This window comes from Bacillus sp. NPDC094106 (assembly GCF_044764345.1).
In the GTDB taxonomy this organism is placed as follows: domain Bacteria; phylum Bacillota; class Bacilli; order Bacillales; family Bacillaceae_G; genus Bacillus_A.
In genome coordinates, this window is record NZ_JBIWHY010000005.1 from 1 (window position 1) to 115,343 (window position 115,343).

Genomic DNA, 115,343 nt, shown 5'->3' on the forward strand with positions numbered 1-115,343 from the left:
GAATTTAAAGAAGATGACTCCTGTTGAATACAGAAATCATCTGCTTGATGTTGCATAACTTTTTTCAAAATGTCCTTTACAAAGGGTACAGATTAGAGTGTAGGTTACTTTTTATTCTGCATAGCAGGGATGTAGATGTCGAAAAATTAAAATGGATTTATATAACATCGATTTACTTGTCATAACTCTTTCATCCGATGTAAAGTTATATATGTAACTGAAATCCTGGAGGTGCAAATCTATGAATACTAGATTAGAAAATTTAATGCAATGGCTACAAGAACAAAACGTGGAGGCTGCATTTTTAACTTCTACACCGAACGTCTTCTACATGACGAACTTCCATTGTGAACCACACGAAAGACTACTCGGTCTATTTGTATTCCAAGAAAAAGAACCCATTTTAATCTGTCCTAAAATGGAAGAAGGTCAAGCTCGAAATGCTGGCTGGGCACATGAAATCATTGGGTTTACTGACACTGATAAACCATGGGATATGATCGCGAAAGCACTTAAAGACCGCGGTATTAGTATAAATACAATTGCAATTGAAAAAGAACATTTAAATGTAGAACGCTATGAAGCATTAACAAAATTATTCCCAAAAGCATCTTTCAAATCTGCGGAAGAAAAAGTACGCGAACTTCGTCTAATTAAAGACGAAAAAGAACTTTCAATCTTACGTCAAGCGGCTTACATGGCTGACTATGCTGTTGAAATTGGTGTAAATGCAATCAAGGAAGATCGCAGCGAATTAGAAGTGTTAGCAATCATCGAACATGAAATGAAGAAAAAAGGCATACATAAAATGTCCTTTGACACAATGGTATTAACAGGTGCAAACTCTGCCTTACCGCACGGTGTACCAGGCGGAAACAAAATGAAGCGCGGTGACTTTGTATTATTTGACTTAGGCGTAATCATTGATGGTTACTGCTCTGACATTACACGTACAGTAGCATTCGGCGACATTTCCGAAGAACAAACACGCATTTATAACACTGTACTAGCAGGTCAATTACAAGCAATTGAATCATGTAAACCAGGTGTTACACTTGGCGAAATCGACCGCGCTGCTCGCTCTGTCATCGCAGACGCAGGCTACGGAGAATTCTTCCCGCACCGCCTTGGTCATGGACTTGGAATTAGCGTACACGAATATCCAGATGTAAAAGAAGGCAACCACTCTCCATTAAAAGAAGGTATGGTCTTCACAATCGAACCAGGTATTTACGTACCAAATGTAGGTGGCGTTCGTATCGAAGATGATGTTTATATCACAAAAGACGGATCAGAAATTTTAACGAAATTCCCGAAAGAATTACAGTTTGTGAAGTAAGAAAAAGGTAGCGATTATGCTACCTTTCCACCCTTAAATAACTGAATTTTCTTTCTTATCTTTTTAAAAGGAGGCATACTATGAAACAACTTCAAAAACAATTAGAAGAACTAAAAGCTAATCATTACACTATAGATTCCACGATAGATATCAATGATTTAAATTTAAAAATGCTCCAACATATCGGTACACCCGATGGCTATTTACGAGACACCTTAATCTTCACAACCTTTTGGCACCTCATCACAAAAGACCATGTTTCGCATAAGCAATTACAACGATTATTATCCCAAAGTATAAGCGAACAATATTTATTTTATAAAGTCACTACAGATGATACGGATGCTGTATTCACTCGATCATTTACAACACTATTAATTGCATTAATCATAAACTCTGATACAAAACATAATTTCTTATCAGAATCTGACATATTAGAAGTAAAAGATAAATTAATTTTATACATGAAGCAAGAACATGATTTCCGTGGGTATGTTGATGATCAGGGGTGGGCTCATAGCATCGCTCATGTCTCGGATGCATTCGATGAACTTGTTAAAAATCCAAAACTTGAAACCTCATATTATCCAGAAATACTACTAACTCTATTAGAAAAAGTAAGTGTACATACAATCCGTTACAATTATGAAGAAGAGGAACGAATAATCACTCCTATCATCGCCATGTTAAAAAATGGGTTAAGTGAAAAAGAACTGATTGTATCCTTACGTTCTTTAGTACATCAAATGCAAGTTCAAAAAACAGAGTTATCTATCATACCGTATGAAACGTTATACAGAAATATAAAATCATTTTTACGAAGCTTATTCTTTCGATTACGAACAAATTCTATATGCAAAGAAACAGAAATTGAGATTGAAAACTTATTTAAAAATTTTCGTCAATACAAGTAAAAAGAAGGTCTCTCAAAAAGTACCTTCTTTCATCTCACTAATATTGAGTTGAAACTTCACAATCCAAACCGAGAAAAGGTGTACAAAAATCGCAATGGCCATACATGCACCGCTCAAAAAAGTTAAAATCGGGTGCGAGTATGAATGCCCTAAACAATAAGATACTCCAATAAAAAACATTGTTATGTATATATAGATTGCTCCATGTATTTGCTTCATATTTGCCCCCTTTTTCATCATATTATAACATAAATTTTCTAACTATTCTTATTTGTCTATTTTAATCGATATTTCTCAACTGTTACACCTCTTACAGCTGCTTATATATGGTGCCCCTTGTAACTTGATTTAATCGTTTTTCTTTCCGATATAAACCGCGGCTCTGATTAATTACAACGTGGAATAACCACGGTATTAATGCTCTAACAGTATTTCTCCCATAAGTAAAAGATCCTTATACCCCATATAAGAAGCGAAGTCTTCATCAGACTCCGCTTTTTTCATGTACCACAAATCACAAAATATTTTAACATAGCAGAAACTTAAGTTTGCCATGTTTATTGAAAAGCTTTTAAAAAGAACCGATATTTCCTTATTTTTGTGGAGATACCACCTTTAATTCTTTGACTCCTTCTTTTAATGTGATTGCACCTGTCGCCAATCTTTTCCAACTAACTTGAGCTGAATCCAAGTTAGGTTTTAAGAATTTAAATTTCTCTTGATCAGCTTTTTCAGATGCCTTCTCAATATGCCCCAGTACTCCCGAATATTGAGAATCTAAATCATGCCATTGTGCAGACAAATAAGTAAGAGCATTAATAGCTTTATCAATCGCACTATGCATCTCACTAATATTATTAAATGCAACTCCAACTACACGATTTAGTGTTAGTTTATAATCTACAGTCTGACGTAATTGTGTTAATTGCGGCTCTAACCAGCCTAACTTACCTCTTGCATCACCTATCATTATACCACCAGAAATCATTACGGGAATAAATCCAGTTTTTACCATTATCCATCCTTTAGATTCTATGTCTCTCTGATAGTTTATATCCGCTAAAACTTCATTTAGACGTTTTTGATCGGCTTCAACATCAGCTCCTTGGCTTTTTAAAATCGATTGCAAGAGATCTTTATCGCTTCCAAATTCTCTAATATCTTGTCCAATATCGTCTTTTAACTTAGTTAATTCTTGGATTAATTTTTGTGCATACTCTTGGTTTTGTTGAATTTCACCGCGTAAATCTGTGATCCCTTTTTTTAAAGTATCTCCATTCCCTGTATTAATCGCCTCTATTAATATTTTATAATGATTTTCAAATTTTGTATCGTATTCAATAATGCTGGTCACTGTGTCTACAAGCTGTTTTTTTCCTTGTGTATCCCATTTAACAGCATGTTCTCTAGCATTCTTTTGATCTTGTACAATTTTACCAGGTAAATCTGCATACCCATTAATATTAATTCCTTCAAAACTCACATCTGGATTATTAATTAACAAATAAGAATAGTCATTCATGGATTTTGCAAATACCGCAGCATCTTGCAAGGCTTTTTCCATTTGTTCTTCATTTGCTGAAAGAGATATATCCCCATTGTTAGTTTGTTCAATTTCACTTGCAAAAGCTGTTACTGGTGTAACTACATTAGCTGTTGTAATAGTTAAAAACGTCGATACAGCTAGTAGTTTGTAAGGGATTTTTTTCATCATTTCATCTTCCTCCTATGTAGGTTTTGATTATAAGTTCTATTCTTCTTTAAAAGTGAAATTAGTTCGGTATCTTTATGAATATCATTCCAATTTTGTTTAGCAGCCTTAAAATCATCAAATATTAAAGAGAATTTATAGTGAAAGGCGAAGTCTTGAATCGAACTTCGCCTTTTCGGTATATAAGGGATTATTAATTTTTGTATAACTATTTAATAATGTAATCCTAGGTTCTTTATGTTTTAGGGAACTTTGCAATAGAACCGATATTTCCCTATTGTTGTGGAGTAATAGGTTCCACTTTTAATTCTTTGATCCCTTCTTTTAATGTGAGTGCATCTGTGTGTAATGTTTTCCAACTGTCTTTAGCTGCATTCAAGTTAGGTTTTAAGAATTTAAATTTATTTTGATCAGCTTTTTGAGCTGCAGTATCAATATGCCCTAGTACTCCTGAATATTGAGAATCTAAATCATGCCATTGCGTGGACATATAAGTAAGAGAATTAATAGCATCATCAAGCGCCTTATGCATCTCGCTAATACTAGTATGTGCAACTCCAACTACACGATTTAATGTTACTTTATAATCTACAGTCTTACGTAATTCTGCTAATGTAGGCTCTAACTTGGATAAATTACCTTGTGCTGCAAGTACTATTGCACCACCAATTAACGGTAGGCCCAAAATGGCACCCTTCATTACATTAAATCCATCAGATTCTAATTGTTTATAATAGTTTACTGATCCTAAAACTTCCTCTAGACGCTTTTGATCGGCTTCAACATCAGCACCTTGGTTTTTTAAAATCGACTGCAACTGATCTTTATTGCTGCCAAATTCTCTAACATCTTGTCCGATAGCGTCTCTTAATTTAGTTAATTCTTCTATTAACTTTTGTGCAACCTTTTGGTTTTGTTGAACTTCAGTTCGTAAATCTGTAATCCCTTCTTTTAAAGTAGCTCCATCCCCTGTATTAATCGCCTCTACTATTGTGTCGTAATAATTATCAAATGTTGTATCGTATTCAACAATGCCTGTCAATGTATCTAAAAGCTGTTTTTTTACTTGCGTATCCCATGTAACAGCATGTGCTCTAGCATTCTTTTGATCTTGTACAATTTTACCAGGTAACTCTGGATACCCATTAATAGTAATTCCTTCAAAATTTACATCTGGATTCTTAATTAACATATAAGAATAGGCATTCATAGATTTTGCAAATAACCCAGCCTTTTGTAAAGTTTCTTTCATCTTCTGTTCATTTGCTGAAAGAGATGTATCTCCATTGTTAGTTTGTTCAATTTCACTTGCATAAGTTGCTACTGGTGAGACTACAGAAGTTGTTGTCAAAGTTAAAAATGTCGATACAGCGAGTAGTTTGTAAGGGATTTTATTTAGCATTTCATATTCCTCCTATGATAGATTTTGATTTTTAGTTCTTTGCTTCTTGTGTAAAAGCGATGTCTTTCGAAATGAATTCTGCATCTTTATGAATATCACTCCAACTTTGTTTAGCAGCTTTTAAATCATCAAGTATTAAAGAGAATTTATGTTCTTGCATAGAGTCGATATTATCATGTAAATCTGTATAATTCGCCCCCATTTTATTCCATTGTTGTTGGATACTTGTTAGAGACAGTATCGCTTGATCCACTGTTTGATACAGATCTGTCAAAGTTGCTTTCGCGTTAGTAAGCGAAATAACTGCTTGGCTAGCAAGATCGGCTTTCGTACCTAATTCTCCGATTTTTTTAGAAATTTCATTATAGGAGTCCATATGTTTAGACGCCGCGACACCAGATGCTGTTCCTAAACCAATACCAGCTGCACCGAGAGCTGCAAGGCCACCAACAACAAGTGGTGTTGCTGTACCGCCAGTCACAACAATTACTACCGCTCCTGCAATGGCTCCAGCAACTAAAATGAGTGCTCCCAATCCACCACCAATTGACCATGCTAATACATTGTTAAAATGCTCTGTCTGAGTAGAACGTAGCTTCTCAATTTCAGCTTGAAGTTGTGGAATCAGGGCATTATTTCCCGCTAATAATGCTGTTAATCCACCTTGCCCATCTGGGCCACCAACATTATTTTTAAACCCTATAGAATTGTCATACAGTTTTGCTTTGAAGTCTTGTAACATCTTAATTACTTCTGTAACTTCTTTGGAATTTGTATTAATTGTAGTGATTAAATCATTTAGGCCCTCTTTTAATTCTGCTTTATCTTTCTTTTGTACAGCAGCCTCCAATATATCGTAATAATTTTTAAATTGTACATCGTAATTTACAATATTACGTGCTGTTTTTTGAATTTGTGGCTTCGCTGTATCTAACCAATAATTCGCATTGATTCGAGACAGTTCCTGATTAAGGTGAATCTCTTTGAGTAACTTTTCTCCTTCTGAACCTAAATCAAGATTGGATAAATTTACATTCGGTTGTTTAATCATTGTTTTTGCGTACAAATCCATTACAAGAATATTAGATCCTGTTGCAGCTAATGCTTTCTTCAGCCCTTCAGGCCCTAATTCATAATTCCCTACTTTTTGTTCTTGAGCGGTTTGTTCCTGGGCAAATACATGAATAGTGTTACCGTTAGTAGCAGTTATAAATGTTGCTAGAGTGGCTACAGCTAACACTTTAAATGGAAGTTTTTTCATAACTATTCTCCTTCTCAGTTTTTTGATAGATTCTTATAATCTTTATATTATTTTTCATTAAATTCACAATATTAAAACTTATTAACCTGCTCTTCAAGATAACTTGTTACATTTTTTAATTGTCTTAATGTATCTTTTTGAGACTGTTGGTCAGTTGTATCAACATTAGTAGATAATTTTGTAATATTATTTTTGATTAGATTCAAATCTTCTTTATAGCGTTTTAGTAGGTCAAGTTCTACATCTACTTGATTTGCAAATGTATGTAAATCATTTTGCATAATAAGAAGCATTGATTTTTGTAAATCTGCTACTGTTAGGTTCTTTGTTAAATCATATAATTTTTGGTTTTGTGTCTCTAAATCATCTAAATGTGCTCGTTGCTCTGCTGTTAGTCGATTTACTTCAGCGAAGGTACCATATGTTTTTTTGATTTTTTCAGGGTCAATAACTTTCGTAAGGTCATACTCTTTTGTCTTTGTAACTGCAGCTGCAGCTATTTCAGCTTGTTTGCTTTTCTCAATTGCTTCACGAGCTTCTTTTTTGGCAGCTTCAATCTCTAAAGCAGATTTACCCTTTTCTTTCGCTTCGTCCGCTACTTTTTTCTCTGCTTCTAAAATAGACTTGTCAATTTCTTTTCCTTTGTTATACGCTGCTACCGCTGTTTGAGCAGCCGGATCAATGATATCTTTTGAAAGACTATAGATTTCTTGGAATATCTTAAATCCTTGTTCATTTAAAGCGCCTGGTAACAATGCTATTTGTTGTAAATCATTTTGAATTGATTTTTGGGTATTTTGTAATTCATTTTTTAGTTGGTCTATTTTCCCTGTTCCATCTGAACTTAGTACACCCTGTGCTTTTGTCACATCAGTATCGAGATCTTTAAGTTTTGTATCAAGCTGTAATTTAAGATCTGTTAATTCATTAATCTGACGTTGTACGTTTTCTTGGTTTGTCGTAGCTTTATCTTGAAGAACTTCAAGTCTATCCAAGAACCCTTCTTTATCTTCTTTATTGTCTACAAACTGTTTTAATGTTGGGTAATAGCTATTAAATTGAGTTACAAATCCTTTACTTTTTGAATTTAATAGAATTAATTTTGGATAAAGTTCTGATGACCATTCGTTCATATCTTGTTTGATTAAGGATTGATTCGTATTTAAAGATGGAACTTCCGCTAGTTGTACATTAGGACTCATTAAAGCTTTATCTATATATGTTTGGATTAATTTAGATTGTGCACCTAATTTTCGTAATGATGGGGAAATATCCGTGTTATCCTGTTGCGTTTCTGCCTGAACGATTGGCGCTGCGAGAGTATTGATAGGAATAGCTGCCCCAGTAACAATTGATGTTATTAAAAATCCTGTAAGTATTTTATTTTTCATTCCGTACACCTCTTCACTATTGTTTTTTTACAATCTCATTTATACATCTTGACCGATTTATCGCTTTGTTATTTCCTTGCGCAATTTAGAAAGGAGAATTCTTTCGGATAGAGTGTTAAATCAAGAAACTCTCGTTATTATCTACTTTCATAGAATGTAAGGACCTTACTTCCCCCTCATTTAAACACTATGTTTTTTATAAGTAAACAATAAAATCCTATCGTTTTCGTTTGATAATTCAGATATTTATTATTCACATTAGGAAAAACATTATATCTAAAAAATTAAATACCACGAATCACTTCACTAAGTGAAATAGTTATAATCTGATAATTAAGCATAAAATGTAATGGTTTTCATCGATCTATATGAATCGCTTGCTAAAAAATGTTTTTAATATAATTTAATAGTACCTTGCATATCGATTTACTTTATTTGGGAAATGTAAAATTGCATATCAATATGGTCATACCAGCGATAAAGAACTCATAAAATTATTATCTATAAATAGTAATTATATTTTCCATAAACATTGCTGGGAGAAAGTTTTTTATACAGGGAATAAGATGAGATATGCTAAAAATATTTCTAAATGTATAAAACCAGATACACCTGAAGAATACAAAGCGAGAAACAAAGATAACTATATAGTAGATATAACTCTTGAAGAATATAAAATGAAAAGTAATAAAGAGTGGAATTTGATCCCTCATTAACGGGTAGCAAGACCCCACCTTAAGATTGAGGGGGAAGCAAAGAAGATAGGTGAGGGATCAAGTATTATGAAATGAAGTATATACATCCATTTTCATTTTTCGACATCTAACTCCCTGCTATACAGAATAAAAAGTAACCTACACTCGTTTGCTCTTTCTGTTTTTACTTCGCGTGTGGCAGAAAAAGGCCCTAACCGCTTCTATGCACGGCCAGATACTCTCTCCCACCTAAAAAGAGGGGTTTTTTATGTCGGTTTTTTAATTGATGCATATATAGATGAACAGGTTCTGTTGCAAAGTTTTTGAAACTTACATAAAAGTGAAAGGCGAAGTCTTGAATCAGACTCCGCCTTTTCGGTGTATAAGGAATTGTTAAATGACTATTTAACGATGTAATCCTAGATTTTCTATGTTTTAGACAATTTTGTAACAGAATCGATATTCCCTATTGTTGTGGAGTAACAGGTTCCACTTTTAATTCTTTTATTCCTTCTTTTAATGTGGACGCATCTGTTTTAAATGTTTTCCATCTATCCTTAGCTGCATCCAAGTTAGGTTTTAAGAATTTAAATTTGTTTTGATCATCTTTTTCAGATGTATTCTCAATATGCCCCAGTACCGCTGTATATTGAGAATCTAAATTATTCCATTGCGTGGACATATAAGTAAGGGCATTAATAGCTCCGTCAATCGCATTATACATCTCACTAATATTATTATATGTAACACCAACTACACGATTTAATGTTACTTTATGATCTACAGGCTGATTTACTTTTTCTAATAATGGTGCTACTAACGGCTGTAACTCTTTTAATTGATCTTCTGCTACAATTACTATTATACCACCAATCAACGGTAGGCCCAAAACGGTACCCTTCATTACATTGAATCCATCAGATTTTAATTTGTTATAACGATTTATTTTCGCTAAAATTTCATCTAGGCGCTTTTGATCCTCTTCAATCTCAGCGTCCTGCTTTTTTAAAATCGACTGCAAGAAATCTTTATGTTCTCCAAATGATTTAACATCTTGTCCAATATTGTTTTTTAACGTAGTTAATTCTTGTATTAATTTTTGTGTATTCTTTTGGTTTTGTTGAATTTCAGCACGTAAATCTGTAATCCCTTCTTTTAAAGTATCTCCATCCCCTTCATTAATTGCCTCTACTAACGCATCGTAATAATTGTCAAATTGTGTATCGTATTCAACGATGCCTGTCAATGTATTTAAAAGCTGTCTTTTTACTTGTGTATCCCATTTAGCAGCATGCTCTCTTGCGTTCTTTTGATCTTGTACAATTTGATTAGGTAAATTTGGAGACTCTTTCATATCAATTCTTTCAAAATTCACATCTGGATTATTAATTAACATATAAGAATATCCATTCATAGATTTTGCAAATACCCCAGCATCTTGCAAAGCCTTTTTCATCTGTTCTTCATTTGCTGAAAGAGACATATCCCCATTGTTAGTTTGTTCAATTTCACTTGCAAAAGCTGTTACTGGTGTAACTACATTAGCTGTTGTAATAGTTAAAAACGTCGATACAGCGAGTAGTTTGTAAGGGATTTTTTTTATCATTTCATCTTCCTCCATAGGTTGTGATTTTAAGTTCTATATTCCTAGATCTTCAACGAACTACTGTTGGTTTCTCTCCTTGCAGGCACTTGAAGAAGGAGAGTTCTTTCTGATAGAGTGTTAAAAACTCTCGTTATTATTTGTTGCCATAGAATGTAAGGTCCTTACGCCCCCATTTAAACACTATGTTTTTTATAAGTAAACAATAAAATTCTATTGTTTTTAATTCGATAATTCAGATATTTTATATTCGCATTATAAAAATATTATATTTAAAAAATTAAATACCACTAACCACTTCACTAAGTGAAATAATTATACTCTGATAATTAAATATAAAATGTAATGATTTTCATTGATTTCTATTAATCTCTTACAAAAAAATATTTTTAATATAATTTAATGATGCTTCGTATACTATTTTACTTTATTTGGATATGTAAAATTACATACAAATATATATAAATCCATTTTAATTTTTCGGCATCTAAATTCCCTGCTATGCAGAATAAAACGTAACTTACACTCGTTTGCTCTTTCTGTTTTTACTTCGCATGTGGCAGAAAAAAGCCCTGACCGCTTCTATGCATGGCCAGATGCTCTCTCCCACCTAAAAAGAGGGGGGGATGTCGTTTTTTTAATTGATATATATAGTCATACCAATCATAAATAACCCATAATATATGCTAAAAATATTGCTAAACGTACACAAACAGAGTAGTTGTCTTTTTACTTGTTTCGCACACAAAAAGAGGGTCTTGGTTTCTTCTTTTCATACTTGAACAGGCTTCAAATTAAATTCTTTTCACAAAAAAAAGCCCATCTATATAAATCCATCTTAATTTTTCGACATCTAAATCCCTACTATGCAGAATAAAAAGTAACCTACACTCGTTTGCTCTTTCTGTTTTTACTCCGCATGTGGCAGAAAAAGGCTCTGACCGCTTCTATGCATGGCCAGATGCTCTCTCCCACCTAAAAGGAGGGGGGGATGTCGTTTTTTAATTGATGTATATATATTTTGATGCACTTTTATCCATACATACAAAGAATACTATTCTATTATTTCATCGCTTCTTTGACAGCATCTTGAATCATAACAACCTCTATTTTCATATCTACAGCCGGTTCCTTCTCATCCATACATTCATACCAAAACTCTAAATGCTTTTTATCAATTTCATGCTGAGAATTTTCGACTTCTATCCCGCCTTCTCCTTGGACAGAGTACCAATATAAGTATTCTTCTCCATCTCTTATTTCCCGGAAAATTGTCTCTACATACATTTTTTCGTCGTTTAATGTTAATAATACGTCTTTCATATGATCATTGAGTAGCTTCATCCATTCATCAACGCGGTGGCTTTTTCCTTGTTTCACCTTGAATCTTGTTAATTCTACATTCATCTTTTATTCTCCCATCTTCTTACGTACATATAAAACGTATTCCTCTGGATAATCAAAACCTAGTTTCCTCGCTAGCTTTTGAGAAGAAATATTATCTATATTACAATCCCAACATGGCGTAATATGATGTTGGATACAGTGGTCTATGAAATACGTTGCAATTAACCGAGCTAATCCTTTTCCTTGATGGTCTAGATGCGTTGCGATGTCAATTTCGGCAAAACCATTCCCTCTAAAAATTGACACACATTCTGCAACCACCTTTTGATCTTGTACAATACAAAATCCAAAACCATCGTTCAAAAACGCTTCTTTTGATCCCCAATACTCTTTATAATATTGCTCCGTAAATTCGGTACTTTTTTCAATTATATTTTTATCAATCCGCTTAATCTCGTATGTAAAATCATCTAATTCTCTCTTTCTATCTTCAAAAATACCCCTCTGAAATTGAAATGTTTTTCGTGGGATTTTCTTCAAAGAATCCTTGAAATGATTTTCAATAACCATCTCCCACTCTTTACTAGAAGTAAAGAGTGTAAACCGTTTCTCCTTTGTTAAAACGTCTTTTTTAATATACGAAAGCAAAGTATGTTGAAATTCCTGATTGTGAGCATCTCCAAATAGATAGTAAATGCCATTAACAGTCGCAATTAACCCTGCTGTTGATCTTTCATTTACAACAATCTCACCCTCTATGATTCGGTCACATACTGCATAAGCAAAAGTAGATGCCTGTTTGTTCGCTTCTAAAACTGGAAGAATCATATGATATTTTGCTAAGGCTATCTTCTTCATACATTCTCCACAATAACCGTATCTGCCTCTAAGTTTTCAAAACAAAGATTCACAGTTCGCTGTAAAGCCCTTGTTCGGTGAATTGTACCTGCTGGAATTAAAATAGAATCGTTCGGTTTTAGTACAGCTGTATCCTTATCTTGAAAATCAATCAGTAATTCTCCTTCGAGTACCATAAATAATTCATCCGAATTGGAGTGAAAGTGCCAATCATATTCACCCGTAAACACCGCAATCCGTAAACAATGGTTATTCACATTTGATACAACAAAATTTTTGTGCTGCTCTGTAATATCTTTTGTGAGTTCTAATAAATTTACCTTTTCCATCTTTATTCCCATCCCCTAATCCATTTACTACTTCCCCCAAAACCATCCAATTGCAATGACAATCGCACAGATCCAAAAACCCATTTCTCCGAAATCAAACGTCTTTTTCTTCTTTCTTACTTTTTTCACTTCTTCTTTTAACTCTTGTACAGTTTGTTCTAAGCTAACAATCGCTTCTTTCATCTCGTTCAGTTCACTTTTCTCCTGTACGTTTTCCTCTGCTTCTTTTGCTAAATTCATTGCTGTACGCCCTCTCTGTAATCGTCTGCATCGTTCTGAATAGTGAAATATTTCAAGATGATTTTTTACCCAACTCTAGTCTCCGCCACCGCCGCCATCACTTGAACTACTACAATCACTATCACTGTAATCTATCATTCCACTTGATGAACTGGAAGCATAAGAAGATTGCCTTTTTCTTTGCTCTTTTCGTCTCTTTTCCCACTCCTCTTTCCTTTCATGTTTTGGCCATATTTTATAAAAGGCCAGACCATATATACATACTGTTATAATCATAAAAATGGAGATTAAAGTATTTTTAAGAAACCTTGGCTGTATATCTAACAAGATAAATCCGCCAATGGAAAAAACACAAATAATAACATAAATAACGATAGCCGTAGAACGAAATGTATTAAATCCGTGAAAGGCACCATCTTGTTGCAGCGTTATATTCGTTTGTTGCTTTTGAAATGTTTCATATTTCTGCGATCTGTTTTTCTTTTTCTTATTACTTTTTCTTCCCAAATTGCTCCCCTCTCTTGCTTTAAATCCTCTTTTATACAATTCAAACCTATCATAGGGTAGATAATTTAAACAAGAAGAAAATTCCATTTTTGAGAATTTTAAAATAAAAAAAGACCCTCCTTATACAAAGAGGGTCTCAAAATCATTTCTATTATGATAAAGCAGGAGCTTTTTCAAGAAGCTCTTTCGCGTCAGCATATTGTAAACCATGCGCTTCTGCAACTGCTTCAAATGTTACATAGCCGTCTAATGTATTAATACCTTTTAATAATGCAGAGTTGCTTAGGCAAGCTTGTTTGTAGCCTTTGTTTGCAATTTGTACTGCATATGGTACTGTTACGTTTGTTAATGCAAGAGTTGATGTACGTGGAACCGCACCTGGCATGTTCGCAACTGCATAATGAACAATGCCGTGTTTTTCATAAGTTGGGTTATCATGAGTTGTAATGCGGTCAGTTGTTTCGAAAATACCACCTTGGTCAATCGCGATATCTACTACAACAGAACCTGGTTCCATTGATTTAATCATTTCTTCTGTTACAAGTTTTGGCGCTTTTGCACCTGGAATTAATACTGCGCCGATTACAAGATCAGATTCTTTTACAGCTTCTGCAATGTTGTAAGGGTTAGACATTAACGTTTTTACTTGGTTACCGAAAATGTCATCTAATTGACGAAGACGTTCTGCACTTAAGTCGATGATTGTTACGTCAGCACCTAAACCTACTGCGATTTTCGCTGCATTTGTACCAGCTTGACCACCGCCGACAATTGTTACTTTGCCGCGTTTTACCCCTGGGACGCCTGCAAGTAAAATACCTTTGCCGCCTTTTGTTTTTTCAAGGAATTGTGCACCGATTTGTGCAGACATACGACCAGCTACTTCACTCATAGGTGCAAGTAGTGGTAAAGAACGATTGTCTAATTGTACTGTTTCATACGCAATTGATACTACTTTCTTTTCAATTAATGCTTTTGTTAATTCTGGTTCTGGAGCTAAGTGTAAGTATGTGAATAAAATTAAACCTTCACGGAAATAACCATATTCACTTTCTACTGGCTCTTTTACCTTCATAACCATATCTTGATTCCATGCTTCTTCAGCAGTTTCAACAAGTTTTGCACCAGCTTGTACGTATTCTTCATCTGTAAAGCCTGATCCTAAACCTGCACCCTTTTGAACAAAAACTTCATGACCATTGTGCACTAGATGTACAGCACCGGCTGGCGTCATTGCCACACGGTTTTCATTGTTTTTAATTTCTGTTGGAATACCGATACGCATTATTAATTCCCCCTTGAGTTATGAAATGACCCCTGAATCATTTTTTAAGCGCTTTCTACGCTCTTATATTCTAACATAATATCTCAATATTTGACAAAAAAATAATACGAGTTTTCCGATAGATTTTCCCCCGCATTAATGCCTGACTGATGAGGGCTAACCATAAATAGAGAATGAAACTCACCACTTATGGAAGTTTCACTTTATCTATTTTTGTCGATATCTATGAATAACGTCAACCGCTCCTGTTACTTCAATAATTGTACCCGTAATCATATCGGAATCTTCTTCGCATAAAAACGAGATTGTTCGAGCAATATCTTCACCTGTTCCCGATCTACCAATTGGTGTTCTGTTATCTTTTCTCGTACGTGCCTCTTGAATCGTCGCCTCTTTCATTTCACCAATAATATCTCCTGGACAAACCATATTCGCTGTAATACCATATTCCGCTTCTTCATAAGCAACTGTTTTCGTTAACGAAACAAGTCCTACTTTTGCCGCAGCGAATGCAGAGCGATAAATCCAACCAGGTGCACTATCAGCCCCTTGGAATCCATAGTTGATAATGCGGCCAAAGTGTTGCTCCCTCATAATGGGAACGACAAGTTTTAATAAGTGAAATACCGCTGTTAAGTTTCCTTGTATCATTTCATTCCATTCGTCTTCTTCATAATCCACTAACTTTTTTCGTTCAAATACATAGGGACCCGCATTATTAATTAAAAAATCAATTTTGCCAAAACGATGAATTGCTTCTTCTACTATTTTATGTAAATCTTCTTTTTTCGTGACATCCGCTTGCACGAACTGCAGATGTTCTTCTATATGTTTATACTTTTCTTTCATTATTGCTACAGCATTCATATCGCTATGATATGTTACTGTTACTGAATATCCTTTAGCCAATAATTTCTCTGTTACTTGCTTCCCTAAACCTTTCGTACCGGCCGTAATGAGCGCGTGTCTCACAAACATGCCTCCTTTTAAATTGCTATAATTCATATGTAACAATTTCTTGCTACAATTACAACTAAAAAGAATTGAAACAGACTTTTCAAAATTCTGTAACGTTTTTGACAAGCACATTACCATAATTTGTTTTATAATAAAGTTGTAAAGGGTTATAAAAATGATTGGGAGGAATTTACTATGAATAATACATATACAAATATTTTAATTGCAGTGGATGGTTCCAAAGAAGCTGAAAAAGCCTTTAAAAAAGCAATTCAAGTTGCAAAACGTAACAATGCTACATTAACAATCGCTCATATCGTTGATGTAAAAGCATACTCTGCAGTAGAGGCATATAGCCGTGCAATTGCTGAGCGTGCAAATCTATTTGCAGAAGACTTATTAGAAGACTACAAAAAGGTTGCAACTGAAGCTGGTCTTGAAAAAATAGAAACTGTATTAGAATTTGGTAATCCAAAATCTAAAATCTCAAAAGAAATTGCTCCAACACATAAAGTAGATTTAATTATGTGCGGTGCAACTGGTTTAAACGCCGTAGAACGTTTCTTAATCGGTAGCGTCTCTGAACATATTATTCGCTATGCGAAATGCGATGTCCTTGTTGTTCGTGGTGATGAAGAGCACGGTGAGCTTTAATTCATAAAAATAAATAGGGTAGGTAAGAGGAAATCTCTTACCTACCCTATTTTTATTTATACTTTAGGAATTCGATAATCCGGATTATGCTGCTCCCAACCACCTTGTGTATCTACACTAGAATCTCCATCACCATCTATCCATATTGTTCTACCATCAGGTAAAGTTCTTTCATGGGGTGTTACATGATGAGTATTCGGATTTTCCTCCGTTGTATACTCTGCATCAGTTGCTTGTGCTATACTATCACTTTCTACCCCTTCTGCAATTCCATCTGCACCATCAATTATATCAATAACTCCAACTGAGAAGACGCCTACAGCTGCAACTTTCGCTAATTCTTTTCCTGCTTCTATTGCTTTATCAGTATCTCCCTCTCGTATCGCTTGTACAGTTTCAACTCCCTTTTCTGAAACATGTACAATCCCTTTTCCAATTGTCGTTGCCGTATCTTGGACTGTTCCAATTATCTCTTTATATCCTCGCTTCGCTTGCTGTTTATCGTCAGTAATAAGCCCACCTATAGCATCATACGTCCCATCAGCAATATTCCCAACGATTTCCCCAGTTTTAACAGTAGCTTTATTAACCCCTTTTCCAACATCCTTTATGAAATTACTATTCGTAACTTCTCCTACCGCTTCTATCGCACCGCCAACTACTTCAGCTGTAACTTTCGCTACCGCTCTAGTTGCTAATTTAATTAAACTCATACCGCATCCCCTTTAATTAATATTATTATATAACATTATTAAAATAATAATTATATAGTTTCAGCATATATAACTACAACTTATTTCACATACTTCAGTACAAATACAAGACAAGCCACAACAACAATGACAACCGTAAACACATAAGGAGGAAGGAATTTTAAAGACCACTTTTGTTCCCCAAGTTTCTTTATATCTTCTTCTATTTTCTTACTCTCTTGTTCTCTCGCTTCTTCTTCAATCGGCTCTTCCTCTTCTCCTCACTTTTCTTTCATATAAGGAAGAAAGTGCATGAAAAAATAGCATGCAAATACCATTGCCCCAAATCCAATATTTAATCTTTCTAACGGAATATGCTCACTTAGAAAAGCAGCTACAATCACTAAAGAAAAATAATACATTATCATCCAAAATGAACGTTTTCTCTTTTTCCGTTCTATTTCTTTTTTATCTTGTACATTCTTTTTTTTCGAAAGCCATACCGAAATACAGCAATCTAGTACAAATAAAATAAAGATAAATATCGCAACATGTACTGTTTCTACATTCTCAAATGAAAATATTGCTGGGAATGCAACGTGTAATACAATTAGTGTGTACAAAATAAATACGTCTCATTTTCCATTCCTTTCTTAATTTCCTAACATTAGGTCAACATACATTTTTTAGAAATAGACGGACAAAATATATGTGTTTAGAAAAGGAGGAGTCTTTATGGAAGATCATGAACGTATCATATTAGATGTTAATGAAAAAGAAATTGAAATGCTTGATACGATTTGCTCACATTTCAAAGAAAAACATGGCGTTGAACTAAGTCACGGCGCACTACTTCGCGACTTAATGGATATCGAATATATTCGTATTACCGAAGGGCAGCATAAGTATGAAGAATAAAAAAGTGTATTAAGGACGCACTGTTCCCAACATTACAAAATGAAGCCTGAAACATATTATATACCGAATATGTTTCAGGCTTTTATTTTATTAAGTTCTAAACAATAATGTTATAATTAGGAAATATAGACAACCTTACTTTATTGCTAGAAGGGCATCTACATCCCTGCTATGCAGAAGAAAAAGTAACCTACACTCGTTTACTCTTTCTGTTTTTATTTCGCATGTGGCAGAAAAAGGCCCTGACCGCTTCTATGCATGGCCTGATGCTCTCTCCCATCTAAAAAGAGGGGTTTTATGTCGGTTTTTAATTGATGTATATATAGAACATTGAGAATAGAACGGAGGATTTTGATGAAATCTGAAAGTATCGCAAAACATTTTCACACACTGCACCAGCAAAGGTCTCACTTTCTTCCTAAAATACAATCACTATCACAAGAAGAACTATGGTATCGAAATGAAGATGGAAAATGGTCGATTGGAGAGCATTTCTATCACTTATATTTAATTGCAAGAATGCTGAAAGTCGCAATTAAGTTTTCTTTCGTCCTTCTTCCATATGCCAAGTTGAGAAGAAATGCTCCATTTGCAACTGAAATACATGACATTTTTGCAGAATTCAAAGAAAAAAAAGGCAGAGGAATGAATGCTCCTTTCATTTTAGTACCACCAAAAAAGATCTATCATTCTATGAATGGAGAAGAATTAGAACGATTGCTAGTAAACGAAACAAATGCAATACAAGCATTAGTTAAAAATATAGAAGAGGATATCGCGGGGCACATTGTATTTTTGGATCCAGTCGCTAAGTATCCTAATCTCATTCAGGCCATTCAACTTTTAGCGATTCATGAGAAACACCACTATGTAATCATTGAAAATAGCTATGGAATGATGCATGAATGTATATAGTATAGAAGTCTAAAAGTAGCCATACACTTTATACTGACCTTTTCTCTCTATATTAATCCATTTTAATTTTTCGACATCTACATCCCTGCTATGCAGAATAAAAAGTGACCTTCACTCGGTTGCTCGTTCTGTTTTTGCTTCGCATGTGGCAGAAAAAAGTCCTGACCGATCCTATGCATGGCCACATGCTCTCTCCCGCCTAAAAAGAGGGCTTTTATGTCGGTTTTTTAATTGATGTATATATGAAAAAGAGGATACACGCTCCTTTTGGGAACATAGTATCCTCTCATAATCTCTTAGTTCTTTACCGTTTCTCCTACTAATGCCTTCGCTTTTTTGAGTGCGTTTTGGATTTGAACAAATCCTGTCCCCCCTGCACTATTACGACGTTTCACCGCTGCATAGGGTGAAAGAACTTCATATAAATCCTCTTCAAATAATGGGCTCATTTCTTGATACGTTTCCAGCGGTACATCTAATAAATAGATTCCTTTTTGCGTGCAATGAAGAACGAGTTTCCCAACAATTTCATGAGCTTGACGGAACGGGAGTCCTTTGCTTGCTAAATAATCGGCAATTTCTGTTGCATTGGAGAAATCTTGTTTTACGGCTTGCCCCATTTTTTCTTTGTTGACAGTCATTGTTTCTAGCATACCTGCCATGATGTGCAGGCAACCTTCTACAGTTTTGACCGTATCAAACATTCCTTCTTTGTCTTCTTGTAAGTCTTTATTATAAGCAAGCGGCAATCCTTTCATTACCGTTAATAAACTAAATAAATTGCCATATACTCTACCTGTTTTACCACGAATCAGTTCGGCCATATCAGGATTTTTCTTTTGCGGCATAATGCTGCTTCCAGTCGCATATTTATCGCTCATTTCAATAAATTGGAACTCCTGACTACTCCATAAAATGAGCTCTTCACAAAAACGTGATAAATGCATCATTAACATGGATGAATTGCTTAGAAACTCTAATATAAAATCGCGGTCACTTACCGCATCTAAACTATTTTCATAGATTCCTTCAAAACCAAGAAGCTCTGCACTATATTCTCGGTCAATTGGAAATGTCGTCCCTGCAAGAGCACCTGCTCCAAGCGGAGAAACATTAATGCGTTTCAGTGAATCTTCATAGCGATTTACATCGCGCTCTAACATCCAAAAGTATGCGAGTATATGATGAGCAAATGAAATTGGCTGTGCACGCTGCAAATGTGTATAGCCTGGCATAATCGTTTCAATATGCTCTTCCGCTTGATGAACGAGAACCTTCTGCAATTGTTTTGCAGACTTTATAATGTCTTGTACTTTCTCTTTTAAATATAAGTGCATATCTGTTGCGACTTGATCGTTACGGCTTCGACCTGTATGAAGTTTACCGCCTACTTCACCGATTTTTTCAATTAACATCTTTTCGATATTTAAGTGAATATCTTCAGCTGCTATCGAGAAGTTAAGCTTATTTTCTTTCGCTTCTTTTAATAGATATTGGAGGCCTTCCTTTATCTTCTCTGCTTCATCTTTTGTCACAATCCCTTGCTTGGCCAACATTGTAACATGTGCAATACTGCCTTCTATATCTTGATTCGCTAATTGTCTGTCAAAGGAGATGGAAGCTCCAAACTCCTCGACCCATTCTTCCGCTTCGGCTGTAAAGCGACCGCCCCAAAGTTTGCTCACGCTTCCACCTTCTTCTGATTCACTTGGCTATATACTTTTGTTGGAAGACCAAATAATGAAATAAAACCAACTGCTGCATCATGGTTAAATTCATCATCCACTGTATAAGTTGCCAATTTTTCATCGTATAGAGAGTATTCTGATTTACGTCCTTCTACAATCGCATGACCTTTAAATAATTTCACACGCACTGTACCTGTTACTGATTTTTGTGTTTCTTGTAAGAAAGCAGCAAGCGCTTGTTTTAAAGGTGAGAACCATAAACCGTTATAAATTAATTCCGTTAATTTTTGTTCAATGATCGGTTTAAAATGAGCTACTTCTTTCACAAGCGTTAAATCTTCGAGCTCTTTATGTGCTGTAAGTAATGTCATTGCCGCCGGACACTCATATACTTCACGCGATTTAATACCAACAAGGCGGTTCTCTACATGATCGATACGTCCAACACCATGTTTTCCAGCAAGAGCGTTTAACATTTTGATTAATTCTGAAAGTGAATAAGCAGTGCCATTTAATGTTGTTGGTACCCCTGCTTCAAATCCAATTTCTACAAATTCTGGTTTATTTGGTGTATCTTCTAGTGCTAACGTCATTTCATATGCCGCTTCTGGCGGTGCTGCCCATGGGTCTTCTAAAACGCCACATTCATTGCTGCGCCCCCATAAGTTTTGGTCGATTGAAAACGGGCTATCTAAATTGATTGGAATCGGTACATCGTTTTCTTTTGCATATGCAATTTCTTCTTCACGTGACCATTTCCATTCACGGACTGGGGCAATCACTTCTAAATATGGATTTAATGCTTGAATAGAAACTTCAAAACGAACTTGATCATTTCCTTTTCCCGTGCATCCATGCGCAACCGCGCTAGCTCCTTCCTGCTCCGCGATTTCTACTAGTTTTTTCGCAATTAACGGACGAGATAAAGCAGAAACAAGTGGATATTTCCCTTCGTATAACGTATGACCTTGCAGAGCCATCAATGCATATTCATTCGCAAATTCCTCTTGCACATCAATCATGTAGGACTTAACTGCACCTACTGAAAGTGCCTTTTCTTTGACAAACGCTAAATCTTTCCCTTCCCCTAAATCTAAACAAAGCGCGATAACATCATATTTTTTCTCCTGTAACCATTTAATTGCAACGGAAGTATCAAGACCTCCGGAATATGCTAACACAACTTTTTTCTTCTCCATTTTGTATCCCCCTAAAGAATAAATATTCATTTTCTCTTATAATAATTCAAACTTTATCACCTTTTACAAAATGAATCAAGGGATATTAGTAAAAATTTTTCAAACAATTTCGTCGAACTTCTTTCTTTTTTTCGATACAATGGAAACAAGAAAATGGAGGGATGTCCATGAAAGAGTATTTTATATATGATGCACATCTAGGAATCGCCGTACCGCACTTGCAAGAAGAATGGGAAGACATCCCTGAAAAAATGCAGCACGCTATTTTATTAAAATGGGAACAAATTCGCGGGAAAATACCTGATCGTATAAAAGAACTTGAATATCATATTAATAAAAAACAACATCGCTTAAATAACGAAGAAAACTTCGACATTTCCTGTAGACTCAATTCTGAAATTGCCGACCTCGCCTCCATCATTAATGACCTATGGCTTTGGTATCGCCTTACTCAAAATGTGTCTGAAGGGAAAACACATCGATAAAACTAGCAACATCATTTTTATAAACCGACAAGCGCTGCAGATTTTCTCCGGTTATTGTCGGTTTCCATACACATACATTTTTAGAAAGTATGATATAATAGTATAAAATCTTTACAAGAAAGGATTTTGATATCATGATCGCTCGAAGGAGCATGTGGCATCGAATTGATGAATCTTACACGTAGCGTAGTTTTGAGCTCAGATACTTTAGTCTAGCGAAAAAATACGAGAGTGGGGAAATTATGATTGCCCGAAGGATAATTTGGCAACGAAAAGACTCTTCTTACACATAGCGTTTTGTTTAAGTCGCATTATTACTTGCTAAACAAAACAAAGAAAGAAGAGAGCAGGATTGCTAAATGACAAATCCTACTCCGAGTTTTGTTTAGTCGTTTTTAGACTTAAACTAAAACGAAAGTAGGGAGAATTGATGGACGAGAGGATTATTCGTTATTTCTTCAGCGACATATAGCGTAGTTAGTTTCATGTAGACTAACTGAAGGCTATACAGCTCGTAGTTAGTTTACAAAAGGAAGAGAACTACTAACTACGGAAAGAAGGAATAACGATGAGGAACATCCAAAGTCGACAAATTATTAAAGAAATTTTTATGCTTTTAATCGGTTCATTTATTTTAGCAGCAGCGCTATATCACATTCACTTCCAAAACCACTTAACAGAAGGTGGCTTTGTAGGAATTGCACTATTTATCCAAAACTTTTTTGATATTTCACCGTCGATTTCGACTGTATTAATGGATATCCCCATTATTTTACTATGCGCTACATTTTTAGGTAAAAAGATGGTTGGCTATTCATTTGTGGGTTCGATTTCATTCGGGGTATTTTATTCTTTAATGGAAAACTATTCTCCATTTACAGTAGACTTATCAAATCATTTATGGATCGCTGCAGTATTAGGCGGTGCGCTAGCTGGTATTGGACTCGGTTTTATATTACGATTTGGCGGTTCAACCGGTGGAGACGATATTTTAACAATTGTATTAAGTAAACGAACTCGCTTTACAATTGGGCAAATTTTCTTCGTCTTTGACGCGATTGTTCTTGCGCTTTCATTATATTATTTAACTTGGACAGAAATTGCGTTTACTATTCTTTCAATTGCCATTCAGGCAAAAACGTTGGATTTAATTTACTATCCAAAAACAGAAAAGAAAACAATCTCGATTCCAATGTCCAAAAAACATGCAACAAATTAAAAAAGCGAAAGGCTTCGGCCTCTCGCTTTTTTTCATGCTCGTTTTTCTTTTTCTAATATGTAACGTACTTGATAAAATCTGTTCGCAAATTCTGTCACACTTCTTGTTAAACGATAGTTCACGGTAGAACCGATTACAATCCCTAATACAGGGACACCTTGGAATAGTTTACGGCGAAGTGCATAAATCGAAAAAGTCTTCAAAATTTGTTTTAATACAACTTCTATAGAAGCTGGTTTTAACACTTCTTCTTCCCCATCATAAAAGAACGGATCTTCTTGTTCTAGTTCCTGAAGTAGGTTATACCAAGCATATTGCTGGAGCCTTGCTGGTAATAATGACGCATGGAATACTTTTAAGGCAAGCATCATTTCATAAGGCTTGTTTACATCATGGCCAAACGATGTCGCAATGAGCTGAACTGCTTTCACATTTAATGCAATCATGACAGGAAAATCGGCAGTTAATAATAACAAGCCACCGACTCCTGTTGCTCCTCCCTGTGCGAAAGAATACAAGCGATGACGTGCTGTCTGTTGTTCTGCTATGTATGTTAATTGATCGATGGATAATGATTTTACATCCTCTAACTGCTCTATGGATTCATGAAACAATCTTGCTGTTCCTAAAATACGATTGCGTGCATCCAGCTGCGATTGTGAGCTTTGGATAAATGCATGAAGATGAAAGAGCCATTCATCTGCCTTCTTAAAAAATTCTTTTCGTTTTTTCTCCGGTAATTTTGCTACCATGACATGTATCCATTTATCAAACAGCTTTTGAAAATCCGTTGCGTCTTGTTCTAACAATTGTTCTTCCCAATCTTTTATATTTTGTAAAATGGCTTGTTCTCGCTTCGATCGCATCGTAACAACCACCTCGCTCAATTTTTTTCTATTGTAACACATTCCTGCCTTTTCTTTACAAATTTGCTAAGCTAAACATATATTTATCATTCTTTGTTGAATGGGTATGGTCGGCTAAGTATTTTGTCTTAGTTGTCCCTATTGGGAATCCCCTTCCTCAAACATTCCTTATAATGTTAGGTAGGGGTAGTTCAATCAGTACATGGAGGAATACATGCATAGGCAAAATGGATTCCAATTGTAACATTTCTTCATCAAGAGCAAATGTTGTATCCAAGTGGAGTAATGAAATTTCTCACAGCAAAAATAAAAGACGGAACCCTATAGGATCCCGTCTTTTTTACATATATTAACCAATGTTTCCAAGACGAACTACGTCACGAGCAATCATAACTTCTTCGTCAGTTGGAATTACGATAATTTTTACTGGAGAATGTGGGAAGTTGATGAATGCTTCTTCGCCACGAATGTTGTTACGTTTTGCATCGAAGTATACACCCATAAACTCAAGGCCTTCTAATACACGTTCACGAATTAAAGCACTGTTTTCTCCAATACCAGCTGTAAAGATGATTGCGTCTACACCTTTCATACGAGCTGCATAAGAACCGATATATTTATGAATACGTCCTACGAATACATCTAGCGCTACTTCTGCACGGTGGTTTCCTTCTTCCTCCGCTTGTTCGATGTCACGTAAGTCACTAGAGAATCCAGAAAGACCTAGCATACCGCTTTTCTTGTTTAATACGTTCAGAACTTCTTCTACAGATTGTCCTGTTTTTTCCATGATGTATGGAATTAACGCAGGGTCAATGTTACCAGAACGTGTACCCATTGTTACACCAGCAAGTGGAGTGAAGCCCATAGAAGTATCGATAGATTTTCCGCCTTCTACAGCAGCGATACTTGCACCGTTACCTAAGTGGCAAGAAAGTAAACGTAAACTTTCAAGTGGACGACCTAATAATTCAGCTGCACGCTGTGTTACATATTTATGAGAAGTTCCGTGGAAACCGTATTTACGAACGCCGTATTTCTCATAGTATTCATATGGTAAGCTGTATAAGAAAGATTCTTCCGGCATTGTTTGATGGAATGCTGTATCGAATACTGCAACTGCTGGTACGTTCGGAAGTACTGCTTGGAACGCTTTAATACCAACAACGTGTGCTGGATTATGAAGTGGTGCTAATTCGCTTAAATGTTCAATTTCTGCTAATACTTCGTCAGTAATTACAGCAGAATCATCAAATTTTTCACCGCCGTGTACAACACGGTGACCGATACCGCTAATCTCATCAAGAGATTTCAAAATTCCATTTTCAGTTAATTTGTTAAGTAACATATTAACTGCCACTCCATGATCTGGAATACTTGTTACTTCTGTTTGTTTTTCACCGTTCACAGTAATTGTGAAGATACTGTCTTCTAAACCAATACGTTCTACTAAACCTTTTGTTAATACTTTCTCACTTGGCATTTCAAATAATTGAAACTTTAAGGAAGAACTTCCTGCATTAATCGCGATGATTTTTGACATCTAGTCTTTCGCCCCTTTTTCTCTTGGTTGTTGTGTAAATGAGACCACAAACCGCTCGATTTTATCTGATTATATTTACCAGACATGAAAACGTTTCACTCTCAGTAAATTTTATACTCACGAGTTTAATTTAAACATCGTCCGACATATATTTCAAGTGAAAAAATTGTAACAACAAGAAAAAAAATATATTACAGATTTCAAAAAAATTCAGTTAAATCTTGTATATAATAAAAGTTAAACGACATGGTATAAAAACTGTATTATATCAACTGGTATCTCTGTTATATATTCTATGACTTATGAGTTGCAAACCAACTATTCAATTGATCCATTATATTCTCCATTGCCTTCATGTTGGAAAATTTAGGTAACTCCACTAATAACGCCTGTTTTGGCATTGTTACATTTGGACCTTTCTTTTGGAGAACAAATATACTTTTTGCATTTTTCTCGTTTTTAAACATGGAAACAGGAAGCTGTAATAGTCCTTGAATAAAACTCGTTTCTTTAATAAAAGCATGAAGTTTTGGTGCTTGATCACTTTCAAAAATGGAGTTTGGTACTAAGAAGAATAAATATCCTCCTTCTTTCGTATGCTTCACACTTTGTTCAATAAATAAGTGATGTGCATAAGACATTCCCTCATCTGCTTTTAGCGTATATTCACTTGCACCCATTTCGTTTGGATAAAATCCTACTGGCAAATCACAAACAACCGCGTCCACTGGGTCAATATAAAGCGGAGCTATTCCATCTTGATTGAAAAGCTCAATCGCTTGCTTTTGTAAATTCGCATTCACTAACGCCAGTTTAATAAGCAAATCATCAACTTCTACACCGAATCCACTTATTGTTGTTCCTTCTTGCACGCCATTAAAGATTGTTGTCATTAAATTTCCTGTTCCAATTGCAGGATCTAAAACAGTGATTTCTTTTTGACCCTTCATAAATTTATGGAACAAGTAACTCATAAACATCCCTACTGCATCGGGCGTCATTTCATGATTCGCTTGTACGCCTTCTTTCATTCCTTTTAAAATGGCAAGCTGAAATGCCTTGCGAATTTCTTCACTTTTATATGTTTCTTCCTTAAATTTACGGTATTCACGATTCAACCGTTCAATTGTTGATTCAGATAATTCTTCTTGTAAAATCGCTCCTTCAAACAAGTTATCTCCTGTTTCCACAAGCGCTTCTAAATATGTTACATCCAATTCTTTACGTAAAATTACGGTAGAAGAATCAAAAATAGAAAATAATGTTTCTACTGTCTGACTCACAAACATTCCTCCTTCTGTCAATTACACATAACTTATATCATACCATAAAGTGAAACTTTAATCAGTGGGGAGGCTTCTTCTCCCCACTGATTATTAGCCCTCACTAATCGGGCATTTACGGTCAGTTTATCTCCCAACTAGCTTCTTTGTGCTACTGCACCTTAAGGTAGGAGATTTACTGCCCGTTAATGCGGGGTAATCTGATTTTTTTCCAAAAGAAAAAGCGACCTCTTTTTTAGAGCTCCCTTCTCAGATTACAGATTATATCAACGATTTAACCATATACAATATATCTTATACGAAAAAACGACCTCTATAAGAGGTCGTCTTCATTACTTCGCAGCTTTTGCTGCTTCTAATGCTGCTTCATAGTTTGGATGGCTTGTACCTTCGCTTACGTATTCTACGTAAACTACTTTGTCATTGCTATCTACTACGAATACAGCACGAGCAAGTAAACGAAGTTCTTTCATTACTACGCCGTAAGCTTCACCGAATGAAAGGTCACGGTGGTCAGAAAGTGTTGCTACATTTTCTAAGCCGTTTGCTGCACACCAGCGCTTTTGAGCAAATGGTAGATCGGCACTAATTGTTAATACTTTTGTGTTTTCAATACCAGCTGCATCTTGGTTAAAACGACGAGTTTGTGCGTCACATACACCTGTGTCGATAGATGGTACAACGCTAATTAATTTTACTTCACCTTTGTATGTTTCTAAACTTACCGGAGATAAGTCGTTTGCTAACACTTGGAAGTTTGGCGCTTGATCGCCAACTTTAACTTCTGTTCCAACTAAAGTCATTGGATTACCTTTAAAAGTTACGTTTGCCACTTGAAAATCCTCCCTTATTTTAAACAAAATATGTACACTGTAAATGATAGTTTGTCCCTATGCAGAATGCAAACAAAATCGCTTCATTTACAAAAAAAATAAAGAAGCTAATCAATCGATTAGCTTCTTTTCACTGCTAGATTTCAAACTCTGGTTCATCGCCTTTTCGCTTCTCCATCATTTTCTTCACTTTATCGACAGCTTGCGGTGCTAATTCAATGATTTTATCAATCACATGCGTTTGGTTATCTAAATGTAAAACTTTCACACCAGATCCATTTATAACAAGAAAGGCAACAGGAGTAATCGAAACACCTCCGCCGCTACCTCCTCCAAATGGATGACGGCCAGAACCTTCTACTTTTCCAAATTCACTCCCGCCAGCCGCAAAGCCAAAGCTCACCTTAGAAACCGTAAGAATGACACTTCCATCAGCTGCTTTAATCGGATCACCAATGATTGTATTTACATCAGTCATTTGTTTCAAATGTTGCATCGCAGTTGTCATTAAACCTTGAATTGGATGGTCCATCCTATATCCCCCCTATGTTTGAACAGATTTTTCTGTAATGCCAGATCTTTGCTTTCTCATAAACATGAGTAACTTCACTCCGGCTTTTATAGCACGATATACGCGAAAGGAAGCTGTTAATTCACATCTTGATGCGAATCCCTTCCCTTGGAAAACAGGTGTAATTTCGAACTTTGGTATATCAACAATATGCATATATTGTCCCACGACCCCAGCAGCCATTCCTTTTGTCCCCCATGCATATCCAGTGACAATTCCAGTACTAGCTGCGTCGCCTGTTCCAATTTGCGAATGCCATTTCCAACTATTGATTTTCACTTTTTTAAGAAAATCTTTAAGGATAGTATGGATCTCCTGAAGCATTTTTATCAGTTCCCCGATGCTATCAAGTTGTGCCATAATCTTATTTTCTATGCCGCCATCGCTTTCTGCCTTTTCGATTTTTTGCCCGGTCTTTCTTTGTTGTTTTTCAATTCTTTCTAAAATATCAAACGTATACCGAATCATCCATATTTTCACTTGAAATAAACATTGCTTCTCCATTTCCGAATATAAAAACGTCACTTTGAGTGATATCTTCGACAATAATATAAGCAAGATGAAAAGGAGAAGAATCCCCATTCCGATTGCAAGCCACTTCATTCCTACCATCCTTTCACTCCACATCCATTATCGACAGATTCAAGCAGGATTAAACAATTCAGAATGAAATTGAATATATAAACTTTTCTAAAAATAAAAAGGGGTTTTGACATTTTATATCGAAATATACTATTTGAACATATCATCGGAATCTCTTTCTGATGAAGCACAATTTGACTGCAATGGAGGGATACACAATGGCAGATCGTCGTAATTTATTTTTCTTTTATGGTGATGACAAAGCAGCACTTGTCGAAAAAATGAAGCCAATATATCGTATTTTAGAGGAAAATGGATTTACCGTATTAGATCATCCAAAAAATGCAAACGCTATCGTCAGTATCGGGGATGATGGAACCTTCTTACAAGCCGTTCATAAAACAGGCTTTAGGGAAGATTGTTTATATGCAGGTGTTTCTACGAAAGATGAAATTTCTTTCTACTGTGATTTCCATATTGACTATGTCGATACAGCCCTTCAAGAAATTACAAAAAACGAAATTGAAGTGCGAAAATACCCGACAATTCAAATAGATGTTGATCAAGATACATCTTTCTATTGCTTAAACGAGTTTTCTTTACGCTCTAGCATCATTAAAACATTTGTAGTAGATGTATACGTTGATGATTTACATTTCGAAACATTTAGAGGAGACGGCTTAGTCATCTCTACACCGACAGGAAGTACAGCTTATAATAAGTCATTGCACGGAGCAGTTGTCGATCCATTAATTCCATGCTTCCAAATAAGCGAACTTGCTTCTTTAAATAACAACACATACCGTACACTCGGATCACCATTTATCTTAAACCATGAACGTACATTAACTTTAAAACTGATTCCAGACGGTAACGATTATCCAGTTATGGGAATGGATAACGAAGCGCTTAGTATTAAACAAGTTGAAAAAGCTATCGTACGTTTAAGTGATAAGCAAATTAAAACAGTAAAATTAAAAAACAATTCGTTCTGGGAAAAAGTACAGAGAACGTTTTTATAGAAAAAAGAGTGCTGAGGGATTTCCCAGCACTCTTTTTTTCATGATTCATATGTCGTATATTATATCGAAACGCCGATATTATTTTTCATACACAATTTGGCCGTCTATTACAGTTGCAGCAACTTGAATATCCTTTATTTCTTCTGCTGCAACCGCAAATATGTCACGATCTATGATAATGAAATCCGCTTCATATCCTTTCGCAATTTTACCACGTTTGTTTTCTTTTCCAATCGCATAAGCACTTCCAGTTGTAAATAAGGAGACAGCTTCAAATACGGATAATCTCTCTTCTGATATATAACATGTTCCATCAATAAAACTTCTCCGCGTTACTGCACTATAAATTCCCAAGAATGGATTTACCTGTTCAATTGGGGCATCTGATCCACCCGAACAATGCAAGCCTGCACCAAGTAATGTTTTCCAAGCGTACGCATAACGAAGACGATGCTCCCCTAACTTTTCAATGACTGATGGAAAATCAGATGAGACAAATACAGGCTGAATATCAATAATCGCTTGTAACTTCTTCATCCTTTCAATCAATTCTTCGCGTGCAAGCTGACAATGAATAATGCGATCACGCAGTCCCTCTGCCGGAGGATATAGTTCTAACGTATCAATGATATATTCAAGGGATAGATCACCGATTGTATGAATCGCAACTGGCATATGTAAATCACGAGCTTTCTTCACTAATTCTGCAAGTTCTTCACGAGAAAAAATTGCCACGCCATTTGTTTCCTTTGCATCTTCATATGGTTCACTTAATAGTGCTGTTCTTCCGCCAAAAGAGCCGTCAGAAAAAATCTTCATTGCTCCAAATTCAATATAGTGCTCATCCTCATATTCTTTTTGCTCATCAACTACTTCATGATGAACGAGTAAATGTGCTTTAAAGGGCATTTCTTTTATAACATGAGAAAACGCATTGTACGTTTTCTGAAAGCCACCGTAATAATTTAAGTCTTCCGTATGCCCGCCTACTAGTCCATATTTCCAGCAATCTTGAATCGCTCTTTGCAGCGCATGTTGTAAATATGCTTCATCTATTTCAGGCTGAACATGTTTAATTAATACTTGTCCTTGTTCATATAAAAGCCCTGTTAATTCACCTGATGAATCACGCCCTATTTTTCCGCCTTTCGGGTCCTTTGTTTCAACTTGTATATTCGCTTTTTCAAGTATGTAAGAATTCACCCACGTAACGTGGCGGCAAACGCGCTTTAATAAAATAGGATGCTCTTTAGAAATCGCATCTAAATCACGTACATGAACATGCTTTGTATCTGTAAAATTATTTTCATTCCATCCTTCTCCGATAATCCATGAACCTGTTGGAGCTTCTTCTACTCGCTCCTTAACAAGGATAAGCACTTCCTTATAAGATGTGCAATTTGATAGATCTAATCGAAGCAATCTCTCACCATGCCCAATAAGGTGCATATGACTATCAACAAGCCCTGGAATCATCGTTCTTCCTTGTAAATCATATAACTTCTCAAATGAATATCGATTTTCTAACTCTTTTTTATTTCCTATATCGACAATGATGCCATTTTCAACATAAATAGCTTCGGCTATTTCGTTTTCTTCTTTCAGCGTATAAATTGTTCCGCCATACCAAATGTCTCCCATATGTTCATCCCCCTTTTTCTTTTATTCTATTAAAAAAGCACCATTAAAAAACATGGTGCTTTTCTCAATATTCATTACGCTTCTGGAGAATAAGTTGTAATTTGCCATTCGATATTAAATTTATCTTTTACTTGTCCATACGCTGGACTCCAAAAAGTTTCTTGAAGTGGCATTAAAACTTCGCCACCTTCTTTCAATTTTTCAAATACTTCTTTCGACTTTTCTGCATTGCTCGTTCTAATTGCTATCGTTACTTGAAAGCCAATTTCATGCGCTTTACCTGGGAATGTATCAGAAATCATAAGGTCTGTATCCCCTATTTTTAAATGAGCATGTAAAATACGGCTTTTCACTTCTTCAGGGATCGGAAATTCCGGATTTTCAGGCATCTCGCCAAATGTTTGAATGACTTCAATCTTTGCATCTAACGCCTCTTCATAAAACTTTACCGCTTCTTGCCCATTACCATCCAAAACTAAATACGGATTAATACCTAAAATCATACAGGCACCTCTTTTTTAAGTTTTTTTATTATTTATTACACATAAAAACAGAACTAACGTTCTGTTTTTATGATATCATATGTGCTGAATTTCATTCAACTATTTACTTCTTTATTTTCTCAATTATTTTGAAGGAAGTTCCATCTCTTGTTTTCTAAGTTCAACGCGTCTGATTTTTCCGGAAATCGTTTTTGGTAATTCGTCTACAAATTCAATTTTGCGAGGATATTTATATGGTGCAGTTAGTCTTTTGACATGTTCTTGGAGTAAAGGAATCAATACGTCTGATTTTTCTTGGACATTGTCTCTTAATACGATAAATGCCTTCACAACACTTCCGCGAATTTCATCTGGACTTGCAACTACGGCGCACTCTCTTACATATGGATGTTTCACAAGTGCATCTTCCACTTCAAACGGCCCAATTGTATAACCAGAGCTAATAATAATATCATCTCCGCGGCCCTCAAACCAAAAATAACCGTCCTCGTCTTTTTTCGCTTTATCACCTGTAATATAATAATCACCGCGGAATTGCATCGCTGTCCGTTCTTCATCTTTATAATATTGCTTAAAGAGCGCTGGTGTATCAATATGGACAGCAATATCTCCAACTTCTCCTACAGGTACAGGTTTCCCCTCTTCATTTACGATATCTACTTGATTACCTGGCGTTGGTTTTCCCATTGATCCTGGCCTAATCTCCATTCCTTTCATAACACCAACGAGCAATGTATTTTCTGTTTGGCCGTATCCATCTCTGACTGTAACATTAAAATGCTTTTGAAACGTTTCAATCACCTCTCGGTTTAGCGGTTCCCCTGCTGATACAGCGCTATGTAACGCTTCTAAATTATACTGTTGTAAGTCCTCTACCTTTGCCATTAAACGATATTCCGTTGGCGTACAGCAAAGCACATTCACTTTGTTATCATCTAATAATTGCAAATATGTTTTCGGATCGAATTTACCGTGATATACAAACCCTGTTGCCCCTGAGCCGAGCGTCGCTAAAAACGGGCTCCAAATCCATTTTTGCCACCCTGGACTAGCCGTTGCCCATACTACATCATTCTCCTCTATTCCAAGCCAATTTGGAGCGCTTGTACGCAAATGTGCATATGCCCAAGCATGCGTATGAACAGCACCCTTTGGATTTCCTGTTGTCCCTGATGTATAGGATAAAAATACCATATCTTCCCGGTCTGTCTTGGCGATTTCTAATTCATCACTTTCTGTTTCTAATGCGTCCTTTAAATTGATCCACCCATCTACTGACTGCTCGCTCAATACGAATTTTTGAAGGGAGTCCTTCATCTCTACCCCTTCAAATTGTTCGATATACGGTTCATAACTGACAATTGCCTTTACTTCTCCATGCTGCAAACGATATTCAATATCTTTTTTACGAAGCATTTCTGAACTTGGAATGACTACAAATCCTGCTTTAATTGCCGCAATATACGTCATATACGCTTCAATTAAGCGCGGCATCATAATGAGAAGCTTGTCCCCTCTTTGCAGCCCACTCTTTATAAAAGCGTTTCCAATTTTATTCGCACCTTTTATTAGTTCAAGGTATGTAACCTCTCGTCTATTTCCTTCGTCATCCTGCCAAATTAAAGCAAGTCTCTGCTTCTCATTTGTATATTTCTCTATCTCCGCAACTAAATTATAAGACGGTGGTGCTAACAATTCTTCTCTATTCATAAACATCCTCCTTTATATCTATGCCTCCCTTCTATAATAAAGAATTTTCAGTAAATTTTGAACCCTCTTTTTTGACAAATTTTTTATCGATGCGTTAAATAAAAAAAGGAGCGGGAAAACCCGCTCCTTCTAAGCCATGTTATATGGGATTATTTTTGGAAACCGCCTAATTGTTGTTCTGCTAAAGAAACTAGACGTTTAGTGATTTCGCCACCAACAGATCCGTTAGCGCGAGATGTTGCATCTGCTCCAAGTTGAACACCGAACTCTTGAGCGATTTCGTATTTCATTTGGTCTAATGCTGCTTGAGCACCAGACACTGCTAATTTGTTTGTGCTTCTTGCCATATGGTATCACCTCCTTGTGAGTATAGAGTGTGATAAACCATATAGCTTCATACATATCTATTGATGGTAATTTATGGTTTTAAAGGATATTCAAGCACTTTTAGAAAAGATCTTCAAATTGTTCTTCTTCAGCCACTTCTACTGTTTGTAATACCATTTTTTCTGTATTGGCAACAGCGGACTCAATAAGTGGTGTAAAATCATATTTTGATTCAAAGCGATTTGCTTTTTCACGCTTTGGTTTTGTCGATGGACTTGCTGGTGTGAATACTGTACAGCAGTCTTCATACGGACGAATCGAAATATCATATGTTCCAATTTCATTTGCAATTTTAATAATTTCTAGCTTATCCATCGTAACAAGGGGACGAATCACTGGATAGTTTGTTACTTCATTAATCGTATGCATACTGTCTAGCGTTTGGCTTGCTACTTGTCCAAGACTTTCACCCGTTGTTATCGCAAGTGCATTACGCTCCTCTGCAATACGTTCTGTAATACGCATCATCATACGGCGCATAACTGTCATAGAATAACTAGATGGAATTTCCTTATTAATAGTTTTTTGCACTTCAGTAAACGGAACGAGGTGAAGCGTTACACGTTTACAATACTTTGTTAACTCTTGTGCTAAATCAATTACTTTTTGCTTCGCACGCTCACTTGTGAATGGCGGACTATGGAAGTGAACTGCCTCCACTGATACACCGCGCTTCATTGTTAAGAAAGCAGCTACTGGGCTATCGATTCCACCAGAAAGAAGTACCATTACTTTTCCGCCAACACCAACTGGTAATCCGCCAGCTCCCATACGCTCATCACACATAATATAGCTATAACCACTGCGAATTTCTACACGAACATTTACATCTGGATTATGCACATCTACTGTGATGTCTTCTGTATTATCTAAAATATATCCGCCAATCTCCGGAAGTAATTCCATCGTTCGCATTGGGAAGTGCTTATAAGAACGGTGTACTGTAATTTTAAATGTTTTTACATCGCCTTTTACTTGTAATAAAGCAGCTAGCGCACCCTTTTTAATATCTTCTAATTCTGTCGGTACTTTCATCGCTAAGTTAAATTTATGAATACCGAATACATCTTTCAATCTTTCTGCAATCGCCTCATGATCTTCGCCATTTAACTGAATGTACATACGGTCGTGTGTCGCATCAATTTTGATATTTGGGAATTTCTTTAATTTAAATTTAACGTTATCTTTTAACGTATTAACAAACTTAGAACGGTTCTTTCCTTTTGTCGTCATTTCACCATAACGAACTAAAATATATTCATATGTCATCATATTTTCTTTACCTCATCACTTCATATAGTTTTGGCAATGTTTCTTTTATAATTCCTTCGAATTGTGTGACTTCTTCCATCGTGTTCTCTGGTGCTAAACTAATGCGAATTGCACTTGCTGCTGCAGTGTGCGGCACTCCCATTGATACTAACACACGACTCACTTCATTCGCCTTTGAGGAACAAGCTGATTTTGTTGATACATATACATCACGTTCTTCTAGAGCATGAACTACTACTTCTGGTTTTAAACCAACGAATGACACATTTAAAATATGTGGCGCCGCATATTGAAGCGATGTATTAATCGTTACATCTTCCATTCCCTCAAAGAAACGTACGAGTTCTGCTTGTAACTTCTGTAAATGGTCAATCTTTTCTCTCATATGTTCCATTGTCATACGCAGCGCTTTTACCATCGCTACAATACCTGGTAGATTTTCTGTACCCGAACGATAACGAAGCTCCTGCTGACCGCCCGATAAAATCGGATCTAATCTTACGCCATCGCGTACATATAGAAGCCCAGTTCCCTTTACACTATGAAATTTATGTCCAGATATCGAACAAAGATCAATATGAGAAGCATATAGATCAAATGGTACTTTTCCAATTCCTTGCACATGATCTACATGGAATCGTATTTTTGGATAGTTCGCTAGCAACTTACCAATTTCGTCAACAGGTTGAATCGCTCCTGTTTCATTATTCACATGGATAATTGAAACAAGAATGGTATCCTCACGAAGCGCTCGTTTTACATCTTGAACTAATACAACACCATGTTCATTTACAGGTAAATATGTTACATCAAAGCCGAGCCCTTCTAATTGTTTATATGCTTCAAACACAGATGCGTGTTCAATATTTGTTGTAATGATATGTTTACCACGAGAGCGATTCTTCATCGCTATTCCTTTAATCGCAAGGTTATTTCCTTCTGTTCCACCCGACGTGAAAATAATCTCGGAAGGCTTAACATGAAGGAGCTGCGCTGCAATCGTTCTTGATTGTGTTAATAAACGCTCTGCTTCTCCTCCAAGCGAATGAATAGAAGAAGGGTTCCCAAAATATTTTCCTGCAACCGTTACGTAAGATTGAAGGACTTCTGGATACGGTTTCGTCGTCGCACTATTATCAAAATAGATCATCGTTCTTCCCCTTTCAGCGCCATCACATCATATAATCATATCACAAATACGTGCAATTACGCTAAACATACTCAAAGATTCCGTTTTCACATGCAGAAGTATACTTTTGTATTTTGAAACGAAAACCTTTGCGATATTCCGCTATTCATTATAGCAACATCATCGGTGAATTTACACATTCCGACATAAAAAAACAAACTCCTTTTTTCATTAAGGAGTTTGTTCGTTGTCCACAAATTCAGCGATTTTTTGAACAACACCAGGCTCAAGTTGTTCCAAAACAGAAGCTGCTTGTTCTAAAGCTGCATCGTATTCGTATTCGCGGAATAATCGCTCTGCATAATCTAAACTTTGTGCAAGATCAGCATCATGACTGCGGTAGCGATTGCCGTATTGAATTAATTTTTCTACTAAATACGCTTGTCCAATTAATTCCTGCGTCATTTCAGATACACCATTCACAATTGTATATGCTTCTTCTAACATACTATTTACCACATGCATATTGAGTGGTTTTAATTCTAATTGCTCATACACACCTTGCATTGCCTCTTGTCCTTTTTGTAAATCTTCCATAATGCTATCTGGAAGACCTGGCAAGTTAGACTTTTGCATAAAGCGTTTTGCTTCTAAAATCATGTTGCGCATTTCTTGTAGTTTCTCACGTGCTTCAAATTCTTCCTTACGCATCGTTTGCAACATCTCTTTGTATTCTGCATGAAGTACTTTTAACGTTTCACATTGCTCGTAAATCTCTTCAAGTTCTTCACGAATAACAGAGAATGCAATATCTTGCTCCGCAACACGCAATTGCAGCACTTCAAAACGTTTCATTAAAATGTGCATTTGTTTTTCAATTAACTTTTGCGATTCAATGTCTTTGTCTTGCAATTGATAACTTTGTTTCACAAATTGTGTTTCCGCTTTTGTCTCAATTGCCTGTTCACGAATCTCCTCTAAATCATCGTACACAGTAACTGTTTTTTGTTCTACATAATATCTTGCGTGTACTTCTTTTTCTAATTGATCGTACAACGTGTCTAAACGTGTTTTTAAACCTTCAATTTTATCTGTCGCTTCCGTTATATGAAGCTCTTGTAAATCGATCAAACATGTTTGTAGTTGTTTCGTCATATCTCGTACTTCTTTAGGGATTTCCAAATGATTTAATACATAGCCTTGTTTATTCATGTCGTCATGACCTTGTAATAAATCTTCCAACTGTACCGGTAACGTAGCCTGACACTCTACTAATAAGTCAGGAATTTCATGAATGACGATTTCTAAATTCGATAATCCGTCTTCTAAACTAATAACAATTTCTCTTGCTTTTAAATAATCGCCATTAGCTGTCGCTTCTTCAAACTTTTGAAATTTATCGGATTCTATATCTAGCAACTCTTCAATTTTCTGTTCTGCTTCACCATACATATGACGGTGGGCAAGTACACTCTTCTTCATACTACGATATGTATCACGTAACCCGTCGATTTCTGAACTATTTTTCTCATGACTTTCTAACAATTGCTGTAATTCGTTTAAAATCTCTGTAATACGATTATCAGCTTCATCTAAGCCACTAATGGATTCATTCATCGCATGCTTTGCTTTTCGGAAGGAAAATTGCGAGGCTGATTTCCGCGCGCTCTCTAAATCTTTCTCGGCTTTTGGGAGAACCGTTGCTACAATCTCATCCCATTCTTCACGCCATTTTCCAAACAATTCTTCTGTTTGGCCCGTCATATTTAAATCCTTCACCCGTTTCAATTCATCTGCAACAGGCTTGTCTTTTATTTCTTGTTTCCACTGCTCAAGTGCTTCAATATCTTTATATGAACGATTTCTTATCACGAGCTCTATCATAAGCAGTACTAGAATAGAGCTTACCACAATGATAACGATCGTCAGGATAGAATCCATGCAAAAAAGCCTCCTAATTATATCTCTTTTTTTGTCCGCTCCGTTTATGAAATGGAAGGCGTTATGTATAAAAAGGGAAACCCCTATATTTAACAACTAACAATGTACTAATCATACCATGTAATGGCTTGTTTTTGACCTAGTTTTTTTAAAATTTCATGTTTCTTTTTTTGCACTTGTAATATTTCTAATTCTTCATTTTCATGCTCCGCCGTATTTTCACATCATTAGAGGAAATCCATGCGTAAAACACCCCACCTCAGCTAATTAGGTGGGGTGTTTTTACATATGAACTGCTCTTGGTAAAGGATAATACATTTGTGTTACACATAACGTTTGTTCCATCCATTGCTCAATTTCTTTCGTGTACATTTCCAAAAAGAATGTCTCAGACGGAAAAGAATGCAGCACTTCAGATATATACTGCGGATATAAATACGGCATATGAATCATGCCTTTTAACTGCGTCATAAACATTGTAAAAGACACCTTTTGAAACTCCTGCTGCATTTGTCCTTGCCTAATAATTTGCTCTATATAATATCTTTCTTTAGAAAAATAAACAGTCATCACTTCTCGAATTAACGTTGTATCTAACGAAAGCTCCCGATAAAAGAAACGTGTCAGTTCTCGGTTTTCAAATTGATATCGTAAAATCCCTCTTATAATTTGCCTCATTACTTCTTTTGCCGACAAATACTCTCCTTGTTCAAACGACATTTCAATTACATGAATATATCCTTCTAGAAAATCTGTAATAAGCTGTTCTAATAAACCTTGCTTTCCAGCAAAATAATATGAAATATTAGCCACATTCACATCCGCCCGCTTTGCAATATCACGCACTGACGTCCCATCATACCCTTTCGTATAAAACAATGAAATTGCCGCATCAATTATTCTTTGTTTCGTCTGCTTCATGCGCTCACTTCCTCTCACTCTGAACAGCTATAGTGTAAATTTCTTGACTTTTAAGACAAATTCCTTTAATTTTCTATCGACAAAGTCACGTGAAATACAGCGTATTTTGCTATGATTTTACATTTCTCGATAGAAAGGGTGGCGTTTCCATGTTTACAAAAGAAAGTTATGCAGGATCACGTGAAGAGCAATACGAAACAGTAATCAAACAACTTGATGCATTGTTAACAGGTGAATCAAATGTAGTCGCGAATTTAGCAAATGCCTCTGCACTACTAAACCAATTTCTAGAGCGCATTAACTGGGTTGGTTTTTATGTAACGGAAGAAAATCAACTTGTCCTCGGACCGTTCCAAGGAATGCCTGCGTGCGTTCGCATTCCTTTTGGGCGCGGCGTTTGCGGCGTAGCAGCTGAAACAAAAACAACGCAGCTCGTTGCAGATGTTCATCAATTTCCAGGACATATCGCTTGTGATAGTGCCTCTAATTCTGAAATTGTTGTACCGATTATAAAAGAGGGCAATGTTATCGGCGTACTCGATATTGATAGCCCCGAAAAAAATCGTTTCGATGAAGTAGATCAGCGCTATTTGGAGAAATTTGTGGAAACGCTCCTCAAACATATGTAATACAAAAGAATGAGTTATCGATCAAGTGTAACTACTAAATCGATAGCTCATTCTTTTTATTTGTTATTCATATGAGAAAATGCAGCTGTTCTTTTTTGTAATGCCTGCGTTAAATCAGAAACAATATCCTCCCATGATTCTAAACCAACGGATAAACGGATTAAATTATCAAAAATGCCCATTTCATGACGAACCTCTGCTGGAATAACAGCATGTGTCATCGTTGCAGGATGCTGTACCAATGTTTCCGTATCACCAAGGCTTACCGCGATTGTAATAAACTGCAATTCATTCATAAACGCCTGTGCTTCCTCTTTTCCCCCTTTAATGGAGAACGAAATTACCCCTCCACCGCGCTTCATTTGCCGAGATGCGATTTCTCCTTCTGGATACCAAACGGCTTCCACACTTTCATGATTTTTCAAAAAGGCCACGACTTTTTCCGCATTATCACAATGCCGATCCATTCTTACGGCTAATGTCTTTAATCCCCTTAGCAATAGCCATGCATCAAAAGGTGCCATAATTCCCCCAATATCTTTTCGGATCGGGCGAATTTTCTCAGCTAGCTCTTTCGTTCTGCACACTGTAACACCTGCAACAACATCCCCGTGACCACCAATATACTTTGTAGCACTATGAAGAACCGCATCACAACCGAGTGCAAGAGGAGTTTGTAAATAAGGTGAGCAAAATGTATTATCGACAATGACAAGCAATTCATTTTGTTTTGCCACTTTGATAACTTTCTCTAAATCGATAAGCTTCATTGTTGGATTAATCGGTGTTTCAATAAAAATCAACTTTGTATTTGGAAGGATTTTCTCTTGAATCTCTTCCTCTGTTTCCATATCACATAATGAATGCGTAATCATAAATTTTTCTTCTAACACTTCTAAAAAGCCATACGTGCATCCATATAATCCATTTGAACAAATAATATGATCTCCAGCACGCAAACATGCAAGCAATGTCGCTGAAATAGACGCCATTCCTGAACCGAATGCCAGTGCCGATTCTCCTCCTTCTAAAGCTGCCATTCGTTCTTCAAATAATTCCACAGTTGGATTTCCAAGTCTTGAATAGATATAAGACGGATCTTGCCCAGCAAAACTCGCCTCCCCTTGCTCAGCTGTTTCAAATGTATAAGTAGAAGTTTGGAATAATGGCGGCGTTAAGCTTCCTTTATGTACCTTAGACTCATATCCATGATGAATCAGTACTGTCTCCATATGTTTGTTTTTCATAAAAAACATCCCCCTTATGTTTTCACTTTATATAAACGCTTTCTATATGTTCCTATCTTTCTTTTATGGTGTTTCAAATTCCTTCTTGTAATTTCCAAAAATTGATATGCATGAATCAAAAAAGAACTTACTTGACGAAATTCCAGCAAAAAGATATAATAGCGTTTGTGTAAAATAAAAAGGCAGCCTTGTAATGTGAGTTTATCGTTTGTATTTTGTTCCTCCATTTTGAGGTGTATCTCGTAACTCCCTGCTGCTGGAGCGAAGGTACATGAAAACAAAATGCGCATAAATGTCGATTACGTCTGTTTTTATTTTACGAAAATAAAAACACTTAAAGGAGGAGTCAACTATGGCTCGTTATACAGGTCCAGCTTGGAAACTGTCTCGTCGTCTTGGAATCTCTCTAAGCGGCACAGGTAAAGAATTAGAAAAACGCCCTTACGCACCAGGTCCTCACGGTCCGAACCAACGTAAGAAACTTTCAGAATACGGTTTACAATTACAAGAGAAACAAAAACTTCGTCACATGTACGGCATGACTGAGCGTCAATTCCGTCGCACATTTGACCAAGCAGGTAAAATGCCAGGTAAACACGGCGAAAACTTCATGATCCTTCTTGAAGCTCGTCTTGACAACCTAGTTTACCGCATGGGCTTAGCTCGCACTCGTCGCGCAGCTCGCCAATTAGTAAACCACGGCCACATCATGGTAGATGGCGCTCGCGTAGACATCCCATCTTACCGCGTAAAACCTGGTCAAACTATCAGCGTTCGCGAAAAATCTAACAACCTTGTTGTTGTTAAAGAAGCGATCGAAGTTAACAACTTCGTACCAGAATACTTAACTTTCGATGCTGATAAATTAGAAGCTACTTACACTCGTCACGCTGAGCGTTCTGAGTTAGCAGCTGAAATCAACGAAGCGTTAATCGTAGAGTTCTACTCTCGTTAATCTCGGTACTCTGCAAAGAGTAGTATTAAAAGCCTTAGGAGCCTTGTTAATTCAAGGTTCCTGGGCTTTTTTTATTTATCATCAATAATGCGGAATAAAGCATAAAAAAGAATGTACCTGGGGCTAAGTGAGGGTAGTTTGGGACAAAAAATATAAAAGGCTGGCGTGTGTATAGGAATGAGTAAGTCTCAACAAAGAAACACCTTAAAAGAAGTTGTTTCTTTGTTGAGATTACTTTCATTACATATCCATCTTCATCCCGCCTGCTTCTATAGCTAATTGATTAAGTGCAGCCGGAGACCTATACCGATACAACTCTTGTTTTTGATGCATATTCATAAAAAGCACGTTACCCTTTCTCATTAACATAAGAGAATAGTAACGTGCTTTTAACTTTAAGAATAGCCTAAATGTGGGGCCCACCCCATGCTCAAGAAGCTACCTAAACCTTTGTATATTCAAGTTGCTCTTTGCAACCTTTTTATTATTTACTAAGAGAATCGTACTATCGATGGATAAATTATTTACACCCACAATTACACTTGTGCTGTTTAAAATCGATTACCATTCGACCTTGAATCTTGCCTTGTTCCATTTCTTCGAATACATCTTGTACTTCATCTAGTGGGCAAGTTTGAACAACCGGCACTACTTTGCCTTCTGCACCGAACATAAATGCCTCTTCTAGGTCCTTACGAGTACCAACTAGAGAACCAACTACTTCAATTCCGTCTAGTACAAGTCGTGGAATGTTTAAGTCCATAGTTTCTACTGGTAAACCTACCGCAACTACTTTACCGCAAGCACGTACTGCATCAACTGCTGAGTTGAAGGCTACTTTAGAAACCGCTGTTACTACAGCAGCATAAGCGCCGCCAAACGCCTCTTGAATAATCTTATCAGCAGGACCTTGAGTAATTGGATTGATAGTCATATCAGCACCAACCTCTTTAGCTAATGCTAATTTGTCGTCATTGATATCTACTGCAATTACCTTTGCACCAAATACATTCTTAGCATATTGAATAGCTAGGTTACCTAATCCACCACAACCGTAGATTACGATAGGTTGACCAGGTTTAATGTCTGATACTTTAATAGCTTTGTATGTAGTTACCCCTGCACATGTGATTGATGATGCTTGAGCAGGATCTAATTCTTCTGGTACTTTTACCGCATAATCAGCAGTAACGATACATTGTTCAGCCATGCCGCCATCTACTGTATAACCAGCATTCTTAACTTCACGACAGAATGTTTCTCTACCAGTTACACAATACTCACAACGTCCACAAGATTGGAACATCCATGCGATACTTACACGGTCACCAATCTTAAGTGAAGTGACATCATCAGCAATTTTAGTAACAATACCTACACCCTCGTGACCAAGGATGCGGCCATCTGTGTTACCAAAATCATGATTCGCAACGTGTAAGTCAGTGTGACAAACTCCACAATACTCTACATCTACTAATGCTTCGCCTGAACGTAACGGACGTAATTCTTTTTCAATAACTTCGATGTTTGCTTTGCTGTTTTTATTAACCACTACTGCTTTCATATGTGATCTCCCCTTTAGTGTTTTAGAATTTTAATGAGTTCATCTCACAACTCTTATCCTCACTGTTATGGCGAATGATTGTACCAAATTCAAGTGTTCTATCATCATCACAAGTTCATAATAACATAAAATTTGGAAAATACGTTATAAAATATCGAACAAAGTTTGAACTGTTATATAAAGCATTTTCGATATCTTTAAAGAAAAAGATCCCCTAGTGAATGCCGAAAAGAATTAAAAAAATAACTTCTGCAGAAGGAAATTTACTTGAACCATACTGGGAATCTTATGTAGAAATGAAGGCTACACGAGATACTGGAATGCATGGAGAAAGACGGACAAAAGCTTGCATCTATGTAAGTACAAATTGAAAAATCGACATAAAACCTTTCTTTTTAGATGGGAGAGAGAATCCGGCCATGCATAGAAGCGGTCAGATCCTTTTTCTGCCCCATGCCAAGTGAAAACAAAGAGGGCAAATGGGAATGAAATAACGATGAAAGCCGACTCATATAAGAGTCGGCTTTCATCTTGTATATTTTTCACTTCAGTGACATAGTATGTTTTATTCTTACTGTTGTGGCAATCCATTGACTGACACTTTATCGATAACAGTAAATCAATCTCTTCTCACACGAGAGGGTTTTTCATTATTCATACGATATATATAAAATAAATTTATTTATCTTCTTGTTTTTCCACATATACATAAGCATCTTTAGGATTTTTATGTACAATGTTTTGTGTATTCTCCGCAAGCTGCCCCGCATTTAGCAAAGAAAAAATAATGAGCGCTTCTAGTGACATTTTGTGTTACCACTCCTTTCATTTTTACCTTATACATACATCATACTCCTTACTTGTGACTTCCGTATGAACATAGAGAGAAGATAAAAACAAAAAGGCTTTGGGGAATCTATCTCCCCAAAGCTTTTTTTCATACTACTTGATTAGTAACGAATTAAGAAATATTTCTTCTTACCGCGGCGAATAATTGTGAATTTACCTTCGATGCGGTCGTTTTCTGTTACAACGTAATCTAATGCTTGTGTACGCTCACCGTTTACGTAGATTGCACCGTTCGTTACATCTTCACGCGCTTGACGTTTTGATGGTGAAATTTTACTTTCAACAAGTAAGTCGATTAATACTGTATCTTCTGCAGTGCGTTCTACAGATGGTACATCTTTGAACCCTTGCTCGATTTCGCTTGCAGTAAGTTCTGCTACAGAGCCGCTGAATAATGCAGCTGAAATTTTAATTGCTTGCTCTAACGCTTCTTCACCGTGAACAAGTTTTGTCATTTCAGATCCTAATGCTTTTTGTGCTGCACGTTTTTCTGGCGCTTCAGCTACTTGCTTCTCAAGCTCAAGAATTTCTTCATGAGATAAGAATGTGAAGTATTTTAAGTATTTAACAACATCGCGATCATCTGTGTTGATCCAGAATTGGTAGAACTCGTAAGGAGTTGTTTTTTCTGGGTCTAACCAAATTGCGCCGCCTTCTGTTTTACCAAACTTCGTGCCGTCAGATTTTGTAACAAGCGGAATTGTTAAGCCGAATGCTTTCGCATCTTCTTCTGATTTACGAATTAATTCAAGACCCGCTGTGATGTTACCCCATTGGTCACTACCACCGATTTGTAGACGGCAATTATGCTGCTTATATAAATTTAAGAAGTCGTATGATTGTAAAATCATGTAACTAAATTCAGTAAATGAAATACCTGTCTCTAAACGAGATGCTACTGTATCTTTTGCTAACATATAGTTTAAACCGAAGTTTTTACCGATGTCACGTAAGAATGTAATGACATCTAAGTTTCCAAGCCAGTCATAGTTATTTGCCATTGTTGCTGGGTTTTCTACATTTTCAAACTCTAAGAAGTTTGAAAGCTGATTTTTAATACTTTCTGTGTAGTAAGCAACTGTATCTTTCGTATTTAATGTACGCTCTGCTTTTTTACCACTTGGGTCCCCGATCATACCTGTACCACCACCAACAAGTGCGATTGGTTGATGACCAGCTAATTGGAAACGACGTAACATTAATACCGGTAACATATGGCCAATGTGTAAGCTATCCGCTGTTGGATCAAAACCACAGTATAATTTCACACTTTCTTTTTCTAATAACTGTTGTAAACCTTCAGCATCTGTTTGCTGATTAATTAAACCGCGAAATTCAAGATCTTGTAAAATACTCATATTCTACATACTCTCCTTTACATTACTTGAGCGTGAAATGTGAAAACATAAAAAAATCGCCCCTCAAATAAGGGACGATTTTGATCATCGCGTTACCACCCTAGTTGTAGGCAAAAAAGCCTACCACCTCATTCACATAACGGCTCAACACCGTCTTTTCCCTTTCGAATACAATTCAATCGAAAAAAGATGCTCCAGGGGCGTAATTCACGATCATCTATGTGCTGATTTCCACCGACCATCAGCTCTCTAAAACAGGGAAATGATCACTACTTCTCCCTTTCCACGCTCAATTATTTATATACTTTTCTTTATATCATTATTTACTATTGTGTGTCAAATCGAGGGAAATGATACGTTACCTTTCCACTCTAAGGCTATTCGCAATTCCTTAACTAGAGACTCGCAATAAGTATCATAATGAAAGAAAGAATCGGAACACCAGCTAATAACGATACATGAAACGCAATTGATAAATCATTCCCAATCGTCGCTTCCACAGGATCTTTTGCTGGAGACGCAAGAAAACGTAAAAAACGATCTCCCAGATTAACTTTTTGCGGAAAATCTGGAATTTCCACATGATCGCTATCTAAATGTTGCTTTAATTTATATTCTTTATTAAAGGGATTTTCGCTCAATTTCATCCACCTCCAGCAATTGTTTCAATCTCTTAATGCCGTTATGAAGCCTAGATTTCACCGTTCCTACAGGAATATTAAGCACCTCTGCGATTTCCTTTTGCGGCATATCATGATAATAGGAAAGAATCAGGACAGCCCGCTGATCTTCAGGAACTTTCAAAATTGCCTCTCTTACGGTGAGCCGGTCTTCTTGTGAAAACTCCTTCTCCTGAATCGGTACTAAAAACGGTAAAAGAGAGCGCCACTTTTTTCTTCGATTCAATTTATTAATCATAAGGCGATAACCGATTTGAAACAAATACGTTTTAATTTTCCCCTTTTCACTCTCATACATATGCTTCTTCCGCTCTAACATTAAAAACGTATCTTGAACGAGATCTATACTCAATTGCTCATCACGGTTAAATCGATACAAAAATGTATATAGCGCTGGTTTGATCAAAACATATAGTTTTTCTCCAGCTTGCTTATCTCCATTTTGATACGCAAGCATGAGCTCTTCCTCAATCCCAATCTGCACCATGTTTTTTAATCTCCTTTATTCCTTTTAACGTTAAAGAGATTCGGCTAACTAAATAAATACTTGCGACTAATGTCCAAACCTGCGCTTGATTCGTAAAAAACTGAACATATGGGTTTTGAATCGTAAACCCACTTGAAACTAAAATATTTAACGCTTGCACACATATACATGCGTACACTGCAAGACAAACTGAAATTGTATCAAATACATTCCAGCGAAAATATATTTTTGTTTTTATAAAATCAATTTTATATCCTTCTTTTCGTACAACATGCTTCTTATCAAAAGGGAAAATGATAGAAAACATAACAATCATAATAATTCCCCCAGTAATCATCGAAACCTTAAATCCTATCGCCATAGGCAGTAACATACCACAAGAAAATACAACTATAATACCTAATAAAGCAAAAATAAGCATCCATTTATTCAACATATAAACCGCCTCCTAATCTATCCTGTCATAAACTTATACAAATACTGGAGGCAAATGGTTCAAAAAATTATTTTATTTTTTTAATTATTTTCGCAGGATTCCCGCCAACTACTACATGATCACACAAAAAGAAAAGCCTGAACGTAACATCGTTCAGACCTTTCTCTCTTAATCTTCCATCGTCGATAAGTCGCCTGTTGGTAAGTTTAACTCCCACGCTTTTAACACGCGTCGCATAATTTTACCACTTCTCGTTTTCGGTAATTTATCTCGGAATTCAATTTGTCTTGGCGCTGCATGAGCTGCAAGACCTTTTTTCACAAATTGGCGAATCTCTTCTTTTAATTCATCGGATGCTTCATATCCTGCGCGCAATGCGATAAACGCTTTAATAATTTCTCCGCGCACTGGATCCGGAATACCAATTACACCAGCTTCCGCTACAGCAGCGTGCTCGATTAATTTACTTTCTACTTCAAATGGACCAACACGCTCACCAGACGTCATAATTACATCATCAATACGTCCTTGGAACCAGAAGTATCCATCTTCATCCATATAAGCAGAGTCACCTGATACATACCAATCTCCCGGCATGAAGTAAGACTCATATTTTTGCGGATTGTTCCAAACAGCGCGCATCATAGCTGGCCATCCCTTAGCAATCGCTAAGTTCCCCATTGTATATGGCGGTACTTCATTTCCTTCGTTATCAACAATCGCTGCCTTCACACCTGGAATTGGTTTCCCCATTGATCCTGGGCGAATTTCCATACAAGGATAGTTACAAATAACTTGTCCCCCTGTTTCTGTCATCCACCATGTATCATGAATACGAAGGCCAAATGCGTTCATTCCCCAGCGAATTACTTCTGGATTTAACGGCTCACCAACGCTTAGTACGTGGCGCAACTGTGATAAATCATACTTTTTAATTGCTTCTTCGCCAGCGCCCATAAGCATGCGGAACGCTGTTGGTGCACTATACCAAACCGTTACGCCATAATCTTGCAACGCTTCATACCATGCCTCTGGACTAAAGCGTCCTCCTACAATAAGGTTTGACGCTCCGACTAACCACGGTGCAAATATACCGTAGGCAGTTCCTGTTATCCAGCCCGGATCAGCTGTGCACCAGTATACATCGTCTTCTTTTAAATCTAACACCCATTTTGCTGTTTGATAGTGCTGCACCATCGCATTTTGCGCATGAAGAACTCCTTTTGGTTTCCCTGTAGAACCAGACGTATAATGAAGAATTAATCCATCCTCACGATCTAACCATTCAATTTGCAGCTTGTTAGAAGCTTGTTCAAATAATGGATTAAACGCGACAAGCTTTCCGCCGTCTTCTACATTTTCTCCAACAAGAAAGACGGTCTTTAACGCTGGTAAGTCATTCAGTGGTACACGCTCTAACAATTCAGGCGTCGTAATTAGCACCTTCGCTTCACTATCTTCTAGACGATCGCGTACCGCACCTTCCATAAATGCTTCAAATAACGGCCCAACAATCGCGCCTAATTTCACTGCACCAAGAAGTGCAAAATATAATTCCGGTGAACGCGGCATGAAAATAAAAACGCGATCTCCTTTTTCCACATCACCATAGTTTTTCAAGACATTTCCCGCTTTGTTAGAGAACTCCTGCATTTCTTTAAATGTATATTTTTCTTTGCGCGATCCATCTTGATAATAAAGTGCTACTTTATTTTTCCGATCAGATTTCGCATGTTTATCAATTGCCTCATATGCCATATTCACTCGGCCTGTTTCATACCAAGAAAAGTTTTTATTCACCTCTTCCCAGTTGAAGCCTGCGTATGTTTCTCCATAATTCAACAAATTATTTTCTCCTTTAATGACAGGAAGCGTTTCCATTTTCATGCTTTACATCCCCCTCCTATGTATTCTATTATCTATTATAATAGCATTATTTAAAATTTTCAGTATATTTGTTGATTTTTAGACATATTTTTACTGACAAAATTCGATTCACATCGCATATATTATAAAGTACGATAATAGTAGATTCACAAACCCTCAAGGTGGTGAGCAAAACATTGATTCATAAAAAAATATATAATGCTAGAAATTTAAAAACAGCAAAAGGAACCTTAATCATTGAAGGTCCTGTATCTACACATAATCTCGAAATGTATGAATTTCATCCAGACTTAGTTGCCTTTCGCCCTGCTGATCAGCAATATAAAGCAATTGTCGAAATTTCTAAGTTACCAGAAGCTCGCATTCTTATTGCTAGACATGATCAAACAATTGTCGGGTATGTTACATACCTATATCCTGATCCGCTAGAACGGTGGTCAGAAGGAAATATAGAGAATTTAATTGAACTCGGGGCAATTGAAGTCATTCCAGCATTCCGCGGCTGCTCTGTTGGAAAAAATCTATTAGAAGTTTCGATGATGGATGATCATATGGAAGATTATATTATATTAACGACTGAATATTATTGGCATTGGGATTTAAAACAAACGGGTTTAAATGTTTGGGAATATCGCAAAGTGATGGAGAAAATGATGAATGCCGGTGATTTAGAATGGATGGCAACAGATGATCCAGAAATTTGTTCCCATCCTGCTAACTGTTTAATGGTTCGCATCGGAAAACGCGTTGATACAAACTCTATCCAAGCATTCGACCGCTTACGCTTTCAAAATCGCTTTATGTATTAAGAGGGGAGACCTATGAAATGATTGTAGAAGAGATTATGAATCATGATGTAATTGCACTGCACCCAGATGATACGATAGAAACCGCTCTACGAACAATACACTCAAAAAACATTCGACACATTCCAATTATAAATCATGATAACAATGTCGTCGGCATTATTTCCGACCGCGATGTACGAGATGCAAGCCCGTCTATTCTGGATGAACAAGTTTCACTCGATATGCTAAAGCAGCCGATACAGCTCATTATGAAACACCCCGTGATGACGTGCCATCCTCTCGATTTCGTTGAAGAAATTGCGACTCTATTTTTTGAAAATAAAATTGGCTGCCTTCCTGTTACAAAAGGCGGAAAGCTTGTTGGAATCATTTCAGAATCGACAGTGCTGCACACACTCGTCAAACTAACCGGTGCTCATCAGCCAAGTTCACAAATTGAAATTCAAGTAAAAAATGAACCTGGTATTCTAGGCAAAGTAGTTACTATTTTTAGTGAACTTCAAATTAATATCGTAAGCGTTCTTGTCTATCCAGCAAAAGATGAGAATCATAAAGTACTCGTTTTCCGCATTCAAACGATGAATCCTCTAAGGATAATTGAAGCATTAGAAGCAAAAGGTCACCATGTCTTATGGCCAAATATAATGGGGATGCAGGCATGAAGAGCGCCTTCATTTACTCAGATCATTTTCGGGGCTATTCTTTTAGCCCTGAACATCCCTTTAATCAACTTCGCGTTACACTCACGTACGATTTATTAGTAAAGAGTGGCTTTATTTCTCCTTCTCAAGTCATTCCGCCAAGGATGGCAACAGACGAGGAGATTGCTTTGATTCATACAGAGGAATACATAAATGCGGTAAAACGTGCTGGAGAAGGAAAATTAGAGAAATCAATCGGGGTAACATACGGCCTTGGAACAGAAGATACGCCAATGTTCCCCCATATGCATGAAGCAGGTGCATTACTTGTTGGCGGTACATTAACAGCTGTTGATGCAGTCATGTCCGGGAAAGCAAGGCATGCGTTAAACTTAGGTGGTGGTTTACACCATGGATTCCGCGGCAAAGCATCTGGTTTTTGTATTTATAACGATAGCTCCATCGCTATTAAATATATCCAAAAAAAATATGGATTGCGCGTGTTATATATTGATACAGACGCCCATCACGGTGATGGTGTCCAATGGTCTTTTTACGATGATCCTAACGTCTGTACGATTTCACTCCATGAAACAGGGCGCTATTTATTCCCTGGAACTGGTGCAGTCAATGAGCGCGGACAAGGCGTTGGATACAGTTATTCTTTTAATGTTCCACTCGATGCCTTCACAGAAGATGATTCTTTTTTACAGTCTTATCGCACTGTTGTAAAAGAAGTGTCAGCTTACTTTAAACCAGATATCATTTTAACGCAAAACGGCGCTGATGCGCATTATTACGATCCACTTACACACCTTTGTTCAACAATGCAAATTTATCGCGAGATTCCAAAGCTTGCTCATGAAATCGCAAATGAATACTGCAACGGACGCTGGATTGCCGTTGGCGGCGGTGGCTACGACATGTGGCGCGTCGTCCCAAGAGCGTGGGCACTCATTTGGCTCGAAATGAATAACATCCAAAACATCTCAGGTTATCTCCCTCCAGAATGGATTGAAGCTTGGAAAGGACAAGCAACTGCCGAACTTCCCCTCACATGGGAAGACCCTAACAACATGTATAATCCTATCCCTCGAAAACAAGAAATCGAAGAAAAAAACGCATTAACAGTAGCAAAATCTCTTGAAATTATTCGGAATAATACGAAAAAGGCTTTGTATTAAATAAAATCAGTAAAGATTTTCTACTGATTATTAGTCCTTACCAATCGGGCTTTTACAGAATAAAAGAATAGGAGGTTTGCTCCTATTCTTTTTATGAAAGGTGATAGTTTATGTGGACACAACAACTCATCCACACAAATCATGGCACTTTTAAAATCTTTACAAAAGGGAGTGGCGAACCACTTTACGTTAATTTAATACAAATGGTGATTATTTAGCTGCAAATATAACTTTATTTACGGTTCCCAGCCATATTATATAAATCCATTTTAATTTTTCAATATATAAGTCGCTGCTAGGTAGAATAAAACATAATCTGCCCTCGCTTTCTTCCTTTGTTTTCACCCTTGCATGTGGCAGAAAAAGGCCCTGACCGCTTCTATGCATGGCTAGATGCTCTCGTCCACCTAAAAGAAAGAGGTTTTTATGCCGTTTTTTCAACTTGTATTTATATAACTTTAAATTCCTATATAAAATTAACAAAAAACTCTTTATATGCTTTTATTCAATAGGAACTGTAAAAGAAATCACCGTACCTTCACCAAGTTCACTCTTAATATTTAACCCTGTTCCATACAGTTGTTTTAAGCGGGCGTCGGTATTTAATATACCAATACCACGTTTTTGATTCGGTTTTTTTGTTAAAATTTCCTTTATTCTTTCAGGAGACATACCAACGCCATTATCAGAAATGGAAACTTGTACAAATTCACGGGCTCTTTGGATTTGTATATGGATACATCCACCATTCGCTTTTTTCACGATCCCATGGCGCACAGCATTTTCAACTAATGTCTGAATCGAAAACGGAGGAATTTGACAGTCCACTCCACTTTCAATGTCCCAAACAACTTGTACTCTTTTTCCAAAACGTTCTTTTTCGATATAAAGATATGATTTCAGTACATCTAGTTCATGTTGAAGAGGCACAGTACGTTCTAAAATTTCCTCACCAAAACTAGCCTTTAAATATTCTCCAAATTCAACAATTAATTTCTCCATCCTTGTTATATCAATTTCACTTAGTGCTGCAATTGTATTCAGCGTATTAAAAAGAAAATGTGGTTGAATTTGTGCTTGAAGCCAAGCCGCCTCCATTCGTACTCTTTCATGAATGGAATGTTTCAAGTCAGTTAAAGCTTTCATTCTTACCTTTAATTCAAGAGCATCAACTGGTTTTACGATATAATCATTTGCTCCAGCAAGAAAACCTGTATAAATATCTGCCGGTTGAGACCTCGCTGTTAATAATAAAATCGGAAGCTCAGAAATCGAGTATTGCTCACGAATTGCTTTTGTTAGCTCATAGCCAGACATTGTTGGCATCATCACATCAATAAGGATAATATCCCATTCCATATTTAATCGATTTAAGACTTCCATCCCAGTTGTTACGGTTTCAAGTTCATATTCTTCCTGTGGCAGTATACTTTTCAATACTTTTAAATTAATCGGATCATCATCAACAGCAAGAACCCTCGGTTTATTGCTAGCACTATTATTATTTTCTACTCCACTCTGCTGTAGTTGAGGAAGCGAAGGAACATGCTCCATTTTTATTTGCGAAAAAACTGGCGTTTGTTCATTTTCATTTTGCAACTTTTCAGCAAGCGGCAATGTAAATGTAAAAATGGATCCCTGCTTTATAAACGAGGTGACGGTAAGTGTTCCACCGTGCATCTCAACTAATTGCTTACAAATACTTAATCCAAGTCCAAATCCGCCACTTTCTTGGTAAGAAGAATCTCCCTGCTCATAAGGAAGGAAAATTCTCTTTTGCGTTTCTTGATCAATACCAATCCCTGTATCTTTCACATGAATAACCGCGTAATTATTTTGTTCTTCCACATCTATCGTAATGAAACCTTCATCTGTAAATTTCACTGCATTATGAAGTAAATTAAATAAAATTTGAATTACACGATTTTGATCTGCAAGCACAAGCGGGAACTGCGCTGGAATGTTCATGTTTATCCGTAATCTTTTTTCTTCCATAATGAATTTTTGCATGTCAACAACCGTTGTAATGATTGGCTGCAACTCAAGCGCCTGCTTATTTATAGTCATTTCTTTTTGTTCCATTCTTTTAACATCTATTAAATCATTTAATAAATAAGACATGCGTCTTCCAATTGTCATTAGCAATTGGAGATTTTGCTTGCTTTCATTCGGTAATTTCGCTTTCTCATTATGTATAACACCTCGCGCTATGTTAATCATTCCATGCAGTGGATTGCGAAGCTCATGCGCTGTGTTTGCCAAAAATTGATCTTTCTTACGATGCTCTTTTTGTAATTCTTCAACTAATTCAACGTTTTCATCATTCGTTCTAAAAAAGCGAATAAACCAAAAGGTTGAAAACGTCAAAAAAACTAAAATTAAATCAACAGGATAGAAAACCGGATCAAATATCCTTGCAAAATCCGAACTATAAAAGGTTATCATTTCTTTAAAAGCTGCCCATAATATGTTCGACAGAGTACTAATTGCCGCGAAAAATAGAAAAAGAGAATCGCTTTCACCACTCTTAAGCACTTTTAACATAACAATAGCTATCGTTACAATCGGAATCACTACGGCAAAAAATAATAAAATTGCCCATTCTTGTATGATTCTAGATGGAGACAGTAAGACAAATAGCACATAGAGTCCGCATAATCGGATAACCCATGAAATAAACTTGCTACTCCTATAAGTTTGAAAAAATTTTTTTATAAAAAGTAACAAGAACATCCCTAAGCCACTATAAGATATATAGAGAATCTTTATATATACTTGAAAATCCAATTCGAACCAATCTGAGAGAAATCGATTATTACTAATTAAAACCGAAATTCCAGTTAAAAAACTAGCAATAGAAAAGTAAAAAATTTCAATCTGTTTTGGTTTTATCATAAATACAATGAATGCGTAGACACTATGTAGAAATATAATGATGGCAACTATGAGCTGCAGACTAAGTGTCTTAAAATGCTCCCCCGTGATTGCATTTTCAGTACCAAAACGAACCACTCCTGTTATACCACCCTGAGTAGATTCTTGCGTATTTTTTGTCACTGCAATAAGGAGGCGTATCACACCATTCTCATCAGGCGTTACTGTTATAATCGTTGGAGTAAGAGTGGATTTATTGGCATTATTAGGTTGAAAAACGCTACCTCTTTGTTTAATAAGCTTTCCATTAACATAGAGATCGAACTGATTATGAACACGTTGAACGTCCAAGCTATATTTTTGATGGGGATCTTTAACCAAAATTGTCAAAGAGTATGTACCGTATTCTTTTTTTTCATCGTTTAAAGAAACTTGGTCTCCCCAATTACTAGGAACTTGAATGAATTCATTCGTAACATCACCTGATTGATCTTTTAATTGTTCAGGTGTTAATAAAACATTCGGATAAAATCTCCACTCGCCATTCAATGTAACAATATCTTGGTCGTTAAATTCAATTCCTGACAGATTTAATGTTCCATTTTTAGCAAAAGGCTGATTCAAATACAGAGAATCATTGAACCAAATAAAACGCAGACTAATAATAAAGATAATAAAAAAGAACACAACAAATAATACTTTACGTCTAGACATAATGAGTACCTCTTCATAAAGTTTCGGACATCCGATTATTAAGTAATATACATTTACTAATTCTAAATCGTTACTATTTTTTTGAAAATGTAAATATTTCTTACAACAACATAATATACCACGACTTTACAAATGTGTTAATCATAACCGTATTCTACTTTAAGATATCATAATAAAAAATTGGCTACTATTTTCTTATTTTCAACACACACATTTCTTGAGAAATACATTCGCTTCCAATAAACAACATAGGAAATAAACCATTTCATTTCCTATAAATATATGAACATGTTATGATTTTGATTAGATTGTAAAATTAAATATATTTTGTTATAACAATAAGATGGAGATCCTTAGTGGAAGGTTCCTATACAATATATTTTGAGATTTTTTGAAGAGGTGAATACATATGAGAGCAATAGTTGTTGATGATGAAACATTAATACTTCATCAACTTAAAAGAATGTTAGATAAACTGAATATCTTTCATGATGTTGTTTGTTTTGATAATAGTAAAGCTCTTATCTCTTATACCAAAAATCATTCAATAGACGTAGCATTTCTTGATATTGAAATGCCCGAAATTAACGGGATTACGTTAGCGCGCGAGCTACAGTCTAAATATAAGGATATTAAAATAATTTTTATTACAGGACATGATAATTATGCTGTCGAAGCATTTGAAATATATGCATTAGATTACATTATGAAACCTATTACACGAAAAAGATTAAGTAATACGATCAATCGCTTAATGCAGAGCAATGTGCACTCAACATGTGATAAATCTGAAGCAAAGACACCTATCTTAAATTGTCTCGGGGAATTAAGCTATATTGATGCTGTTACTGGTTCAAGAATTATATTAGAAAAATGGAGAACGAAAAAATCAAAAGAATTGTTTTTATATCTGCTTCACAATCGAAACAAGATTGTCAATAGAGATTCTTTAATTGAATTACTCTGGCCTAACATTGATTTTGACCAAGCACGGGTTAATTTACACTCAGCAATCTATCAACTTCGTCAAACCATTCATTTTTATCAAATTGATTTACATATTATTCGAATGGATGATGGATATAAACTTGATTTACAAAATATATCGGTAGATGTTGATATCTTTGAAAATCAAGCCTCCCTTCTTCCTAAAGAAGTAAATAACGAAACATTAACTGACTATACAACGGTTGCTTCTCTATATAAAGGTGATTATTTGAGCGACAACAATTATTGGTGGGCTGAAGGTGAGAAAACACGATTGCGGAATTTGTATTTTAAACATGCTTTTAGTCTAATTCGTTTTTATGTCCACGTAGGCAGTTATAATGAAGCAATAGATCTTTGTCTTCTCTTACAAGGAATTGAACCATTTGAAGAAGATACTTATGAATATTTAATATTCTTATATGCCAAAACAGGAAATCAAACTGCTAAATTAAACCAAGAAGCTATGCTTTTTAAACTATTAAATGATAATGAAATGCCCATCATGTAAATGTTTTTCATACATTATGGGCATTTACTTATTTTCACCACCACACGCTACCGTTATTCCGGCATACATAGCTAGAAGAGATGAACAAATCTCAAATTGAGATGAGTTGATTAGATATATACATCAATTAAAAAACCAAAATAAAACCCCTCTTTTTAGGTGGGAGAGAGCATCTGGCCATGCATAGAAGCGGTCAGGACTTTTTTCTGCCACATGCGAAGTAAAAACAGAAAGAGCAAACAAATGTAAGTTACTTTTTATTCGGCATAGCAGGGATTTAGATGTCGAAAAATTAAAATGGATTTATATAGTATCACACAAAAAATGCTAGATTCATTACTACAATCTACCGAAACGCAAATCACATAATTTGGATTTTATAGAAGAAAACGGATACAGTTTTCTGAATTCACTTTCATTCCCATTCACTCTTTATTTCTATCACAAATTTCTATAGAATATGTTGATGGGAATTATAAATTTTATAGTAAATCGTGGAAAGGATGGGAATTATACATGTGGAACGAGTTTAAAAAGTTCGCTTTAAAAGGGAACGTCATGGACTTAGCTGTCGGGGTTGTCATCGGTGGCGCATTTGGTAAAATTGTTTCTTCATTAGTAAGCGATGTTATCATGCCATTAGTTGGATTACTACTTGGTGGAATAAACTTCACAGGGCTTTCCTTTACATTTGGAGATGCTGTTGTACAATATGGTAAATTCATTCAAACGGTTATTGACTTCTTAATTATCGCATTCTCTATCTTCTTATTCATTAAACTGTTCAATAAATTAACATTCAAAAAAGAAGAAGAAAAGAAAGAAGAAGTACCAAAACCAACAAAAGAAGAACTACTTCTTGGCGAAATTCGCGATCTATTGAAACAACAAAATGCTTCAAAAGACAACGCATAATTGAACGGACAAAAGGCATGCCCGATGGGACATGCCTTTTTATATCTTATAACGTTTCGGAATTCATATGAATGAACAAAATAATACCGGCAACCATTAATACCATAATTGAACCTGCAAATAATGTAATTCCTACAAATACAAAATTTGCACTCAAGCTAGCTGAAACATTTTTAATAAAAATAGAAGTTACATACGTGATAAGGGCAATTCCGGCAAGAATACTTCCTGGAATAAATCGCTTTAAACCATTTTGTTTTAACGTCATATAGGCAAAAAAAGCAGTCATGCAAAGCGTAATTATCCAAAGAACGATCATTTCTTCTCCTCCCCTCACAACCCTTTTCTTTCTATTATACATGACATTACGTTGTAATAGGGAAAATTACTCTTAAGCGACGTATGATTGAAAACAAAAAAACTCACAGCACCACGCTGCGAGTTCTTTCTATTCTTACTTCGTTGAATTTCTAAATTGAATACGGTGAGGTAAGATAACTGTATGATCTTCTACTTTTTCTTTGTTCATGTATTTTGTTAATAGACGCATTGCTACTGCACCGATGTCATACATTGGTTGTACAACTGTTGATAGTTGTGGGCGCACCATTAATGCAAGGCGTGTGTTATCAAAACCAAGTACTTCTACGTCTTCTGGTACATTTAGTCCAGCATCTTGTACCGCATGGATTACACCTAATGCCATTTCGTCTGAAGACACGAAGATTGCTGTTGGCTTTTGATCAAGTCCCCAAAGCTTTTCAAATGCTTCTAGACCTGAATCATATGTGTAATCTCCATCGATTATAAGCTCTTCATCATATGCAATACCCGCTTCTTCTAAAGCCTTTTTATAACCTTGTAATTTCTTTGCACTTCCCGCTTTGTCGATGAAAGGACCAGATACGAAGCCGATACGTTTATGACCCTTTTCGAGGAAATGCTTCATTGCATCATAAGCTGCTTGTGTATAATCAATATTTACTGATGGCGTCTCATTTTGCTCATCAAATGATGCAGCTAGTACGATTGGTACTGGAGACTTTTTAAACTCTTCTACATGGGCGTCTGTAATATCTTCACCCATGAATACAATCCCGTCCACTTGTTTCCCAAGCATTGTATTTAATAAGTGGAACTCTTTTTCTTTATTTTGATCAGAGTTACTTAAAATGATGTTATATTTATACATTGTTGCGATATCTTCAATTCCGCGTGCAAGTTCTGCATAAAACGTATTTGAGATATCTGGAATAATAACACCTACTGTAGTTGTCTTTTTACTTGCTAATCCACGTGCTACCGCATTTGGACGGTATCCTAAGCGATCAATTGCTTCTAATACTTTCTTTCTTGTTGTAGGTTTTACGTTTGGGTTACCGTTCACAACACGTGATACGGTTGCCATTGAAACGTTTGCTTCGCGCGCTACATCATAGATTGTTACGTTCATCTCTTTGCACACTCCTTCTATATTATGTTATCTATTTTTATGTATCGGTTCACTTGAATGAAAAAAAAGACATCAACTCTATTTGAAGATGTCGCCAATCGTCCCGAGTCCTTTTACTAATGATACGATAAAAATACAGGCTCATACAATATTTTCCCGCAAAAGTTTCGAAAAAATTCGCTTCTTTTCTCGTATTTTCGTATTTTTTATGAAAAAAAGGATATTTTCTGTAAAAAGTCTATGCAATCAATGTCGCATAGACGAAACAAGAATGATCTATGATCTACCGCGAAATGCTTTTAATTCTTTCATAAACTCATTGAATTCTGGAATATCCATTTGCTGTGCTGAATCTGATAATGCAACAGCTGGATCAGGGTGCACTTCAGCCATAACTGCGTCAGCTCCAATTGCCATCGCTGCTTTTGCAGTCGGTAACAGAAGGTCACGACGCCCTGTAGAATGCGTTACATCGACTACAACAGGTAAATGTGTCTCTTTCTTTAAGATCGGAACAGCGGAAATATCTAGCGTGTTACGCGTTGCTTTCTCATATGTTCGGATGCCGCGCTCGCATAAAATAATATCGCCATTCCCTTGTGCAATAATATATTCTGCCGCATATATAAACTCTTCAATTGTTGCGGATAAACCTCGTTTTAATAATACTGGTTTTTTTACAGCGCCCGCAGCTTTGAGCAGTTCAAAATTTTGCATATTACGCGCTCCAATTTGAATGACATCTACATAATCTAATGCCATTTCAATATCATTTGGATTTAAGATTTCACTAATAACGGCTAAATCATATTCGTCTGCAACTTGGCGTAAAATCTTCAGTCCTTCTACACCAAGACCTTGGAAATCATAAGGAGATGTACGAGGTTTAAATGCACCGCCGCGCATCAATTTTAAACCTTGTTCTTTCATCGCTTCGGCAACTTGACGTACTTGCTCATAGCTTTCTACTGCACATGGCCCCATAATAAAATGCGGATTCCCATCACCAATTTTTTCACCTTTTATATCAACAATTGTATCTTCTGCTTTCTTCTTACGTGAAACAAGAAGCGCTTTGCGGTGATCATCTTCTTGTAATTCCAGGCTTGACTGAAAAATTTGTTTAAAAATGTGCTGAAGAGTCGATGTTTCAAATGGTCCATCGTTATTTTCTGCAATTAAATCAAGCATGCTTCTTTCACGTACAGGGTCAAATCGTTTTACACCTTGCACTTCTTTTAATTTACCGACCTCTTGAACAAGACGACCTCTTTCATTTAATAATTCTAAAATTTGTAGATTCATTTGGTCAATTTGAGAACGTAAACGATCTAATTCTTGTGATGCCATAAGAAAGCCACCTCTTTCAAAATTGTTTATATATGTTACATTACTTGTATTATCACGTTTAAGCTAACTTATTATATCGAATAGACGTCAGGTTGTCACATGATATACATTGCGCTTGGAATCGTTCTTTTATTTTCTTAGAGAACAAGAAAAAAGCAAGCATATTCGCTTGCTCCTCCCTACTTCACATTCTCTTCTAAAGCTGACTTCTTAATATTCCAATGGGATGTATGCCATGCTGCAATCCCATCTTTTATGTATAGCACTTGTGGAGATTCATGTTTAACACCGAAGTGTTCTGCAATACGGTTCGAAACCTCTCTCGCATCTTGTACGAATAAATAATATGCTGGTGTTTCTTTTGCCTCATTACAATACGCCTGAAATTCTGTATATGCGCCGTGGCTAATTGGGCATGTTGTACTATGTTTGAAAAGAATATATGGCTCTGGCTGTTCTAATAATGCTTCAAATTCTTCCATTGTTTCAATTTTTGTCATGCTCACGTTACTCACCTCTCATACGAATTGGAAGTCTAGAGCGCTTCTCTTTCTTTTCTGCTTTCTCTAACTTCTTCTCTGCTTTTTCTAGCTTTTTCTCTTGTCTAGTCGCTCGAAAATGATTATATACTTCAATCGCCGCACTACTCCATTGTACAACTTGCGCAACTTTATCTGCATTGTTCTCAATTTCATTCGTCACAGAATCCGATACATTACGAAACTTCGTATTTAAAGAATGAATTGTCGTTCCGATTCCATCTACACCTTCTATTACTTTATTTAACGATTGTGACTTTTGTTGAATATCATCAGCTAACGCGTTCGTTTTATGTAATAATTGCTCCGTTTCTACGCTTATCCCTTGCATTTGCTTCTCTAAGCCTTCTAGCGTGCTTGCGACGTTTTCAAGCGTCTTTTGAACCGATAATAACGTTCTGCATGCATATACCACCAATACAGCGAAAGCAACTGCAATAATAGCTGCACTTACATATAAAAGAACTTGCATCTCATCACTTCCTTTATCTTTTTTATACTTTCTCCTATTATACAATCATTTTCCGTTTCGTTCTAACCCTTGTAGTTCCATTCGAATTTTCATACTTATTCGTCAAATGTAACATAAATCATTAAACAAATTCCAGCAAGTAGGTTACAATAAGAAAGGATACATAATTAGTAGGGAGGCTTTACATATGAAAGATCCACGTATTGAAAAGTTAGCGCATAATTTAATTAACTACTCAATCCGCTTACAAAAGGGCGAAAAAGTATTAATCGAAAACTTTGGTTTACAAAAAGAACTTGTAACTGCACTTGTAAAAGAAGCCTATGCCGCTGGTGGTTTCCCATTCGTTTCATTAAAAGATCATCAAGTAGACCGCTCTTTATTAATGGGTGCTACTGAAGAACACTTCGAGCAAATCGCTGCATATGAAGCAAGCGTAATGAAAGACATGGATGCTTACATCGGTCTTCGTTCAGGCGATAACATTAACGAACAAGCGGACGTTCCAAGTGAACGCATGAAAATCCATGGTCAAACAGTTGGTAAAAAAGTACATAGAGACATCCGTGTTCCAAAAACACGCTGGGTTGTTCTTCGCTATCCAAATGCATCTATGGCACAACTTGCAAAAATGAGCACAGAAGCTTTCGAAGACTTCTACTTCGAAGTATGTAACTTAGATTACGGTAAAATGGATAAGGCAATGGATAGCCTTGTTGCATTAATGAATAAAACAGATAAAGTTCGCTTAACTGGCCCTGGAACTGACTTAACATTCTCTATTAAAGACATTCCAGCTATTAAATGCTCTGGTCATTTAAATATTCCAGACGGTGAAGTATACTCTGCGCCAGTTCGCGATTCTGTTAACGGTACAGTTTCTTATAACACACCATCACCATACAACGGCTATACGTTTGAAAATGTACAACTTAAATTTGAAAATGGCCAAATCGTTGAAGCAACTGCAAACGATACAGAACGCATCAACAAAATCTTTGATACAGATGAAGGTGCACGCTACGTTGGTGAATTTGCAATCGGCGTAAACCCATACATTTTACATCCAATGGGCGACATTCTATTTGATGAAAAAATCGACGGCAGCTTCCACTTCACACCTGGACAAGCTTATGATGATGCATGGAACGGCAACAACTCTAACATTCACTGGGATTTAGTATGTATCCAGCGCCCTGAATACGGCGGCGGTGAAATCTACTTCGACGACGTATTAATCCGTAAAGACGGACGCTTCATTGTACCTGAATTAGAAGCTTTAAATCCTGAGAACTTAAAATAAAAATAAAAGAACGTTCCTTTTGAAAGGAGCGTTCTTTTGCATATTTCACTTTTCAATTTTCTGCTCCTTCAATCCATACCTATAAAATTTCTTATCTACTTGAAGCACAGGAAAACCCTCTGGTAACTCTTCCATCTTGATACTCTGAAATCCATTTTTTTCGTAGAAACGATGCGCCGCTAAAAATTGCACTGTCGTTCCTAAATAAATACCTTCTAAGTCTCTTTCTTTCGCCCAAGAGATAGCTGTTTGGAGTAACATGCTCGCCGCACCCCACACCTTGCCCCGAAATTCTTTTTCCACAAACATTTTTCTTAAAGCTACTTGCTTATTTCCAATGTCTAATAAAGCTATAGTTCCAACTACTTTGCCATCATATGTTGCCACCCAAAAATTGCCGTTATCTCTTTGATAAAACTCCTCAATCTCTAGTAAATCTGGCTGCTCTTCCTTTGTAATTGGCACATTATATTCTTTTTGCTGAATGTGAACGATTAAATCAACCACTTCCGATTGGTACTTACTTGCATATGACGTAATAAAAACAGTATTATTCATCGAATCTCCTTCCATTCTGAAGCTAATAAACTATATACGGCAATATCGTGAAAATGATCATAGAGCCATTCTTCATCACGCATAATTCCGTCTAACTTAAAGCCTAATCGCTCTGGAATCGCACGGCTTTTCTGATTGTCTACCCCGCAACGAATTTCTATCTTATTCAATTGTAATTCTTCAAACGCATAGCGAAGCACCGCTTTTACACTCCGCGTCATAATTCCTTTTCCTCCTGCTTCTTCTGCAAGATAATATCCAAGACTCGTTGCTTTCTTTGCCCAACTTATCTCGTGGATCCCAACCATTCCAACAAGCTTGCCTTTATAACGTATGCCTGTCTCAAAGCCGTTTCCAGCCGCAAATCTCTTTAGCCACATCGGAAGAATTTCGTCATATGCATCAGCGGATTTTGTCCCATCTACCCACGGAAGCCATTTTCTTAAATGCTCCCTGTTTTGATCTACTAATTGATATAACTCTTCTTTATGATGTTTTTCTAACAATTGCAGTTCAATTTCATCATCGACTCGAAGTGTAAACATTTCGTTATCCCCTTTTATATTTTCTTATTATTCTAACATTTATAGATAAAAAATGTTATACATTCATGCCTTCTCTTTTTGATTTTATAGCAAGAAAACCTGAAGAATATAGTACTCCTGTAATAACTAAAATCATTCCTAAGCATTGCGCAGTTGTTATATTTACTCCTTCAGCAAAAGAAATAAGGATCGTAACAACAGGAACTAAGTTAAAGAACAAAGAGGTTTTTGCCGCTCCAATTTGCGCGATTCCTTTATTCCACCAGAGGTAACCAAGTACACTCATTCCAATCGCCACAAATAAGATAGATAGCCATGCGAATAGAGGAACTTCTGGAATTGGCACTACACTTTTCTGCATGAAAGATACCATAATAAAAGCAAGCGCTCCAACCGTCATTGTATATGTTGTTGTTTGCAGCGGGTTCCCGTTCTTAATAAACTTTCTACCTAGCACACCATATAAACCCCAGCAAATATTCCCTAATAAAATATAGAAATCACCTTTTGAAAATGCTAAATTTTGTAGCGCTGAAAACGCCCCTTGCGTAATAACGAAAATGACTCCAAGCAGTGCAAATAACATTCCGATAGCTTGCCGTTTTACAATTCTTTCTCGCAAAATTACACTTGCCAATATTGTTGTAACAAGCGGATTCGTTGCCATAATAAGCGAACCATTTATCGCTTCTGTATGTTTCATTCCTAGGAAGAAAAAGAAGTTAAAACCAAATACACCAACTAAACCTAGCAAAACATAATAGCCAATATTTTGTTTCCATATTTCTCGTTCAAAGTTCTTTCTTACTATCAAAATACATAGCATCACAAAAGCAGCGATTCCAAAACGCCACGCGGCAATGTGAACCGCTGAAAAATATTGTACTGCGTATTTAGATACATTAAATGTCCCGCCCGTAAAGAGTGCAAAACCTAGCAACTGAAGATACACTTTATTTTTCATTGTCATCCTCCAAGGCTTTGCCTTCTAAGAAACCATAATAAATTTCTAATTTATCCTCTGTTAGTTCTACTACACGCTCTAGTTGCTCTTGCTGTTCTTTTAAGCGTTCCAAATGACTCGTTAAAATCATAATACGTTTTTTTATTTTGGCTGGCACTTCCTTTTTTCTTTGCCTAATTTCTTCTATAATGCAGCCATCACTTGCAAATTCCGCCATCTCTTCTAGTGACATACCCGTTTGTTTTAAAGAATATAAAAATTTTAATAAGCGTACATCAGCCTCTGTATATTGGCGAATACCACTATTTCGTGTTGGCGGTGGTAATAATCCTAACTTTTCATAATAACGCAAAGTATGAATTCCCATCCCTGTTAACTCTGCTACTTCACCAATTTTATACATGTTCTCTCCCCCTTGTTTTCACATATTTATCTTACAACCTAGAGTTAGCTCTAGGTCAATACATAAATAAAACCACTATATATGATTGATATCTAGATATGAATCATATATAGTTAAAGTATGGAAAAAAATGATAATTTTATTGTTCAGTTACGTAAAGGTGTTTTTGATCTCGCTATTTTGTCTTTAATAAGTAAGAAACCTATGTACGGATATGAGATTACAAGTGCGTTACAAGAAACTCCTGTATTTCATATTCCAAATGGTTCGATTTACCCTATATTAAATCGAATTACGAAAAACAATTGGGCCAGTTCCTATTGGGAAGAGTCTGGTGATGGACCGAAAAGAAAATACTATCGGATTACAGATGAAGGGAGAGAAATTTTACATAATCGTTTAGAAGATTATGATGCAGTTTACCACGCTCTCATGTTACTAGCAAAAGGGGATGATAAGAAATGAACAAAGATGTGTTTTTTGCAGATCAATACGTTACTTCTTTCTTACATGATTTTAACCAACCTTTAATGGATTTACCTGTAGAAATAAGAGAACAGCACGTGTTAGAAATTAAATCCGACTTATATGAACAGGCATTAGAAAAAGCAAACGAAGGGATAGCGTTAGCGCTCATTCCACAGCAAGTCGTACAAGAATTTCTTCCGCCAAAACAGTTAGCTCGAAAGATAACAGCAGAATATGCAGATATTACTCTTGCTGGACAACATTCTACAAATACATTTATTAGATATTATACCGGTCTTTCTATCGGTGCATTCGGGGCATTGTCTGTACCAATCATACTTGGATTTATCAATGTCTCTGCCTGTTTGCCATTCCTGCTAGCATTTGTGGCAAGCAACCTTTGGTTCATATTCCGAAAAAATTATTGGAATAGTAATTTACTATCCTATTTTAAAAGAATCATTTCATTTGGCATAAGCATGTTCATCGCGATTCCTTTTGCTTTCTTTGCTATTCGAATCATGATGACGAAACAAATTGATATGTTTTCACTCTATTACTTAATCGGGTATTTAATTTGTAGTGCTATATACATCTTCTTATTGCAACAACAATATAAAAAGAACATACATCACCAATCTATCAGCGATTTTTCAATATATTGACCGTAACTCCAATTATATCGATGCAAATTGAAATATATCGAACACAAATTCAATTATATCGACGTTTCGACAAGGAATATCGACTTACTGACTAAATTCGACACCAGCACAAGCCCCAACAACACACAAAAAAAGACGCACAGCTCAGCTGTGCGCCTTTCTTCTTACTTCTCTGCAACTTGCACTTCTTTCACGTAAGCTGCTTCGAATTTTTGAATATCACCTGCGCCCATGAAAATAAGAACGCCGTTTTTATGTTTCTTTAATACATTCGTTGTTGTATCGGTAATCAATTCTGCACCATCAATACGTTTTTGCAGATCTTGAATTGTTAAGTCACCTTTGTTTTCACGTGCTGATCCGAAAATATCACATAAGTATACTTGGTCAGCTTTGCTTAGACTTTCCGCAAACTCATCTAAGAATTTTTCTGTACGTGAGAATGTATGCGGCTGGAAGACAGCGACAATTTCACGCTCTGGATGCTTTTGACGAGCAGCTTCAATCGTTGCATTAATTTCTGTCGGATGGTGTGCATAATCATCGATGATGACTTGTTCTCCCATCGGTTTTTCATTAAAGCGACGTTTTACGCCTTCAAAAGTAGTTAGTTGATGTTTTACTACCTCTACATCAACATTTTCATAATGGCAAAGCGCAATAACCGCTAATGCATTTAATACGCTGTGATTTCCGTATCCTGTAATTTTGAACGTTTCATAATACGTATTACGAACGAATACATCAAATACAGTACCGTCTGTTCTCTTTTGAATGTTACGGGCTTGGAAATCATTATCTTCACCAAATCCATAGAAAATAACAGGTACTTTCGCTTGAATTTTTTGAAGTTCTTCATCATCACCACATGCAATAATCCCTTTTTTCACTTGCAATGCCATCTCTTGGAATGCACTAAATACATCATTGATGTCTGCAAAGTAATCTGGATGATCAAAATCAATATTTGTCATAATTGCATAGTCTGGATAATACGACAAGAAATGACGACGATACTCACAAGCTTCAAACACAAAATACTTACTATTTTCTACCCCATGCCCTGTTCCATCTCCAATAAGGTAAGATGTTGGGTTTGCACCTTGCATTACATGGGCTAATAAACCTGTCGTTGATGTTTTTCCATGCGCACCTGTTACCGCAACACTTGTATACTTACTCATAAGATCCCCTAAAAAGTGATGGTAACGGTGTACTGGGATATTTAATTCTTTTGCGGCTACAATCTCTTCATGTGTATCAGGAAATGCATTTCCTGCAATAATCACTTGTCCTTCTTTTACATTGTTTTTATCAAAAGGAAGGATGGAGATACCACGCTTTTCCAATGCTGTTTGTGTAAAGAAACGCTTTTCATAATCAGACCCTTGAACAGTATGCTTCATGTCATGAAGAATTTGTGCTAATGAACTCATTCCTGTTCCTTTAATTCCTACAAAATGGTAAACTGTCATCTTAAAGAACCTCCAACATTTCGAACTAATACAACGGCCTATCTATAAGACAGTATATGAATCTTTTCTTATTTTGGTAATCATCATACATTTTCGATAAAGCGGAACTTTCATCAATGCTGCTTTTCTCTCCATTCATGATTTGCTCTCGCCAATCGGGATAAACACGTACGTACTTCTTTTATGTCCATAACAAACCTATTATAGCAAAAAACAAGCCGTGATACTATGATAACAGAAAAACTGATAGGGTCAATTTCCTATCAGTTTCTCCTCTTCTTACATTTCTTCTCTTTTTTCTAATTGAACAAGCTCTAGACGTGGGTTTGGACGGTATTTACGTCCAGCTTTCGCCTCCGGTTTACCATTTAATTCCACGTTATCACCTGTAAAGCCAATGTTCATTTTTAATAAGCTGCTGCCTACTCCATATAAATCTACAGGAACATTTTGTGCTTCGAATTCACGAATACGTTTTTCATCAAATCCACCAGTTACAACAATATCTACATGCTGGAATCCTTCCTCATCAAGCGCTTTACGAAGCGCGAAAACAAGGGATGGATTTACACCACGCGGATCAAATGTTCCAAGTACTTCTGGATGACGAATGAAATGTTGATCAATCATTGTACGTGATGTATCAATGCGCACACCTTTTAATTCTGAACCAAATTCGCGTGCAACGCGAAGCCCATCTGTAATCACATCATTATTATAGTCAATCAGTACAACGAGGTCATCCTCTGGAAACTTTTTATAATATGCTTTTGCAGCTTCTACAACATCACCATTAAACATTTGAATTAATGCGTGCGGCATTGTCCCCATTCCACTCTTACCCCACCATTCATTCATCGCATGTGTTGCTTGTGCACTCATGCCACCAATATACGCAGCATACCCATCACCAGCTTGCTGTGTATAATGATCATCACGGTCTCCCATGAAAATAACTGGTTTTTCTTTTTCACCGCTACGAGCAGCTTGCACAACATTATATACATTTGTTGCAACAGATGTACGACGAGCTAAAATCCCATCGATTACACCTTCTAAAAACCCGAAATATTCATAAGGTCCTGTAATTGTTAAAACTGTTTCAAACGGCTGAATTTTGTCTCCATCCTTTAAAGAATGAATCTCAAGCTCTTCTGGATGTTCAGCGAATGTTTGTAACAATGCTAATACTTCATCTGTTCCGCAAAGTACCGCATGTTCTTTTTGGAAAAATTGCATCGTTATAACACTTTTCGGGCGAAATTCTTGAATAATATCACGAGTTTTTAAAAAGTAAACGGCAGAGAACCAGCCTTCTCCAACTCGTTCATCAAATTTAAATGTTTTATTTGTTAGTCGATTCATTTCACCTTTTAATTTTAATTCAATTTCTTTCATGTCGTTTACTCCCTACTTTACTATCCAACATTTTCTCTTAGTATACAGCAAAACCGTTTCCTATACATTTGTTTCCTATACATTTGTTTCCTGCATAGCAGCAAATTCATCCTCTGAAATAAGGACATCTCTTGGTTTTGTTCCCCTTGCTTCAGAAATAATCCCTTGTGCTTCCATCTCTTCAATAAGACGTGCCGCACGATTATAACCGATGCGGAATTTTCTCTGTACAGAAGATGTGGACGCCCCCCCTTGTTCTACAACAAATTGACATGCATCAACAAACAGTTCATCTTCGGCTTCATGTTGCTCTGTTTTCGCCAATAAATCCTCTTGCTTAAATAAGTAGTTTGGTTTCATTTGTTTTTTCACATGTTCAACTGATTTTTCAATTTCATCATCCGATACGTATACGCCTTGCACACGAACTGGTTTAGACGTACCGTTCCCTAAAAATAGCATATCACCGCGGCCAAGTAATTTTTCCGCGCCCCCAATGTCAATAATTGTACGTGAATCTACTTGAGATGATACTGTAAACGCAATACGCGTTGGAATATTTGATTTAATTAACCCTGTAATAACATCTACAGATGGACGCTGCGTTGCAACTAATAAATGAATACCACAAGCACGTGCTTTTTGTGCAATGCGGCAAATTGCTTCCTCAACATCGCCAGGAGCAACCATCATTAAATCCGCTAACTCATCAATAACAATGACGATATATGGCAATGTCTCACCTGGAATTTCTCGTCCACTTACAATTGTATTATAGCGAGTTAAATCACGAGCTCCAGCATGTGCAAACAATTCATAGCGACGTTCCATCTCATCAACTGCCCACTTTAACGCTGCTGTAGCTGCTTTCACATCTGTAATAACAGGTGCTACAAGATGCGGAATAGCATTGTATGGTGCAAGCTCAACCATTTTTGGATCAATTAGCATCAATTTCACTTCATGTGGTTTCGCTTTATATAAAATACTCGTTAAGATCGCATTAATGCACACGCTTTTCCCTGAACCAGTCGCACCAGCAATCAGTCCATGTGGCATCTTTCGAATGTCCGTTACAATCGGTGCCCCAGAAATATCAAGCCCAAGTGCAACTGTAAGCGGTGATTCACTCTGTGTAAACACAGGACTTCTTAAAATCTCTCTTAGGAATACAGGCTTACTTTCTTTATTCGGAACTTCAATTCCGATTGCACTTTTCCCTGGAATCGGTGCTTCAATTCGAATATCTTTTGCAGCTAAGCTCAGCTTAATATCATCGCTTAAGTTTGTAATTTTATTTACCTTCACACCAGGATTAGGTTGTACTTCAAAGCGAGTTACCGCCGGTCCTTGTGAAACATTAATAACATGAGCTCCAACATTGAAATTATTAAACGTCGTATCTAATAACGCTTTCTGTTCTTCTAACCATTCCGTATTATCTAACGCTGCTTGACTCGGAATTGTCAACAATGTTAATGGTGGCATCGCATATTCAGGCGGTGTTTGCAGTACATTACGCACATCATTCACTCTTTGCGCTACAACGTATGCTTTTTCTTGTACTTCTATATTTGAAGCAGGTGCTGACACTTCCATTTGTTGAACAGGTTGTTCTGTTACTTGAGATTCCGCTACGACTTGTTGCATTGCTCTCTCTTCCACTTGTGGTTCCACTGCTGCTTGTTGTATTGGTCTTTCTTCCACTTGTGGTTCCACTGCGACTTGTTGCACTGGTCTTTCTTCTACTTGAGATTCCACTACGACTTGTTGCACTGGTCTTTCTTCTACTTGAGATTCCACTGCGACTTGTTGCATTGGTCTTTCTTCCACTTGTGGTTCCACTGCGACTTGTTGCATTGCTCTCTCTTCCACTTGTGATTCCACTGCGACTTGTTGCATTGGTCTTTCTTCCACTTGTGGTTCCACTGCGACTTGTTGCATTGCTCTCTCTTCCACTTGTGATTCCACTGCTGCTTGTTGCACTGGTCTTTCTTCCACTTGTGATTCCACTACGACTTGTTGCATTGCTCTCTCTTCCACTTGTGATTCCACTGCTGCTTGTTGCACTGGTCTTTCTTCCACTTGTGATTCCACTGCTGCTTGTTGCATTGTCTCTTTCTCTTCTATCCGTTGTCCTACAGGAGCTTGCGCTGTATTCATTCTTGCTGCATGTTTTTCCATTAGTTTATTTCTATCTTGTTTCAACATCACAACATTAAACGGTACATGACGTTTTTTCTCACGCTTTGGCTCTTCTTTTTGCTTAGCAGGAGCAGGATTTTCTTCAACAACTGCTTTCTTTTCTTCTGCCTCTTCTATTAAGACATTTGCAAAGTCTTGAACATCTTTCTTCGTTTGCTCATCTGCTTCTGAAGTTGGCACGAACACATCGTTTTCTTCTTTCAAATCGATTGTTTCTTGCTCAGCAATAACAGTTTGTTCTGTAATCGTTGTACCTTCTAGAAGTTTTGGTTCCGTTGCTTCTTCTGCTTCCGCTACTAGTTCTTCCTCAGAAGCTTCCTCTGTTTCTTCTACTAGCTCTTCTTCAGATGTTTCCTCTGTTTCTTCTACTAGCTCTTCTTCAGATGTTTCCTCTGTTTCTTCTACTAGTTCTTCTCCAGATACTTCCTCTGTTTCTTCTACTAGTTCTTCTCCAGATACTTCCTCTGTTTCTTCTACTAGTTCTTCTCCAGATACTTCCTCTGTTTCTTCTACTAGCTCTTCTTCAGATGTTTCCTCTGTTTCTTCTACTAGTTCTTCTCCAGATGCTTCCTCTGTTTCTTCTACTAGTTCTTCTTCTGAGGCTTCCTCTGCTTCTTCTACTAGCTCTTCTCCAGATGCTTCCTCTGTTTCTTCTACTAGTTCTTCTCCAGATACTTCCTCTGTTTCTTCTACTAGCTCTTCTTCAGATGTTTCCTCTGTTTCTTCTACTAGCTCTTCTTCAGATGTTTCCTCTGTTTCTTCTACTAGTTCTTCTCCAGATGTTTCCTCTGTTTCTTCTACTAGCTCTTCTTCAGATGTTTCCTCTGTTTCTTCTACTAGTTCTTCTTCTGAGGCTTCCTCTGCTTCTTCTACTAGCTCTTCTTCAGAAGCTTTTTCTACTATTTCAGCAACATTCTCTCCCAAAATAGTTTTCTCAACTGGCTGCTGTTCTTCTATTTCTTTCTTACATTCAATTTCTTCCATTAACGTTGTATCCATATTCTCTACCTTTGAATCTAGTAATTCCTCTTGTAGAGATCCTTCGTTTCCTCCGTTATCATCTTGTGATAACGCCACTACATCTTGTGTTTGCTCAAATACTTGCACGTCTTTGGCGGTATGTTCTTCTTTGCCTTCCTCGTCCTTTTGCTGTAAATCCGGTTTATGGAGTAAGTAATCAGCTGATTCTTCACGAAGTTCTCTAATTCCCTGCGCTTTTTCTTGCTCTTCTAATGAAGGAATGGAACGCTCAGTCTCATAACCATTTTTCTCTAGCCATTGATCAACAACTGACTTTTCTTCTTTATTTTCTTGTTGACCTTGTTCTGGTACTTCTTCATAACGATTAGAAGGAATACGAGATTCTTCTGAGAAATCTGATAGCGAATACCCTTTTTTCTCTAACCAAACATCAACAACCGATTTTCCTTCAGCGGATATTTCAAGATCTTCGCTTTCTTTTTCTTCCTCCTGAACATGTTTCGGTTCTGCCGAAGGACGATTATATCCATAGATAGGCGAAATCATTTCCGTTGGGCGAAACGGTCTTCGATTACTTTCTTGCACCACTGTAGATGCTGTTTGGATGACAAGCTCTGGTTCAGGCTCAAATTCTGGTTCTCTGAATGTAGGAGTTGGTTCTTCCTCCACATATCTGCGTCTACGTCTCTCCGTGCTTATTTTTCTTTGGAAAGACTGTTCTTCAACATGTGTTGATTCTCCGACAACCTCTTCATTAAACCCATCATCTGGTATTAATGGGAAACGGCACTTTACAGCTTGATTTCGACTCGCCATTTGTGCTTCTCTTGCTTCAGTGTAGTGGTTTACACGAGGAATTTCCGGCTGACTTTCAGTGTGTTTCGGTACTTCTTTATTCATCGCTGTTTTTTCTTCCTGATGTTCCTCTTTGTTAAACAGCTTTTTCATCCAATCTAACATGCTTACCACTCTTTCTACTAAATAGTAACATCCTTTATTGTATCAGCATTCAGCAAAAAGTGCAGGTAAAATTACGTTCATTCACTTTCTCTACCATATTCCAATTTCTTAGTCCGTACTGCATGAAAAAACAGCAATCTCCTCTATCAGACTGCTGTTTATGATTTACTCTTTCGATACTCTTCTACACTATCTGTTACGCTTTGCAACAATGAATGTAAATATTTTGGATCAGATAATTTCCGGTCCTCTTCAGGATTCGACATAAATCCGAGTTCAAGTAAAACTCCTGGAACTTTCGACCAATTAAATCCAGAAAGATCATCTCGAAACTGAATCCCGTTTACTTTTACCTGGCTGTTTTCTTTCATTTTCTTTACGATAATTTGAGAGACTTGTAAACTTTCAGTATAAATTCCTTTTGTATATGTATTTCCTTCTGCTGGTGCCAACACAGCAAATCCTTTTTGTCCTTGGTCCTCAGAACCATCCGCATGGAGGCGTAAAAATAAATTTGCTTGGTGATCGTTTGCAAATGTTGCCCTCTCTTTATTACTTATATCAACATCATGCGACGTTCTTGTCATAAGCACTTGAATCCCTTTTTCTTCGAGTTTCTTTTTCAATATCATAGCTGCCTCTAACGCAAGAACGGATTCTCTCTTTTTCGTCACAACTCCTGTTGTTCCATCGGTTACTTTATATTTTTGCACCGTTGTCCCTGGACCAATTGGTTCTAGATTTAAGTTTGCTTTCTCTTGATGACCAGGATCAATCACAACAAGAAACTTCCCTTGTTCTTCATTCATATCCGCTTTTGCCTCATTACTAGTTGCTTGTTGCTCTATTTGTCCGGCAGGAGATGTTTGCTCGGGTTTTAGCTCTTCAGCCGATAATTCCCCATGCGTCTTTTCTGCTTGTTCATTCGGTTGTACAGCTGGCGGTTCTGATTCCGTTTTATTTTCTTGTTTCTCAAGTTGTTTTTCTGATGGAGTGCCTTGCTTTTGTTCAGTATTTTTTTCACCGTTATCTTGTACGGAAGATGCTCGTTCTTTTTGGGAAGACGTTTTTTCTTGTTCCTTCGAACATGCCCCCATATATACTCCAATTAATGCAATTACACACATCATTTTTATATACTTCATATATTTTCTCCCCATCCCCCTGCATATGCCCCGCCTAAAAACACTCTATTTTTCTTTGAATTGCTTCATAACTTCATCTATATAAATCCATTTTATTTTTTCGACATCTACATCCCTGATATGTAGAATAAACAGTAACCTACACTCGTTTGCTCTTTCGGTTTTTACTTCGCATGTGGCAGAAAAAAGCCCTGACCGCTTCTATGCATGGCTAGATGCTCTCTCCCACCTAAAAAGAGAGGTTTTATGTCGTTTTTTTAATTGATGTATATATACTACGAGCAATACAGACTAGTTAGCTGAAGAAGTTCTTTCACTTTTGGTTGTTGTCTCATACGCTCTATTTCTTATTTTTTCTAAATTTTAACTAATTTGTTTTTAAAATACAATATAGTCTTTTGAGAAAATCGTTACAATCTAAGAACATTTATGCAAAAAAAATAGCCTCATTCATCATGAGACCATTTCTTCTATATAAATCCATTTTAATTTTTCGACATCTACATCCCTGCTGCACAGAATAAACAGTAACCTAGACTCGTTTACTCTTTCTGCTTTTACTTCGCATGTGGCAGAAAAGGGCCCTGACCGCTTCTATGCATGGCCAGATGCTCTCTCCCACCTAAAAAGAGGGGGGTTATGTCGGTTTTTAATTGATATATATCAATTAAAATTTAAATTCTTGTCCAACTTCATAGCTGTCTTCTAATACAAGAATACCTTTTTCCTGAGGAGCATCTGGAAGCTCTAATTCACGTGCGGAGCAAAGCATACCAGAAGATGGCGTACCACGAAGCTCAGCTGGTTTAATTAACATACCACTTGGCATGACAGCACCAATTTTCGCAACAACAACTTTTTGTCCTGCATCAACGTTTGGTGCACCGCATACGATTTGTAATGTTTCTGTACCAATTTCTACTTTACAAATGCTTAATTTATCAGCATTTGGATGTTTTTCTTTTTCAGCTACATAACCAACAACAAATTTTGGTGAAAGATCTGCTTCTACTTTTTCTTCAAAGCCGTTCTTTGCTAAAATTTCATTAATTTTCTCAACAAGCTCTTTCGTTAACGTAATGTTTCCTTTTTCTGTTACTTCTAAGTAAGAAGACGCATTAAAGATGTTAAATCCTCCTGTTACGTTGCTTTCACGATCATAAACGCGAGCAACATCTCCTTTGCGGTCAAATGTGCGGTTTTCTAAAGTAATATCTTGTAAGGCAACAATTAACGTGTCACCAATTCCTTCAAGGTTGTAAAAAACGTTCACTTCGTTCATCCTTTCTCTTTTCCATCTGTCTTTTTCCGATTCTTCGCTAAAATAAAGATTGGTTCAAAGTCACCATCTTCATATACAAATGAAAGTGATGTAATCGGAACATGCCCTTCGGCAAAAAATTTCATTGTCATTTGTGCAATAATATCATAACCGATTTCATTCACGATATCAGCAATAATTAAAACATCTTGATGTGGAACAGCCACGACCATGTCGCCAGAAATTTTCTCACGCATTGATTGTAAGAGCGATTCATTTAAAATACGACTTGCATCATAGCCATCATTTGTGTTTAAGAAATAAAATGTATTGCCAGCCACTTCATCTTGTTTAAATGTATGACTTAATGAACGTGCATTAAACAATGCCATCTCACGTACTTGCTGCTCTGTAAGCCCTAATTTTTGCAATAAACGCTCATCAATCAGTCGATACGTTTTATTAGAATCTAGCGCATAATAAATACGTGTTTCCGCTGTATGATCCGTCATAATAAACGGATTTCCTTCTTCCGCTTGCTTTTGGAAAGAAGTTGAACGAATAACAGGTAAAATTTTCGCTGTGCTAGTTTCTTCTTTATGCATGGCGATTAACGCTTCTTGCACGTAATAAGCAACTTCTTCAATTGCCTTTTCTTTTTTCACTTCCCACTTTGCTACAACTCCTGGAAGCGATACATTAATGCCCTTTTTCGTATCCTTTTGTTCAATACGGAGGACATCTTTTTCACTATCGTAATGAAAGTCCCACTCTGGGCGAGATAATTTTTTCATTAACTCTTCTTTCATCTTTTTATTTGTCATTTTCATTTCGTTTGCCTCCCTTCCAAAAAAATAACCTCCCCCGCGAAGGTAGAGGTTGTTTTTACAATTCAATTGGCTAATCGCCTTATTTTAAACCTTCAATAAACGCTTCGATTTGTTCTTGTGTTTTACGATCTTTATTTACATAGCGTCCAGTTTCTTCACCTTTATTGTACGCTACAAAGCTAGGAATGCCAAATACGTCTAACTTCACGCAAAGGTCAATAAACTCGTCCCGATCTACATAGTAAAATGAGAAGTCACTATATTTCTCTTCTACTTCTGGCATAAATGGGTCAACAAAGCGGCAATCTGGGCACCATTCTGCTGAGAACATAAAAATGATGTTCTCTTCATTTTTTAATTCTTGGAATTGCTCCATACTTTCTAATGCTTTCATCTATATTTCCTCCTCTAACGAAGTGTATCTTTTCATGTCTAATCTTCTTTTATACTACCATACATCACGCACGGTGCAAGGTTTATGCTTGTTTTTTGTCATACTTATATTGTCCAATTAATAGCTTTACAACATGTACAAATAACGCCGTACGATCTACGTAATGATCTGTAAAAATACCGATTGCTCCTTCATGACTACGAATGTCTTTTCGCTTTACAAACGCCTCCATTACTTCACTTAATTCTTTTCCGCCCTCAAGAGGGGCAAGAAACTCATCCGGTAACTTAATACGCGCACCGCCTGCTACAAATACTTTTCCAGCGCTTGTTGCTAAAGCACCCCAGTTACACATAAACAAGCCGTGCTCTGTTTTCATGACGCCGCCTTCTAATCCAAATCCGATGTCAGCTTCTTCTGCTTTCAATGCTCGCTTCGCTCTATTGATTGCTCCTTGCATCGTTTCTTCATCAGTAAATGGCTGTGCTGCTACTCCTGAAGGAACAGAAAGAGACGTAATCGTAACATCTTTCCAAACCTTCTCCACAGCCCCAACCTTTGTTTTATTCTTCGATCCAATTACTACCTTCATTTCATTCACCTCCATATATAAATTCACAATTGTGCTCTAACCTTACACGTCTACATAACTCCTGGCCTCGCACATAAAAATAGGATTCTACACTCTTCCTATGCCGGGGTTTACATCGTGCGAGCACCAATTAGGCACTGACCGCTACCACACATCGTTGGGTCATCTCTCCAACCTAAAAAAAGAAAGAGGTTTTCCCTCCTTCCTTATTTAAGCGTTATTTTTAATTGTTTCTAATGTTGTTTTATCTGTTGCTTTCACAAGCTTCGTAATTAATTCTTTTGCCGCTGCATAATCATCAACATGTAAAATAGATGCATGTGTATGAATGTAACGAGCACAAACACCAATTACTGCTGATGGAATGCCTGAGTTACTTGTATGTACACGGCCTGCATCTGTACCACCTTGTGAAATAAAGTATTGGTACGGAATATTATGTGTTTCTGCTGTATCTAAAATAAATTCACGCATTCCTCTATGCGTTACCATTGTACGGTCGTAAATACGAAGGAGCGTTCCTTTTCCTAATTGACCAAACTGCGTTGTATCACCGGATGCATCATTTGCTGGACTTGCGTCAAGCGCATAGAAGATATCTGGCTGAATCATATTAGCAGCTGTTTGCGCCCCGCGAAGACCCACTTCTTCTTGTACAGTCGCACCAGAATATAGTGTATTTGGCAGAGTTTCATCTTTTAATTCTTTTAATAATTCAATTGCAAGACCGCAGCCGTAACGGTTATCCCAAGCTTTCGCCATGATTTTCTTTTCATTTGCCATTGGTGTAAACGGACAGATTGGAACGATTTGTTGTCCTGGCTTCACGCCAATTTCCAGCGCATCTTCATAGCTATCTGCACCTATATCAATTAGCATATTTTTTATATCCATTGGTTTTGCACGCTGCGCGTCACTTAGTAAGTGAGGTGGAATTGAACCAACAACCCCAACGATAGGGCCATTCTTCGTCATAATTTGTACACGCTGTGCTAGCAATACTTGACTCCACCAGCCACCTAGCGTTTGGAAACGAATCATCCCGTTTTTCGTAATTTGCGTAACCATAAAGCCAACTTCATCCATGTGGCCCGCTACAAGTACACGTGGGCCATTTTCGTCACCTTTTTTAAGACCAAACACACTGCCTAAACCGTCTTGGACAATTTCATCCGCATATTTACCTAGCTCTTGTTTCATAAAACGGCGTACATCATGTTCAAACCCTGATGTCCCTTGTAATTCTGTTAACGTACGAAATAATTCTAATGTCTCTTTATTCACGAAGTCCCCTTCTTTCAAACCTTAGTAGAATACCTTCTTTATTGTAACGAAATTTTCGAAATGTTTCTAGTTTCTTCTTTTTTCGTTAAAATTGCATTATAATTATTATCGATACACTATTTTACAGAAGCGAGGTGAATATATGCGCTGGAAAGGTTTACTAGCTGGCCTTGGCATTGGCTTTGCAGCTGGTTATCTTGTTGCAAACAAAGTTCAAGAACAATCCCATATTTCTTCAGAGAAAGCATTGAAAATGGTCAAACAAGCACTAAGTCATAAAGGCGAAATTACTGGCTCATGGGTACATATGGTTCCAGAGACGTTTGAAAAATATGATGTCGCATACGAAGTATACCGTGGTGGCCTCACAACAAGTTTAAATGATATACAAGAACGATTTGAATTTTTAGTAGATGCAAAAACAGGTACTGTTTTAGAAGTAACAGCTGCGTAAAAGGCGTTAGCTACTCCGAAAGCATAGGTTTAAATAAGGCAAAATTCTAATTAATACTGGTTTACTTTATCATCCGCTGATTATTCGCCCTCACCAATCGGGCTTTATGGGCAGTTAATCTCCCGCCGCCTTCTTTGCTCTTGCTGAACTTTGAGGTAAGGGTCTTACTGCTCGTTAATGCGGAATAAAAGCGTACAGATGAATTTCTGTACGCTTTTTTATATTCTTTCAATTATCGTCGCTGTTGACATCCCATGTCCGATACAAATTGTTAACAGACCATATCTTCCCTTTCTTCTCTCTAGTTCATAAAGAAGAGAAGTCATTAATTTTGCACCAGTTGCCCCAAGTGGATGACCTAATGCAATTGCACCACCATTAACATTCACCTTTTCTAAATCCGCTCCCACTTCCTTTTGCCATGCTAAAACAACCGATGCAAATGCTTCATTGATTTCTACAACATCTATATCGTGAATTGTTAAATTTGATTTTTGCAGCACTTTTTTCGTTGCAGGAATCACACCATCAAGCATTGTCGTCGGATCAGAACCAACAACCACTTGATTCACAATACGGGCACGCGCTGTACACCCTAGCTCTTTTGCCTTTTCACGCTCCATCAGCAAAATTGCTGCAGCGCCATCACTAATTTGACTTGCATTCCCTGCTGTAATTACACCACCTGATTTAAACACTGTTTTTAAATTTGCTAGCGCTTCATAAGAAGTATCTCTTCTTGGTCCTTCATCATTCTCAACCAGCATTTCATTACCATCTTTATCTATACCTCGCAGTGGTACAATCTCTCCCTCAAAATGTCCCGATTCAATTGCTTGAAGTGCTCGTCTATGGCTTTCTAACGCATAAGTATCTAATTGTTCACGGGTTATACCATATTTTTCTGCAATCATCTCAGCAGATACACCTTGATGCACGATTTGATACTTTTCGTGAAGACTACTTGGGATTGTTCGCTCATTTCCATCACTTAAAATAGGAACTTTAGTCATATGTTCAACGCCAGCTGCAATCGTAATGTCCATATCACCTGATTTAATTTCTTGCGCAGCAAAGTGTATAGCTTGTTGTCCAGAACCACATAGCCGATTAATCGTTACCGCTGGGACCGTTATAGGAAAACCGGCTTCAAGCGCTGAAAGTCTTCCAATGTTAAAACCTTGTTCATGAATTGGCGTGACACACCCCATAACAATATCTTCTATGAACCCTTTTTCTATATTCACCCTTTTTGTTACTTCATCCAGCACAACCGCCGCAAGTTGTACCGGATGCATGAGACGAAATGCACCATTTCTTTTCCCAACTGGCGTACGTATTGCTTCAACAATGACAACATCTCGCTTCATATTTTCTCACCTACTTTCCCTTTTGAATAATCATAGAAACCTTTCCCAGTCTTCCTTCCAAAACGCCCTGCCTCTACGAGTTTCACGAGTGTTTGCGGCGCCCTAAACCTATCACCAAATGCGTCCATTAGTCCTTTACTCGCAAATAATAGCGTATCTAGTCCAACATAATCAGCTAATTCAAATGGCCCCATTGGATAGTTCAAGCCAAACTTAATCGCCTTATCAATTTCTTCTTTACTTGCAATCCCTTCCTCATACATACGCATGCACTCTAGCACATGAATAGCAATTGCTCGTGACGTAACAAATCCTTGCATATCTTTCACAACAACCGTTTCTTTTCCGATTTCTTCTGAGATTGCTTTTACTGCTTGTATCGTACTTTCTGCCGTGACGACACCCCGTACAATTTCAACGAGTTTCATAACAGGAGCAGGATTAAACCAATGCATTCCTACTACTTTCTCTGGACGGCTTGTCACACTTGCAATCGCAGTTACACTTAATTCAGACGTATTCGTAGCTAGAATAGTAGATGGCAATGTATAAGCATCTAACTTTTGAAAAATTTCCTTCTTTAACTGTAATATTTCTGGTACCGCCTCAATAACAAGCTCTACATTTTGGCAAGCTTCTTCTAATATAATTGTAGAAGTAATACGAGTTAGAATATGGTTTTTCTCTTCCTCTGTTATACGTCCTGCGTTCACAAAACGATTCAAACTTTTGTTGATTGTTGCATGAGCCTTTTGTAAACTTTCTTCGGATATATCATACATTTTCACATATTTACCGCCCATCGCTAACGATTGAGTAATTCCACTCCCCATAATCCCTACCCCAATGACTGCAATATTTTGAATCATAATTTCCCTCCTTTAATTATCTCACTTTGATCTATTTATACAGGAATCCGGTCGATTACTTCTAATTGTTCCAACCTTTCAATCTCTAACCTTGATAATCCGAGACTTTGCAAAATTTCTTCTGTATGCTCGCCAAGCTTTGGAGGATCCGTAAATCTATCATTTGTATGTGTAAATACAAATCCTTTCTCGTTTACTAAATGACTCGTAAAGGAGGAGGATGCTAATTCATTTGTCTCTAAAACAGGCGACAAACAACAATCCACTTCCATCGCAAATTCCGTCCAATACACCAATGGCTTACTCGCAAAGGTCGCTTTCATCTGTTCATAAATCATTTGACCATCTTGAGCTAGCTCATGTTGCTTATCTTTCCACTCTATTCTTCCTACCGCTTCGCAAAAGGCATACCAAAATTTCTGTTCAACTGCTCCGAGCGCAACAAACCTCCTATCACTCGTTTCATAGATGGAATAACATACCACCTTACCGCTAAGCGAATCTAGCCCATGACGTTTGTTGTACATTTTTTCAAGCATAATATGATTGTTCATTAACATCACTAAGCTATCTGTGAGAGAAATATCAAGATAACTTCCTTCTCCAGTCCGCTCCCTTTGAAACAATGCTGCTATAATTTTTTCCGAAGTCATCATCCCCCCTACTTCATCACCAAGTGTAATTTTAGGATGAACCGGAATTCCTTCTCGATCTTTCAACTGTGCCAATACTCCGCTGACTGCCATAAAATTTATATCATGGCTTGCAAGATTCGAATGTTCTTTCTTCTGTCCATATCCAGTTAACGAGGCATAAATGATACCTTTGTTGATTCGTTTCACTTCTTGATACCCAAGGCCAAGGCGATTCATCACGTTAGGCCGAAAACTTTCTATTAAAACAGCAGCTTTTTGAAGAAGTTTTTTCACTACTTCAACCCCTTCAGGATGCTTTACATTTATTGCAATACTTTTCTTGTTACGATTATTCGCATAAAAAAATGCCTGATTGCCAGATTCCAATCCCCTTGCTAAATCCCCGTAACGCGGTTCTACTTTAATCACTTCTGCACCTAAATCAGCCAGACGAAGCGCTGCATATGGACCTGGTAAGTAATGAGAAAAATCAACAACTGTTATTCCTTTCAACATCATAGGCCCATCCCCCTCGCAATAATGCTTTTCATAATCTCATTCGTTCCAGCGTAAATCGTGCTGACTGGAATATCACGATAACGCCGCGCAATCTCGTATTCTTCCATATAGCCATAACCACCGTGTAATTGTATGCACTCTGCTGATACTTTTTTTGCAAGGTCAGTTAACCACCACTTCGCCATTGATACTTTCGTTACGATGTCTTCACCCTCCATATGATTTGCAATACATTCATCTACAAATGTTCTACCAATTTCAATTTCCGTATACATCTCTGCTAATCGGAACTGTACTGTTTGAAAATCACTTATACTTTTTCCAAACGCTTTTCTCTCCTGCACATATTTTTTAGTTATATATAGCATCACTTCCGCCGCTGTTTTAGCTGCAATTGCAACAATGAGACGTTCTTGCTGCAACTTTTCCATAAGATAATAAAAGCCTTTCCCTTCTTCTCCTAACAAATTTACAGCTGGAACTTTTACATCTTCAAAAATAAGCTCTGCTGTATCTTGACTATGTAAACCCATTTTTTTTAGTTTTTTCCCTCTCTTAAACCCTTCCATTCCTCGTTCTAAAACAAGCAAACTCATGCCTTTATGTGCGAGTTTCATATTTGTATCCGTCTTACAAACAACGATGACTAAATCGGCATGAATACCATTTGTAATAAATGTTTTCTCACCATTGATGATATAATGATTCCCTTCTTTTCTTGCTGTTGTTCGAATGCTCGCCAAGTCAGAACCCGCCCCTGGCTCCGTCATTGCAATTGCAGTTATATATTCACCGCTTACGCATTTTGGTAACCAGCGTTTTTTTTGTTCGTCTGTTCCATACTGCGTGAAGTATGGAACGACAATGTCATTATGCAAACCAATACCAATTAAACTGGAGCCAACCTTTTCAAGCTCCTCATTAATGACGACCGAATATCCAAAATCAGCACCTGCTCCACTATACCGCTCATCTACCATTGGACAAAGAAAACCTTTACTTCCCATGCTTCTCCAAAAAGAACGAGGAATCATTCCTTCTTTTTCCCAGTCGTTATAATGTGGATAGGCTTCTTTTTCTAAAAACTTATGAAAAGCATCACGAAAAATGTGATGTTCCTCCTGTAAATACTTATGCTTCATCATATCCTCCCTTCCGCTTCTGCCTTACGCAAAATAAACTTTTGAATTTTACCACTTGCATTTCTTGGCAGTTGTTCAACAAACACATAGCGACGCGGGCGCTTATAATCAGCAAGCTTATCACTCGCTTTACAGTACGCATCTAATGCCTCTGCAGTAAGGGACTGATTTTTTGAAACGATATATGCGAGAACACACTCTCCCCAAAAATCATCTTTTTCTCCAAGTACCGCTACATCTAAAACACTTTCATGCGTATATAAAAAATCTTCCACCTCACGCGGATAAATATTTTCTCCACCACTAACAACCATATCGTCAAGGCGATCTGCAACGTACAAATAACCATCAGTATCTACATAACCTAAATCTCCAGAATGGTACCACCCTTTATATAACGCTTTTGCTGTCGCCTCTTCATTGTTGTAATACCCTTTCATCAGACAGGAACCGCGCATAATGATTTCTCCGATTTCATACGGCTTTACTATATCATTTGGCTCGGATGGACCGTCTTCATTTGGACGAACAATACGAATTTCATGATTATAAACAGCTTTGCCTGCAGAACCAACTTTCGTGAGCTGTTCATCCTCTCGTAAAAAAGTAACTGCTGGTCCCATTTCTGTCATACCGTAAGCTTGTACTAATGAAACATTTAACTTTTCATCACAAGCTTTTACAAGTGCTGGTGCCATTGAAGCTGCACCATATAACCCATACTTAAGAGACGATAAATCATACTGCATTAAATCTTCCTGCAACATCATATTCCACATTGTGGGTGCAGCAAACATAACAGTAACCTTCTCTTTTTCAATTGTTTCAAGTACACTCTTTGCATCAAAATGATGCAAAATAACATTCGACCCGCCGCTATGTACCCTTGGAATAAAGCAGCAATGAAGCTCAGCACAATGAAACATTGGCGCTGTTACAAGACCTCGACTCTTCTCGGTATAATGTAAATATTCAATTCCTAGCAAACTTTGCTCAATAATTTCTCGGTGACGATGAAGTACTCCCTTCGGATCACCAGTTGTTCCACTTGTATACATAATGGAACAAATATCATCTTCTTTTACTTCTACTGTTTTAAAATTCGGTAATGCATTGGATAGTTTTTCTTCATATGAAATAGAAAACGGTGGATGATTTTGGTCAATGTACCAGAACTGAATATGAGGAAATCGTTTATGAATGCTTTGTACTTGAGAGGATAGTTGTTTTTCAAAAAGTACGATTTTTGGAGAAGCATCTTCTAATATATAACTGAGTTCTTGTGGTTTTAATCTAAAATTAATCGGATTAAATATGGCTCCAATTTTTGCACAAGCAAAACATGTAGTTGCTAATTCACTACTATTGAAAAGAAACGTGGAGACACGGTCCCCTTTTTGTATTCCACTTTGTTGAAGCGCATAAGCTAGCTTATTCACTTTCTCATTCCATTTTGTATACGTCCAGCGAATATTTTTTTCCGGTTCAACAATTGCTTCCCTATTTGGGTAATTTCTAGTAGCCCGTTCAAGCAAATTCCCAATCGTTATATACAATATGTTTCCCCCTTTCAAATAAAGCGTATAACAACTCAGAAACATTATAGCAATATTCAGAAAATTTTAAAAATAATTTCTTTCGACACACTTTTACATGAAAAGAAAATATAAAGAATATTACTTTTGCAGCGGAGGGTCACCCCTCCACTGATTACAGTTTTTTCTCATACTTCACTTGATACATTCGCTTCTTTTCGTTCTACCTTCTCTACCATATTCCCCTCCTCATCCCACTTCACCGCGCGATAATATGCATCATGATAAAATGTGAACCAAGCCTTTTTCTCTGCGCCGTACTTCATCCACTTCTGTTTATGTTCAATAGAAGTCATTGGATAATCATCATACGCCATCACCCACAATACATTTTGATGTGCATGCGTTGGCAATAAATCCGCCAAATGGAGCATCATTTCTCCCTGACTCTCAAGAACAATCACAGCATGTCCATCACTATGCCCACCTGTATGCACCATTCTTATTTCGTCCGTAATTTGGATTTCTTCTTTAAAAGTAACAACCTGATCTACAATTGGCTCCCAGTTTTCCTTCCAATATGTATTACGAGACCTTATATTTGGAATTCTCATTTCATTCCATTCTGTTTCTGACACATAAATTTTTGCATTTGGAAACGTAGGGACAAGCTGACTATTTTCCCATTTTGTTAAACCAGATGCATGATCAAAATGAAGATGCGTCATTAATACATAGTGGATATCTTCTGGCTGAATTCCGAGGCTTTCTAACGATTCATAGACCGATGACTCTTCTGTCACCCCTTGATTCCTCTTCATCTTTTCATTCATTTTCTCGTTTCCAATTCCTGAATCAATGAGCATATTTCCTTCTTTCGTTTGCACAAGCAGCGGGTCTGTCCGTAAATAAATATGATTTGTATCATTATGTTTATATTTGCGTGACCAAAGAACTTTCGGTACAACACCAAACATCGCACCTCCATCTAAATGAGTGTTTCCGCCGCGCAGCCACGTCACTTTGATATCTCCAATTTGTAAACATTCCATTCCTCATTCCCCCTTTTCTATTTTAATTTTAACATAAAATTCAGATTATTTTCCTGTATAAAAAAACCTGCGCATTACTGCACAGGTTCCGTACGATATTTCGCTTCAACGCGATAAATACGATGGCCTTTACCAGAAAATTTCTCTTCGTATTCCGTCATAATATTCCCTTCAAAATCACTATTATGAAAATCTAGACTCAAGAATGTTAATAACATACCATACTCAGCCATGCTCATAAGAGAGTATTCAAATAAACCTTGGTTATCCGTTTTAAAATGAATTTCTCCGCCCGTTACTAATACTTCTTCATAATTACGTAAAAACGTTTTATATGTTAAACGACGCTTCGCATGACGATTTTTTGGCCATGGATCTGAGAAATTTAAATATACACGGTCAATTTCGCCGTCTGCAAAGAAAACTGTTAAATCTTCCGCATCTTTATTAATTAATTTTAAATTAGGTACTTCTTCTTCAATTAACTTATCAAGTGCATCTACAATAACACTCGTGAACTTTTCAATTCCGATATAGTTAACATGTGGATTTGCTTTTGCCATTTCATAAACAAAACGACCACGGCCTGTTCCTACTTCAATGTGAATTGGTTGCTCATTACCAAAAACTTCTTTCCAATTGCCGCGACGCTCCTCCGGATTTCCAATTACAAACTGTGAATATTCATTGATTCGATCCATTGCATACGGTTTATGTCTTAAACGCATAGATGTCTCCCTCTCTTTACCAGACTATTTTAAAAGGACTATTCCTTCTTTCTTTTTTTATCAATCTATCAAACAAAAAACCAAGTACGTACGAGCACTCGGTCCGTTTCTTTCAAGTATAAAATGTATCATTTTGATAAAAACTACATAGAGCATAAAACGAAACTTCCATATCGTTTCGTGAGTCTACGATTAACTCCCTCATGACGAAACAGCGTTTTCTCTTATTTGTTCAAGAAGAACAACAATCGAAAGGATGATCCAGTCATGCCGATTAATCAACAACACCAATTAGAAATTTTAAAAGATATTTTAGTCAATCACCAAAGTGATTGCTGTGGAACGGTTTCTGAGTGCGAACAATTAGAACGTCTCATTCAATCATTGCTTGCAAACGATAGTATAAACAGCGATGTGAAAGCAATGCTAAACGATGTATATTATTATAGTCAATCGGGTAAATATTCTTCTGATTTGGACAACCATATTTCCAATAATCAAGAACAACTCACGCAATGGATTGCTGGAATGGACAATTTTTCTTAAATCATTTACTCTGAGGCAAGTAGTTGCTGTAAATATTGATGCCAATATTCAGCTTCTGCTTGCTGTTTTTTTGTTGTATGCCATTGAACAGATAGAATGGTTTGCGCCACTACATACCACCTCATACGCTGAAGCAATGATTCAGTCATTTCAATCCCATAATACGATAACCATTCGCCCCATTGGTGACGTGGTATATACCAATATAATAACGTGCCAAGATCAAGAGCAGGATCTGCAATCACAGCGCCGTCCCAATCAATTAAAAATAATTCATCATCCTCCGATAATAACCAATTGTTATGATTCACGTCACAGTGACATACGACAAACTCATCATATTCAATATCTTTTAATGAACCTTTCAAATATTGAAGACCCGCTTGAATGGTTTTATCTGCTTTTATATCTCCTCTTAAAACAAAATACAATTGCTGCAATAGCTCCTGTGCATGAAGCGGCTGTTTTCCAAGCCTTTGTATCATCTGCACGAGTGCTTTGGAAGAATGTATTTTCTTTAAAAGTTTTGCAACACGCTCTAATTTCATGTCCTCCGGCTCTAGCTTCTGACCTGGAAGCCATTTTTGAGCTGAAATTACATCACCGTTCGTTATCCTTCTTGTCCAAAGTAATTTTGGAACAATTCCCTCTGCTGACAATACCGCTAAAAAGGGCGATGTATTCCGCTTTAAAAATAGCTTTTGTTGTCCATTTTGCGCAATATATGCATCGCCCGTTACTCCACCAGCCGGTATAAGACTCCATTCTTTTCCTAATAATTGTTCCAACCATTCCATATCCATTACCCGTTAACAAATCCTTATCTTTTATAGTTATGAAAAGAAAAACCGCAACACCTTTTGAACATGTTGTGGATTCATATCTTTTTTACTGTAGTTGAGTGCAAGAAAAAGAAAACTTGGCATGTGCCAAGATATGCGGACAAACTGCCCCTTCTTTTACTTTATTTTATAAAACCTATATGAGAATGACAACCTATTGAAATCGCCACCTTTGTCAATTCTACATTTATTACATTCTCATCGTCAAGTAGCGATTTGTCACATTTTCGCCAATATATACGTGCTAATAGGAGCCATTTGAAGTTCATTTCCTTGAAATGAAGCAATTGGTTGTAATTTCGCTTGTTTTTCATTTGCTAATACGTGCCACGTTTCCTGTTTTGGAAGTGCAATTGTTTCTGTCTGAAAACCACTATGAAATACAACCACAATTTCTCTCCATGGTCCAAACGATTCCACATGTTGCAAATGGTAAGCAACGATAGCAGAAGGTGCTTGCAGAAAACTCATATGTTTCTGAATGAGGTCAGCCGTTCGTAATCGAAATGCGCCATGCGCCTTCCGAATTGCAATCAGCCCTTTTATATAAGCAACCGTTTCCAATTCGTTCTCTTTTTGATCCCAATCCATTCGATTAATTTCGTCTGGTGCATTGTAGCTATTTTCATTTCCTTTCTTAGAACGATAAAATTCTTGTCCAGCATGTAAAAATGGAATCCCTTGTGAGAAAATTACCATCGCTGTCGCTAAAAGGTGACGACGTTTTAACATCTCCTCTGCTTCTTGATTGCTGCGCACAAGTTTATCCCACATTGTCATATTGTCATGACATTCCACATAATTCACACTCTGAATAGGCTCTAAAAAAAGCCCTTGTTCCTTCACACTTGAAAGACTTCCCTTTAATACATATTGCAAATCATTTACATCTACACTACCACCAAATGCAAAACCTCGTTTATTCACGTCAAACGTACTACCCTTTATCACATCACGAAATTGATCGTTGAACTGTGCAATGTACGGCATTTTACTCGCATTCCTTAACATTGCTTTCTCTTCTGCTGGAAGCGGTGTTTGTAAATCCCACCCTTCCCCTAACAATAGTGCATCATGCTTTCTTTTTCTTACTTCCTTTTCTATATCATTCATCGTTTCTATATCCAAAATCCCCATCAAGTCAAACCGAAATCCATCAACATTATATTCAGTAAGCCAATATAAAATAGACTCAATAATAAATTTCCTCATCATTTTTCGTTCGGATGCTAAATCATTCCCGACTCCAGTTCCATTTGATGGCATTCCGTTTTCACCATGGCGAAAATAATATCCTGGTACAAGCTTTTCAAACGACGATGTTTCTCTGTCATATACGTGATTATATACAACATCAACAATAACGCGGATTCCGTTCTCATGAAATTTCTCAATCAATTGTTTACACTCTAAAATTCGGTTATACGGATCAGAAGGATTTGTAGCATACACTCCCGTTGGAACGTTGTAATATAACGGATTATATCCCCAGTTATAGGCCGCAAAAGGTTTCGTTTCATCTACACCCGCAAAATGATGCAGTGGTAATATTTCAACATGTGTAACTCCTAAGTCTTTTATATGAGATAAAGCCGTTGGCGTCCCTTGTTTCCCCTTCGTGTTTTCTTCTGCAAGTCCCATATACGTCCCTTTTTGTTTTACACCACTATTTGAATGCATGGTCGCATCACGAATATGAAGTTCATACAATATTGCATCTGCAGATGACTCTAATTTAGGCAATATATGTCGCTTTACATAAGTCTTCTCAAGATCAATGACAATTCCATATTTTCCATTTACTGATACTGATTTTGCATACGGATCTACCGCTTCATTCCATATTAAATTAATACAAACAAGAAATGTGTACTGGGCGCCATCAAAATCTCCATTTAAAATACGGGACCAAACTCCATTCTCTTCTCTATTCATCTCATAATCCATATACTCTTTATCGCCTTTATAAATCCGAACTTTGGCGAGCCTTGCAGTTGGGGCCCACAATTTAAAAGTCGTTTCTGCTTTTTTATAGCAAGCTCCTAAATCTGTATTTTCATAATAATATTTTTCATCGAATGCAGCCGTTCGAATTACCGCTCCAATTTGTAAGTCTGTTTCTTCATTTCGCTCATCTCGTACTGTATAATACTTCCCCACATCAAGCTGCTCTTCTATATAACATTCATACTTTGTTGCATTTGGAAGTAAAATCGTTTGGACGATAGGAAGCTCCCATATTTTTTTTCCTTCCTGTAAACAAAATGTCCGGCTTGTTCCATACGTATGCGGGAGCAAAATTGTAATCTTATTTATTTCATCTAAGTAAGCTTCAAATGGACGTTTTACTTTCAGCATAAAAAATCACCATCATTCTCGAAATTAAAATGAAACGATCTGTAAGCGATAAGATTCGCCTAAAAGTTGCTCTTATGAATGAGACTTTATACAGTAACTTACTATTTCCTATAGTATATTCACGTTCATAAGAAACGTTTTCATACTTTAGATTTCTGTAATGTTATTTCGGCAATAGGTTTATACTTGGGCGTTTCTTTCACATTCGATTCATACAATGTCACAGTATCAGCTTGAAATAATACTGAATGTAACGGCTTTAATGTTTTCATATTAAATTCTTCCTCACCCATCCATTTACGCGCTACTGTAATGTGCGGATGATAGGGGCGTGTTTCAAGAGAAAAACCGTTATTTTCACAAATCATATGGACATGTTTTTGCAAAGCAAATAATGCGGGGTTCTCATTTACACCTGCCCAAAATATACGCGGGTGCTCCGTGCGCCCAAATGTAGAAAACCCTTGTAGTGTAAGTGATAACTCCTGCTCAGCTGCAAGTCGTTGTAACTCTTTCTTTATTCCTTGTAATTGCTCCTGCTCTGCGCTCCCTAAAAAAGCAAGTGTAATATGATAGTCCTCTTCATGTACCCACGAACGAAACGGTAACAGAGACTTCATTTCTTCTTTATAATTTGCAAGTGTTTCTTTTATATGCCGCGGCAGAGTAACCGCTATAAAATAATGTGGTACCATGTACATCGTCTCCTTGTTGTTATTGTTGCTTTTCTTTCTTATCTCATGCAACTAATAAAAAGAATCCGCCCTCCAAATGGAGAGCGGTCATATCTCATTACAAACGTAAGCCATTTTATTTCGCTAATTCATAAATCGCTTGTGCATAAATTGCTGTCGCTTTTAATAAGTCTTCAATTTCAATATATTCATCTTTTTGATGAGCAAGATCTTCTTTTCCAGGGAATAACGGACCAAAGGCTACACCCGCTTTCAATGAACGCGCGTATGTACCACCGCCGATTGCTAATAGTTCGGCTTTCTCTCCTGTTTGTTCCTCATACACACGTTGCAGCGTGCGAATTAAAACGTGATCTTTATCGACATGATGCGGACGAGAATTAGAATAATCCGCTACTTGGAACCATTTCTTGCTCACATAATCTTTCAACTTCTCAATTGTCTCTTCAAAGTTTGTTGTTACTGGATAGCGTACATTTAATCCTAAGCTTCCGCCTTCTGCTTTCGTATAAGAAAGGCGACCAACATTAACTGTTAATGGCCCGCTAATTTCATCTTTATAAGCAATACCCGCTTTTTCTCCAAGCGTATCACCTGTAAATGTTTCTGTTACGAATGCTATAAATGCAGCTCCTTTTTCATCAAGAGCAACTGTTGTTAAAAACTGAGCTAGTAATAATCCGGCATTTTCACCTTTTTCAGGAGTAGAGCCGTGAGCTGATATACCTTCTACTTGTAATGTTACAGTATTTCCTTCTATCTTTCGTTTCCCTGTTTTCTTAACAGTTTGTAAATACTGTTCGTAAGCCTGTACAAGCTCCTCTGCTTTTTCAGTCGTAATAACTGCCTCCGCAAAATCAGGAACCATATTTAAGCGAAGACCTGAAGAGAATGAAACAAGCTCATATCCTCCGCTTTTTGCTTCACTACCACTTTGCACAATCTGTATATCAGAAATTCCTTTTTCAGCATTAATAATCGGGAAATCTGCATCTGGTGTGAAACCAATCGTCGGCATTTCTTCATTTTTAAAGTAATGATCGACACACTTCCAGTTGCTTTCTTCATCCGTTCCTAAAATCATACGAACACGCTTTGAAAGAGGTAACCCTAATTCTTTTACAATTTTCATTGCATAATAAGCCGCTATTGTCGGCCCTTTATCATCAATTGCACCGCGTGCAAAAATCTTTCCATCACGAATATCAGCGCTATATGCAGGTGTTGTCCAACCATCTCCCTCTGGCACAACATCAACGTGACAAAGAATACCAACTAATTCTTCTCCTTGTCCCATCTCAAGATGCCCTGCATACCCTTCTAAATTTTTCGAAACAAAGCCTTCTGCTTCTCCTTTATGTAACATGAAGGATAGTGCTTTCGCTACGCCTTCTCCAAAAGGTGCACCTTCTTTTGCTGTTTCTTCTTCCCATACACTTTTAATTTGCAGAAATTGCTGCATGTCATGAATCAAGTCATCTTTACGTTTTTCAACTTCTTCTGTCCAATTTATTACTGTCATCACGTACTCACCTTCTTCTATATTCTCTCTTTCATCATAGCAAACGAAAATCCCTTATGCCAATACAGAACCACTTAATAACGAACAATTGTAATACTTCAGATATTTCTCATTAGTTTTTCTTTTATTTTTCTAAAAAAATTTGCAGGAATTTGGCGTTTTACGTAGAAATTTATCTGGTAGTTGACAGAAGAGACATAGAATGTCAACTACTAAAGTTTTCCTGTTTCATTATTTGTTAAACTTTTGTAAAATTTAAGTAAGTTAAAGCATGAAATTTGTCATGTGGAGTACAATGGTAGTAAAGGCCTTCTTTCCTGAATGGGGTCAAAAAAACTAGTAGAGGAGTGGTTTTCTCTTGAAACCTACGACTACTCGTATGCTAACACGCATTAAATCAATTTATATGTACATCAATGAAAATGGTACGGTAACGACGAAAGACCTTGTAGATGAGTTCGGGATCACACCGCGAACAATACAACGTGATCTGAATGTGTTGCAGTTTAATGAACTCGTGTATAGCCCTTGCCGCGGTAAGTGGACAACAACAGGAAAGAAAGTGAGAATGACCTCATAACGAAAACAATTATATGTAAAAATACATACCCCTTTCTATCAGATTAGAAAGGGGTTCTTTCTATATTTTGGAATCGGTCTCACTCTTGATTCTCAGTTTGAACTTGATATGTTTTTAGCATTTCAACTTCTTCATCTGTCAGTTCACGATATTGACCAAGCTCTAATTCATCATCTAACACTAAAGGTCCCATCTCTGTTCTCTTCAAGTAGACAACTTTTTTCCCTACCGCTTCAAACATACGCTTTACTTGATGGAATTTTCCTTCTGTAATCACAAGTTCAATTTCAGAAACATCGTCGCTTTTCAAAATTGTAAGCGCCCCTGGCTTCGTTTCATAACCATCGTCTAGGATAACACCTGTTGCAAACTCTTCGACATCTTTTTCTGTTACAGCACCAGCTACATGTGCATAATATTTTTTCGGCACATGCTTTTTCGGAGATAATAACTGATGCGCCAGTTTCCCGTCATTTGTTAATAATAGAAAACCTTCTGTATCAATATCAAGTCTTCCAACTGGAAACGGATCAAAGATTGCATCTTCTAATTCTAATAAATCAACAACCGTTTCATGATTATCATCTTCCGTTGCTGAGATAACACCTTGTGGTTTATGCATCATTAAATATACAAACTCTTTATATTCAACAATCTCTCCGTGAATCATAACCTCTTGCTCTTCTACATTCACATGAAATTTCGCATCTTTCACTGGCGTTCCATCAATTTTCACAACGCCGTCTTTCAATAATTTCTTTACTTCTTTTCTACTTCCGTATCCCATATTTGCTAATAACTTATCTAATCTCATCTTCTTCACCTTCTTTATATTTATCATAGAAAAGGGGACGTGTTTTACGCCCCTTTCGATTTCACCTTTATTTTTAATCTACCACCAAGCTTACGTTGAATCTTCGCTAAAGCTTCTCCGCCAAATACTCGTTCTAGTACACCTGTGCGGATTGCTAAATATCCGTAAGTAAGGCCGCCAATACTTGCACAAATTACAACGGTAATAAGCGCTCCAATACGGCCATCAGGCGAAATCAGCAAGGATAGAACTCCTTGTGAAAGTTTTACTACAACTACCATTGCAAGTGTTAACACTGCAATTTGGAATGTTCTCTTATATACAACATCGAATGAATAGTGTGCATGTTTTCGAATTTGTTTATTCGTATACCAAATAGAAGCTAGGAATCCAATACCTGTTGCTAAAACAGCTCCAATTGTACCGAAGTAACGAATCAAAATAACATTGCCTAAAAACTTCAAAATAACACCCATGGCAAGTGCAATAATCGCATGTTTTTGTTGATTAATCCCTTGCAGGATAGCCGCAGTTACTGTAAATAAAGCAAATAATAACGCAACCGGTGCATACCACATAAGTACTTGTCCACCTAATGGATCTGCTTCATAAAATCCTGTGTAAATCGGATACGCAAGAATAGAAATACCAACTACCGCAGGTAATGTTAAAAACATATTTGCTTGGAATGTTTGTGTGATTTGTAGTTTTAAATAACGAAATTGTTTTTCTGTAAACGATTTTGTTATTGCTGGAACAAGCGTTAAACTAAATGCTGTCGCAAGCGAAACAGGGATCATAATTAATTTATGCGTCCACATTGTAAAGATACCAAGTGCTCGCTCTGCAATATCACCTTGCCCAATCGCTTGCATAATTGCGTTAAATGTCAGTGTATCAATTTGTTGATATAAAGGAATTGTTAATCCAATTACAACATAAGGAATTGCATACGCAAATAACTCTTTAAATAATTGAACCGTACTTACTGTCGATTCTGGTACAGTTTGTTCAATCAAATATTGATCTAGATGATTTCTGCGTTTTAACCAGTACCAAATTAAAACACCGAGTGCTCCCACTGCTGAAACAAAAGCAGCAAAAGTTGCCACTCCAACTGCTGTCGCTACCGATCCACCTATTACTTTCATGACGATATAACTACCCGCTAATAAAAAGACAATGCGAATAATCTGTTCAATAATTTGCGATACCGTCGTCGGTCCCATTGATTGGTGACCTTGGAAATAACCTCGAATTAAACTTGCTGCTGGTACAACAATAAGTGCAAAACTTACGAGGCGAATAATCATCGTAACTTCTTCGACACTACTGTGTACACTTTGTTTACCAAGCATAGCTTCTGCAAATAATGGTGCGGTCATGTAAAGGGCTAAGAAAGAAAGGATTCCCGTTACTATCATCAGAACCATTCCCGAACGGAACATTCTCCGGCTCGTTTTATAATCTCCAAGCGCATTATATTTGGAAACAAACTTTGAAACAGCAAGAGGCACCCCAGCCGTTGCAATACTTAAAAAGATCGTATATGGAATATATCCATATGTATAGAGCGTTCCGCCTTCTGTGCCAACTAATGCATGAAACGGAAAGACATAAATCATGCCTAAGAACTTTACTAAAAATGTTCCTAACGTCACAATAAGCGTTCCTCGCAAAAATTTCGAATCGGACATAAAATAATCCTCCTACATATATATAACGCTGAACTCTAACTTTTGTATTGTACCACACTTTCTGAATGAAACAGTACCTCACTGTATTTTTCTTTTCTATGAAAACATGCTATTCTTTTAGGCAGGAAATGTAGAAAATGAGGTCGATATACTATGCATTATGATGTTATTGTCATCGGCGGAGGCCCTTCAGGGTTAATGGCCGCAATCGGTGCTGCTGAAGAAGGTGCGCACGTCTTACTTCTTGATAAAGGAAATAAACTAGGACGTAAACTTGCGATTTCTGGCGGTGGTCGCTGCAATGTAACAAACCGCTTACCACTTGATGAAATTGTCAAACATATACCAGGAAACGGTCGCTTTTTATACAGTGCTTTTTCCATCTTTAATAATGAAGATATTATTACATTCTTCGAAAACCTTGGCGTAAAACTAAAAGAAGAAGATCACGGGCGCATGTTCCCTGTATCAAATAAAGCACAATCTGTCGTGGACGCTTTATTAACACGATTACAAGAACTAGGTGTTAAAATACGTACCAATACTCCTGTTGAAACGATAGAATATGAAAATGGACAAACGAAAGCCGTTGTTCTCCAAACAGGCGAAGTTTTGGAAACAAATCATGTTGTTATCGCTGTAGGTGGGAAATCTGTTCCTCACACTGGTTCAACTGGGGACGGTTACGCTTGGGCTGAAAAAGCAGGACATACGATTACAGAACTTTTCCCAACCGAAGTACCCATTACTTCAAATGAACCATTTATTCGTGATCGTACATTGCAAGGACTTGCTTTACGTGATGTAAACTTAAGCGTATTAAATCCAAAAGGGAAAGTTGTCATTTCTCATAAAATGGATATGCTCTTTACCCACTTTGGTATTTCTGGCCCAGCAGCTCTTCGCTGTAGCCAATTCGTCGTAAAAACGATGAAAAAGTTCAAGGCAAATACCGTTCAAATGAGCATCGATACAATGCCAGAAGAAAATAGCGAACAAATCTTCCAGCACATGATGAAACAAATTAAAGAAGATCCCAAAAAAGGAATCAAAAATGTTTTAAAAGGATACGTTCCTGAGCGTTATTTCTTATTCCTATTAGAAAAGAACGAAATTGATGGTAGTCAGCAAGCTGGACAAGTTTCTCACGAAAAAATCCGTGCACTTGTGAAAGACTTCAAAGAGTTTACAGTAACAGTAAACGGCACACAGCCCCTTGACAAAGCGTTCGTTACAGGCGGCGGTGTTTCTGTTAAAGAAATTTATCCGAAAGAAATGTCTTCTAAACTCATGAATGGCTTATACTTCTGCGGAGAAGTTCTTGATATTCACGGCTATACAGGTGGATATAATATTACTTCTGCTCTTGTGACAGGTCGAATTGCTGGTACAACTGCAGGTCAAAATGTGAAGGCACAGTAGGAGTAAAGAAACAGAGAGGAGATTCTCCCTGTTTCTTTTTTGTTGCTTTATATAGCTTAGTACCTTTATATTTTATAATGTTGAATAATTGTAACAAAGGGGAAAACATATGCGAAAAAAAGTCATGATATCTTTAATGCTAATGACGTTTCTTTCCGCTGTGGAAGGAACGATCGTTAGTACAGCAATCCCCCGCATAACAAGCGACTTATCTGGCGTCGAACTTGTTAGCTGGGTGTATGCAATCTATATGCTAGCAACAGCTGTCTCAACTCCGATTTACGGAAAGCTAGCAGATTTATTCGGAAGAAAAAAAATTCTGCTCATTGGTGCAGGTATCTTTTTAATCGGTTCTGTACTGTGCGGAATCGTTACATCGATGGAACAATTAATCGTCTTTCGTGCTCTTCAAGGTATAGGTGCAGGCGCTGTTATGCCTATTACAATGACGATTATCGGCGATTTATATAGCGAAGCAAAAGACCGCGCAAAAGCACAAGGCTGGATGAGCGCTGTTTGGGGTGTTTCAGGTGTTGTAGGACCGTTAGTAGGCGGATTTTTAGTTGACTCTCTTTCTTGGCGCTACATCTTCTTCTTAAACGTTCCATTTGGAATCCTAGCTTGTGTGATGATTGCCACTTCTTATAAAGAATCGATCAAACCAGCGAAACACCATATCGATTATCCTGGTGCGATTATCTTCTCACTAAGTACAATCGCTTTACTTTACGCGCTTTTAACAGGAAGCAGTAAGCAAAACTGGGGTGACATTACAATTATTGGCCTCTTAACCTTTGCAGCTGTTTCATTCATTATTTTCTTATTCGTTGAGAAAAAATCTCCGGAACCATTAATCCCGTTAGCACTTTTCTCAAACCGTACATTATCAACAATAAATGTACTAACGCTTATTGCTGGCGCAATAATCATTAGTATTACAATGTATCTTCCAATTTGGAGTCAAGGTGTATTAGGAAAAAATGCTACCGAAGCTGGACTTATTCTCATGCCAGTTCCCGTTATGTGGACATTTGGTGCGATACTTTCTGGGAATTTAGTTGGTAAGTTGAAAACTAAACAAATCATTTTACTTGGAGCTAGCGTTTTATCAGTCGCTACCTTCTTACTATCTATATTATCAACTCATTCACCAGCGTTTCTTATTTATGTTGCAGTCGGACTACTCGGTTTCGGAATGGGACTTATCACACCAATTTATATGATAACCATTCAAGCAGCTGTCCCTTCACATACGCGCGGAACAGCAGTCGGCTTAAACACATTTATTAATACATTTAGCCAAACATTAGGTGCTGCAGTCTTCGGAACAATCTTTAATACGATGATTCACGCGCAAGGAATTAAAAACCTTGATCTTGTATCTTCTAGTGGGCACGGTACTAGTGCGAATATAATAACAGGATCACAAGAGGCACTCGCTACGAGCATACATGTAATCTATATGAGCACTTTCGCACTCGCACTGCTTACGTTATTAATCGTATGGTTTGTTTTAAAACCTTCTCAAAGTAAAACAGAAGCAACTGAACAGTAAAAAAAGAGGATGATCGTTCATAACGATCATCCTCTTTACATATATCAACCGCTTCTCATGATATATCGGCGTTTCGACAACATGTAACAATACTTACTCTTCATTTTCCACCACATATTTAAGCATGGACAATTTATTATTCCAAAACTGTTCATAATAGGAAAGCCACTGCTGTAATTCAGCTAACGGCTCAGGTTGCAAACGATACAGCTTTTCTCTTCCAACCTTTCTTCCACTCACTAACTTTGCTTCTGAAAGAATGTGAAGATGCTTTACTACAGCTGTGCGACTCATCGGAAAATGATCTGTTATTTTAGAAATCGGTAATTCTTGTTGTGTTAATAACCGGAGTACTTCTCGGCGAGTTGGATCAGCAATCGCTTGAAAAACATCATATTTCGCTGCTGATGAGGACACTTATCCTTCAACAACCTTTTTCAGTTTTTCATTTACAATTGCTACCCAGCCGCCCGCCATATTATCACGGATAACAGAACTTTTCGCGTTCGCTTTCGTAATAATTGCATCAGGATGTTTCCATCCGCCATGAATAAGAGTAAACTCCGTTTTATCTCCTAAATCTTTTAAAACAAACGAAACTACCCAGCCATCTGTATCCCATGAAAAAGATATACGATGAGGCTCATCGATTTCTAATACTTTGCATGGTGATGGGCCAAAAGGTGATTGTACATGAAATTCATGCCCTACTTTTGCTTCAAAGTCATTTGGCATAAACCAAGATGCAATTCCTTCTGCAGTTGATACCGTATTCCACACTTTTTGAATAGGTGCTTCAAAAATAACGGTTTGTGTAATATCTTGTAATGTATTTTGCTGTTCCATATGATGTCTCCTTATTTGGCATTAAAATATAACACCTTTTGGTTTTGTTTTTTTATAATATAACACCTTTTGGTTTTGTTTTTTTATAATATAACACCTTTTGGTTTCACGTCAAGACACGCTATTCAATGCCCGTTGAGAAATTATCAACATTTTTTCAACAGGACAAACACACTCTCAACATTTCCTCATAATATACTCACAAAGATACATCACATATAAAAACTCCAAACATTATGAAACTCCATCATTTATAATGCGCGGAGAGCAACAAAACATACCTCGCTTGCTTTTAGCCTCTCCTCCTTCCCTCGGGATTAGAAAGCATATCGGTATAAGTGAGATGTGTCTAAGACTCAGAAGAGATATGCCCACAATTTGTATTTAACTATGAGCAGGTAGTCATTTCTCACCTCCTCAACAGTTTTAGAAGCAATGAATTTAGGAGAGAATTCACTACCTGCTCACTCTTTTTCTCTAAAGGCAGTAAGGAAAAATTTCCATAATAAAATAAAGGGGATGAAAGATATGTTCTATTGCATCAATTGTTCTGAAATTCATCATGAGAAAAATGCGAATGATAAAATATTTAAAAACGGTTTTTATATTGATCCATTTTTAGGTGAGCGTTACCATCTTGGCATGTGTAAAAATTTCCAAAACTATGAAACAGCAGAAATCAGTTTATCTACAAAAGAAAATGAAACACCACAATCCATTATGAATGCTTTACCAACCCATGTAATGTCCACTTAAGAGCATAAAAAAGAGCTGGCTCCCCAGCTCTTTTTTATGTTTTATAGACAATCATCGCCGAAAAACAATAAATTTGATTTTCATCATCATTGATGGAGACACCAACTTGATACTTAATATCTACAAGCTGTTCATCATTTATCTTCTTTAAGAATGTATTCACAGCGTCTTCCAAATCTTTTTCATGACTTTCATCAAACATCTTAACGCGAATCATTTTAACACCATCCTAGATCGCAGCCCTCCGCCGCTGAATTATTGCCACGGTGCGTATCTATGATGCGATAAAACTTGCCATTTTCATATATATATCCGTCTTCTAACACATACTGTTTCTCTTCAGTATAGACATAAAACTTCCCTATCATAAATTTACTCGTATATAATTCCAAATAATCTGCTCTAAATTTAGCTACTACTTTATTTGTAATATCAATTTTAATTGTGCGCCCCACCTTCTCTCCCTCCTTTAAAAAGAACGGATTTATGTATATTGTATTAGCGATTTTGCATTTTATGCTTAAAAATAAGTGGATATGCCTCGTATTTTTCCACGAGAGCTCCTCAGAATATCATCCCTTTTTAATTGCGGCCCTTTCAGCAAAATGTGTTGTGATTTTCCATCTGAAAATAATATAAAAATCCAAAACAAAAACCATTGACACAGATACACAACATATGATAATATAATAAATTTGACATTTTTATTCAATTATGTTATCATTACATATAGTTACCACATATGGAGGTGGATGATTTGTTTCAAATTGGTGATAAAATTGTTTATCCTATGCACGGTGCGGGAATAATCGAAGCAATTGAGGATAAAGAAGTGTTAGGAAAAACACGTCAGTATTGTGTGATACACATGGTTATTAGCGATATGCAAGTAATGATTCCTATGGACAAAGTAGAAGATTCAGGCATACGTTATGTTGTCGACAAAAATACATTAAACGATGTATTAGTTGACATTCATAATGGTGAAGCTGACCACTCACTCTCATGGAAACAAAGATATACCATGAATATGGAGAAAATGAAAAATGGAAATCTCCTAGACGGTGCTGAAGTTGTTCGCGATTTAATTCGCCGTAATAAAGAAAGAGCGTTAAACGCAAGTGAAAAGCAAATGCTCGACAATGCGCGCAGAATTTTAATTAGTGAAGTCGCACTTGTGCAAGATGTTTCAGAAAATCAAGCCACTGATTTCCTACAAGTTACCATCGATCATTAATACATGAACTCCTACTTTGCATATACAAATTTAAAATAGCATTCGGCTATTTTTTTTTGCCTAAACAAGAAAAAGATGTCTACTTACAGACATCTTTTTCTTCTATTATTTACTGTTTAACATCGCTAATAGTTTTTCTTGACTATACATCCACACTGTAATGATTAGACAAGCAAGTGCTACTTCTGATAGCGCCATAAATCCAATCGCATAATGACCTGTTAGCTGGAATAGTAATGCTAAGATTAACGGCGGGAAAAACCCACCTAGTCCGCCTAAAGCTGAAACAAGTCCATTCACAATCCCAGCTTGCTTAGAGAAATACATCGGCACAAGTTTAAAGATTGTCCCATTCCCAGTTCCTGCACACAATGCAACAAGTAAACAACCAAATGTATACACGTTCATACTTGGCATAAACGATAAAATAATACCAGATAGCGTTAAACCTATGAAGACAAAAATTAATATTTTAAATGGATTAAATTTATCACCAAGCCAACCACCAATTGGACGCATTACTGTTGCTAATACAATGAATCCAGCTGTCCGCATGCCCGCATCTACTTTTTCTAATCCAAAGTGAGATACTAAGAAGTTTGGTAAGTATACTGTAAATGCAACAAACGAACCGAAAGTTAAGAAATAGAAAATACATAAGAACCAAAGCTTTTCGTTTTTATACACACCTTTTAACTGTTCCATTAATGGGGTATTCACTTTTCGCTCATTACGATCTCCCAATAAGAAATTTAGAAGTGCAAACAGAGCAAGTAAAATTAAAAAAGATTGTACAGTTGCTCTCCAGCCAAATGAAGTGGCAATTACAGGTGTTAAGAAAGATGTAACTGCTGTTCCTGCGTTACCGATGCCATAGATTCCATTCACAAAGCCATGTCGTTCTTTCGGATAATATTTCGGTAAGGACGTTACACCGACAGAAAACACAGCACCGCCAATCCCTGCAAATAAACCACCAATAATTAAATCCATCATAGAGCTCGCAATGCTAATATAAAAGACAGGGAATAATAAAATAATAAAGCTGATAAAGAATAATTTTCTTGCTCCGTATCGATTCGTCCAATACCCAATTGGTATTCGAAGTACCGATCCTAAAATAACGGGTACTGCTGTAACAAGGGAAATTTGTCCTGCCGTTAATGTAATATCTGCTTTGATAAACGGCATTAAAGAAGATAAAATTACCCATACCATAAAACCAATAATAAGATTAAAAGTTTGTAAACCTAATTGAAAATTCGGACTTTTCATCTTTTTCGCCTCCTATTTTGCTCAACATTTCACAATATATATTAATTCCCTCCAGTCTAATCACGTAGTTTCGTGATTAGACTGGAAAAAATCAACCACCACTCACTGGCGGGATGAATGCTACAACATCACCAGCTTGTATTTTATCATCATGATTTGCATACTCTTCATTGATAGCAACCATAATTTGTTCTGAAACTGTTACATGATATTCTTTTGTTATTATCTCTTTCAACTCTGTAACAGTAATGTTTTCGCAATCTATTTTCAGTTCATTTGTCCCTGCTTCTTCTTGCAAATGCGCAAACAGTAATACTCGAATCATTTTCTCATCTCCTTTCCCGGTTCTCCATCTGGATACGGTGTTTTTTCTAACTGATCGCCAATCCATGAATCGCCATCTTCCCAAAACTCCTTTTTCCAAATCGGAACAATTTGCTTAATCCGTTCCATGATATATTCATTTGCCTCATAGGCTGCTTTTCGGTGCGGTGTGGATACCGCAACAACAACGGCGATATCAGAAATTTGTAATGTACCGATGCGATGTGTAATCGCAACGTGTGTTCCAGGCCATTTCTCCTTCACTTCAGCACCAATTTTCGCTAGCATTTTCTCTGCCATTGTCTTATAGGCTGCGTACTCTAAATATAATGTACGGCGCCCCTTCGTAAATTCTCTAACAGTCCCAATAAAGGTTGTTACAGCACCGCATTCACGGCGAATCACTTTATTTGTTACCTCTTCAATCGAAATAGGTGTATCGATTACTTCATAATACGTATATGTCATTTTGCACCCCTTACCACTTCTACGAGCCACTTCATATAAGATTCTTCCTCTGTTATATGAAATGTTTTATATGTTTCTTGCAGGCTTTGTATATCATCCCATGTGATAACGGCCATCACATTCTCCACTTTATTTAATAAAGCAGCATCTTCCATTGAACGAAGGAGAACTACTTTCGGATATGTTTCCGTTTTATAACCTTCTATTAAAATTATATCTACTTCAAAGAATTCATATAAATGAATGATTTCCTCTAAAGACCACTTATCGCGAAGAGAAGAAAGGGATAACAACCCTGCTCCTTCTACGCTGCTTACAACTGCTCCTGCTTGCCTGTGACGTTCACTATCTTTCTGCGGTACTTCCGGGAAACCGCCATGTCCGTGATGCTTAATTGTAGCAACTTTCATTCCTTCATTAGTCAAAACGCGAACGAATTTCTCCACAAGCGTTGTTTTTCCGCTATTTTGATAACCTACTATTTGTAAGATTGAAGCGGTTCTGCCCATGGCCACTCACTTCCTTGGCTCGGCTCTAATAATAATACCGACACAGTCATTCCCGCTTCAAATCCTCTTGTTCCTCCTGGGAGTACAATAAAAGCATTCGCGTTGGCAAGGGAAGATACTGCGCTCGATTTATCTAAACCTACTGGCATTGCTTGCAACACGCCATTTACAATGTTTACTTTCGCCCTTACAAATCGCGTAAATGGATTGGGCTTTGGAAAATCCTTTTGTAAAATTGCATCTGCACGATATGCATGTGGTTCTTTCGCATAAAGATATGTTTGAATGATCGGATGAACGAATAATTCAAACCCTACATAACAAGCGGACGGGTTACCTGATAAGCCGAATAATAGCTTTCCATTTACTTCAGCTACCGTTGTAACACTACCTGGCCGCATTGCAATTTTATTAAATAATACATTCGCATGTAACTTTTCATAAATAGCCGGTAAATAATCGTAATCTCCTACCGAGACACCGCCAGTTGTAATTAAAATATCTACTTCATCCATCGCAGATTTCACTGCTTCATAACAAGCTTCCAGCTCATCAGCAAGTTGTCCATAATAACGTACTTTCCCGCCCGCTCTCACAATTTGAGCTGCGATCATATAGGAATTACTATTTCTAATTTTCCCTGGTTCCAGCGGCTCATGTACTTCCAACAATTCGCTCCCTGTTGTAACAATCCCAACAACGGGCTGTTTTACAACCTTTACTGAGCTGTAACCAAAAGTCGCCAATAGCGCTGCCACACCTGGATTAATCACTGTACCTTTTGCCACAAGGACTTGATTTTGTTTTATGTCTTCTCCTCGAAATGAAACATTGTCACCATTTGCAAAAGGGCGCTTTAGCTTCATATATGTCTTTCCGTTTTTCTTATATCCTTCTGTTAGCTCTAACATCACGACCGCATTACAATGTTCTGGAATAGCTGCCCCTGTCATAATACGAACCGCCTCGAAAGCCTTCACTTCCTCTGTAAAAACAGAGCCAGCCCCAATTTCCCCTATTACTTCAAATTCAATCGGATGATCTTGGCTTGCTTCTTTTGTATCTTCCGCTCGAATCGCAAAACCATCATATGGAGAGCGGTCAAAATGCGGAACATCGTGATCTGCTACAACATCTTCTCCAAGAACTCTTCCATAACTTTCGATAATCGGAACCTCTTCAGCTTCACCTTGCTGAGCATATTTCATAACCCTCTTCACTGCTTCTGCTACTGGAATTGGTATTCGTTTTTCTAACATCTTTTTCACCCCATGTTTGCAAAATATCACATCTTGATTACACTTTATATTGTACAATGCTAATCATACTAGTAATTACTTCAAGGAGGAATTCCATGTCTTCATTCACTCATTTTAATGACCAAGGCCGTGCTAAAATGGTCGACATTAGCGATAAAAAGGTGACAGTGCGCACCGCAATTGCTTGCTCTAGCATCCTTGTTACAAAAGAAATTTATGATAAAATCTCCCGTAATGAAATCGGCAAAGGCGATGTATTAGCCGTTGCACAAATTGCCGGTATTATGGCTGCCAAGCGCACTTCTGACATTATTCCAATGTGCCATCCTTTACTTCTAAAAGGAGTAGACGTCTCCTTCGACTGGGAATTAGCGAAAGAACAATATCGTTTACTCATTGAAGTAAAAGTCAAAACAGAAGGTAGCACCGGTGTTGAAATGGAAGCTCTAACAGCTGCTTCTGCGACCGCCCTTACCGTGTATGATATGTGTAAAGCTGTCGATAAAGGAATGATTATTGGCGAAACATATTTACTTGAGAAAACAGGCGGGAAAAGTGGAGATTATGTTAGAAATCCACACTCCTAACGCAATCCCCTGAACCTAAAGGAGCTTCCTTTAGGTTCAGCCTATATATCTTGCATATAATCGCTTCGCTACTTTCATATCATTCGTTCCATGAATAAATGCCCTACCATCTGTAAATAAAACAAAACGATATTCCTCAATCGGAAATGATAATAAATATGGTGTCGTTTGTACATCCACACTTTTTTGTAAGCGCTTTTTCATTTCTTCTAGATTAAGAGATTGCGATACTCCTGGACGAATTTGAACCGTATTTCGTCCGCATAACACTTCCGTTTTCATCTGTGATCCAAATGTTAAACTCGGATACGTACGCAGTTTTCCACAAGATGGACATGTATCTTTTTTCTGTCTATTTACTTTAAACGCCATATGCTGATTGTTCCAAATATCAAATGATAGCATCGTCTCACGAAGCGCATCAAAATCTTCTACTAGTATTTTTAAAGCCTCCGTCACCTGATGTGCAACAACCATTTGGACAGCTGGCTGTATAATTCCTGCTGTATCACATGTCGCCCCGCTTGTCGGTTGCTCCATCAAACAACGGAAACACGGCGTTTTCCCTGGAAGAATTGTATAGGTGACTCCGTAACTACCAACACATCCTCCATATATCCAAGGAATATTATATTTTTGCGAAATATCATTAATGAGAAGACGCGTATCAAAATTATCAGTCGCATCTAATATCAAATCTACATTATTAATTAATTCTTCCATTTCTTGCATTGTCACATCTGTTACAACTGGTATAATTTCCACTTCAGAATTAATCTTTCTTAAATGTTCTGCCGCTGCGATTGCTTTCGGCTTGTACTGTTTTGCATCTTCCTCTGTATATAACTGCTGCCGCTGTAAATTACTCCACTCAACATAATCACGATCTGCAATCGTCAGTTTTCCAATTCCAGCCCGAACAACCGCTTCTGCATTTGCCGCTCCGAGTGCACCAGCACCGATAATAAGCACATGCTTCTCTCTTATCTTCCTTTGTCCGTCCTCACCAACACCTGAAAATAATATTTGCCTTGAATAACGTTCCTGCAATGCGGTCCCTCCTTTCTTATCCTCCAATATAAGACATTTCAATTTTTGGACGATTTCTCGCACTTTCTTCAGTCCGTTCATCTGAATACCGATCTTTTCGATATTTCCATATATCTTGTAATACCTTTAATAAATCCGAATCAGACATATCTTTCCTAAGTAGATCCCTTAAATCCGTACCTTCTGTAGCAAACAAACAAGTATAAAACTTACCGTCTGCTGAAATCCGCGCTCTCGTACAAGAGGAACAGAAAGACTCAGACACCGAAGTGATAAATCCAACTTCTACATCACTGCCTACATAGCGGTAACGTTTGGCAACTTCCCCAAAGTAATGAGGTTCAGCAGGCTCAATTGGATATACTTGACCGATTTTCTCAATCAATTCTTGTTTCGTAATGACCTGTTCAAAATTCCATCCATTTGTACTACCAACATCCATAAATTCAATAAAGCGAAGTTGAATTTCTTGTTCTTTAAAATAAGCGGCCATCGGGAGAATTTGGCTATCATTCATTCCCTTTTTTACAACCATATTTACCTTTACTTCGAGCCCTGCTTCTTTTGCGGCTGTGATTCCTTTTAGCACAGGTTTTGTACCAATATTCCGGCCATTAATTTTACGAAACACATCATCTTCTATCGCATCTAAACTAACATTCACTCGGTGTAATCCTGCTTCTTTTAACGCTTTTGCTTGTTTCGTTAAGTGAATACCATTTGTCGTTAGTCCAATATCCGTTAAGCCATCAAGCTTCACAAGACGTGCAATGAGTTTTGTTAAATCTTTACGCAGTAATGGTTCACCGCCCGTAAGCCTGATTTTCTTTACGCCCATACCCACAAATAATTTTGCTAGGCGTTCAATTTCGTCAAAGGTAAGCAAAAACTCTTCTTGTAAAAATGCATAATCCGGTCCAAACACTTCAGCCGGCATACAATATGTACACCTGAAATTACAACGATCAATGACAGAGATGCGTAAATCTTGAAGTGGGCGCCCTAAAGAATCCCTAACTTTCTCGTGCATCATCACCCCTCCTGTTCTGCTAAATTCATATCTGCCTTCATTCTATTATAATATATTTTTAAACTGCGATGTTTTTGCTTAGTCTCTTTATTCACTTTCCGTGTTTTTTATTTGCCTTCATGATAATAAACGAAAACAATATATGTTGTGATATTTCTCACATCATCTATGCCATTCAAAATTTCTTCACAAATCTGTTCGTATTTTGTTCACATTGTTATGAAAAATCTCGATACCTAACCCATTACAAAAAAATGTGCAATCTAAGCTGTACCTTTTTACTGCTTTTGATCCACCTGTATTTGCGTTCGATATTCATCACCCCACTCACGCATAAGTGTAATAATTGGCGTAAGGGATTTTCCGAACTTTGTTAAAGAATACTCCACTTTTGGCGGAACTTCTTTATATACCTCCCGATGAATTACACCTGCAGCCTCGAGCTCTCGCAACTGTCTTGTCAGCATACGCTGCGTAATGCCTGGCATTAATCTTAAAAATTGATTAAAACGAATTTCTTTCGCATTCATTAAATGAAACAAAATAACCCCTTTCCATTTCCCCCCAATTACATCTAGTGTTAATTCTACCGAACAACGATATATCTCTTCGTTTTTCATTTCATCACTCTCCATTAGTATACAAATTGATACTATATGCTAAAAATGTGCGTACTTACATCATTCATTGTACTACTGTAGAATCTATTTTGTAATCAACTTACTATAAAAAAGCAAGTTGCGAAAAGGTGGTTGTATAAATGGAACATACAAAAGAAGAAATTTTAAAAGCTTATCATTTTAGACATGCATGTAAAGAATTCGATGTGAATAAAAAAATCTCTGATGAAGATTTTCATTTTATTTTAGAAACAGGTCGACTTTCTCCAAGTTCATTTGGCTTTGAACCTTGGAAGTTTGTTGTGATTCAAAACCAAGAACTGCGCAATAAACTACTACCTGTAGCATGGGGCGCTCAAAAACAATTACCAACAGCAAGTCACTTTATAGTCATATTAGCTCGCAAAAAAGAAGAGATGCTTTATAACTCTTCCTATATTTCAAACTTCATGGAAAATATTCAGCAGCTTCCCGAGGAAGTTGTAACAATGAAACGCGGCTTTTATAAGGAGTTTCAAGAATCTGATTTTCAATTATTAGAAAGCGACCGTGCAATGTTCGATTGGGCTTCTAAACAAACATACATCGCTCTTGGTAATATGATGACTGCAGCTGCTCAGATTGGTATCGATTCTTGTCCGATCGAGGGCTTCCATCAAGAAAAAGTTACTACGATTTTAAAAGAAGAAGGCATTATTTCAGATGATACATTTGGCATCTCTGTTCTCGCTGCTTTTGGTTATCGCGTGGAAGAACCAAAACATAATAAAACTCGTCAAACAATGGATAAAGTTGTGAAATGGATTAAATAGATAAACGCCTTCCCTATTCATAATAAGATTAAGGGGCTGTCCAAAAAGTCAGGTGTGTAGAGATAATAAAGTTATTTAACTTTAACCTTATAAACAATCAAAACACCGTCCAAGTAATTCGGACGGTGTTTTGATTGTTTAATTTTCAAAGATCTGTACCCATTTTATTCATAATTAGTAATAATAAAGTCGTTTAAAAATCAGACTATGTATAACTACGTACCCGTTAATTACATAAATTTTTTTCAAGTATTATTTTATGCAATCCTTTATTATCAGTATAAATATCCATAACATCAAATCCATTTTTGATATTTAGAATCAACATGCTACGCCATCTATTCATTGTTTTTGTTTGCACAATTTTATAACCATGTTCCTTTAAATATTGATGTTGCTGTTCCATTAACTCTGAAGCAATACCATGATTTCTATAATTAGTATCCACTCCACCTAACCAACTATAAAATTTATTTTTATCAAATTCGTATCCAATCTTAAATCCAACAACTTTTTTACCGTCTAATGCGATGTTAAATAATAATTTGGGTTTATCTTTCATTTTGATAATCAAGTTGTCGTTACTACCAAATATTTTGTTGTGAAGATTTAATATACTATCCATTAAATTAGCATCAGGAATGGTGTCAAAAATAAAGTATTTTAAGTCCAAATATATTTCTCCTTTCGAGTAATAATTGCCAAAGTAATATTACCACTTCTTATATTACTAACTTGCCCGTTAGCAAAACAAGAGAATTTAAACAGCTTTATTATGTTTTAAAGGACTTTATTGTAAATGAAGCAACTTTATTACCTTTGCACATCAGGGTAACTGACTTCTTGAAGCCCCTTTTCATTTCTAAAAATACGCTTGTTCACAGATGAAAATTCCGCCATTTCTTATACTCTATATACATCAATAAAAAAACAACATACCCCCTCTTTTTAGGTGAGAGAGAGCATCTATTCATGCATAGAAGCGGTCAGTCAAGGCCTTTTTCTGCCACATGCGAAGCAAAAACAGAAAGGGCAAACGAGTGGAGATTACTCTTTATTCTGCATAGCAAGGATTTAGATGCCGAAAAGTTAAAATGGATTTATATATAGAAAATATCTCTTGCATTTTCATCATATTTACATTCAAAATAAGGGATAGACTGCTTTGAAAAGAAAGGTGATTGCTGTGACAAATCGTACGGCATTATCAAATGATTTAAAGGAATTACTTGCATCTGTTGAATATAAAATGCAGATCAATAAAGGAAGTTACATTTTCCAAGAAGGAATGGAGGCAAAAGAACTCTATATCGTTCGCTCTGGGAAAGTACAAATTAGTAAAATTAGCGCTGCTGGACAGGAGTTAACACTTCGCATTTGTTCAAAGGACGATATTATCGGAGAATTAACATTATTTACGGACAATGCAAAGTACTTATTAAATGCAAAATGCCTAGAAGAGGTTGAGGTTGGCGTAATTAGACGGGATGCTTTAGAAAAAGCATTGCTGCAAAAACCTGCTCTTGCATTTGAATTTATGAAATGGATTAGTGAACATCTGCGCAGAATGCAAACAAAATTCCGTGATTTAGTATTACATGGAAAAAAAGGTGCCCTTTATTCTACATTGATTCGCATGACAAATAGCTATGGCGTCTTAAAAGAAAATGGCATCCTTATCGATCTGCCTTTAACAAACCAAGAACTTGCCAATTTCTGCGCAACTTCACGTGAAAGCGTAAACCGTATGTTAAATGATTTAAAAAAACAAGGGACGATTTCTATTCATAAAGGAAAGATCACAGTTCATGACTTACAATTTTTAAAATGTGAAATTTCTTGTGAAGACTGCCCTTCCTCTATTTGTAGTATTGAGTAGCCTCTCTATTTGAGATGCTGCTCTTTTTCTTTTTCTTTCTCCTTTATCCTACATGAAAAACACATTTTGTAATGTGAAAAAGACCACACTTTTGCCAAAAAAATATTGTGAATCTAATTTTTGACAATCTATTGAACTGTGATAGATATCACATCTCTATTTATTCCGTCCTCTTATAGTGAGAGTAAGAAAAAGAGACGCAATAAAGGAGTGAACAGTATGAAAAAGAAACCTTCAGCACTAATGAAACGTTTAAAATATTTTTCTCCAATAGATCGCTATAACGATAACCATACACAAGAAACATATGAAGATCGTGAATGGGAAAACGTATATCGAAAAAGATGGCAACACGATAAAGTAATCCGTTCTACACACGGCGTTAACTGTACTGGCTCTTGCAGTTGGAATATTTATGTAAAAGATGGAATCGTCACTTGGGAAGGACAAGAATTAAACTATCCATCTACCGGCCCGGATATGCCTGACTTTGAACCACGAGGATGTCCGCGCGGAGCAAGTTTTTCTTGGTACATTTATAGTCCGCTTCGCGTGAAATATCCATACGTACGCGGCGTCCTGTGGAATATGTGGAAAGAAGAACTTCAAAATCATAAATCGCCATTAGACGCTTGGAAAAGCATCGTAGAAAACCCTGAAAAGGCACGCACATATAAAAGTGCGCGCGGTAAAGGCGGATTCATTCGTGCTAGCTGGGATGAAGTATTACAGCTTGTCGCTGCTTCCTTACTATATACAGTAATCAAATATGGCCCTGACCGAAATGTTGGTTTCTCTCCAATTCCGGCCATGTCAATGTTAAGTCATGCCGCTGGTAGCCGCTTTATGCAGCTTATGGGTGGACCTATGCTTAGCTTCTATGATTGGTATGCTGATTTACCACCAGCTTCCCCGCAAATTTGGGGTGATCAAACAGATGTGCCTGAAAGCAGTGATTGGTACAACTCTGGTTACATTATGACATGGGGTTCAAACGTACCAATGACGCGAACACCAGATGCTCACTTCTTAGCCGAGGTCCGCTATAAGGGAACGAAAGTTGTTTCAGTAAGTCCTGACTTTGCTGAATCTACAAAGTTTGCTGATGATTGGCTTAGCGTTAAGCAAGGTACCGACGGAGCACTTGCAATGGCAATGGGACACGTTATTTTACAAGAGTTTTACGTAGACAAACAAGTGGAATACTTCACAAATTATGCGAAGCAATATACCGATTTCCCGTTCTTTGTCACGTTAAAACAACAAGGAGATCAATTCGTTGCAGATCGTTTCTTAAACGCGAATGATATCGGACGTGAAACAAAACTTGGTGAATGGAAACCTGTTCTTTGGAATGATGACACAAACGATTTCGCTACCCCACATGGCACGATGGGCTCACGCTGGGATAACGAAAAGAAATGGAACTTACGCTTAGAAGATGAACAAACTGGTGAAAAAATTGACCCACGTCTTTCACTACTTGGTATGGAAGATGCAGTTGGAACTGTACAAATTCCATACTTCTCTGATGACGGAAACAAAGTATTAGAGCGTACAATTCCAGTGAAAAAAATTACAACGCAAGACGGCGACACTTTCGTTACAACTGTATACGACTTAACGTTAGCAAACTATGGCGTGAACCGAGGTCTTGGCGGGCAAGAACCAAAAGACTTCAATGATGATGTTCCATTTACACCAGCATGGCAAGAAAAAATAACAGGTGTAAAACGAGAATTGATTATTCAAATTGCTCGTGAATTCGCCCAAAATGCTGTTGATACAAATGGTCGTTCGATGATTATTGTCGGCGCTGGTATTAACCATTGGTTTAACTCAGATACGATTTACCGTGCTGTTCTAAACCTTGTTCTTCTCGTTGGTGCACAAGGTGTAAATGGCGGCGGCTGGGCGCATTATGTAGGTCAAGAAAAGTTACGTCCAGCAGAAGGTTGGCAAACCATCGCAATGGCAAAAGACTGGCAAGGTCCACCAAAACTGCAAAACGGTACATCTTTCTTCTATTTCGTTACAGATCAATGGCGCTATGAAGATACACCAGTCGGTCACCTAGCATCTCCAGTTGTTGGTAACTCAAGATATCAACATCACGGTGATTATAATGTGTTGGCTGCTCGCCTTGGTTGGTTACCTTCTTATCCAACGTTCGAAAAGAATGGCATTGAATTATATAAAGAAGCAGTCGCTGCTGGCGCAACAACGGGGGAAGAAATCGGAAAATATGTTGCACAAAAATTAAAAGAAAAAGAGCTTAAGTTCGCAATTGAAGACCCTGATAACAAAAATAACTTCCCGCGCAATTTATTTGTATGGCGCGCGAATTTAATCTCAAGTTCTGGTAAAGGACACGAATATTTCTTAAAACATTTACTCGGTACAACAAACGGATTATTGAACGATGATAGCGATTCATTACGACCAGAGGAAATAAAATGGCATGAAGAAGCACCTGAAGGAAAACTAGATTTACTTATCAACTTAGATTTCCGTATGGCCGGAACAGCTCTTTATTCTGATATCGTCCTTCCAGCTTCAACTTGGTACGAA

General features: G+C 37.0%; 112 protein-coding genes, 1 pseudogene and 1 other annotated feature (1 of these 114 running past the window's edge). Of the genes and pseudogenes, 29 read left to right on the top strand and 84 right to left on the bottom strand.

From position 1 onward, the window contains the following. Positions 1-241 precede the first annotated feature (241 nt). Positions 242-1,339, top strand: a complete 1,098-nt coding sequence (gene pepQ, locus ACIQ7L_RS08505) for a Xaa-Pro dipeptidase (protein ID WP_400568192.1) — start codon at positions 242-244, stop codon at positions 1,337-1,339. A gap of 80 nt (positions 1,340-1,419) precedes the next feature. Further along, complete coding sequence (locus tag ACIQ7L_RS08510) at positions 1,420-2,253, top strand: DUF2785 domain-containing protein (protein WP_400568194.1); 834 nt, start codon at positions 1,420-1,422, stop codon at positions 2,251-2,253. A gap of 12 nt (positions 2,254-2,265) precedes the next feature. Here the strand turns inward: ACIQ7L_RS08510 and ACIQ7L_RS08515 are convergent, their stop codons facing one another. The 13 genes from ACIQ7L_RS08515 to ACIQ7L_RS08575 form a co-directional block, all read right to left on the bottom strand. Next, positions 2,266-2,472, bottom strand: coding sequence for a hypothetical protein (locus ACIQ7L_RS08515; protein WP_097898411.1), 207 nt, complete (start codon positions 2,470-2,472; stop codon positions 2,266-2,268). Positions 2,473-2,845: 373 nt separating this feature from the next. Continuing rightward, positions 2,846-3,967: a ClyA family alpha-helical pore-forming toxin gene (locus ACIQ7L_RS08520; protein WP_400568196.1), complete on the bottom strand. Its 1,122-nt coding sequence runs from the start codon at positions 3,965-3,967 to the stop codon at positions 2,846-2,848. Between the two features lie 271 nt (positions 3,968-4,238). Then, positions 4,239-5,366: a hemolysin BL binding component B gene (hblA, locus tag ACIQ7L_RS08525; protein WP_400568198.1), complete on the bottom strand. Its 1,128-nt coding sequence runs from the start codon at positions 5,364-5,366 to the stop codon at positions 4,239-4,241. 31 nt (positions 5,367-5,397) lie between these two features. Then, the gene (gene hblD, locus ACIQ7L_RS08530; RefSeq protein WP_400568200.1) at positions 5,398-6,627 is read right to left on the bottom strand and encodes a hemolysin BL lytic component L1; all 1,230 of its coding nucleotides are present in this window, start codon (positions 6,625-6,627) and stop codon (positions 5,398-5,400) included. A 71-nt stretch (positions 6,628-6,698) separates the two neighbouring features. Continuing rightward, positions 6,699-8,018 (bottom strand): hemolysin BL lytic component L2, encoded by a 1,320-nt coding sequence (hblC, locus tag ACIQ7L_RS08535; RefSeq protein ID WP_400568202.1) that lies wholly within the window; start codon positions 8,016-8,018, stop codon positions 6,699-6,701. A 1,161-nt stretch (positions 8,019-9,179) separates the two neighbouring features. Then, a complete protein-coding gene (locus ACIQ7L_RS08540) occupies positions 9,180-10,319 on the bottom strand; it encodes a ClyA family alpha-helical pore-forming toxin (protein WP_400568203.1) in 1,140 nt (379 codons plus the stop codon). A 1,059-nt stretch (positions 10,320-11,378) separates the two neighbouring features. After that, positions 11,379-11,723, bottom strand: a complete 345-nt coding sequence (locus ACIQ7L_RS08545) for a DUF6176 family protein (RefSeq protein ID WP_400568205.1) — start codon at positions 11,721-11,723, stop codon at positions 11,379-11,381. 3 nt (positions 11,724-11,726) lie between these two features. Further along, positions 11,727-12,521 (bottom strand): GNAT family N-acetyltransferase, encoded by a 795-nt coding sequence (locus tag ACIQ7L_RS08550; protein WP_400568207.1) that lies wholly within the window; start codon positions 12,519-12,521, stop codon positions 11,727-11,729. Continuing rightward, positions 12,518-12,850: a cupin domain-containing protein gene (locus ACIQ7L_RS08555; protein WP_097898419.1), complete on the bottom strand. Its 333-nt coding sequence runs from the start codon at positions 12,848-12,850 to the stop codon at positions 12,518-12,520. The genes ACIQ7L_RS08550 and ACIQ7L_RS08555 overlap by 4 nt, the downstream gene beginning before the upstream one ends. Positions 12,851-12,877: 27 nt before the next feature. Continuing rightward, positions 12,878-13,090, bottom strand: a complete 213-nt coding sequence (locus tag ACIQ7L_RS08560; RefSeq protein ID WP_400568210.1) for a phosphodiesterase — start codon at positions 13,088-13,090, stop codon at positions 12,878-12,880. Between the two features lie 75 nt (positions 13,091-13,165). Continuing rightward, positions 13,166-13,597: a hypothetical protein gene (locus ACIQ7L_RS08565; protein WP_400568212.1), complete on the bottom strand. Its 432-nt coding sequence runs from the start codon at positions 13,595-13,597 to the stop codon at positions 13,166-13,168. A gap of 151 nt (positions 13,598-13,748) precedes the next feature. Beyond that, entirely contained in the window at positions 13,749-14,882 is a 1,134-nt protein-coding gene (gene ald, locus ACIQ7L_RS08570) for an alanine dehydrogenase (RefSeq protein WP_400568214.1), read from the bottom strand. A 207-nt stretch (positions 14,883-15,089) separates the two neighbouring features. Beyond that, positions 15,090-15,887 carry an SDR family oxidoreductase gene (locus ACIQ7L_RS08575; RefSeq protein ID WP_400568216.1) on the bottom strand — a complete coding sequence of 266 codons (798 nt, stop codon included), beginning with the start codon at positions 15,885-15,887 and terminating at the stop codon, positions 15,090-15,092. Between the two features lie 147 nt (positions 15,888-16,034). Here ACIQ7L_RS08575 and ACIQ7L_RS08580 point away from each other — a divergent pair, with 147 nt between their 5' ends. Continuing rightward, entirely contained in the window at positions 16,035-16,493 is a 459-nt protein-coding gene (locus ACIQ7L_RS08580) for a universal stress protein (RefSeq protein WP_097899299.1), read from the top strand. A gap of 56 nt (positions 16,494-16,549) precedes the next feature. Here ACIQ7L_RS08580 and ACIQ7L_RS08585 read toward each other — a convergent pair whose 3' ends face one another. Both ACIQ7L_RS08585 and ACIQ7L_RS08590 read right to left on the bottom strand, forming a co-directional pair. Beyond that, positions 16,550-17,206 carry a hypothetical protein gene (locus ACIQ7L_RS08585; RefSeq protein WP_400568218.1) on the bottom strand — a complete coding sequence of 219 codons (657 nt, stop codon included), beginning with the start codon at positions 17,204-17,206 and terminating at the stop codon, positions 16,550-16,552. An 80-nt stretch (positions 17,207-17,286) separates the two neighbouring features. Further along, a pseudogene (locus tag ACIQ7L_RS08590) lies at positions 17,287-17,811 on the bottom strand (hypothetical protein). A gap of 109 nt (positions 17,812-17,920) precedes the next feature. On the opposite strand from ACIQ7L_RS08590, the gene ACIQ7L_RS08595 reads away from it, so the two are divergent. Both ACIQ7L_RS08595 and ACIQ7L_RS08600 read left to right on the top strand, forming a co-directional pair. Next, positions 17,921-18,103, top strand: a complete 183-nt coding sequence (locus tag ACIQ7L_RS08595) for a ProA domain protein (protein ID WP_400568220.1) — start codon at positions 17,921-17,923, stop codon at positions 18,101-18,103. A 354-nt stretch (positions 18,104-18,457) separates the two neighbouring features. Next, the gene (locus ACIQ7L_RS08600; RefSeq protein WP_400568222.1) at positions 18,458-19,018 is read left to right on the top strand and encodes a DinB family protein; all 561 of its coding nucleotides are present in this window, start codon (positions 18,458-18,460) and stop codon (positions 19,016-19,018) included. A gap of 296 nt (positions 19,019-19,314) precedes the next feature. On the opposite strand, the gene argH is transcribed toward ACIQ7L_RS08600, so the two are convergent. Both argH and ACIQ7L_RS08610 read right to left on the bottom strand, forming a co-directional pair. Continuing rightward, positions 19,315-20,703 (bottom strand): argininosuccinate lyase, encoded by a 1,389-nt coding sequence (argH, locus tag ACIQ7L_RS08605; protein ID WP_400568224.1) that lies wholly within the window; start codon positions 20,701-20,703, stop codon positions 19,315-19,317. Next, positions 20,700-21,905 carry an argininosuccinate synthase gene (locus ACIQ7L_RS08610; protein ID WP_400568226.1) on the bottom strand — a complete coding sequence of 402 codons (1,206 nt, stop codon included), beginning with the start codon at positions 21,903-21,905 and terminating at the stop codon, positions 20,700-20,702. Before ACIQ7L_RS08610 ends, argH begins: the two co-directional genes overlap by 4 nt. Positions 21,906-22,072: 167 nt before the next feature. On the opposite strand from ACIQ7L_RS08610, the gene ACIQ7L_RS08615 reads away from it, so the two are divergent. Then, positions 22,073-22,390 carry a radical SAM protein gene (locus ACIQ7L_RS08615; protein WP_400568228.1) on the top strand — a complete coding sequence of 106 codons (318 nt, stop codon included), beginning with the start codon at positions 22,073-22,075 and terminating at the stop codon, positions 22,388-22,390. A gap of 568 nt (positions 22,391-22,958) precedes the next feature. Next, positions 22,959-23,609 carry a YitT family protein gene (locus tag ACIQ7L_RS08620; protein WP_400568230.1) on the top strand — a complete coding sequence of 217 codons (651 nt, stop codon included), beginning with the start codon at positions 22,959-22,961 and terminating at the stop codon, positions 23,607-23,609. Between the two features lie 32 nt (positions 23,610-23,641). On the opposite strand, the gene ACIQ7L_RS08625 is transcribed toward ACIQ7L_RS08620, so the two are convergent. The 6 genes from ACIQ7L_RS08625 to ACIQ7L_RS08650 form a co-directional block, all read right to left on the bottom strand. After that, positions 23,642-24,475 carry an EcsC family protein gene (locus tag ACIQ7L_RS08625; protein WP_400568232.1) on the bottom strand — a complete coding sequence of 278 codons (834 nt, stop codon included), beginning with the start codon at positions 24,473-24,475 and terminating at the stop codon, positions 23,642-23,644. Between the two features lie 349 nt (positions 24,476-24,824). Further along, the gene (locus ACIQ7L_RS08630) at positions 24,825-26,018 is read right to left on the bottom strand and encodes an acetate kinase (RefSeq protein ID WP_400568234.1); all 1,194 of its coding nucleotides are present in this window, start codon (positions 26,016-26,018) and stop codon (positions 24,825-24,827) included. 293 nt (positions 26,019-26,311) lie between these two features. Continuing rightward, positions 26,312-27,301, bottom strand: coding sequence for a class I SAM-dependent methyltransferase (locus ACIQ7L_RS08635; protein WP_400568236.1), 990 nt, complete (start codon positions 27,299-27,301; stop codon positions 26,312-26,314). A gap of 332 nt (positions 27,302-27,633) precedes the next feature. After that, on the bottom strand, positions 27,634-28,134 hold the full coding sequence (gene tpx, locus ACIQ7L_RS08640; protein ID WP_400568237.1) for a thiol peroxidase: 501 nt from the start codon (positions 28,132-28,134) through the stop codon (positions 27,634-27,636). Between the two features lie 136 nt (positions 28,135-28,270). Continuing rightward, positions 28,271-28,666, bottom strand: a complete 396-nt coding sequence (gene ytfJ / locus ACIQ7L_RS08645; protein ID WP_400568239.1) for a GerW family sporulation protein — start codon at positions 28,664-28,666, stop codon at positions 28,271-28,273. Between the two features lie 12 nt (positions 28,667-28,678). Further along, entirely contained in the window at positions 28,679-29,317 is a 639-nt protein-coding gene (locus tag ACIQ7L_RS08650) for a DUF2953 domain-containing protein (RefSeq protein WP_400568241.1), read from the bottom strand. 188 nt (positions 29,318-29,505) lie between these two features. On the opposite strand from ACIQ7L_RS08650, the gene ACIQ7L_RS08655 reads away from it, so the two are divergent. Then, positions 29,506-30,309, top strand: a complete 804-nt coding sequence (locus ACIQ7L_RS08655) for an NAD kinase (RefSeq protein ID WP_400568243.1) — start codon at positions 29,506-29,508, stop codon at positions 30,307-30,309. 78 nt (positions 30,310-30,387) lie between these two features. Here ACIQ7L_RS08655 and ACIQ7L_RS08660 read toward each other — a convergent pair whose 3' ends face one another. From ACIQ7L_RS08660 to refZ, 8 genes are all read right to left on the bottom strand, one after another. Then, on the bottom strand, positions 30,388-31,950 hold the full coding sequence (locus ACIQ7L_RS08660; protein ID WP_400568245.1) for an amidohydrolase: 1,563 nt from the start codon (positions 31,948-31,950) through the stop codon (positions 30,388-30,390). A gap of 74 nt (positions 31,951-32,024) precedes the next feature. Then, a complete protein-coding gene (locus tag ACIQ7L_RS08665) occupies positions 32,025-32,453 on the bottom strand; it encodes a VOC family protein (protein ID WP_400568247.1) in 429 nt (142 codons plus the stop codon). Positions 32,454-32,576: 123 nt separating this feature from the next. Next, a complete protein-coding gene (gene mbcS, locus ACIQ7L_RS08670; RefSeq protein WP_400568249.1) occupies positions 32,577-34,163 on the bottom strand; it encodes an acyl-CoA synthetase MbcS in 1,587 nt (528 codons plus the stop codon). 149 nt (positions 34,164-34,312) lie between these two features. Beyond that, a complete protein-coding gene (locus ACIQ7L_RS08675; RefSeq protein WP_097899570.1) occupies positions 34,313-34,510 on the bottom strand; it encodes an alpha/beta-type small acid-soluble spore protein in 198 nt (65 codons plus the stop codon). 100 nt (positions 34,511-34,610) lie between these two features. After that, positions 34,611-35,822, bottom strand: a complete 1,212-nt coding sequence (gene thiI, locus ACIQ7L_RS08680) for a tRNA uracil 4-sulfurtransferase ThiI (RefSeq protein WP_400568251.1) — start codon at positions 35,820-35,822, stop codon at positions 34,611-34,613. 7 nt (positions 35,823-35,829) lie between these two features. Then, positions 35,830-36,972: a cysteine desulfurase family protein gene (locus ACIQ7L_RS08685; protein ID WP_400568252.1), complete on the bottom strand. Its 1,143-nt coding sequence runs from the start codon at positions 36,970-36,972 to the stop codon at positions 35,830-35,832. 210 nt (positions 36,973-37,182) lie between these two features. Beyond that, positions 37,183-38,892 (bottom strand): septation ring formation regulator EzrA, encoded by a 1,710-nt coding sequence (ezrA, locus tag ACIQ7L_RS08690; protein WP_400568254.1) that lies wholly within the window; start codon positions 38,890-38,892, stop codon positions 37,183-37,185. A 282-nt stretch (positions 38,893-39,174) separates the two neighbouring features. After that, on the bottom strand, positions 39,175-39,813 hold the full coding sequence (refZ, locus tag ACIQ7L_RS08695; protein ID WP_400568256.1) for a forespore capture DNA-binding protein RefZ: 639 nt from the start codon (positions 39,811-39,813) through the stop codon (positions 39,175-39,177). Between the two features lie 149 nt (positions 39,814-39,962). On the opposite strand from refZ, the gene ACIQ7L_RS08700 reads away from it, so the two are divergent. Then, a complete protein-coding gene (locus tag ACIQ7L_RS08700) occupies positions 39,963-40,442 on the top strand; it encodes a GAF domain-containing protein (protein ID WP_400568258.1) in 480 nt (159 codons plus the stop codon). Between the two features lie 56 nt (positions 40,443-40,498). On the opposite strand, the gene megL is transcribed toward ACIQ7L_RS08700, so the two are convergent. Beyond that, complete coding sequence (gene megL / locus ACIQ7L_RS08705; RefSeq protein WP_400568260.1) at positions 40,499-41,689, bottom strand: methionine gamma-lyase; 1,191 nt, start codon at positions 41,687-41,689, stop codon at positions 40,499-40,501. 352 nt (positions 41,690-42,041) lie between these two features. Here megL and rpsD point away from each other — a divergent pair, with 352 nt between their 5' ends. Beyond that, entirely contained in the window at positions 42,042-42,644 is a 603-nt protein-coding gene (rpsD, locus tag ACIQ7L_RS08710) for a 30S ribosomal protein S4 (protein ID WP_001970982.1), read from the top strand. 520 nt (positions 42,645-43,164) lie between these two features. Here rpsD and adhP read toward each other — a convergent pair. The 7 genes from adhP to acsA all read right to left on the bottom strand — a co-directional run bounded on the left by adhP (position 43,165) and on the right by acsA (position 49,905). Further along, complete coding sequence (gene adhP, locus ACIQ7L_RS08715) at positions 43,165-44,208, bottom strand: alcohol dehydrogenase AdhP (protein ID WP_400568262.1); 1,044 nt, start codon at positions 44,206-44,208, stop codon at positions 43,165-43,167. A 678-nt stretch (positions 44,209-44,886) separates the two neighbouring features. Beyond that, the gene (locus tag ACIQ7L_RS08720) at positions 44,887-45,015 is read right to left on the bottom strand and encodes a transporter (RefSeq protein ID WP_400568264.1); all 129 of its coding nucleotides are present in this window, start codon (positions 45,013-45,015) and stop codon (positions 44,887-44,889) included. 143 nt (positions 45,016-45,158) lie between these two features. Further along, positions 45,159-46,415 (bottom strand): tyrosine--tRNA ligase, encoded by a 1,257-nt coding sequence (tyrS, locus tag ACIQ7L_RS08725; RefSeq protein ID WP_400568266.1) that lies wholly within the window; start codon positions 46,413-46,415, stop codon positions 45,159-45,161. Between the two features lie 67 nt (positions 46,416-46,482). After that, positions 46,483-46,710 (bottom strand) — a binding site (T-box leader). A 100-nt stretch (positions 46,711-46,810) separates the two neighbouring features. Further along, entirely contained in the window at positions 46,811-47,056 is a 246-nt protein-coding gene (locus tag ACIQ7L_RS08730; protein WP_400568267.1) for a hypothetical protein, read from the bottom strand. Then, the gene (locus tag ACIQ7L_RS08735) at positions 47,037-47,582 is read right to left on the bottom strand and encodes an RNA polymerase sigma factor (protein WP_400568269.1); all 546 of its coding nucleotides are present in this window, start codon (positions 47,580-47,582) and stop codon (positions 47,037-47,039) included. The genes ACIQ7L_RS08730 and ACIQ7L_RS08735 overlap by 20 nt, the downstream gene beginning before the upstream one ends. Next, positions 47,563-48,018: a hypothetical protein gene (locus ACIQ7L_RS08740; protein ID WP_400568271.1), complete on the bottom strand. Its 456-nt coding sequence runs from the start codon at positions 48,016-48,018 to the stop codon at positions 47,563-47,565. Before ACIQ7L_RS08740 ends, ACIQ7L_RS08735 begins: the two co-directional genes overlap by 20 nt. A 168-nt stretch (positions 48,019-48,186) precedes the next feature. Then, positions 48,187-49,905, bottom strand: coding sequence for an acetate--CoA ligase (gene acsA, locus ACIQ7L_RS08745; RefSeq protein WP_400568273.1), 1,719 nt, complete (start codon positions 49,903-49,905; stop codon positions 48,187-48,189). Positions 49,906-50,081: 176 nt separating this feature from the next. Here acsA and ACIQ7L_RS08750 point away from each other — a divergent pair, with 176 nt between their 5' ends. The 3 genes from ACIQ7L_RS08750 to ACIQ7L_RS08760 are packed head-to-tail and all read left to right on the top strand — an operon-like array spanning position 50,082 to position 52,539. Then, positions 50,082-50,714, top strand: a complete 633-nt coding sequence (locus ACIQ7L_RS08750) for a GNAT family N-acetyltransferase (protein WP_097899546.1) — start codon at positions 50,082-50,084, stop codon at positions 50,712-50,714. Positions 50,715-50,731: 17 nt separating this feature from the next. Beyond that, on the top strand, positions 50,732-51,376 hold the full coding sequence (locus ACIQ7L_RS08755; protein ID WP_400568275.1) for an acetoin utilization AcuB family protein: 645 nt from the start codon (positions 50,732-50,734) through the stop codon (positions 51,374-51,376). Further along, positions 51,373-52,539, top strand: coding sequence for an acetoin utilization protein AcuC (locus ACIQ7L_RS08760; RefSeq protein ID WP_400568277.1), 1,167 nt, complete (start codon positions 51,373-51,375; stop codon positions 52,537-52,539). The genes ACIQ7L_RS08755 and ACIQ7L_RS08760 overlap by 4 nt, the downstream gene beginning before the upstream one ends. Positions 52,540-53,040: 501 nt before the next feature. Here the strand turns inward: ACIQ7L_RS08760 and ACIQ7L_RS08765 are convergent. Continuing rightward, positions 53,041-56,127, bottom strand: a complete 3,087-nt coding sequence (locus ACIQ7L_RS08765; RefSeq protein ID WP_400568278.1) for a hybrid sensor histidine kinase/response regulator — start codon at positions 56,125-56,127, stop codon at positions 53,041-53,043. Positions 56,128-56,536: 409 nt separating this feature from the next. Between ACIQ7L_RS08765 and ACIQ7L_RS08770 the strand changes: the two genes are divergently transcribed. Together ACIQ7L_RS08770 and mscL are read left to right on the top strand one after the other, a co-directional pair. Further along, on the top strand, positions 56,537-57,625 hold the full coding sequence (locus ACIQ7L_RS08770; RefSeq protein ID WP_400568280.1) for a response regulator: 1,089 nt from the start codon (positions 56,537-56,539) through the stop codon (positions 57,623-57,625). Between the two features lie 516 nt (positions 57,626-58,141). After that, positions 58,142-58,540, top strand: coding sequence for a large conductance mechanosensitive channel protein MscL (gene mscL / locus ACIQ7L_RS08775; protein ID WP_400568282.1), 399 nt, complete (start codon positions 58,142-58,144; stop codon positions 58,538-58,540). A gap of 46 nt (positions 58,541-58,586) precedes the next feature. Here the strand turns inward: mscL and ACIQ7L_RS08780 are convergent, their stop codons facing one another. The 5 genes from ACIQ7L_RS08780 to ACIQ7L_RS08800 form a co-directional block, all read right to left on the bottom strand. Continuing rightward, positions 58,587-58,859 carry a DUF3917 domain-containing protein gene (locus ACIQ7L_RS08780; protein WP_400568284.1) on the bottom strand — a complete coding sequence of 91 codons (273 nt, stop codon included), beginning with the start codon at positions 58,857-58,859 and terminating at the stop codon, positions 58,587-58,589. Between the two features lie 135 nt (positions 58,860-58,994). Beyond that, positions 58,995-60,005 carry a catabolite control protein A gene (ccpA, locus tag ACIQ7L_RS08785; protein WP_400568286.1) on the bottom strand — a complete coding sequence of 337 codons (1,011 nt, stop codon included), beginning with the start codon at positions 60,003-60,005 and terminating at the stop codon, positions 58,995-58,997. Positions 60,006-60,269: 264 nt separating this feature from the next. Then, complete coding sequence (locus ACIQ7L_RS08790) at positions 60,270-61,343, bottom strand: bifunctional 3-deoxy-7-phosphoheptulonate synthase/chorismate mutase (RefSeq protein WP_400568288.1); 1,074 nt, start codon at positions 61,341-61,343, stop codon at positions 60,270-60,272. Between the two features lie 179 nt (positions 61,344-61,522). Next, a complete protein-coding gene (ytxJ, locus tag ACIQ7L_RS08795) occupies positions 61,523-61,849 on the bottom strand; it encodes a bacillithiol system redox-active protein YtxJ (RefSeq protein WP_400568290.1) in 327 nt (108 codons plus the stop codon). A gap of 1 nt (position 61,850) precedes the next feature. Further along, positions 61,851-62,399: a DUF948 domain-containing protein gene (locus ACIQ7L_RS08800; RefSeq protein ID WP_400568291.1), complete on the bottom strand. Its 549-nt coding sequence runs from the start codon at positions 62,397-62,399 to the stop codon at positions 61,851-61,853. 142 nt (positions 62,400-62,541) lie between these two features. Here ACIQ7L_RS08800 and ACIQ7L_RS08805 point away from each other — a divergent pair, with 142 nt between their 5' ends. Beyond that, on the top strand, positions 62,542-63,657 hold the full coding sequence (locus tag ACIQ7L_RS08805) for an aminopeptidase (protein ID WP_400568293.1): 1,116 nt from the start codon (positions 62,542-62,544) through the stop codon (positions 63,655-63,657). A 45-nt stretch (positions 63,658-63,702) separates the two neighbouring features. On the opposite strand, the gene ACIQ7L_RS08810 is transcribed toward ACIQ7L_RS08805, so the two are convergent. Genes ACIQ7L_RS08810 through ACIQ7L_RS08825 form a run of 4 tightly spaced genes read right to left on the bottom strand, consistent with a single transcriptional unit; the run spans position 63,703 to position 66,127 of the window. Then, positions 63,703-64,215 carry a GNAT family N-acetyltransferase gene (locus ACIQ7L_RS08810; protein ID WP_400568295.1) on the bottom strand — a complete coding sequence of 171 codons (513 nt, stop codon included), beginning with the start codon at positions 64,213-64,215 and terminating at the stop codon, positions 63,703-63,705. Further along, positions 64,212-64,760 carry a GNAT family N-acetyltransferase gene (locus ACIQ7L_RS08815; protein WP_400568296.1) on the bottom strand — a complete coding sequence of 183 codons (549 nt, stop codon included), beginning with the start codon at positions 64,758-64,760 and terminating at the stop codon, positions 64,212-64,214. Before ACIQ7L_RS08815 ends, ACIQ7L_RS08810 begins: the two co-directional genes overlap by 4 nt. 55 nt (positions 64,761-64,815) lie before the next feature. After that, complete coding sequence (locus ACIQ7L_RS08820) at positions 64,816-65,724, bottom strand: DMT family transporter (protein ID WP_400568298.1); 909 nt, start codon at positions 65,722-65,724, stop codon at positions 64,816-64,818. Then, entirely contained in the window at positions 65,714-66,127 is a 414-nt protein-coding gene (locus tag ACIQ7L_RS08825) for a MerR family transcriptional regulator (RefSeq protein ID WP_400568300.1), read from the bottom strand. The genes ACIQ7L_RS08820 and ACIQ7L_RS08825 overlap by 11 nt, the downstream gene beginning before the upstream one ends. Before the next feature lie 120 nt (positions 66,128-66,247). Here ACIQ7L_RS08825 and ACIQ7L_RS08830 point away from each other — a divergent pair, with 120 nt between their 5' ends. Together ACIQ7L_RS08830 and ACIQ7L_RS08835 are read left to right on the top strand one after the other, a co-directional pair. Continuing rightward, on the top strand, positions 66,248-66,592 hold the full coding sequence (locus ACIQ7L_RS08830) for a PadR family transcriptional regulator (protein ID WP_400568301.1): 345 nt from the start codon (positions 66,248-66,250) through the stop codon (positions 66,590-66,592). Beyond that, positions 66,589-67,260 (top strand): hypothetical protein, encoded by a 672-nt coding sequence (locus ACIQ7L_RS08835; protein ID WP_400568303.1) that lies wholly within the window; start codon positions 66,589-66,591, stop codon positions 67,258-67,260. Before ACIQ7L_RS08830 ends, ACIQ7L_RS08835 begins: the two co-directional genes overlap by 4 nt. 164 nt (positions 67,261-67,424) lie before the next feature. Here the strand turns inward: ACIQ7L_RS08835 and murC are convergent, their stop codons facing one another. The 9 genes from murC to ACIQ7L_RS08880 all read right to left on the bottom strand — a co-directional run bounded on the left by murC (position 67,425) and on the right by ACIQ7L_RS08880 (position 79,785). Beyond that, positions 67,425-68,735 carry a UDP-N-acetylmuramate--L-alanine ligase gene (gene murC / locus ACIQ7L_RS08840; protein WP_335360874.1) on the bottom strand — a complete coding sequence of 437 codons (1,311 nt, stop codon included), beginning with the start codon at positions 68,733-68,735 and terminating at the stop codon, positions 67,425-67,427. 279 nt (positions 68,736-69,014) lie between these two features. Then, positions 69,015-70,133: a nicotinate phosphoribosyltransferase gene (locus ACIQ7L_RS08845; RefSeq protein WP_400568305.1), complete on the bottom strand. Its 1,119-nt coding sequence runs from the start codon at positions 70,131-70,133 to the stop codon at positions 69,015-69,017. A 75-nt stretch (positions 70,134-70,208) separates the two neighbouring features. After that, on the bottom strand, positions 70,209-74,279 hold the full coding sequence (locus ACIQ7L_RS08850; protein WP_400568307.1) for a DNA translocase FtsK: 4,071 nt from the start codon (positions 74,277-74,279) through the stop codon (positions 70,209-70,211). Positions 74,280-74,437: 158 nt separating this feature from the next. After that, positions 74,438-75,424 carry an N-acetylmuramoyl-L-alanine amidase gene (locus ACIQ7L_RS08855; RefSeq protein WP_400568309.1) on the bottom strand — a complete coding sequence of 329 codons (987 nt, stop codon included), beginning with the start codon at positions 75,422-75,424 and terminating at the stop codon, positions 74,438-74,440. A 667-nt stretch (positions 75,425-76,091) separates the two neighbouring features. Then, positions 76,092-76,706: a YtpR family tRNA-binding protein gene (gene ytpR / locus ACIQ7L_RS08860; protein ID WP_097897997.1), complete on the bottom strand. Its 615-nt coding sequence runs from the start codon at positions 76,704-76,706 to the stop codon at positions 76,092-76,094. After that, positions 76,703-77,515 carry a DUF1444 domain-containing protein gene (locus ACIQ7L_RS08865; RefSeq protein ID WP_400568312.1) on the bottom strand — a complete coding sequence of 271 codons (813 nt, stop codon included), beginning with the start codon at positions 77,513-77,515 and terminating at the stop codon, positions 76,703-76,705. Before ACIQ7L_RS08865 ends, ytpR begins: the two co-directional genes overlap by 4 nt. 79 nt (positions 77,516-77,594) lie before the next feature. After that, entirely contained in the window at positions 77,595-77,909 is a 315-nt protein-coding gene (locus ACIQ7L_RS08870; protein ID WP_400568314.1) for a thioredoxin family protein, read from the bottom strand. A gap of 82 nt (positions 77,910-77,991) precedes the next feature. After that, the gene (locus ACIQ7L_RS08875) at positions 77,992-78,501 is read right to left on the bottom strand and encodes a DUF84 family protein (RefSeq protein ID WP_400568316.1); all 510 of its coding nucleotides are present in this window, start codon (positions 78,499-78,501) and stop codon (positions 77,992-77,994) included. Between the two features lie 210 nt (positions 78,502-78,711). Then, positions 78,712-79,785: a M42 family metallopeptidase gene (locus tag ACIQ7L_RS08880; protein WP_400568318.1), complete on the bottom strand. Its 1,074-nt coding sequence runs from the start codon at positions 79,783-79,785 to the stop codon at positions 78,712-78,714. 142 nt (positions 79,786-79,927) lie between these two features. On the opposite strand from ACIQ7L_RS08880, the gene ACIQ7L_RS08885 reads away from it, so the two are divergent. Further along, entirely contained in the window at positions 79,928-80,239 is a 312-nt protein-coding gene (locus tag ACIQ7L_RS08885; protein WP_400568320.1) for a PepSY domain-containing protein, read from the top strand. Between the two features lie 218 nt (positions 80,240-80,457). Here ACIQ7L_RS08885 and ACIQ7L_RS08890 read toward each other — a convergent pair whose 3' ends face one another. The 7 genes from ACIQ7L_RS08890 to trmB form a co-directional block, all read right to left on the bottom strand. Then, on the bottom strand, positions 80,458-81,609 hold the full coding sequence (locus ACIQ7L_RS08890; RefSeq protein ID WP_400568322.1) for a thiolase family protein: 1,152 nt from the start codon (positions 81,607-81,609) through the stop codon (positions 80,458-80,460). After that, positions 81,606-82,478, bottom strand: coding sequence for a 3-hydroxyacyl-CoA dehydrogenase family protein (locus tag ACIQ7L_RS08895; RefSeq protein ID WP_400568323.1), 873 nt, complete (start codon positions 82,476-82,478; stop codon positions 81,606-81,608). Before ACIQ7L_RS08895 ends, ACIQ7L_RS08890 begins: the two co-directional genes overlap by 4 nt. A gap of 35 nt (positions 82,479-82,513) precedes the next feature. Then, positions 82,514-83,629 (bottom strand): CaiB/BaiF CoA transferase family protein, encoded by a 1,116-nt coding sequence (locus ACIQ7L_RS08900; RefSeq protein ID WP_400568611.1) that lies wholly within the window; start codon positions 83,627-83,629, stop codon positions 82,514-82,516. Beyond that, a complete protein-coding gene (locus tag ACIQ7L_RS08905; RefSeq protein WP_400568325.1) occupies positions 83,629-84,774 on the bottom strand; it encodes an acyl-CoA dehydrogenase family protein in 1,146 nt (381 codons plus the stop codon). The genes ACIQ7L_RS08900 and ACIQ7L_RS08905 overlap by 1 nt, the downstream gene beginning before the upstream one ends. Further along, complete coding sequence (locus ACIQ7L_RS08910) at positions 84,774-86,330, bottom strand: fatty acid--CoA ligase (RefSeq protein WP_400568327.1); 1,557 nt, start codon at positions 86,328-86,330, stop codon at positions 84,774-84,776. Before ACIQ7L_RS08910 ends, ACIQ7L_RS08905 begins: the two co-directional genes overlap by 1 nt. A 167-nt stretch (positions 86,331-86,497) precedes the next feature. Continuing rightward, a complete protein-coding gene (locus ACIQ7L_RS08915; RefSeq protein ID WP_400568329.1) occupies positions 86,498-87,361 on the bottom strand; it encodes a YtnP family quorum-quenching lactonase in 864 nt (287 codons plus the stop codon). 74 nt (positions 87,362-87,435) lie between these two features. Continuing rightward, complete coding sequence (trmB, locus tag ACIQ7L_RS08920; RefSeq protein ID WP_400568331.1) at positions 87,436-88,089, bottom strand: tRNA (guanosine(46)-N7)-methyltransferase TrmB; 654 nt, start codon at positions 88,087-88,089, stop codon at positions 87,436-87,438. A gap of 267 nt (positions 88,090-88,356) precedes the next feature. On the opposite strand from trmB, the gene ACIQ7L_RS08925 reads away from it, so the two are divergent. Further along, complete coding sequence (locus ACIQ7L_RS08925) at positions 88,357-88,635, top strand: YtzH-like family protein (RefSeq protein WP_400568612.1); 279 nt, start codon at positions 88,357-88,359, stop codon at positions 88,633-88,635. A gap of 5 nt (positions 88,636-88,640) precedes the next feature. Here the strand turns inward: ACIQ7L_RS08925 and ACIQ7L_RS08930 are convergent, their stop codons facing one another. The 4 genes from ACIQ7L_RS08930 to pepV form a co-directional block, all read right to left on the bottom strand. After that, entirely contained in the window at positions 88,641-89,438 is a 798-nt protein-coding gene (locus ACIQ7L_RS08930; protein ID WP_400568333.1) for a phosphotransferase, read from the bottom strand. A gap of 258 nt (positions 89,439-89,696) precedes the next feature. Next, positions 89,697-91,835, bottom strand: coding sequence for a type I pullulanase (pulA, locus tag ACIQ7L_RS08935; RefSeq protein WP_400568335.1), 2,139 nt, complete (start codon positions 91,833-91,835; stop codon positions 89,697-89,699). Positions 91,836-91,975: 140 nt separating this feature from the next. Continuing rightward, positions 91,976-92,530, bottom strand: a complete 555-nt coding sequence (thpR, locus tag ACIQ7L_RS08940) for an RNA 2',3'-cyclic phosphodiesterase (protein ID WP_400568337.1) — start codon at positions 92,528-92,530, stop codon at positions 91,976-91,978. Positions 92,531-92,645: 115 nt separating this feature from the next. Further along, complete coding sequence (gene pepV, locus ACIQ7L_RS08945; RefSeq protein WP_400568339.1) at positions 92,646-94,052, bottom strand: dipeptidase PepV; 1,407 nt, start codon at positions 94,050-94,052, stop codon at positions 92,646-92,648. Between the two features lie 358 nt (positions 94,053-94,410). Here pepV and ACIQ7L_RS08950 point away from each other — a divergent pair, with 358 nt between their 5' ends. Further along, positions 94,411-94,632, top strand: a complete 222-nt coding sequence (locus tag ACIQ7L_RS08950; protein WP_000805512.1) for a DeoR family transcriptional regulator — start codon at positions 94,411-94,413, stop codon at positions 94,630-94,632. A gap of 79 nt (positions 94,633-94,711) precedes the next feature. Here the strand turns inward: ACIQ7L_RS08950 and ACIQ7L_RS08955 are convergent, their stop codons facing one another. Together ACIQ7L_RS08955 and ACIQ7L_RS08960 are read right to left on the bottom strand one after the other, a co-directional pair. After that, positions 94,712-95,446 (bottom strand): pseudouridine synthase, encoded by a 735-nt coding sequence (locus ACIQ7L_RS08955; protein WP_400568341.1) that lies wholly within the window; start codon positions 95,444-95,446, stop codon positions 94,712-94,714. Between the two features lie 44 nt (positions 95,447-95,490). Then, positions 95,491-97,143 carry a putative polysaccharide biosynthesis protein gene (locus ACIQ7L_RS08960; protein ID WP_400568343.1) on the bottom strand — a complete coding sequence of 551 codons (1,653 nt, stop codon included), beginning with the start codon at positions 97,141-97,143 and terminating at the stop codon, positions 95,491-95,493. A gap of 153 nt (positions 97,144-97,296) precedes the next feature. On the opposite strand from ACIQ7L_RS08960, the gene ACIQ7L_RS08965 reads away from it, so the two are divergent. Together ACIQ7L_RS08965 and ACIQ7L_RS08970 are read left to right on the top strand one after the other, a co-directional pair. Beyond that, on the top strand, positions 97,297-98,565 hold the full coding sequence (locus ACIQ7L_RS08965; RefSeq protein ID WP_400568345.1) for a BaiN/RdsA family NAD(P)/FAD-dependent oxidoreductase: 1,269 nt from the start codon (positions 97,297-97,299) through the stop codon (positions 98,563-98,565). A 109-nt stretch (positions 98,566-98,674) separates the two neighbouring features. Continuing rightward, positions 98,675-100,120: an MDR family MFS transporter gene (locus ACIQ7L_RS08970; protein WP_400568346.1), complete on the top strand. Its 1,446-nt coding sequence runs from the start codon at positions 98,675-98,677 to the stop codon at positions 100,118-100,120. A gap of 93 nt (positions 100,121-100,213) precedes the next feature. Here ACIQ7L_RS08970 and ACIQ7L_RS08975 read toward each other — a convergent pair whose 3' ends face one another. Continuing rightward, complete coding sequence (locus ACIQ7L_RS08975) at positions 100,214-100,537, bottom strand: ArsR/SmtB family transcription factor (protein ID WP_400568347.1); 324 nt, start codon at positions 100,535-100,537, stop codon at positions 100,214-100,216. Then, entirely contained in the window at positions 100,538-100,966 is a 429-nt protein-coding gene (locus tag ACIQ7L_RS08980; RefSeq protein WP_400568349.1) for an SRPBCC family protein, read from the bottom strand. Between the two features lie 519 nt (positions 100,967-101,485). Between ACIQ7L_RS08980 and ACIQ7L_RS08985 the strand changes: the two genes are divergently transcribed. Then, positions 101,486-101,722, top strand: a complete 237-nt coding sequence (locus tag ACIQ7L_RS08985) for a DUF3973 domain-containing protein (protein ID WP_400568351.1) — start codon at positions 101,486-101,488, stop codon at positions 101,720-101,722. 34 nt (positions 101,723-101,756) lie between these two features. Here ACIQ7L_RS08985 and ACIQ7L_RS08990 read toward each other — a convergent pair whose 3' ends face one another. Both ACIQ7L_RS08990 and ACIQ7L_RS08995 read right to left on the bottom strand, forming a co-directional pair. Continuing rightward, complete coding sequence (locus ACIQ7L_RS08990) at positions 101,757-101,939, bottom strand: sporulation protein Cse60 (RefSeq protein ID WP_097898021.1); 183 nt, start codon at positions 101,937-101,939, stop codon at positions 101,757-101,759. Between the two features lies 1 nt (position 101,940). Further along, on the bottom strand, positions 101,941-102,177 hold the full coding sequence (locus ACIQ7L_RS08995; protein ID WP_097898022.1) for a DUF2553 family protein: 237 nt from the start codon (positions 102,175-102,177) through the stop codon (positions 101,941-101,943). A 287-nt stretch (positions 102,178-102,464) separates the two neighbouring features. Here ACIQ7L_RS08995 and ACIQ7L_RS09000 point away from each other — a divergent pair, with 287 nt between their 5' ends. After that, the gene (locus ACIQ7L_RS09000) at positions 102,465-102,959 is read left to right on the top strand and encodes a CarD family transcriptional regulator (RefSeq protein ID WP_400568354.1); all 495 of its coding nucleotides are present in this window, start codon (positions 102,465-102,467) and stop codon (positions 102,957-102,959) included. A 105-nt stretch (positions 102,960-103,064) separates the two neighbouring features. On the opposite strand, the gene ACIQ7L_RS09005 is transcribed toward ACIQ7L_RS09000, so the two are convergent. The 5 genes from ACIQ7L_RS09005 to ACIQ7L_RS09025 all read right to left on the bottom strand — a co-directional run bounded on the left by ACIQ7L_RS09005 (position 103,065) and on the right by ACIQ7L_RS09025 (position 106,794). After that, the gene (locus tag ACIQ7L_RS09005; protein ID WP_400568356.1) at positions 103,065-104,234 is read right to left on the bottom strand and encodes a nitrate/nitrite transporter; all 1,170 of its coding nucleotides are present in this window, start codon (positions 104,232-104,234) and stop codon (positions 103,065-103,067) included. A 91-nt stretch (positions 104,235-104,325) separates the two neighbouring features. Continuing rightward, the gene (gene moaD, locus ACIQ7L_RS09010; RefSeq protein WP_400568358.1) at positions 104,326-104,559 is read right to left on the bottom strand and encodes a molybdopterin converting factor subunit 1; all 234 of its coding nucleotides are present in this window, start codon (positions 104,557-104,559) and stop codon (positions 104,326-104,328) included. Further along, entirely contained in the window at positions 104,556-105,026 is a 471-nt protein-coding gene (locus ACIQ7L_RS09015; RefSeq protein WP_400568360.1) for a molybdenum cofactor biosynthesis protein MoaE, read from the bottom strand. Before ACIQ7L_RS09015 ends, moaD begins: the two co-directional genes overlap by 4 nt. After that, a complete protein-coding gene (gene mobB / locus ACIQ7L_RS09020) occupies positions 105,023-105,541 on the bottom strand; it encodes a molybdopterin-guanine dinucleotide biosynthesis protein B (protein WP_400568361.1) in 519 nt (172 codons plus the stop codon). The genes ACIQ7L_RS09015 and mobB overlap by 4 nt, the downstream gene beginning before the upstream one ends. Beyond that, positions 105,505-106,794 carry a molybdopterin molybdotransferase MoeA gene (locus ACIQ7L_RS09025; protein WP_400568363.1) on the bottom strand — a complete coding sequence of 430 codons (1,290 nt, stop codon included), beginning with the start codon at positions 106,792-106,794 and terminating at the stop codon, positions 105,505-105,507. Before ACIQ7L_RS09025 ends, mobB begins: the two co-directional genes overlap by 37 nt. Before the next feature lie 95 nt (positions 106,795-106,889). On the opposite strand from ACIQ7L_RS09025, the gene moaC reads away from it, so the two are divergent. After that, complete coding sequence (moaC, locus tag ACIQ7L_RS09030) at positions 106,890-107,381, top strand: cyclic pyranopterin monophosphate synthase MoaC (RefSeq protein WP_097898029.1); 492 nt, start codon at positions 106,890-106,892, stop codon at positions 107,379-107,381. Between the two features lie 36 nt (positions 107,382-107,417). Here the strand turns inward: moaC and ACIQ7L_RS09035 are convergent, their stop codons facing one another. The 3 genes from ACIQ7L_RS09035 to ACIQ7L_RS09045 form a co-directional block, all read right to left on the bottom strand. Continuing rightward, positions 107,418-108,431 (bottom strand): molybdopterin-synthase adenylyltransferase MoeB, encoded by a 1,014-nt coding sequence (locus ACIQ7L_RS09035; RefSeq protein ID WP_400568365.1) that lies wholly within the window; start codon positions 108,429-108,431, stop codon positions 107,418-107,420. 16 nt (positions 108,432-108,447) lie between these two features. After that, complete coding sequence (gene moaA, locus ACIQ7L_RS09040; protein WP_400568367.1) at positions 108,448-109,461, bottom strand: GTP 3',8-cyclase MoaA; 1,014 nt, start codon at positions 109,459-109,461, stop codon at positions 108,448-108,450. A 278-nt stretch (positions 109,462-109,739) separates the two neighbouring features. Next, positions 109,740-110,081: a winged helix-turn-helix transcriptional regulator gene (locus ACIQ7L_RS09045; RefSeq protein WP_400568370.1), complete on the bottom strand. Its 342-nt coding sequence runs from the start codon at positions 110,079-110,081 to the stop codon at positions 109,740-109,742. Positions 110,082-110,221: 140 nt separating this feature from the next. Between ACIQ7L_RS09045 and ACIQ7L_RS09050 the strand changes: the two genes are divergently transcribed. After that, positions 110,222-110,893: an NAD(P)H-dependent oxidoreductase gene (locus tag ACIQ7L_RS09050; RefSeq protein ID WP_400568372.1), complete on the top strand. Its 672-nt coding sequence runs from the start codon at positions 110,222-110,224 to the stop codon at positions 110,891-110,893. A gap of 226 nt (positions 110,894-111,119) precedes the next feature. Here the strand turns inward: ACIQ7L_RS09050 and ACIQ7L_RS09055 are convergent, their stop codons facing one another. Then, positions 111,120-111,566, bottom strand: coding sequence for a GNAT family N-acetyltransferase (locus ACIQ7L_RS09055; RefSeq protein ID WP_400568374.1), 447 nt, complete (start codon positions 111,564-111,566; stop codon positions 111,120-111,122). Positions 111,567-112,079: 513 nt separating this feature from the next. Between ACIQ7L_RS09055 and ACIQ7L_RS09060 the strand changes: the two genes are divergently transcribed. Together ACIQ7L_RS09060 and ACIQ7L_RS09065 are read left to right on the top strand one after the other, a co-directional pair. Then, positions 112,080-112,772: a Crp/Fnr family transcriptional regulator gene (locus ACIQ7L_RS09060; RefSeq protein WP_400568614.1), complete on the top strand. Its 693-nt coding sequence runs from the start codon at positions 112,080-112,082 to the stop codon at positions 112,770-112,772. A 219-nt stretch (positions 112,773-112,991) separates the two neighbouring features. Then, on the top strand, positions 112,992-115,343 hold the 5' portion of the coding sequence (locus ACIQ7L_RS09065) for a nitrate reductase subunit alpha (protein ID WP_400568376.1). It continues 1,332 nt past the right edge of the window; the window shows 2,352 of its 3,684 coding nt (coding positions 1-2,352); it begins with the start codon at positions 112,992-112,994; its stop codon lies off the right edge, out of view.

Excerpts from the sequence above, each read along its gene's own strand:
- pepQ (WP_400568192.1), top strand. The coding sequence starts at position 242 with ATGAATACTAGATTAGAAAATTTAATGCAATGGCTACAAGAACAAAAC.
- ACIQ7L_RS08510 (WP_400568194.1), top strand. The coding sequence starts at position 1,420 with ATGAAACAACTTCAAAAACAATTAGAAGAACTAAAAGCTAATCATTAC.
- ACIQ7L_RS08515 (WP_097898411.1), bottom strand. The coding sequence starts at position 2,472 with ATGAAGCAAATACATGGAGCAATCTATATATACATAACAATGTTTTTT.
- ACIQ7L_RS08520 (WP_400568196.1), bottom strand. The coding sequence starts at position 3,967 with ATGATGAAAAAAATCCCTTACAAACTACTAGCTGTATCGACGTTTTTA.
- hblA (WP_400568198.1), bottom strand. The coding sequence starts at position 5,366 with ATGCTAAATAAAATCCCTTACAAACTACTCGCTGTATCGACATTTTTA.
- hblD (WP_400568200.1), bottom strand. The coding sequence starts at position 6,627 with ATGAAAAAACTTCCATTTAAAGTGTTAGCTGTAGCCACTCTAGCAACA.
- hblC (WP_400568202.1), bottom strand. The coding sequence starts at position 8,018 with ATGAAAAATAAAATACTTACAGGATTTTTAATAACATCAATTGTTACT.
- ACIQ7L_RS08540 (WP_400568203.1), bottom strand. The coding sequence starts at position 10,319 with ATGATAAAAAAAATCCCTTACAAACTACTCGCTGTATCGACGTTTTTA.
- ACIQ7L_RS08545 (WP_400568205.1), bottom strand. The coding sequence starts at position 11,723 with ATGAATGTAGAATTAACAAGATTCAAGGTGAAACAAGGAAAAAGCCAC.
- ACIQ7L_RS08550 (WP_400568207.1), bottom strand. The coding sequence starts at position 12,521 with ATGAAGAAGATAGCCTTAGCAAAATATCATATGATTCTTCCAGTTTTA.
- ACIQ7L_RS08555 (WP_097898419.1), bottom strand. The coding sequence starts at position 12,850 with ATGGAAAAGGTAAATTTATTAGAACTCACAAAAGATATTACAGAGCAG.
- ACIQ7L_RS08560 (WP_400568210.1), bottom strand. The coding sequence starts at position 13,090 with ATGAATTTAGCAAAAGAAGCAGAGGAAAACGTACAGGAGAAAAGTGAA.
- ald (WP_400568214.1), bottom strand. The coding sequence starts at position 14,882 with ATGCGTATCGGTATTCCAACAGAAATTAAAAACAATGAAAACCGTGTG.
- ACIQ7L_RS08575 (WP_400568216.1), bottom strand. The coding sequence starts at position 15,887 with ATGAATTATAGCAATTTAAAAGGAGGCATGTTTGTGAGACACGCGCTC.
- ACIQ7L_RS08580 (WP_097899299.1), top strand. The coding sequence starts at position 16,035 with ATGAATAATACATATACAAATATTTTAATTGCAGTGGATGGTTCCAAA.
- ACIQ7L_RS08585 (WP_400568218.1), bottom strand. The coding sequence starts at position 17,206 with ATGAGTTTAATTAAATTAGCAACTAGAGCGGTAGCGAAAGTTACAGCT.
- ACIQ7L_RS08595 (WP_400568220.1), top strand. The coding sequence starts at position 17,921 with ATGGAAGATCATGAACGTATCATATTAGATGTTAATGAAAAAGAAATT.
- ACIQ7L_RS08600 (WP_400568222.1), top strand. The coding sequence starts at position 18,458 with ATGAAATCTGAAAGTATCGCAAAACATTTTCACACACTGCACCAGCAA.
- ACIQ7L_RS08610 (WP_400568226.1), bottom strand. The coding sequence starts at position 21,905 with ATGGAGAAGAAAAAAGTTGTGTTAGCATATTCCGGAGGTCTTGATACT.
- ACIQ7L_RS08615 (WP_400568228.1), top strand. The coding sequence starts at position 22,073 with ATGAAAGAGTATTTTATATATGATGCACATCTAGGAATCGCCGTACCG.
- ACIQ7L_RS08620 (WP_400568230.1), top strand. The coding sequence starts at position 22,959 with ATGAGGAACATCCAAAGTCGACAAATTATTAAAGAAATTTTTATGCTT.
- ACIQ7L_RS08625 (WP_400568232.1), bottom strand. The coding sequence starts at position 24,475 with ATGCGATCGAAGCGAGAACAAGCCATTTTACAAAATATAAAAGATTGG.
- ACIQ7L_RS08630 (WP_400568234.1), bottom strand. The coding sequence starts at position 26,018 with ATGTCAAAAATCATCGCGATTAATGCAGGAAGTTCTTCCTTAAAGTTT.
- ytfJ (WP_400568239.1), bottom strand. The coding sequence starts at position 28,666 with ATGGACCATCCAATTCAAGGTTTAATGACAACTGCGATGCAACATTTG.
- ACIQ7L_RS08650 (WP_400568241.1), bottom strand. The coding sequence starts at position 29,317 with ATGGTAGGAATGAAGTGGCTTGCAATCGGAATGGGGATTCTTCTCCTT.
- ACIQ7L_RS08655 (WP_400568243.1), top strand. The coding sequence starts at position 29,506 with ATGGCAGATCGTCGTAATTTATTTTTCTTTTATGGTGATGACAAAGCA.
- ACIQ7L_RS08660 (WP_400568245.1), bottom strand. The coding sequence starts at position 31,950 with ATGGGAGACATTTGGTATGGCGGAACAATTTATACGCTGAAAGAAGAA.
- ACIQ7L_RS08665 (WP_400568247.1), bottom strand. The coding sequence starts at position 32,453 with ATGATTTTAGGTATTAATCCGTATTTAGTTTTGGATGGTAATGGGCAA.
- mbcS (WP_400568249.1), bottom strand. The coding sequence starts at position 34,163 with ATGAATAGAGAAGAATTGTTAGCACCACCGTCTTATAATTTAGTTGCG.
- ACIQ7L_RS08675 (WP_097899570.1), bottom strand. The coding sequence starts at position 34,510 with ATGGCAAGAAGCACAAACAAATTAGCAGTGTCTGGTGCTCAAGCAGCA.
- thiI (WP_400568251.1), bottom strand. The coding sequence starts at position 35,822 with ATGATGACATATGAATATATTTTAGTTCGTTATGGTGAAATGACGACA.
- ACIQ7L_RS08685 (WP_400568252.1), bottom strand. The coding sequence starts at position 36,972 with ATGATCTATTTTGATAATAGTGCGACGACGAAACCGTATCCAGAAGTC.
- ezrA (WP_400568254.1), bottom strand. The coding sequence starts at position 38,892 with ATGGATTCTATCCTGACGATCGTTATCATTGTGGTAAGCTCTATTCTA.
- refZ (WP_400568256.1), bottom strand. The coding sequence starts at position 39,813 with ATGAAGCAGACGAAACAAAGAATAATTGATGCGGCAATTTCATTGTTT.
- ACIQ7L_RS08700 (WP_400568258.1), top strand. The coding sequence starts at position 39,963 with ATGTTTACAAAAGAAAGTTATGCAGGATCACGTGAAGAGCAATACGAA.
- megL (WP_400568260.1), bottom strand. The coding sequence starts at position 41,689 with ATGAAAAACAAACATATGGAGACAGTACTGATTCATCATGGATATGAG.
- rpsD (WP_001970982.1), top strand. The coding sequence starts at position 42,042 with ATGGCTCGTTATACAGGTCCAGCTTGGAAACTGTCTCGTCGTCTTGGA.
- adhP (WP_400568262.1), bottom strand. The coding sequence starts at position 44,208 with ATGAAAGCAGTAGTGGTTAATAAAAACAGCAAAGCAAACATCGAAGTT.
- ACIQ7L_RS08720 (WP_400568264.1), bottom strand. The coding sequence starts at position 45,015 with ATGTCACTAGAAGCGCTCATTATTTTTTCTTTGCTAAATGCGGGGCAG.
- tyrS (WP_400568266.1), bottom strand. The coding sequence starts at position 46,415 with ATGAGTATTTTACAAGATCTTGAATTTCGCGGTTTAATTAATCAGCAA.
- ACIQ7L_RS08735 (WP_400568269.1), bottom strand. The coding sequence starts at position 47,582 with ATGGTGCAGATTGGGATTGAGGAAGAGCTCATGCTTGCGTATCAAAAT.
- ACIQ7L_RS08740 (WP_400568271.1), bottom strand. The coding sequence starts at position 48,018 with ATGTTGAATAAATGGATGCTTATTTTTGCTTTATTAGGTATTATAGTT.
- acsA (WP_400568273.1), bottom strand. The coding sequence starts at position 49,905 with ATGAAAATGGAAACGCTTCCTGTCATTAAAGGAGAAAATAATTTGTTG.
- ACIQ7L_RS08755 (WP_400568275.1), top strand. The coding sequence starts at position 50,732 with ATGATTGTAGAAGAGATTATGAATCATGATGTAATTGCACTGCACCCA.
- ACIQ7L_RS08760 (WP_400568277.1), top strand. The coding sequence starts at position 51,373 with ATGAAGAGCGCCTTCATTTACTCAGATCATTTTCGGGGCTATTCTTTT.
- ACIQ7L_RS08765 (WP_400568278.1), bottom strand. The coding sequence starts at position 56,127 with ATGTCTAGACGTAAAGTATTATTTGTTGTGTTCTTTTTTATTATCTTT.
- ACIQ7L_RS08770 (WP_400568280.1), top strand. The coding sequence starts at position 56,537 with ATGAGAGCAATAGTTGTTGATGATGAAACATTAATACTTCATCAACTT.
- mscL (WP_400568282.1), top strand. The coding sequence starts at position 58,142 with ATGTGGAACGAGTTTAAAAAGTTCGCTTTAAAAGGGAACGTCATGGAC.
- ACIQ7L_RS08780 (WP_400568284.1), bottom strand. The coding sequence starts at position 58,859 with ATGATCGTTCTTTGGATAATTACGCTTTGCATGACTGCTTTTTTTGCC.
- ACIQ7L_RS08790 (WP_400568288.1), bottom strand. The coding sequence starts at position 61,343 with ATGGCATCACAAGAATTAGATCGTTTACGTTCTCAAATTGACCAAATG.
- ACIQ7L_RS08805 (WP_400568293.1), top strand. The coding sequence starts at position 62,542 with ATGAAAGATCCACGTATTGAAAAGTTAGCGCATAATTTAATTAACTAC.
- ACIQ7L_RS08810 (WP_400568295.1), bottom strand. The coding sequence starts at position 64,215 with ATGAATAATACTGTTTTTATTACGTCATATGCAAGTAAGTACCAATCG.
- ACIQ7L_RS08815 (WP_400568296.1), bottom strand. The coding sequence starts at position 64,760 with ATGTTTACACTTCGAGTCGATGATGAAATTGAACTGCAATTGTTAGAA.
- ACIQ7L_RS08820 (WP_400568298.1), bottom strand. The coding sequence starts at position 65,724 with ATGAAAAATAAAGTGTATCTTCAGTTGCTAGGTTTTGCACTCTTTACG.
- ACIQ7L_RS08825 (WP_400568300.1), bottom strand. The coding sequence starts at position 66,127 with ATGTATAAAATTGGTGAAGTAGCAGAGTTAACAGGGATGGGAATTCAT.
- ACIQ7L_RS08830 (WP_400568301.1), top strand. The coding sequence starts at position 66,248 with ATGGAAAAAAATGATAATTTTATTGTTCAGTTACGTAAAGGTGTTTTT.
- ACIQ7L_RS08835 (WP_400568303.1), top strand. The coding sequence starts at position 66,589 with ATGAACAAAGATGTGTTTTTTGCAGATCAATACGTTACTTCTTTCTTA.
- murC (WP_335360874.1), bottom strand. The coding sequence starts at position 68,735 with ATGACAGTTTACCATTTTGTAGGAATTAAAGGAACAGGAATGAGTTCA.
- ACIQ7L_RS08845 (WP_400568305.1), bottom strand. The coding sequence starts at position 70,133 with ATGAAAGAAATTGAATTAAAATTAAAAGGTGAAATGAATCGACTAACA.
- ACIQ7L_RS08850 (WP_400568307.1), bottom strand. The coding sequence starts at position 74,279 with ATGTTAGATTGGATGAAAAAGCTGTTTAACAAAGAGGAACATCAGGAA.
- ACIQ7L_RS08855 (WP_400568309.1), bottom strand. The coding sequence starts at position 75,424 with ATGAAGTATATAAAAATGATGTGTGTAATTGCATTAATTGGAGTATAT.
- ytpR (WP_097897997.1), bottom strand. The coding sequence starts at position 76,706 with ATGAACGAAGTGAACGTTTTTTACAACCTTGAAGGAATTGGTGACACG.
- ACIQ7L_RS08865 (WP_400568312.1), bottom strand. The coding sequence starts at position 77,515 with ATGAAAATGACAAATAAAAAGATGAAAGAAGAGTTAATGAAAAAATTA.
- ACIQ7L_RS08870 (WP_400568314.1), bottom strand. The coding sequence starts at position 77,909 with ATGAAAGCATTAGAAAGTATGGAGCAATTCCAAGAATTAAAAAATGAA.
- ACIQ7L_RS08875 (WP_400568316.1), bottom strand. The coding sequence starts at position 78,501 with ATGAAGGTAGTAATTGGATCGAAGAATAAAACAAAGGTTGGGGCTGTG.
- ACIQ7L_RS08885 (WP_400568320.1), top strand. The coding sequence starts at position 79,928 with ATGCGCTGGAAAGGTTTACTAGCTGGCCTTGGCATTGGCTTTGCAGCT.
- ACIQ7L_RS08890 (WP_400568322.1), bottom strand. The coding sequence starts at position 81,609 with ATGAAGCGAGATGTTGTCATTGTTGAAGCAATACGTACGCCAGTTGGG.
- ACIQ7L_RS08895 (WP_400568323.1), bottom strand. The coding sequence starts at position 82,478 with ATGATTCAAAATATTGCAGTCATTGGGGTAGGGATTATGGGGAGTGGA.
- ACIQ7L_RS08900 (WP_400568611.1), bottom strand. The coding sequence starts at position 83,629 with ATGTTGAAAGGAATAACAGTTGTTGATTTTTCTCATTACTTACCAGGT.
- ACIQ7L_RS08905 (WP_400568325.1), bottom strand. The coding sequence starts at position 84,774 with ATGAAGCATAAGTATTTACAGGAGGAACATCACATTTTTCGTGATGCT.
- ACIQ7L_RS08915 (WP_400568329.1), bottom strand. The coding sequence starts at position 87,361 with ATGGAATGTTTACAAATTGGAGATATCAAAGTGACGTGGCTGCGCGGC.
- trmB (WP_400568331.1), bottom strand. The coding sequence starts at position 88,089 with ATGCGTTTAAGACATAAACCGTATGCAATGGATCGAATCAATGAATAT.
- ACIQ7L_RS08925 (WP_400568612.1), top strand. The coding sequence starts at position 88,357 with ATGCCGATTAATCAACAACACCAATTAGAAATTTTAAAAGATATTTTA.
- ACIQ7L_RS08930 (WP_400568333.1), bottom strand. The coding sequence starts at position 89,438 with ATGGATATGGAATGGTTGGAACAATTATTAGGAAAAGAATGGAGTCTT.
- pulA (WP_400568335.1), bottom strand. The coding sequence starts at position 91,835 with ATGCTGAAAGTAAAACGTCCATTTGAAGCTTACTTAGATGAAATAAAT.
- thpR (WP_400568337.1), bottom strand. The coding sequence starts at position 92,530 with ATGGTACCACATTATTTTATAGCGGTTACTCTGCCGCGGCATATAAAA.
- pepV (WP_400568339.1), bottom strand. The coding sequence starts at position 94,052 with ATGACAGTAATAAATTGGACAGAAGAAGTTGAAAAACGTAAAGATGAC.
- ACIQ7L_RS08955 (WP_400568341.1), bottom strand. The coding sequence starts at position 95,446 with ATGAGATTAGATAAGTTATTAGCAAATATGGGATACGGAAGTAGAAAA.
- ACIQ7L_RS08960 (WP_400568343.1), bottom strand. The coding sequence starts at position 97,143 with ATGTCCGATTCGAAATTTTTGCGAGGAACGCTTATTGTGACGTTAGGA.
- ACIQ7L_RS08965 (WP_400568345.1), top strand. The coding sequence starts at position 97,297 with ATGCATTATGATGTTATTGTCATCGGCGGAGGCCCTTCAGGGTTAATG.
- ACIQ7L_RS08970 (WP_400568346.1), top strand. The coding sequence starts at position 98,675 with ATGCGAAAAAAAGTCATGATATCTTTAATGCTAATGACGTTTCTTTCC.
- ACIQ7L_RS08980 (WP_400568349.1), bottom strand. The coding sequence starts at position 100,966 with ATGGAACAGCAAAATACATTACAAGATATTACACAAACCGTTATTTTT.
- ACIQ7L_RS08985 (WP_400568351.1), top strand. The coding sequence starts at position 101,486 with ATGAAAGATATGTTCTATTGCATCAATTGTTCTGAAATTCATCATGAG.
- ACIQ7L_RS08990 (WP_097898021.1), bottom strand. The coding sequence starts at position 101,939 with ATGATTCGCGTTAAGATGTTTGATGAAAGTCATGAAAAAGATTTGGAA.
- ACIQ7L_RS09000 (WP_400568354.1), top strand. The coding sequence starts at position 102,465 with ATGGAGGTGGATGATTTGTTTCAAATTGGTGATAAAATTGTTTATCCT.
- ACIQ7L_RS09005 (WP_400568356.1), bottom strand. The coding sequence starts at position 104,234 with ATGAAAAGTCCGAATTTTCAATTAGGTTTACAAACTTTTAATCTTATT.
- moaD (WP_400568358.1), bottom strand. The coding sequence starts at position 104,559 with ATGATTCGAGTATTACTGTTTGCGCATTTGCAAGAAGAAGCAGGGACA.
- ACIQ7L_RS09015 (WP_400568360.1), bottom strand. The coding sequence starts at position 105,026 with ATGACATATACGTATTATGAAGTAATCGATACACCTATTTCGATTGAA.
- ACIQ7L_RS09025 (WP_400568363.1), bottom strand. The coding sequence starts at position 106,794 with ATGTTAGAAAAACGAATACCAATTCCAGTAGCAGAAGCAGTGAAGAGG.
- moaC (WP_097898029.1), top strand. The coding sequence starts at position 106,890 with ATGTCTTCATTCACTCATTTTAATGACCAAGGCCGTGCTAAAATGGTC.
- moaA (WP_400568367.1), bottom strand. The coding sequence starts at position 109,461 with ATGCACGAGAAAGTTAGGGATTCTTTAGGGCGCCCACTTCAAGATTTA.
- ACIQ7L_RS09045 (WP_400568370.1), bottom strand. The coding sequence starts at position 110,081 with ATGAAAAACGAAGAGATATATCGTTGTTCGGTAGAATTAACACTAGAT.
- ACIQ7L_RS09050 (WP_400568372.1), top strand. The coding sequence starts at position 110,222 with ATGGAACATACAAAAGAAGAAATTTTAAAAGCTTATCATTTTAGACAT.